General features: G+C 35.4%; 108 protein-coding genes, 1 tRNA gene and 1 pseudogene. 59 read left to right on the top strand and 51 right to left on the bottom strand.

Annotated features, from left to right (window positions below; genetic code table 11):
* Nucleotides 1-151 precede the first annotated feature (151 nt).
* Nucleotides 152-286: pseudogene (locus ACFSQS_RS15370) on the bottom strand (2-oxo acid dehydrogenase subunit E2); the annotation flags it as partial.
* Between the two features lie 255 nt (nt 287-541).
* Between ACFSQS_RS15370 and ACFSQS_RS15365 the strand changes: the two are divergent.
* The 4 genes from ACFSQS_RS15365 to ACFSQS_RS15350 all read left to right on the top strand — a co-directional run bounded on the left by ACFSQS_RS15365 (nt 542) and on the right by ACFSQS_RS15350 (nt 4,077).
* On the top strand, nt 542-1,243 hold the full coding sequence (locus tag ACFSQS_RS15365; protein ID WP_388020989.1) for a hypothetical protein: 702 nt from the start codon (nt 542-544) through the stop codon (nt 1,241-1,243).
* A 10-nt stretch (nt 1,244-1,253) separates the two neighbouring features.
* Complete coding sequence (locus ACFSQS_RS15360; RefSeq protein ID WP_388020986.1) at nt 1,254-1,997, top strand: hypothetical protein; 744 nt, start codon at nt 1,254-1,256, stop codon at nt 1,995-1,997.
* Entirely contained in the window at nt 1,972-3,126 is a 1,155-nt protein-coding gene (locus ACFSQS_RS15355; RefSeq protein ID WP_388020983.1) for a T9SS type A sorting domain-containing protein, read from the top strand. Before ACFSQS_RS15360 ends, ACFSQS_RS15355 begins: the two co-directional genes overlap by 26 nt.
* Nucleotides 3,127-3,330: 204 nt before the next feature.
* Complete coding sequence (locus tag ACFSQS_RS15350; RefSeq protein WP_388020980.1) at nt 3,331-4,077, top strand: head GIN domain-containing protein; 747 nt, start codon at nt 3,331-3,333, stop codon at nt 4,075-4,077.
* Nucleotides 4,078-4,273: 196 nt separating this feature from the next.
* Here the strand turns inward: ACFSQS_RS15350 and ACFSQS_RS15345 are convergent, their stop codons facing one another.
* The 3 genes from ACFSQS_RS15345 to gldA form a co-directional block, all read right to left on the bottom strand.
* The gene (locus tag ACFSQS_RS15345) at nt 4,274-5,470 is read right to left on the bottom strand and encodes an acetate/propionate family kinase (protein WP_388020978.1); all 1,197 of its coding nucleotides are present in this window, start codon (nt 5,468-5,470) and stop codon (nt 4,274-4,276) included.
* Nucleotides 5,471-5,473: 3 nt separating this feature from the next.
* The gene (gene pta / locus ACFSQS_RS15340) at nt 5,474-7,564 is read right to left on the bottom strand and encodes a phosphate acetyltransferase (protein WP_388020975.1); all 2,091 of its coding nucleotides are present in this window, start codon (nt 7,562-7,564) and stop codon (nt 5,474-5,476) included.
* Between the two features lie 104 nt (nt 7,565-7,668).
* Nucleotides 7,669-8,565: a gliding motility-associated ABC transporter ATP-binding subunit GldA gene (gene gldA / locus ACFSQS_RS15335; protein WP_388020972.1), complete on the bottom strand. Its 897-nt coding sequence runs from the start codon at nt 8,563-8,565 to the stop codon at nt 7,669-7,671.
* Nucleotides 8,566-8,909: 344 nt separating this feature from the next.
* On the opposite strand from gldA, the gene ACFSQS_RS15330 reads away from it, so the two are divergent.
* From ACFSQS_RS15330 to ACFSQS_RS15315, 4 genes are all read left to right on the top strand, one after another.
* Nucleotides 8,910-9,737 carry a prephenate dehydratase gene (locus tag ACFSQS_RS15330; protein ID WP_388020969.1) on the top strand — a complete coding sequence of 276 codons (828 nt, stop codon included), beginning with the start codon at nt 8,910-8,912 and terminating at the stop codon, nt 9,735-9,737.
* Nucleotides 9,734-10,879: a pyridoxal phosphate-dependent aminotransferase gene (locus ACFSQS_RS15325; protein WP_388020966.1), complete on the top strand. Its 1,146-nt coding sequence runs from the start codon at nt 9,734-9,736 to the stop codon at nt 10,877-10,879. The genes ACFSQS_RS15330 and ACFSQS_RS15325 overlap by 4 nt, the downstream gene beginning before the upstream one ends.
* Before the next feature lie 103 nt (nt 10,880-10,982).
* Complete coding sequence (locus tag ACFSQS_RS15320) at nt 10,983-11,864, top strand: prephenate dehydrogenase (RefSeq protein WP_388020963.1); 882 nt, start codon at nt 10,983-10,985, stop codon at nt 11,862-11,864.
* A 279-nt stretch (nt 11,865-12,143) separates the two neighbouring features.
* Complete coding sequence (locus tag ACFSQS_RS15315; protein WP_388020960.1) at nt 12,144-13,226, top strand: chorismate mutase; 1,083 nt, start codon at nt 12,144-12,146, stop codon at nt 13,224-13,226.
* A gap of 60 nt (nt 13,227-13,286) precedes the next feature.
* Here ACFSQS_RS15315 and ACFSQS_RS15310 read toward each other — a convergent pair whose 3' ends face one another.
* Nucleotides 13,287-13,733, bottom strand: a complete 447-nt coding sequence (locus ACFSQS_RS15310) for a hypothetical protein (protein WP_388020957.1) — start codon at nt 13,731-13,733, stop codon at nt 13,287-13,289.
* Nucleotides 13,734-13,823: 90 nt separating this feature from the next.
* Between ACFSQS_RS15310 and rsgA the strand changes: the two genes are divergently transcribed.
* From rsgA to ACFSQS_RS15260, 10 genes are all read left to right on the top strand, one after another.
* The gene (rsgA, locus tag ACFSQS_RS15305; protein ID WP_388020954.1) at nt 13,824-14,774 is read left to right on the top strand and encodes a ribosome small subunit-dependent GTPase A; all 951 of its coding nucleotides are present in this window, start codon (nt 13,824-13,826) and stop codon (nt 14,772-14,774) included.
* Nucleotides 14,775-14,807: 33 nt separating this feature from the next.
* Entirely contained in the window at nt 14,808-15,968 is a 1,161-nt protein-coding gene (locus ACFSQS_RS15300; protein WP_388020951.1) for a sialidase family protein, read from the top strand.
* 13 nt (nt 15,969-15,981) lie between these two features.
* Complete coding sequence (gene dtd / locus ACFSQS_RS15295; RefSeq protein ID WP_388020948.1) at nt 15,982-16,434, top strand: D-aminoacyl-tRNA deacylase; 453 nt, start codon at nt 15,982-15,984, stop codon at nt 16,432-16,434.
* A 179-nt stretch (nt 16,435-16,613) separates the two neighbouring features.
* Nucleotides 16,614-18,539 (top strand): DUF3857 domain-containing protein, encoded by a 1,926-nt coding sequence (locus tag ACFSQS_RS15290; protein ID WP_388020945.1) that lies wholly within the window; start codon nt 16,614-16,616, stop codon nt 18,537-18,539.
* The gene (locus tag ACFSQS_RS15285) at nt 18,540-20,495 is read left to right on the top strand and encodes a DUF3857 domain-containing protein (protein WP_388020942.1); all 1,956 of its coding nucleotides are present in this window, start codon (nt 18,540-18,542) and stop codon (nt 20,493-20,495) included.
* The gene (locus ACFSQS_RS15280; protein ID WP_388020939.1) at nt 20,495-20,821 is read left to right on the top strand and encodes a nucleotide pyrophosphohydrolase; all 327 of its coding nucleotides are present in this window, start codon (nt 20,495-20,497) and stop codon (nt 20,819-20,821) included. Before ACFSQS_RS15285 ends, ACFSQS_RS15280 begins: the two co-directional genes overlap by 1 nt.
* Nucleotides 20,822-20,888: 67 nt before the next feature.
* Complete coding sequence (locus tag ACFSQS_RS15275) at nt 20,889-22,142, top strand: 3-phosphoshikimate 1-carboxyvinyltransferase (protein ID WP_388020936.1); 1,254 nt, start codon at nt 20,889-20,891, stop codon at nt 22,140-22,142.
* 90 nt (nt 22,143-22,232) lie between these two features.
* Nucleotides 22,233-23,282: a tRNA preQ1(34) S-adenosylmethionine ribosyltransferase-isomerase QueA gene (queA, locus tag ACFSQS_RS15270; RefSeq protein ID WP_388020933.1), complete on the top strand. Its 1,050-nt coding sequence runs from the start codon at nt 22,233-22,235 to the stop codon at nt 23,280-23,282.
* A gap of 65 nt (nt 23,283-23,347) precedes the next feature.
* Nucleotides 23,348-24,388, top strand: a complete 1,041-nt coding sequence (gene rlmN / locus ACFSQS_RS15265; RefSeq protein WP_388020930.1) for a 23S rRNA (adenine(2503)-C(2))-methyltransferase RlmN — start codon at nt 23,348-23,350, stop codon at nt 24,386-24,388.
* Nucleotides 24,389-24,464: 76 nt separating this feature from the next.
* A complete protein-coding gene (locus tag ACFSQS_RS15260; RefSeq protein WP_388020927.1) occupies nt 24,465-25,442 on the top strand; it encodes a polyprenyl synthetase family protein in 978 nt (325 codons plus the stop codon).
* 16 nt (nt 25,443-25,458) lie between these two features.
* On the opposite strand, the gene ACFSQS_RS15255 is transcribed toward ACFSQS_RS15260, so the two are convergent.
* The 3 genes from ACFSQS_RS15255 to ACFSQS_RS15245 all read right to left on the bottom strand — a co-directional run bounded on the left by ACFSQS_RS15255 (nt 25,459) and on the right by ACFSQS_RS15245 (nt 28,841).
* Nucleotides 25,459-26,637, bottom strand: a complete 1,179-nt coding sequence (locus ACFSQS_RS15255) for an OprO/OprP family phosphate-selective porin (RefSeq protein ID WP_388020924.1) — start codon at nt 26,635-26,637, stop codon at nt 25,459-25,461.
* An 87-nt stretch (nt 26,638-26,724) separates the two neighbouring features.
* Nucleotides 26,725-27,870 (bottom strand): glycosyltransferase family 2 protein, encoded by a 1,146-nt coding sequence (locus ACFSQS_RS15250; RefSeq protein WP_388020921.1) that lies wholly within the window; start codon nt 27,868-27,870, stop codon nt 26,725-26,727.
* Nucleotides 27,871-27,872: 2 nt separating this feature from the next.
* Nucleotides 27,873-28,841, bottom strand: coding sequence for a hypothetical protein (locus ACFSQS_RS15245; RefSeq protein WP_388020918.1), 969 nt, complete (start codon nt 28,839-28,841; stop codon nt 27,873-27,875).
* Nucleotides 28,842-28,881: 40 nt separating this feature from the next.
* On the opposite strand from ACFSQS_RS15245, the gene ACFSQS_RS15240 reads away from it, so the two are divergent.
* The 8 genes from ACFSQS_RS15240 to ACFSQS_RS15205 all read left to right on the top strand — a co-directional run bounded on the left by ACFSQS_RS15240 (nt 28,882) and on the right by ACFSQS_RS15205 (nt 34,128).
* Nucleotides 28,882-29,511 carry an outer membrane beta-barrel protein gene (locus ACFSQS_RS15240; protein ID WP_388020915.1) on the top strand — a complete coding sequence of 210 codons (630 nt, stop codon included), beginning with the start codon at nt 28,882-28,884 and terminating at the stop codon, nt 29,509-29,511.
* Nucleotides 29,511-30,101: a crossover junction endodeoxyribonuclease RuvC gene (ruvC, locus tag ACFSQS_RS15235; RefSeq protein WP_388020912.1), complete on the top strand. Its 591-nt coding sequence runs from the start codon at nt 29,511-29,513 to the stop codon at nt 30,099-30,101. Before ACFSQS_RS15240 ends, ruvC begins: the two co-directional genes overlap by 1 nt.
* On the top strand, nt 30,098-31,315 hold the full coding sequence (gene hemW / locus ACFSQS_RS15230; RefSeq protein WP_388020909.1) for a radical SAM family heme chaperone HemW: 1,218 nt from the start codon (nt 30,098-30,100) through the stop codon (nt 31,313-31,315). Before ruvC ends, hemW begins: the two co-directional genes overlap by 4 nt.
* Before the next feature lie 12 nt (nt 31,316-31,327).
* Nucleotides 31,328-32,077 carry a cyclase family protein gene (locus ACFSQS_RS15225; protein ID WP_388020906.1) on the top strand — a complete coding sequence of 250 codons (750 nt, stop codon included), beginning with the start codon at nt 31,328-31,330 and terminating at the stop codon, nt 32,075-32,077.
* Nucleotides 32,078-32,428 (top strand): DUF4260 domain-containing protein, encoded by a 351-nt coding sequence (locus tag ACFSQS_RS15220; RefSeq protein WP_388020903.1) that lies wholly within the window; start codon nt 32,078-32,080, stop codon nt 32,426-32,428.
* Between the two features lie 6 nt (nt 32,429-32,434).
* Nucleotides 32,435-33,046, top strand: a complete 612-nt coding sequence (locus tag ACFSQS_RS15215) for a DUF4230 domain-containing protein (RefSeq protein ID WP_388020900.1) — start codon at nt 32,435-32,437, stop codon at nt 33,044-33,046.
* Between the two features lie 79 nt (nt 33,047-33,125).
* Entirely contained in the window at nt 33,126-33,488 is a 363-nt protein-coding gene (locus ACFSQS_RS15210; RefSeq protein ID WP_388020897.1) for an MmcQ/YjbR family DNA-binding protein, read from the top strand.
* Nucleotides 33,489-33,549: 61 nt separating this feature from the next.
* Nucleotides 33,550-34,128 carry a PhnA domain-containing protein gene (locus ACFSQS_RS15205; protein WP_388020895.1) on the top strand — a complete coding sequence of 193 codons (579 nt, stop codon included), beginning with the start codon at nt 33,550-33,552 and terminating at the stop codon, nt 34,126-34,128.
* A gap of 141 nt (nt 34,129-34,269) precedes the next feature.
* On the opposite strand, the gene ACFSQS_RS15200 is transcribed toward ACFSQS_RS15205, so the two are convergent.
* Nucleotides 34,270-35,196 carry an AraC family transcriptional regulator gene (locus ACFSQS_RS15200; protein ID WP_388020893.1) on the bottom strand — a complete coding sequence of 309 codons (927 nt, stop codon included), beginning with the start codon at nt 35,194-35,196 and terminating at the stop codon, nt 34,270-34,272.
* A 114-nt stretch (nt 35,197-35,310) separates the two neighbouring features.
* Between ACFSQS_RS15200 and ACFSQS_RS15195 the strand changes: the two genes are divergently transcribed.
* The 5 genes from ACFSQS_RS15195 (at nt 35,311) to ACFSQS_RS15175 (ending at nt 42,756) form a co-directional block, all read left to right on the top strand.
* Complete coding sequence (locus ACFSQS_RS15195; protein WP_388020891.1) at nt 35,311-36,237, top strand: dihydrodipicolinate synthase family protein; 927 nt, start codon at nt 35,311-35,313, stop codon at nt 36,235-36,237.
* A gap of 386 nt (nt 36,238-36,623) precedes the next feature.
* The gene (locus ACFSQS_RS15190; protein ID WP_388020889.1) at nt 36,624-38,207 is read left to right on the top strand and encodes an aldehyde dehydrogenase (NADP(+)); all 1,584 of its coding nucleotides are present in this window, start codon (nt 36,624-36,626) and stop codon (nt 38,205-38,207) included.
* Nucleotides 38,208-39,218, top strand: a complete 1,011-nt coding sequence (locus tag ACFSQS_RS15185; RefSeq protein ID WP_388020886.1) for a 4-hydroxyproline epimerase — start codon at nt 38,208-38,210, stop codon at nt 39,216-39,218.
* Between the two features lie 31 nt (nt 39,219-39,249).
* Nucleotides 39,250-41,508: a S9 family peptidase gene (locus ACFSQS_RS15180; protein WP_388020883.1), complete on the top strand. Its 2,259-nt coding sequence runs from the start codon at nt 39,250-39,252 to the stop codon at nt 41,506-41,508.
* Nucleotides 41,509-42,756 (top strand): NAD(P)/FAD-dependent oxidoreductase, encoded by a 1,248-nt coding sequence (locus tag ACFSQS_RS15175; RefSeq protein ID WP_388020880.1) that lies wholly within the window; start codon nt 41,509-41,511, stop codon nt 42,754-42,756.
* 3 nt (nt 42,757-42,759) lie between these two features.
* Here the strand turns inward: ACFSQS_RS15175 and ACFSQS_RS15170 are convergent, their stop codons facing one another.
* Together ACFSQS_RS15170 and ACFSQS_RS15165 are read right to left on the bottom strand one after the other, a co-directional pair.
* Nucleotides 42,760-43,233: a GNAT family N-acetyltransferase gene (locus tag ACFSQS_RS15170; RefSeq protein WP_388020877.1), complete on the bottom strand. Its 474-nt coding sequence runs from the start codon at nt 43,231-43,233 to the stop codon at nt 42,760-42,762.
* Between the two features lie 3 nt (nt 43,234-43,236).
* Complete coding sequence (locus ACFSQS_RS15165) at nt 43,237-43,668, bottom strand: YybH family protein (protein ID WP_388020874.1); 432 nt, start codon at nt 43,666-43,668, stop codon at nt 43,237-43,239.
* Nucleotides 43,669-43,884: 216 nt separating this feature from the next.
* On the opposite strand from ACFSQS_RS15165, the gene ACFSQS_RS15160 reads away from it, so the two are divergent.
* A complete protein-coding gene (locus ACFSQS_RS15160; protein WP_388020871.1) occupies nt 43,885-44,193 on the top strand; it encodes a hypothetical protein in 309 nt (102 codons plus the stop codon).
* 4 nt (nt 44,194-44,197) lie between these two features.
* On the opposite strand, the gene ACFSQS_RS15155 is transcribed toward ACFSQS_RS15160, so the two are convergent.
* The 5 genes from ACFSQS_RS15155 to ACFSQS_RS15135 all read right to left on the bottom strand — a co-directional run bounded on the left by ACFSQS_RS15155 (nt 44,198) and on the right by ACFSQS_RS15135 (nt 50,193).
* On the bottom strand, nt 44,198-45,298 hold the full coding sequence (locus ACFSQS_RS15155; RefSeq protein WP_388020868.1) for a DUF4407 domain-containing protein: 1,101 nt from the start codon (nt 45,296-45,298) through the stop codon (nt 44,198-44,200).
* A gap of 140 nt (nt 45,299-45,438) precedes the next feature.
* Nucleotides 45,439-47,379 carry a M56 family metallopeptidase gene (locus tag ACFSQS_RS15150; protein ID WP_388020865.1) on the bottom strand — a complete coding sequence of 647 codons (1,941 nt, stop codon included), beginning with the start codon at nt 47,377-47,379 and terminating at the stop codon, nt 45,439-45,441.
* A 3-nt stretch (nt 47,380-47,382) separates the two neighbouring features.
* Nucleotides 47,383-47,748 (bottom strand): BlaI/MecI/CopY family transcriptional regulator, encoded by a 366-nt coding sequence (locus ACFSQS_RS15145; RefSeq protein ID WP_388020861.1) that lies wholly within the window; start codon nt 47,746-47,748, stop codon nt 47,383-47,385.
* Between the two features lie 83 nt (nt 47,749-47,831).
* The gene (locus ACFSQS_RS15140) at nt 47,832-48,692 is read right to left on the bottom strand and encodes a DMT family transporter (RefSeq protein ID WP_388020858.1); all 861 of its coding nucleotides are present in this window, start codon (nt 48,690-48,692) and stop codon (nt 47,832-47,834) included.
* A gap of 112 nt (nt 48,693-48,804) precedes the next feature.
* Complete coding sequence (locus ACFSQS_RS15135; protein WP_388020855.1) at nt 48,805-50,193, bottom strand: dipeptidase; 1,389 nt, start codon at nt 50,191-50,193, stop codon at nt 48,805-48,807.
* A 197-nt stretch (nt 50,194-50,390) separates the two neighbouring features.
* Between ACFSQS_RS15135 and ACFSQS_RS15130 the strand changes: the two genes are divergently transcribed.
* Nucleotides 50,391-50,472: transfer RNA gene (locus ACFSQS_RS15130), tRNA-Leu, on the top strand.
* A 366-nt stretch (nt 50,473-50,838) separates the two neighbouring features.
* Here ACFSQS_RS15130 and ACFSQS_RS15125 read toward each other — a convergent pair.
* A complete protein-coding gene (locus ACFSQS_RS15125) occupies nt 50,839-51,813 on the bottom strand; it encodes an IS110 family transposase (RefSeq protein WP_388020852.1) in 975 nt (324 codons plus the stop codon).
* 271 nt (nt 51,814-52,084) lie between these two features.
* Between ACFSQS_RS15125 and ACFSQS_RS15120 the strand changes: the two genes are divergently transcribed.
* The 16 genes from ACFSQS_RS15120 to ACFSQS_RS15045 all read left to right on the top strand — a co-directional run bounded on the left by ACFSQS_RS15120 (nt 52,085) and on the right by ACFSQS_RS15045 (nt 70,432).
* Entirely contained in the window at nt 52,085-52,921 is an 837-nt protein-coding gene (locus ACFSQS_RS15120) for a DUF932 domain-containing protein (RefSeq protein WP_388020849.1), read from the top strand.
* A gap of 101 nt (nt 52,922-53,022) precedes the next feature.
* Nucleotides 53,023-53,568 carry a hypothetical protein gene (locus tag ACFSQS_RS15115; protein WP_388020846.1) on the top strand — a complete coding sequence of 182 codons (546 nt, stop codon included), beginning with the start codon at nt 53,023-53,025 and terminating at the stop codon, nt 53,566-53,568.
* Nucleotides 53,569-54,290: 722 nt separating this feature from the next.
* On the top strand, nt 54,291-54,635 hold the full coding sequence (locus ACFSQS_RS15110; protein WP_388020843.1) for a single-stranded DNA-binding protein: 345 nt from the start codon (nt 54,291-54,293) through the stop codon (nt 54,633-54,635).
* 76 nt (nt 54,636-54,711) lie between these two features.
* Nucleotides 54,712-55,161, top strand: coding sequence for a JAB domain-containing protein (locus tag ACFSQS_RS15105; RefSeq protein WP_388020840.1), 450 nt, complete (start codon nt 54,712-54,714; stop codon nt 55,159-55,161).
* Nucleotides 55,162-55,172: 11 nt separating this feature from the next.
* Nucleotides 55,173-55,370: a hypothetical protein gene (locus ACFSQS_RS15100; protein WP_388020837.1), complete on the top strand. Its 198-nt coding sequence runs from the start codon at nt 55,173-55,175 to the stop codon at nt 55,368-55,370.
* A gap of 431 nt (nt 55,371-55,801) precedes the next feature.
* Nucleotides 55,802-56,182 (top strand): BfmA/BtgA family mobilization protein, encoded by a 381-nt coding sequence (locus tag ACFSQS_RS15095; RefSeq protein WP_388020834.1) that lies wholly within the window; start codon nt 55,802-55,804, stop codon nt 56,180-56,182.
* 11 nt (nt 56,183-56,193) lie between these two features.
* The gene (gene mobB / locus ACFSQS_RS15090) at nt 56,194-57,225 is read left to right on the top strand and encodes a MobB family relaxase (RefSeq protein WP_388020831.1); all 1,032 of its coding nucleotides are present in this window, start codon (nt 56,194-56,196) and stop codon (nt 57,223-57,225) included.
* Nucleotides 57,226-57,230: 5 nt separating this feature from the next.
* Nucleotides 57,231-58,814, top strand: a complete 1,584-nt coding sequence (locus ACFSQS_RS15085; protein ID WP_388020828.1) for a type IV secretory system conjugative DNA transfer family protein — start codon at nt 57,231-57,233, stop codon at nt 58,812-58,814.
* A gap of 97 nt (nt 58,815-58,911) precedes the next feature.
* Nucleotides 58,912-60,057: a hypothetical protein gene (locus ACFSQS_RS15080; protein WP_388020825.1), complete on the top strand. Its 1,146-nt coding sequence runs from the start codon at nt 58,912-58,914 to the stop codon at nt 60,055-60,057.
* 3 nt (nt 60,058-60,060) lie between these two features.
* Entirely contained in the window at nt 60,061-61,725 is a 1,665-nt protein-coding gene (locus ACFSQS_RS15075) for an ATP-binding protein (protein WP_388020822.1), read from the top strand.
* Nucleotides 61,718-63,262: an ATP-binding protein gene (locus ACFSQS_RS15070; protein ID WP_388020819.1), complete on the top strand. Its 1,545-nt coding sequence runs from the start codon at nt 61,718-61,720 to the stop codon at nt 63,260-63,262. The genes ACFSQS_RS15075 and ACFSQS_RS15070 overlap by 8 nt, the downstream gene beginning before the upstream one ends.
* Entirely contained in the window at nt 63,259-64,680 is a 1,422-nt protein-coding gene (locus ACFSQS_RS15065) for an AAA family ATPase (RefSeq protein ID WP_388020816.1), read from the top strand. Before ACFSQS_RS15070 ends, ACFSQS_RS15065 begins: the two co-directional genes overlap by 4 nt.
* Nucleotides 64,673-65,539, top strand: a complete 867-nt coding sequence (locus ACFSQS_RS15060) for a hypothetical protein (protein WP_388020813.1) — start codon at nt 64,673-64,675, stop codon at nt 65,537-65,539. Before ACFSQS_RS15065 ends, ACFSQS_RS15060 begins: the two co-directional genes overlap by 8 nt.
* 3 nt (nt 65,540-65,542) lie before the next feature.
* Entirely contained in the window at nt 65,543-67,060 is a 1,518-nt protein-coding gene (locus ACFSQS_RS15055) for an ATP-binding protein (RefSeq protein WP_388020810.1), read from the top strand.
* Between the two features lie 3 nt (nt 67,061-67,063).
* Complete coding sequence (locus ACFSQS_RS15050; protein WP_388020807.1) at nt 67,064-69,052, top strand: hypothetical protein; 1,989 nt, start codon at nt 67,064-67,066, stop codon at nt 69,050-69,052.
* Nucleotides 69,053-70,432, top strand: coding sequence for an RNA-binding domain-containing protein (locus ACFSQS_RS15045; RefSeq protein ID WP_388020804.1), 1,380 nt, complete (start codon nt 69,053-69,055; stop codon nt 70,430-70,432).
* Between the two features lie 14 nt (nt 70,433-70,446).
* Here ACFSQS_RS15045 and ACFSQS_RS15040 read toward each other — a convergent pair whose 3' ends face one another.
* From ACFSQS_RS15040 to ACFSQS_RS15005, 8 genes are all read right to left on the bottom strand, one after another.
* On the bottom strand, nt 70,447-70,809 hold the full coding sequence (locus ACFSQS_RS15040) for a hypothetical protein (protein WP_388020801.1): 363 nt from the start codon (nt 70,807-70,809) through the stop codon (nt 70,447-70,449).
* A gap of 7 nt (nt 70,810-70,816) precedes the next feature.
* The gene (locus tag ACFSQS_RS15035; protein WP_388020798.1) at nt 70,817-71,653 is read right to left on the bottom strand and encodes a DUF4138 domain-containing protein; all 837 of its coding nucleotides are present in this window, start codon (nt 71,651-71,653) and stop codon (nt 70,817-70,819) included.
* Between the two features lie 32 nt (nt 71,654-71,685).
* Complete coding sequence (gene traM / locus ACFSQS_RS15030; RefSeq protein ID WP_388020795.1) at nt 71,686-72,615, bottom strand: conjugative transposon protein TraM; 930 nt, start codon at nt 72,613-72,615, stop codon at nt 71,686-71,688.
* A gap of 31 nt (nt 72,616-72,646) precedes the next feature.
* Nucleotides 72,647-73,261: a conjugal transfer protein TraK gene (locus tag ACFSQS_RS15025; RefSeq protein WP_388020792.1), complete on the bottom strand. Its 615-nt coding sequence runs from the start codon at nt 73,259-73,261 to the stop codon at nt 72,647-72,649.
* 20 nt (nt 73,262-73,281) lie between these two features.
* Entirely contained in the window at nt 73,282-74,124 is an 843-nt protein-coding gene (locus ACFSQS_RS15020) for a hypothetical protein (protein ID WP_388020789.1), read from the bottom strand.
* A 2-nt stretch (nt 74,125-74,126) separates the two neighbouring features.
* A complete protein-coding gene (locus tag ACFSQS_RS15015) occupies nt 74,127-74,702 on the bottom strand; it encodes a conjugal transfer protein (protein WP_388020786.1) in 576 nt (191 codons plus the stop codon).
* A 5-nt stretch (nt 74,703-74,707) separates the two neighbouring features.
* Nucleotides 74,708-77,110 (bottom strand): TraG family conjugative transposon ATPase, encoded by a 2,403-nt coding sequence (locus ACFSQS_RS15010; RefSeq protein ID WP_388020783.1) that lies wholly within the window; start codon nt 77,108-77,110, stop codon nt 74,708-74,710.
* A gap of 271 nt (nt 77,111-77,381) precedes the next feature.
* Nucleotides 77,382-77,669, bottom strand: coding sequence for a hypothetical protein (locus ACFSQS_RS15005; protein ID WP_073243663.1), 288 nt, complete (start codon nt 77,667-77,669; stop codon nt 77,382-77,384).
* Between the two features lie 188 nt (nt 77,670-77,857).
* Between ACFSQS_RS15005 and ACFSQS_RS15000 the strand changes: the two genes are divergently transcribed.
* The 7 genes from ACFSQS_RS15000 (at nt 77,858) to ACFSQS_RS14970 (ending at nt 83,369) form a co-directional block, all read left to right on the top strand.
* Nucleotides 77,858-78,487 carry an N-acetylmuramoyl-L-alanine amidase family protein gene (locus ACFSQS_RS15000; RefSeq protein WP_073240404.1) on the top strand — a complete coding sequence of 210 codons (630 nt, stop codon included), beginning with the start codon at nt 77,858-77,860 and terminating at the stop codon, nt 78,485-78,487.
* Between the two features lie 212 nt (nt 78,488-78,699).
* On the top strand, nt 78,700-79,074 hold the full coding sequence (locus tag ACFSQS_RS14995) for an ArsR/SmtB family transcription factor (protein WP_246906207.1): 375 nt from the start codon (nt 78,700-78,702) through the stop codon (nt 79,072-79,074).
* Entirely contained in the window at nt 79,071-79,670 is a 600-nt protein-coding gene (gene merTP, locus ACFSQS_RS14990) for a mercuric transport protein MerTP (RefSeq protein WP_073240406.1), read from the top strand. Before ACFSQS_RS14995 ends, merTP begins: the two co-directional genes overlap by 4 nt.
* Nucleotides 79,670-79,876 (top strand): GDCCVxC domain-containing (seleno)protein, encoded by a 207-nt coding sequence (locus ACFSQS_RS14985; RefSeq protein WP_073240407.1) that lies wholly within the window; start codon nt 79,670-79,672, stop codon nt 79,874-79,876. The genes merTP and ACFSQS_RS14985 overlap by 1 nt, the downstream gene beginning before the upstream one ends.
* 35 nt (nt 79,877-79,911) lie before the next feature.
* The gene (locus tag ACFSQS_RS14980) at nt 79,912-80,322 is read left to right on the top strand and encodes a Fur family transcriptional regulator (RefSeq protein WP_246906203.1); all 411 of its coding nucleotides are present in this window, start codon (nt 79,912-79,914) and stop codon (nt 80,320-80,322) included.
* A 67-nt stretch (nt 80,323-80,389) separates the two neighbouring features.
* Nucleotides 80,390-82,573 (top strand): TonB-dependent receptor, encoded by a 2,184-nt coding sequence (locus ACFSQS_RS14975; RefSeq protein ID WP_246906198.1) that lies wholly within the window; start codon nt 80,390-80,392, stop codon nt 82,571-82,573.
* A 1-nt stretch (nt 82,574) separates the two neighbouring features.
* Nucleotides 82,575-83,369: a cation transporter gene (locus ACFSQS_RS14970; protein ID WP_246906194.1), complete on the top strand. Its 795-nt coding sequence runs from the start codon at nt 82,575-82,577 to the stop codon at nt 83,367-83,369.
* 6 nt (nt 83,370-83,375) lie between these two features.
* Here the strand turns inward: ACFSQS_RS14970 and ACFSQS_RS14965 are convergent, their stop codons facing one another.
* The 23 genes from ACFSQS_RS14965 to ACFSQS_RS14855 all read right to left on the bottom strand — a co-directional run bounded on the left by ACFSQS_RS14965 (nt 83,376) and on the right by ACFSQS_RS14855 (nt 105,075).
* Nucleotides 83,376-84,038: an ATPase gene (locus tag ACFSQS_RS14965; RefSeq protein ID WP_246906193.1), complete on the bottom strand. Its 663-nt coding sequence runs from the start codon at nt 84,036-84,038 to the stop codon at nt 83,376-83,378.
* A complete protein-coding gene (locus ACFSQS_RS14960; RefSeq protein ID WP_246906190.1) occupies nt 84,022-84,741 on the bottom strand; it encodes a hypothetical protein in 720 nt (239 codons plus the stop codon). The genes ACFSQS_RS14965 and ACFSQS_RS14960 overlap by 17 nt, the downstream gene beginning before the upstream one ends.
* A gap of 3 nt (nt 84,742-84,744) precedes the next feature.
* Nucleotides 84,745-85,029, bottom strand: a complete 285-nt coding sequence (locus ACFSQS_RS14955) for a helix-turn-helix domain-containing protein (protein WP_246906187.1) — start codon at nt 85,027-85,029, stop codon at nt 84,745-84,747.
* Nucleotides 85,030-85,342: 313 nt separating this feature from the next.
* Complete coding sequence (locus ACFSQS_RS14950; protein ID WP_246906183.1) at nt 85,343-86,179, bottom strand: RteC domain-containing protein; 837 nt, start codon at nt 86,177-86,179, stop codon at nt 85,343-85,345.
* 258 nt (nt 86,180-86,437) lie between these two features.
* The gene (locus ACFSQS_RS14945; RefSeq protein ID WP_246901743.1) at nt 86,438-87,355 is read right to left on the bottom strand and encodes a helix-turn-helix domain-containing protein; all 918 of its coding nucleotides are present in this window, start codon (nt 87,353-87,355) and stop codon (nt 86,438-86,440) included.
* A 15-nt stretch (nt 87,356-87,370) separates the two neighbouring features.
* Nucleotides 87,371-87,856, bottom strand: coding sequence for an asparaginase domain-containing protein (locus ACFSQS_RS14940; protein ID WP_388020771.1), 486 nt, complete (start codon nt 87,854-87,856; stop codon nt 87,371-87,373).
* 29 nt (nt 87,857-87,885) lie between these two features.
* Nucleotides 87,886-89,658 (bottom strand): efflux RND transporter periplasmic adaptor subunit, encoded by a 1,773-nt coding sequence (locus ACFSQS_RS14935; RefSeq protein ID WP_388020768.1) that lies wholly within the window; start codon nt 89,656-89,658, stop codon nt 87,886-87,888.
* Nucleotides 89,655-90,371: a PepSY domain-containing protein gene (locus ACFSQS_RS14930; RefSeq protein ID WP_246901740.1), complete on the bottom strand. Its 717-nt coding sequence runs from the start codon at nt 90,369-90,371 to the stop codon at nt 89,655-89,657. The genes ACFSQS_RS14935 and ACFSQS_RS14930 overlap by 4 nt, the downstream gene beginning before the upstream one ends.
* A complete protein-coding gene (locus ACFSQS_RS14925) occupies nt 90,372-90,959 on the bottom strand; it encodes a DUF2911 domain-containing protein (protein WP_246901739.1) in 588 nt (195 codons plus the stop codon).
* The gene (locus ACFSQS_RS14920) at nt 90,959-93,019 is read right to left on the bottom strand and encodes a copper-translocating P-type ATPase (RefSeq protein WP_246901738.1); all 2,061 of its coding nucleotides are present in this window, start codon (nt 93,017-93,019) and stop codon (nt 90,959-90,961) included. The genes ACFSQS_RS14925 and ACFSQS_RS14920 overlap by 1 nt, the downstream gene beginning before the upstream one ends.
* Nucleotide 93,020: 1 nt before the next feature.
* On the bottom strand, nt 93,021-93,572 hold the full coding sequence (locus ACFSQS_RS14915) for an AAA family ATPase (protein WP_246901737.1): 552 nt from the start codon (nt 93,570-93,572) through the stop codon (nt 93,021-93,023).
* Between the two features lie 6 nt (nt 93,573-93,578).
* The gene (locus tag ACFSQS_RS14910) at nt 93,579-94,418 is read right to left on the bottom strand and encodes an ATP cone domain-containing protein (RefSeq protein ID WP_246901736.1); all 840 of its coding nucleotides are present in this window, start codon (nt 94,416-94,418) and stop codon (nt 93,579-93,581) included.
* A gap of 1 nt (nt 94,419) precedes the next feature.
* Nucleotides 94,420-95,253, bottom strand: a complete 834-nt coding sequence (locus ACFSQS_RS14905; protein ID WP_246901735.1) for a universal stress protein — start codon at nt 95,251-95,253, stop codon at nt 94,420-94,422.
* Nucleotide 95,254: 1 nt separating this feature from the next.
* Nucleotides 95,255-95,527 carry a DUF5676 family membrane protein gene (locus ACFSQS_RS14900; protein WP_246901734.1) on the bottom strand — a complete coding sequence of 91 codons (273 nt, stop codon included), beginning with the start codon at nt 95,525-95,527 and terminating at the stop codon, nt 95,255-95,257.
* On the bottom strand, nt 95,524-95,718 hold the full coding sequence (locus ACFSQS_RS14895; RefSeq protein ID WP_123897393.1) for a hypothetical protein: 195 nt from the start codon (nt 95,716-95,718) through the stop codon (nt 95,524-95,526). Before ACFSQS_RS14895 ends, ACFSQS_RS14900 begins: the two co-directional genes overlap by 4 nt.
* A 3-nt stretch (nt 95,719-95,721) precedes the next feature.
* On the bottom strand, nt 95,722-96,456 hold the full coding sequence (locus ACFSQS_RS14890) for a heavy-metal-associated domain-containing protein (RefSeq protein WP_246901733.1): 735 nt from the start codon (nt 96,454-96,456) through the stop codon (nt 95,722-95,724).
* 77 nt (nt 96,457-96,533) lie between these two features.
* Nucleotides 96,534-97,091, bottom strand: a complete 558-nt coding sequence (locus tag ACFSQS_RS14885; RefSeq protein WP_246901732.1) for a helix-turn-helix domain-containing protein — start codon at nt 97,089-97,091, stop codon at nt 96,534-96,536.
* Nucleotides 97,092-97,161: 70 nt separating this feature from the next.
* A complete protein-coding gene (locus ACFSQS_RS14880; RefSeq protein ID WP_246901731.1) occupies nt 97,162-97,617 on the bottom strand; it encodes a heme-binding domain-containing protein in 456 nt (151 codons plus the stop codon).
* On the bottom strand, nt 97,618-98,232 hold the full coding sequence (locus ACFSQS_RS14875) for a DUF3347 domain-containing protein (RefSeq protein ID WP_388020757.1): 615 nt from the start codon (nt 98,230-98,232) through the stop codon (nt 97,618-97,620). It abuts the gene before it with no gap.
* Nucleotides 98,233-98,260: 28 nt separating this feature from the next.
* Complete coding sequence (locus ACFSQS_RS14870) at nt 98,261-99,478, bottom strand: TolC family protein (protein WP_246901729.1); 1,218 nt, start codon at nt 99,476-99,478, stop codon at nt 98,261-98,263.
* Nucleotides 99,475-103,182: an efflux RND transporter permease subunit gene (locus ACFSQS_RS14865; protein WP_246901728.1), complete on the bottom strand. Its 3,708-nt coding sequence runs from the start codon at nt 103,180-103,182 to the stop codon at nt 99,475-99,477. The genes ACFSQS_RS14870 and ACFSQS_RS14865 overlap by 4 nt, the downstream gene beginning before the upstream one ends.
* Nucleotides 103,183-103,289: 107 nt before the next feature.
* Entirely contained in the window at nt 103,290-103,703 is a 414-nt protein-coding gene (locus tag ACFSQS_RS14860; protein WP_388020752.1) for an HYC_CC_PP family protein, read from the bottom strand.
* 157 nt (nt 103,704-103,860) lie between these two features.
* Nucleotides 103,861-105,075 carry a site-specific integrase gene (locus ACFSQS_RS14855; protein ID WP_246901727.1) on the bottom strand — a complete coding sequence of 405 codons (1,215 nt, stop codon included), beginning with the start codon at nt 105,073-105,075 and terminating at the stop codon, nt 103,861-103,863.
* A 347-nt stretch (nt 105,076-105,422) separates the two neighbouring features.
* Between ACFSQS_RS14855 and ACFSQS_RS14850 the strand changes: the two genes are divergently transcribed.
* The 3 genes from ACFSQS_RS14850 to ACFSQS_RS14840 are packed head-to-tail and all read left to right on the top strand — an operon-like array spanning nt 105,423 to nt 106,711.
* Nucleotides 105,423-106,010, top strand: a complete 588-nt coding sequence (locus tag ACFSQS_RS14850; RefSeq protein WP_388020747.1) for a phage tail protein — start codon at nt 105,423-105,425, stop codon at nt 106,008-106,010.
* Nucleotides 106,011-106,021: 11 nt separating this feature from the next.
* On the top strand, nt 106,022-106,549 hold the full coding sequence (locus ACFSQS_RS14845; protein WP_388020744.1) for a T9SS C-terminal target domain-containing protein: 528 nt from the start codon (nt 106,022-106,024) through the stop codon (nt 106,547-106,549).
* Between the two features lie 15 nt (nt 106,550-106,564).
* Nucleotides 106,565-106,711, top strand: a complete 147-nt coding sequence (locus tag ACFSQS_RS14840) for a T9SS type A sorting domain-containing protein (protein WP_388020741.1) — start codon at nt 106,565-106,567, stop codon at nt 106,709-106,711.
* A gap of 191 nt (nt 106,712-106,902) precedes the next feature.
* On the opposite strand, the gene ACFSQS_RS14835 is transcribed toward ACFSQS_RS14840, so the two are convergent.
* Genes ACFSQS_RS14835 through porZ form a run of 3 tightly spaced genes read right to left on the bottom strand, consistent with a single transcriptional unit; the run spans nt 106,903 to nt 112,370 of the window.
* Nucleotides 106,903-109,314 carry a TonB-dependent receptor gene (locus ACFSQS_RS14835; RefSeq protein ID WP_388020738.1) on the bottom strand — a complete coding sequence of 804 codons (2,412 nt, stop codon included), beginning with the start codon at nt 109,312-109,314 and terminating at the stop codon, nt 106,903-106,905.
* Nucleotides 109,315-109,317: 3 nt separating this feature from the next.
* Entirely contained in the window at nt 109,318-110,037 is a 720-nt protein-coding gene (recO, locus tag ACFSQS_RS14830) for a DNA repair protein RecO (protein WP_388020735.1), read from the bottom strand.
* Nucleotides 110,037-112,370, bottom strand: coding sequence for a type IX secretion system anionic LPS delivery protein PorZ (gene porZ, locus ACFSQS_RS14825; protein WP_388020732.1), 2,334 nt, complete (start codon nt 112,368-112,370; stop codon nt 110,037-110,039). The genes recO and porZ overlap by 1 nt, the downstream gene beginning before the upstream one ends.
* Between the last annotated feature and the right edge of the window lie 58 nt (nt 112,371-112,428).

Below are 112,428 nucleotides of genomic sequence, written 5' to 3'. Positions count from 1 at the left end.
GTTTTAAAAAGTCGTCGTTTAATAAATCGTCTTTGTTCATCGTGTATAAAATTTAAATTAATAAAAAAATATCGAGGGTTGCAACCCTCGATATTTTTAAACTTTACACACTTTGTGAGATACTACCTTTCTTTATTTGCAAAAGTTATTATTAAAGATCCAATGCTTTTTTAACATCGCTATCCATTAATAATTCTATTGGGTTTTCTAAAGCTTCTTTTACGCCACTAAAAACCCTACAGATTCTTTATCCATCTATAATTTTGTGGTTGTACGATAGCGCCACAGCTACTCCCCGTATAAGCTTGTACTCGCACCCTGTTGGGTGTCGTAAACGTTTATGTTTTCTCTAAAATAAACGTACCTCACACTTATTTAAGCGTATTCAAAAACACAAAAAATCTTACAAAAACTGACTTATATCATATTACACAAGTTTTAAATAGGCTAGTTTTGCTTAAAATTAATTCTTACAAAAATTTAAGCAACCTTTTAGGTGTTTTTGCATCTAATGAATATAAACTTAAAAAACAATCACAAGATGAAAAATATATTTTTAGTATTACTATTATTAATAACAATTAATGCATTTCCTCAAAAGTACAATTATCCTATTACCCCTGAAAGCGAGGAATGGAAGCGTTTTGAAAGCACGCAAGAAATGTATAATGCGTGCCAAATAGAAAAAAATGAATTAATGACAATGAAAACCTATGACTTGATACTGTCATGTTTAGATTACCCGTTAATTAGTTTAATATATGCATTCAATGATATACAGCGAGGATTTGATACTATATCGAATAATTTTAATGGGCTTGAAGAACTAACGAATAGAGATGATGCAGCAAAAGAACTCCTTAAAATGTATAAAAATATAGAACCTAGTTCTATACTTAAAAGAACCAACTTGGTTGAAAAAGGAGAATATGTAAATAGAGTTGGATATATAGAAATAATGCTTGCGCAAAAGTTTGTACATAATCTATCAATAACAGAAAAAAAAGAATTAGTTACAGCTTGTATTGAAAAGTTTAAAGAAAAAGAAAAATTTAAGGATAATTTTGGTGACCAAGGAACTGCGATCACTGCTTGGGTTATTAGTAAAATCATTTATGAAAACAGTAGAAACGATTTGTCGAAGGATATTCCTCGTTATATTTTTAATAATCAAGGAATTGTTATTGATTCAACTGTAGTTGAAAAGACATTAGAAGAAGGTAGAATTTATATAAAAAATTAAAATAATGAAAATGAAAACGACTTTAACTTTGCTGATGCTACTGGGTGTTGTGGCCCTATCATGTGACGAAAACCAAGGAAAAGTACCAATAGATTGTGCTTATGCATTCAACGCATCGGACATATTCAAATATCCTGTTCAGCCAGGAACTGATGCTTGGGAAGCCTTTGAAGATATTGAGGAAATTAAGGATGCGTTACAAATTCCCAATGCAGTTTTAAATGATATATCGGACGAAGGATTAGTAGAAACTTGCTTCAACCACCCCTTGGTTTCTTCCTTATTGGTTTATAACAACCTATTGCATGGCTATAAATTTATTTTTGATGATTTTAATGGGATGCAGAAGCTTAACCAAAAACCTGAATCTGCTGCATTACTATTGGCAAGGTATAAACGCATGTATCCATCCTGTTTTTTAGATGGTGGTTTTACAGATTTAATTTTCACAGATATAACGGTATCCCAACCTGTATTTTTAAATCGGTTGACTACCACGGAGAAAAAACAATTAATGGAGTTGGCATTGGGTAAATATGTAACTATGTCCAACAACTCATTTCTTGACTCTAATTTGCAGACCGTAACCTATTTAATGGCTAGAATTATGGTTGAAGATAACTATGATGCTTTCTTGGAAGCGGTTAATGCCGATGAAAAGTTGTTAACATACACTCAGCAAATAACCAAAGGGAATCATTTTGAACAAATCAATAAAATTTTAAATCATGCAAAAGAATATCAAATTGATTAACAGAATCTTACTAAAAACTTCGTTAATTTTATTTATTTGCGGGTCAATTTATGCACAGAATACAGCTGTTGTTTATACTCCTAATGGAACGGCTGTTACTGTATATAATTTTACTGAGTTTACGCAGAGTCATATTGCATATCTCAATAATCAAGCGGCTGCTTTGTACCCCAACGCTACAATAATTAGTGATGCATCAAACAAATATAACTGTCATGCTTATGCATGGTATCTTACAGAATGTTCGGGATGCCCTAATTATTGGATGAATACTCCAGGAGACGATGCATATTGGAATGACAATAGTTATGTGGAAGTGTTCGATGCAGGTTTAGCGGAAAAGATTTCTTATGCATCGGATGATCATTCCGCAGTAATGTCTAGTGTAGCTGGAAAATATGATTCTAAATGGGGTCAATATCCAGTGATGAGACACAGCCCTACTTACACGCCTTACAATTCGTCAAATTTAAAATATTATGTTCCTGCTCCAGTTGGTAAGCCTGATATTCATGACTTTACGTTAGTTTCTTCTGGTCCCAGCTGTATCGATTATAACTGGAGAACACTTGATTTTGGTGTCCAAAAAAACAATTCCAATAGCTGTTTATTATATAGTTTACCTGAAAATATTACTGAGGTGGAATGGCAAATTATTCCTAGTCAGCCTATACAAACTACTCTAGATTCCGGACTTTATTCATGCAGTACTTCAAGCGTTGATAATGCAGGAGTAAAAGTGGCATTTTCTCAGCAATACAATCCTTATGTTACTACGTTTCGTTTTCGGGTAAAGGGTACAAGTTGGAGCGATTGGAGTGTAGGACATTATTATTTAGCTGAAAAATGTCCTTACTATTACCGTGTGACACCAAACCCTGTTACATCAGATCAGCTTACCATAATAAGCCAAAACGATAGAGAAAGTAAGCTAGACATGTTAGGGTTTAATGAAGCGTTGGAGTTTTTACTGTTCGATTATCAAGGTAACCAATTAAAGTCCAAAAAGGACACAACCGGTAAAGGTGATTATAATCTAAACATTCCCAACTTAAAAAATGGCATGTATTATTTAAAGGTAATAACAGAAAAACATACCGAAGTGCACAGAATACTTATAGACCGCTAAAAGTAAGTGGTTATCAGTAAAACGAAAAAGCCCCGTAATTTTTTTTAAACAAATTATGGAGCTTTTTGTTTGCGTTTTTTTAATATAAACTCAAAGCTTAATAACAGTTGTTCGCAATACCTCTATATTTGCCAAAATTAAAAAGCTATAAATAGATTCCTTTTGCGATGGTTTCTTGGACGCGATTCGCAGGTGCAACAACAAATGAAACACACACTTTACATATCAATCCTTTTTTTAATGTTTTCTTGCGACAGCGAAAACGCAAACGACTGTTTCCAAAAAACGGGAAGTCTTATTAAAAAGGAAATAACCGTTGGTGCTTTCGATAAAATATTGGTAAACCGCGATATTGAACTAATTATTAAAGACGGCGATACCCAAAAGGTAAGTATTGAAACCGGAGAAAATTTATTGAACGATGTTACGGCGACTGTTGTTGATGGCAAACTAACACTTACCGATAATAATACTTGCAATTACGTGCGCGATTACGGGATAACAAAAGTATATATAACATCGCCGAATATTACCGAAATACGCAGTTCCACGCAATATGACGTGCGATCGGATGGGGTTTTAACCTACCCGAGTTTAACCGTTTTATCCGAAGATTACAGCGCGCCAAACACCTTTACCAATGGTAATTTTAGACTTAAAATAGATAACAATACTTTCACTTTGGTATTTAACAATCTATCGAATTGTTTTGTTTCCGGAAAAACCAACAGCTTAAATATTACGTTTGCCGCAGGCACCTCGCGTTTTGAAGGTCGCGATTTTGTAGCTCAAAATATTGCTATTTGGAATAGAAGCTCGAACGATATGATTGTAAATCCGCAGCAATCCATCACAGGAAAAATATCGGGAATTGGCAATGTTATTGCCGTAAACAAACCTGCAACGGTTGAAGTTGATGAGCAATATAAAGGCCGTTTAATTTTCGAATAAATATAGTAGCTTGTTATTTATATAAAATAATCGCGATAGCTATATAGCGCATAACGAGAAATCTTATAATTATGAGATTCCTCTTCATTTGCTTAACAAAGTACTTTCAATCAAAATATATTTTGATTTCAGTAACATTCGGAATGACAAACAGTTTTTTAGCATTAAGCTAAATTAATTTATAAACTTTATTGCATTAAATTGAAATGGTTTCGAACAAACCCACCGACTGTTTCGCAATCTCCAATTCTTCATTTGTTGGGATTACCAATATTTTAACTTTCGATGTTTCGGTGTTTATCGTTGTTAAGCTTTTTGGCTTGCAATTGTTCTTTTCAGCATCTAATGCAATGCCTAAAAAATCTAAATCTTTACAAATTTCTTGTCTCATAAACTGTGAGTTTTCGCCAATGCCAGCGGTAAACACAATGGCGTCCAATCCGTTTAAAACAGCAGCGTAACTGCCAATGTATTTTTTTATGCGGTACACATTCATTTCCAAAGCCAATTGGCAGGCTTTGTTGCCTTTTTCAGCTTCAGCTTCAATGTCTCTTAAATCGCTATAACCTGTTAAACCAAGCATACCGCTTTTCTTTTGCAGTAGTGTGTTAATTTCATCTAAGCTGTAATCGTATTTTTTTGCTAAATAAAAAATGATGGAAGGGTCGATATCACCAGAGCGCGTGCCCATAATTAGGCCGGTAACGGGCGAAAAGCCTAAAGAATGATCGATGCTTTTGCCGTCTTTTACAGCCGTTATACTACAGCCATTACCTAAATGAATGGTAATGATTTTTGAATGTTTTTTCCCTAAATACGCAATCGCTTTTTCCGAAACATATTTATGGCTGGTGCCATGAAACCCATAAACGCGAATGTTGTGTTTTTCTGAAAAATCATTAGGTATCGCATATTTATAGGCGTAATCTGGAATGCTTTGATGGAATGCCGTATCGAAAACCGCCACTTGTTTCGCCTTTGGGAAAATGGTTTCGGCAACCTCTATACCTTCTAAATTTGGCGGATTGTGCAAAGGCGCTAACGATGATAAAGCTTTTATTTTTTCTTTTACGGTTTTGGTAATTTCGGTGGTATTACTAAAGTGTTTGCCACCATGAACCACGCGGTGCCCAACAATATTAATGGCATCGGTAGATTTTATAACACCTGTTTTTTTGTTTAAAAGTTGTTTGGCCAATAATTCTAATCCTACTTTATGATTGGGGATGTTATCAACAATTTTAATGGTATTATTTTTGGTTTTAAATTTGAATTTGGCATCGCTAAACCCAATACGTTCAATTAAACCAGAGCACAAAATGGTTTCTTCTGGCATTTGAAACAATTGAAACTTTAATGAAGAACTTCCAGAATTTAAAACTAATACTTGCATAAATTAAAGGTCTTGCGCTTGAATAGCGGTTATTATTACGGTGCTGTAAATATCGTCGGCTGTACAACCGCGGCTTAAATCGTTAACGGGTTTATTAAGCCCTTGTAACATCGGGCCAATTGCCAATGCGCCAGTTTCTCGTTGTACGGCTTTATAGGTGTTGTTTCCTGTGTTTAAATCTGGAAAAATAAGTACGCTTGCTTGTCCCGCAACATCAGAATCTGGTAGTTTGCTTTTGCCAATACGCATATCTACTGCGGCATCGTATTGAATGGGACCTTCAATTTTTAAATCTGGAGCTAGTTTTTTAGCAATTTCTGTAGCTTTTCTAACTTTATCAACTTCTTCGCCTTTGCCAGATGCACCAGAGGAATACGACAGCATCGCTACTTTAGGTTCAACGCCAAAATTTTTGGCTGTTTTTGCCGATGAAATAGCAATTTCAGCTAACTGTTCTGCATTGGGGTTTGGGTTAATGGCACAATCTCCAAAAATAGAAACGCGATCTTCTAAACACATAAAGAATACAGACGACACGATATTAACACCAGGTTTTGTTTTTATAAATTGTAAAGCAGGGCGTAAGGTGTGCGCTGTGGTGTGTACTGCGCCCGAAACCATACCATCGGCGTGTCCTTTGTGAATCATCATTGTGGCGAAATAAGACACATCGGTCATCGCATCTTTTGCCATATCCAAATTCACGTTTTTATGTTTTCTTAGTTCATAAAACGTGTTTACGTAATCTTCAAAGTGAGGTGATTTAACAGGCGAAACGATATTAATATCATCAATATTTAAAGCAATATCGAATTTTTCAATGCGCTCTTTTATCTTTTCTTCTTCACCAATTAAAGTGATGTTAACCACATGTGCGTCTATTAATCTTGCAGTGGCACGAAGCACCCGTTCGTCATAACCTTCAGGAAGTACAATGTGTTTTTTATCTTTTAAAGCACTTTGTAATAAATTGTACTGAAACATTCTTGGTGTAAAGATATCGGATTGGAACGTGATTAAATCCTCTGATAATTTATCGGTATCAACATGCTTTTCAAAGGTTGCGATCGATGTTGTAATTTTATCGATATTCTCAGCGTATATTTTAGATTTTATCTTGCCAATGGTGTTGGTAACATGAAATGTGCCTTCTTTCGCACTTATTATTGGCACTACGCTAGAGAGGCCTTCAATTAATTTTAAAATGGGTGCTTCGGGAATTAATCCGCCAGTTAAAATAATTCCGGATATTTTCGGGTAATTTTTAGAAATATTGGCTTGTAATGCGCCTAAAATTATGTCGGCCCTATCACCCGGAGTAATAACCAAAGCATTCTCTTTTAAGTGCGTTAAATAATTGCGCAATTGCATGGCGCCAACGCTAAAATTGTCTATTTGGTTGTTAATGAGGTCTTTGCCAAAAAGAATACTGCCGTCGAGCTGTTTAAAGATTTCTTTTAAAGTAGGACTTGCTAAACTTTTTATTTTAGGAATAACGCTAATATCGGTACCGTTATTAATACGGTTTTTTAGTTGAATTTTTAAGTCGGTAAGATAATCTGGATTGACTTTATTAGTCATTATCGATAGCACATCCACTTCGTCTTTAAAAGTATCGTGGGCCAATTGCACATTATCAACAATTTCCTTTATATCTTTTCCATCTCCTTGCGATACAATAATAACGGGCAATCCTAGGTTTTTGGAAATCAGGATATTAATATCGAGTTCTAAACTGGAATTTTCGTGTGAAAAATCGGTGCCTTCAACCAATACAATATCGAAGCGTTCTTCGAGATATTTATACTTTTTAATAATCTCGTCAATCACATCGCCAGATTTTCCTTGGTTGTATAAATCAAGTACTTCGTTTCGGGTATAAACATACGTTTTTTTGTAGTTGATATCGATGTCAAAATATGAAATCACGGTGTTGATGTGATTGTCCATTTCTCCATCTTCGGTATCTTCAATAATAGGTCTAAAATAGCCTACCTTTGCCGTTTTTCCTAAAAGCATACGCATTAAACCCAGTACTGCAACAGATTTCCCGCTGTTGGGCTCAATAGTAGCAACATAAATTCCTTTACTCATTTTTGATTAATTTTTGCGTTGCAAAGATAGTTTATTACTGGCTTTTGGAAAGATGATTTTTGTCATGCTTTTTAAATTATAAAGTAGAATTTGGAGTTTAAAAACTATCCAGCAGTCAACTCCCTAAACAAGCTCTCTAAACTTGCATTTTTTTGATTGAGCTGAAGAATTTTTAATTGGTTGTCGTGAGCAAAATCAAATACATAAGAACGCATATCTTCGGTAGTTTTAAACGTGATTTCGTAAACAAAATCATAAGTATTAACCACACGGTCAGCTTTTGGGAGTTTTAGTAAAAAAGCATCTTCAACGCGGTAATCGAACTCCACAATAACGGTTTGTTCTTTGCCTTCACGAAGTTCTTTTAGTTTTTTATCGGCAACTATTTCTCCTTTATTAATAATAATAACGCGGTCGCACATCGCTTCAACCTCTTGCATAATGTGTGTAGATAAAAACACGGTTTTTGTTTTCCCAATAGTTTTAATAAGATTTCTAATATCTATAAGTTGGTTGGGGTCTAAACCCGTTGTGGGTTCGTCTAAAATCAATACATCGGGGTCGTGCAACAGGGCATTTGCTAAACCGACACGTTGCCGATAGCCTTTTGAGAGTTGCCCTATTTTTTTATTCATTTCGGGTGTTAAGCCTGTAAGCGCAATAACATCTTCGATACGTGTTTTGGAGACTTTGTAAATATTTGCATTAAAAGCTAAATACTCTTTAATATACATATCTAAATACAACGGATTGTGCTCGGGCAAATACCCAACACTTTGCTGAACGTTTTGTGCGTTTTCAGTAATATCGAACCCATTTACTTTAGCAATGCCATTTGTAGCATTAACATAGGTGGTTAATATTTTCATCATTGTGGATTTCCCAGCACCGTTTGGTCCTAAAAAACCAACAATTTCAGGTTTTTCAACCTTAAAAGACACATTGTTTAAAGCTTTTTGATTGCCGTAATGTTTTGAGACGCCTTCAACTTCAATAGACATATTTAAAATAGTTTCTTCAAAAATAACGATTATCTAATATTATATTGGTTTTACTGTAAAATCTTTAAAATTTTTAATAAATACAGAAAAAACTATTTGTACAATTTTGATTTCTTAAATAATTAACTACTTTAGCCACGTAATTATGAAGACAACAGTGCATTATACATATTTTAGCAACTTGTTTTATTTCTTTTTTAGCAAAAGGAACGAGGCGTTGTATGTATAATTTATAACTATAAATTTTTATATGAGTCTCGATGAAAATCGGGACTTTTTTTTGTTCAACGCCTAGTTGAACAAACCTCAATGAAGATTGAGGTCTTAATAATAAAAACTAGATTTTGATAAAAACAGTAGCCATACAAGGTGTAAAAGGATCGTTCCATCATATTGTATCTCAACAATTTTTTGAGAAACAAGTTGATGCTATTGAATGCTTAACTTTTGACCGCGTTGTTGAAAGTTTGATAGGCGAAGAATGTGACGCGGCGATAATGGCTTTAGAAAATTCTATCGCAGGCTCTATTATCCCAAATTATGCTTTAATCGATAACCGGAATTTACACATTGTTGGCGAGCATTATTTAGATATCCAGCACAATTTTATGGCGCTAAAAAACCAAAGTATTGCCCATATAAAAGAAGTGTATTCGCACCCCATGGCATTATTGCAGTGTAAAGAATTCTTTAAGCAACATCCGCACATAAAACTAATTGAAGATAAAGATACTGCCGAGGTTGCTAAGCGTATTAACGAAAACCAATTAAAAGGTGTTGGCGCTATTGCCAGTGTTATGGCTGCCGATATTTTCGAGCTCGATATTTTGGCACATAGCATTCAAACCATAAAGCATAACGAAACCCGTTTTGCTATTGTAAAACGTACAAATTCTGAGGTTGTAGAAGCCGAAATTAACAAGGCTTCATTAAAATTTGAAGCCAACCACAAACGGGGCAGTTTAGCAACTATTTTAAATGTAATGAGCGATTGTAAGCTAAATTTAACAAAAATCCAATCGCTACCAATTATTGAAACCCCTTGGAAATATGCCTTTTTTGTCGATGTAACTTTTGATGATTATTCAGATTTCAAAAAAGCAAAATCATTATCCGAAATAATGGCAGATAATTTTAAAGTTTTAGGCGAATATAAAAATGCAAAGTTATGATTGAAGTCGCTAACCGATTACATACCGTTGAAGAATACTACTTTTCAAAAAAGCTGAGAGAAGTCAATTTGCTTATTGCCAACGGAAAGCCCATTGTTAATTTAGGAATAGGCAGCCCCGATTTGCAACCACCGCAAAAAGTAGTTGATGCTTTAACAGAAGGCTTGCTAAGCCCCAACGCACATAAATACCAAAGTTATCAAGGCTTGCCAGAGTTAAGGGAAGCTATGGCATGGTTTTACAAAACCCATTTTTCGGTAAACTTAAGCGCGCATACAGAAGTGCTCCCGTTAATGGGAAGTAAAGAAGGCATCATGCATATTTCAATGGCTTATTTGAATGAAGGCGACGAAGTTTTAATTCCAAATCCAGGGTATCCAACTTACCAATCGGTAACAAAATTAGTAGGAGCAAAACCTGTTTTTTACGAATTGGATGCCACCAATAATTGGTTACCAGATTTAAAAGCTTTGGAACAAACAGATTTAAGCCAAGTGAAATTGATGTGGGTAAATTATCCGCACATGCCCACAGGCGCACAACCAACCAAATATTTATTTGAAGAACTGGTAGCCTTCGCAAAACGTAATAACATATTAATAGTAAACGATAACCCATATAGCTTTATCCTTAACAATTCGCCAAAAAGCATATTAAGCGTTAAAGGCGCAAAAGATGTGTGTTTAGAGCTTAATTCGTTAAGTAAAACCTTTAATATGGCAGGTTGGCGAGTGGGTATGTTAGTTGGAAATAACGAGCATATAAACCATGTTTTAAAAGTAAAAAGCAACATGGATTCGGGTATGTTTTACGGCATTCAAAAAGGTGCTATTGAGGCTTTAAAATGTTCTAAAATGTGGTTTAGCGCATTAAACAGCGTTTATAAACAGCGTAGAGATTTAATATGGCAATTGGCCGATGCATTAAATTGTACCTACGATAAAAACGCCACAGGACTATTTGTTTGGGCAAAATTACCAGAGCATGTAAAAGCGGAAGAATTTATAGATTTAATATTGAAAGAGAACCATATATTTATTACTCCAGGGACTATTTTTGGAAGTCAAGGCGAGGGCTACATTAGGTTTTCTTTATGTGCATCAAATGAGATTTTAGAAGAAGCAATAACAAGATTGGAATAGTGTGCAGTATTCAGTCGCGGCAAGCAGTTATATGAAGAATAAAAAGAATAATATTAGATAATTTTTGAAAGCCCTCTCCTTTGGAGAGGGTTGAGAGAAGCTCATGAAAAACATATATATAATAGGCGTAGGTTTAATTGGAGGCAGTCTTGCTATTGATATTAAAAAGAATAACCCAGAAACGGTTATTTATGGTATTAGTAGAAAAGACAGTACTTTAGAAACAGCATTGTCGCTTAATTTAATCGATAAAAAAGCCACATTGGATGATGTAGAAAAAGCCGACTTGGTAATCGTGTCCATTCCAGTTGATGCAACGGTTAAATTGCTGCCTACCATTTTAGATAAGATACCGGACAATGGTTTGGTTGTTGATGCGGGATCGACTAAAGAAGATATTTGTAAAGCGGTTGAAAACCATCCAAAACGAAGAAATTTTTTAGCGATGCACCCCATTGCGGGCACCGAACATTCGGGGCCAAACGCTGCCATTTCGGGGTTGTTTGTAGGCAAAACAAATATTATTTGCGAAGTTGAAAAAACAGCTTTTAAGCTTCAAGAAAAAGCGTTAAAGCTGTTTGCCGATGTTGGCATGCGCATGCGTTATATGAATCCTGTGGCGCACGATAAGCATATTGCGTACATGTCGCATTTATCGCATATTAGTGCATTTATGTTAGGGAAAACGGTTATCGATAAAGAACGAAATGAACGCGATATTTTTGATATGGCCGGTAGTGGATTTGCATCAACGGTGCGATTAGCTAAAAGTTCGCCAGAAATGTGGACACCCATTTTTAAGCAAAACAAAACCAATGTTATTGAAACTTTGGAAGAATATATTACAAACCTAACGCATTTTAAAGAGTTGATGCAACAAGACGATTTTGATGCGATTTTTAACGAAATGAAAGACACCAATTATATAAAAGAAATATTGAAGCCCCTCTTAACCTCCCCGAAGGGGATGGATGCTCACTCTTGAGTGAGACCCGAGAGGTTTAAAGAATTTGATAGATTTGAGTTTGAGTACGTGTTCCCCTCCTTTGGAGGGGTTAGGGGTGGGTTTTTAGAGCAAGAGTGATGCGTTAGGGATTGAACGGTGTGTTTGAGCTCCCCGATCCCGACGCTTCGGGAGAGGGAGCGAGTAGTGAAAGCCCTACCTCCCGAAGTTTCGGGAGTGTAACGCCCAAATTAAGAGCATTAAATAGTAAAAAATAAATATTAAAACAAAATAGCTTTAGAGGCTTAATACTAAGAAGATATGGAAAACAAAAAAGAAATGAGAGCTTGGTTGGACGATATGAATTTAGATCATCCGTTAGTCGTGGCAGGACCATGTAGTGCAGAAACCGAAGAACAAGTGCTTAAAATAGCACACGAGCTTAAAGATACCGATGTAAATTATTTTAGAGCCGGTATCTGGAAACCCAGAACACGCCCGGGTATGTTCGAGGGGGTTGGCGCTTTAGGGCTTAAATGGTTGCAAAAAGTTAAAAAGGAAACCGGCATGAAAGTTTGTACAGAGGTTGCCAATGCTACCCATGTAAAGTTGGCTTTAGAGCATGATATAGATATGCTTTGGGTTGGTGCCCGATCTACCGTAAGTCCTTTTATTATGCAGGAGATTGCAGATGCGCTGCAAGGTACGGACAAGCCTGTTTTAATTAAGAATCCAGTAAACCCAGATTTAGCGTTGTGGTTAGGTGGTATTGAAAGAATTTATAGCTCTGGAGTTAAAAACATAGGCGCTATCCACAGAGGGTTTTCAACGTACGAAAAGTCTAAATACAGAAATAATCCAGAATGGCAGTTGGCCATCGAGTTTCAAAATAAATTTCCAGACATTCCGTTAATTAACGACCCGTCTCATATTACAGGGAAAAGAGATATGGTTTTCGATATATCTCAAGCAGCCTTAGATTTGAATTTTGATGGCCTTATGATTGAGACGCACTACGATCCTGATAATGCATGGAGCGATGCAGCACAACAGGTAACACCATCTAGTTTGGTACAAATTATGCGCGATTTAAAAATAAGAAAAGAAACCGATGCCGAAGTAGAGTACCAAAATGCATTAAATAATTTAAGAGCAAAGATAGATGTTATAGATAATCAAATTATTGGGTTACTTGGTAATCGTATGGTAGCATCAGATGGTATTGGCGCCCTTAAAAAGAAGAAAAACGTAGCCGTATTACAGAGCAAACGTTGGAACGAGATTTTAGGCAAAATGGTTTTAGAAGGTCAAGACCACGGATTGAGCGAAGAGTTTATCTTGAAAATGTTCAAGGCCATTCATCAAGAATCTATTAATCATCAAGAGAAGATAATTAATGGGTAGTATATGTTAACAAAAAATGCCTCGCAAAAAGCGAGGCATTTTTTTATGGATAAAGCACAGTTATTTATTTCTTTTAAAAATATAACGGGTTATAAAAATACCTTGGTTATCGCCTTTACCGGCACTTTCAACAGCGCTTGTAACAAAGGCAAGTTCCCAGCCTTCTTCAATCATGGTGTTGATTTTAGAAGTAATTATAGCATCGTTTGCAGCTATATTTTGAAAACGAATGCCACCAAGGTTAAAGAAGTTAAGTAGCTTGGTTTCATCAAACTCTTTAACTCTTATGTCTCCACGTTTAGATTTGTTTCGCGTATTATCCTCTTCGGTTTGCGTGCTAGTGTACTCTTTGTAATCTTTGGCTTCGTTGGCGCTAATAATTCTAGAACGCCCTAAACCATTAGGAACAATAGATTCTACGCTAGTTACCACTTTGTACTCTACTTGGGCACTGGCATCCATAAATGCAAAAAGGCTAATAGCCAAAACAATAAGTAATTTTTTCATGTTGTTGATTTTTGTTAAAAATTAATATTGACAAGTTTAACCAATATCCATACCAAAAAAAATATTTTTTAGCTTTACTTTTGAAAAACTATGACAGGACGCGTTTATAAATCTACAGGAAGCTGGTACACCGTTAAAACCCAATTGGGCGAAACCTACCAATGCCGTATTAAAGGGAAGTTTCGTATTAAAGGCATTAAAAGCACCAATCCCATTGCTGTGGGCGACATAGTTGATTTTGAGTTGGAAACGTACAATAATCAAGAGTCAGGAGTTATTTATAATATACACGACAGAAGCAATTATATTGTTAGAAAATCGGTAAACCTATCAAAACAAACCCATATCATTGCGGCGAATATCGATTTGGTTTTTTTAATGATTACCATTAACAACCCCCCAACTTTAACCAGTTTTATCGATAGGTTTTTGGTAACTGCCGAAGCGTATTCCATAAAAACCGTATTGCTGTTTAACAAAATTGATGCTTACGACTCGGACACGCTAAACGAAGTAAAATACCTAGCCCATATTTACAGAAAAATTGGCTACGAGTGTATTGGTGTTTCTGCCGTTTCTGGCAAAAATGTAGAAAAAGTTAAGGCTGCAATGCTTGGTAATGTAAGTGTGTTTTCTGGCCATTCTGGTGTTGGAAAATCCACACTTATAAACACCATCGAGCCGTCGTTAAATATTAAAACCAAAGAAATTTCTACCCAACACAGCCAAGGGCAGCATACCACGACTTTTGCAGAAATGTTCGATTTAAGTTTCGACGCTAAAATTATCGATACACCGGGTATTAAGGGTTTTGGTGTTGTTGATATGGAAAAAGAAGAAGTGGGCGATTATTTTCCCGAAATTTTCAAACTCAAACAAGATTGTAAATTTAATAATTGTTTGCATATCAAAGAACCAAATTGTGCCGTAAAAAAAGCATTGGATAATGATGAGATAGCATTTTCAAGGTACAGAAGTTATTTGCAGATTATTGAAGGTGAAGACGAGCATTACAGAACAGATAATTGGGATAAAGAATAGTTTTTAATCAGTTCAAATAATTAAAAAAAACACATGAAGTATTGCGTTCTAATTTTTTTTATTTCATTACTTTCTGTGGGTTGTTTAAATAAAAAAACTGAAAAGCAGGTAAGTCCAATTGCTAAAAAACCTAAAGAATCGTTCGTGTTTAACACCTTATTTAAAAATGGCGAAAATGGTTATGCGTGTTACAGAATACCTGCAGTTGTTACTACTATTAACGGCACTGTTTTAGCATTTAGCGAAGCTCGAAAAGCGGGATGTTCCGATACGGGGGATATAGATTTGGTAATGAAAAAATCTACCGATAATGGTGTTACTTGGAGTGCTCTTAAAATAATTTGGGACGATAAAGCTAACGTTTGCGGTAATCCAGCGCCAGTTGTTGATGCAGAAACAGGAACTATTCATTTACTGGCCACTTGGAATAATGGTAAAGACCACGAAAATCAAATTATTAACGGCACAAGTATTGAAAGCAGGTTGGTTTATCATTTAGTTTCAACTAACAATGGCGAAACATGGTCTAATCCAAAAAACATTACTGAAAGCACAAAAAAAGAAAATTGGACCTGGTATGCAACCGGACCCGTTCATGGTATTCAATTAAAAAAAGGAGCGCATAAAGGGCGGTTGGTAATCCCTTGCGATCATATTGAAAAAGGTACAAAAAAATATTATTCGCATGCTATTTATTCCGATGATCATGGAGAAACATGGCAACTGGGAAAAAGCACACCAAACCACCAAGTTAACGAATGTACCGTGGCAGAATTAACCAATGGCGATTTGTTGTTAAACATGCGTAATTACGATAGAAATACTGCCAAAACAAGGCAAATAGCCATAAGTAAAGATGGTGGCCATACCTGGATTAACCAAACTTTTGATACCGAATTACCAGAGCCAAGGTGCCAAGGGGCATTGCTGTCTGTTACAAAAGGCGAAAACAACAGGTTGTTATTTACAAACCCCGCAGACTCCTTAGCTAGAATAAACATGACACTTTCAATAAGTGATGATGATGGTTTAAGTTGGGATAAAAAGATCTCGATTTATGAGTCGCATTCGGCTTATTCAGATCTTACAGAATTAAAAAACGGTAATATTTTAGTGCTATTCGAAGCAGGCATAAACAATGCTTATGAGGGTATTCACTATAAAATTATTGATAAGAAACTTATTTTTAATTAAGAGTTGTTTATAAATGAAAGTAGTCATTCAACGTGTATCCAAAGCCAGCGTTACCATTGAAGGTAAAAAAGTTGCATCCATAGAAAACGGTTTATTAATCCTTTTAGGCATTGTAAACAACGATGCCCAAGACGATATTAATTGGCTTTCAAACAAAACAGTAAACCTTCGCGTTTTTGAAGACGAAAATGGCGTGATGAACAAATCGCTTTTAGATGCAAAAGGCGATGTTATTGTGGTAAGCCAGTTTACATTGCACGCCTCAACCAAAAAAGGAAATCGCCCAAGTTATATTAAAGCTGCAAAACCAGATGTTGCTATTCCGCTTTATGAAAGTTTTGTAAATCAACTTGAAAAAGATTTAGGGAAGAAAGTGCAAACCGGAGAATTTGGAGCCGACATGAAAGTGGAATTAATAAACGATGGGCCGGTAACCATTATCATCGATTCAAAAAACAAAGTATAATTTGCCACGGTTTTTTAGCGCCCCATCAGTTGTTTTTTTCAATGGGTTTTTATACATTAGCTGTAAGGCTTTTAATAATAGTGCTAAAGAAAAAATTACCTAAAGCATGATTTTTATCATATAAATAAAGCTTGTGTTTCTTTATTTTTATCGCTTTATTTTTGTTTAAAAACCAATCTATGTCCCTAAAATCTATTGCCAATGGCATCCTGTTTTTTGCTGCTCTTACCGTTTTTTCGCAAGACCAATTATATTTAAGTTTAACCATTCCAGAAGAATTAAAGCAAAATGCAAATGCAGTTGTAAGGCTTAACGAGGTTGAGGTCTCGTTAAAATCGTCTAGCGAAATGGTCGTTAAAAAAAGAAGAATTATAACCGTTTTAAATAAACAAGGCAACAAAAACGTTGGCGCCTATGTACATTACGACAACAATGTAAAAATAAAAACCCTGCAAGCACTGGCTTTTGATGCTTTTGGAAACGAGATAAAGAAAATAAGAAAAAACGATTTTAAGGATGTTAGTGCTGTAGATGGGGGTACTCTGTATTCAGATTCCAGGGTAAAGTATTTAGAATATACCCCTATTAAATACCCATATACTATAGAGTTTACTTACGAAACCATTACAGGTAACACGGCTTTTATTCCTTCTTTTATGCCTGTTAATAGTAACTTTGTAAGTGCAGAAACAAGTACTTACAGCATTAATTACCCCGAAAGCATTACCATTAGAAAGAAAGAAAAAAATATTGAAAATATAGATATTGAAAAAGAAGCTGGTGCTGGCAGGATGTTTTACAAAGCCAAGAATTTAAAGGCTTTTAAACCCGAGGATTACAGTCCGGCGTTCCGTGATATAATACCTAGGGTTTTAATCGCAGCCAATGAATTTAACTACGAGGGTGTAAATGCTAAAGTAGAAGATTGGGAGAGTATGGGTAAATGGTTTTACAGTAATTTACTAAACGGAAGGTCGAATATTTCTGAAGAAACAAAGCAACATGTTCTAAAACTAGTTGAAGGGGTTGATAGCCCAATTGAAAAAGCAAAAATAGTCTATCAATTTGTCCAAGATAATACGCGTTATATTAGTGTTCAAGTTGGAATTGGAGGTATGCAACCAATAACTGCAGAAGAAGTCGATTTGGTTAAATACGGAGATTGTAAAGGGTTAACCAATTATACAAAGTCGTTGTTAGATATTGTAGGCGTTAAATCTAATTATACACGGCTTTATGCTTCAGCTTCAAATCAAATAAATGTTGATAAAGAGTTTGTGTCTTTTGGTGGTCAAACTAATCATGTTATTCTCAATATTCCTCAAGAAAACAAAGAAGATATTTGGCTGGAATGTACCAGCCAAAAACTACCATTCGGTTTTATTGGCAACTTTACCGATAATAGAGACGTGTTGGTAATTACGCCCGAGGGCGGAAAAATACAGCGTACCAAAAAGTACAATACCGAAGAAAACACTCAAATTATTAAAGGCAATTATACCCTATCCAATGATGGCGTTATTAATGCCGTGGTAAACGTAAAATCCCAAGGCATTCAATACAACGATAAATACTGGTTAGCATCTGAAACCGAGCGCAATCTAGACGAACACTACAAAAAACGCTGGCGTTACATTAACAATATGGCCATAGAAAACATGGAGATTGTTAACAATAAAGATAGCATCGTGTTTAAAGAAACTTTAAATTTTAAAGCTGCAAACTACCCAAAAATAGTAGCAAACAGAATGCTTTTAACCATTAATGCATTAAACCGAAATACGCATATCCCAGACCGTTACCGCAACCGCAAGCTCCCGCTAAAAATAAAAAGAGGCTTTAAAGATATTGATGAGGTAGAAATTACATTGCCGCAAGATTACAAAGTAGAATCGTTACCAAATAAAAAAGTAATTGAAAACAAATTTGGGGCTTATAAAGCCGAAGTGATTGTAAAAAATGAAAACACTTTGCTTTACAAAAGAGAGTTTATAGTTAACGATGGCGAATTCCCTAAAGAAGATTACAGTAAATTCAGAACATTTTATAAAGAAGTTTCAAGGCACGATAACGCCAAAGTAGCATTAATTAAAAAGCAATTATAAATGAAAAATATAATTACACTATTTGCAGTGTTGTTTGTTTGTCAAATAACACTGGCACAAGATTTCAAATTCGGTAAGGTTTCAAAAGAAGAACTTGCAGAAACGTTCAATCCGTTAGATTCATCGGCAAGTGCCACGTATCTGTACAAAAAAAGAAGAACGTTTTTTGAGTACCATAGCAGCACAGGATTTCAGCTTATTACCGAAATTCACGAGCGCTTAAAAATATACAATCAAGAGGGTTTTGATTATGCGACAAAAGCCATCAACCTTTACAAAGGCAACTCAGATCAAGAAACGGCAAGCGGCATTAAAGCCTATACTTATAATTTGATAGATGGTAAAATTGAAGAGGCCAAACTAAAAAAGGACGGTATCTTTAAAACAGAAAAATCCAAGTACCGCAACCAGACCAAGTTCACTATGCCCAATATAAAAGAAGGTTGTGTTGTCGAGTATAAATATAAAATTACTTCGCCATTCTTTTCAAATGTCGATACTTTTGTGTTTCAGCACAGTATTCCCGTTAAAAAGTTAGAAGCCCGATTCGACGCACCAGAATACTTTAATTTTAAAAGCAGTACCAGAGGTTATATTGGGGTTAGCCCACAATTTAATAACACATGGGACAGAACTAGCATAAAGGGATTAGAGTTTAAAATAAAAACCACTAAATACAATTTAGAAAATGTTCCTGCTTTAAAGGATGAGCCATACGTAAACAACATTAACAATTATAGAACCTCGGTTAAACACGAGCTATCTTATGTTAAAATGCCACAGAATCCCATAGATTATTATTCAACCACCTGGGAAGATGTGGTTAAAACCATTTATAAAAGTTCCAACTTTGGAGACGAGTTAAATAAAACAGGCTATTTTAAAGATGATGTAGATGCACTTATAAGCACCGTCTCAGACCCAAAAAAACGAATTGCCTTGATTTACAATTATGTAAAATCTAAAGTAAAATGGAATCAATACCATGGTAAATATACAAGCCAAGGCGTTAGAAAAGCCTATAAAGAGCAGGTTGGCAATGTTGCCGAAATTAATTTAATGCTCACCTCCATGTTACGCTATGCCGGTTTAAACGCAAACCCCGTTTTGGTAAGCACGCGTCGTAACGGTATTCCAATATTTCCAACACGAGAAGGCTATAATTACGTTATTTCTTGCGTAGAGTTGCCACAGGGTAATGTGCTTTTAGATGCTACCAGTAAATACGGATCTCCTAATGTTTTGCCATTTAGAACCTTAAATTGGGAAGGGCGTATAATTAAAAAAGATGGTACTTCAAGCTTAATCAGTTTATATCCCAATGCAAATTCTAAATCCTCAATTTCAATGATGGTAAATTTATCTGAAACAGGCGATTTAGAAGGCAATTACAGAAGCGTTAAAACAAACCATTCAGCATTATCGTACAGAGAGCGATACAACAATGCCGATGAAGACGATTTTTTAGAAAAGTTGGAAAACAAATATAACGGTTTAGAGGTTTCAGATTTTAAGGTATCAAATGCTGTAGAGTTGGCAAAACCTGTTATGGAATCGTATAAATTCTTTAAAGAAAGTCAAGCCGATATTATTGGCGATAAAATATATTTTTCGCCCTTATTCTTTTTGCGCACCAAAGAAAATCCTTTTAAACTCGAAAAAAGGGAGTTTCCGGTAGATTTTGGTTATCCAACATCAAGCGTATACCGAATAATTATTAACCTGCCCGAAGGCTATAAAGTAGAATCGATGCCCCAATCTGCGGGATTTGCACTACCAGATAATTTAGGGTCGTTTAAATTTATGCTATCTCAACAAGCATCTAAAATACAGCTGTTAATCGACACTAAAATAAACAGCTCAATTATTTCGCCGTTGTATTACGATACTTTAAAAGCGTACTTTAAGCAACTCATAGAAAAAGAAAACGAACAAATTGTATTAACCAAAGTATAATGGATATAAAAAACGCACAAAAAATAGTTGACCAGTGGATTAAAGAGCACGGTGTACGCTACTTTAACGAGCTAACCAATATGGCGCAACTTACCGAAGAAGTTGGCGAAGTGGCCCGCATTATTGCCCGTCGTTATGGCGAGCAAAGCGAAAAAGAAAGCGATAAAAACAAAGATTTGGGCGAAGAATTGGCCGATGTGCTGTTTGTGGTTTTGTGTTTAGCCAACCAAACCGGTGTAGATTTGCAACAGGCTTTTGATAAAAGAATGGATAAAAAAGCAAAACGCGACCACGATAGGCACCACAATAACCAGAAATTAAAATAATTTATAATTATCTTTGGCGCTTTTATCCCTATGCCTATATAGATTGGGAGCATTTCAATAGATAATAATGGATTTTACACTACACAAATCGGTATTAAATAAACAATCGTCAATACAAATAACAGGTTCTAAGAGCGAGTCCAATAGATTGTTGTTGCTTCAGGCATTGTTTCCGGAATTCAAACTTGAAAATGTTTCAAATTCCGATGACAGTAACTTAATGGCCAAAGCACTAGCTTCAAAAGAACAGGTTGTCGATATACATCATGCCGGAACCGCCATGCGATTCCTAACGGCTTTTTTTGCCGTACAAGAAGGTAGGGAAGTAACGCTAACGGGTTCTAAACGCATGAAAGAACGCCCCATTAAAATTTTGGTCGAGGCATTAAAAGATTTGGGCGCAAACATTACTTATCTTGAAAACCATGGTTACCCGCCCATAAAAATTAAAGGAAAAAAACTAACCCAAAATAAAGTAACGCTAAAAGCCAATGTGAGCAGCCAATATATTTCGGCTTTATTGCTTATCGCATCAAAACTTGAAAATGGTTTAGAATTAACCCTCGAGGGCGAAATCACATCTATTCCATATATAAAAATGACTTTGAGTTTGTTGGATGAAATTGGCATCGAATCTTCTTTTGTAAACAATACCATTACCGTAAAACCCAATACCCAACATTTATTACCCAAAACCCTAACCGTTGAGTCCGATTGGTCATCGGCTTCCTATTATTTTAGCATTGTAGCATTAACTGATGTGGGTACAGAAATCACATTAACTTCATACAAAGAAAACTCATTGCAAGGCGATTCGGTTTTGGTAGATATTTACAAAGCATTTGGAGTAGAAACCACTTTTTTAAATAATTCAGTTGTCTTAAAAAAGAAAACCCAAAATCTAGAACCCAAATCTTTTAACTTGGTAAACGCACCAGATATTGCCCAAACCATTGCAGTAACCAGTTTTGCTTTAGGAATTGCATGCGATTTAAAAGGTTTGCACACCCTGAAAATAAAAGAAACCGACAGGCTTGTAGCCCTTAAAACCGAAATTGAAAAATTAGGAGGTCAAGTTGAAATCACAGACAAATCACTACATCTAAAACCAAATAAACTTTATTCAGTAAAAAAGAATTCCCCAGTGCTAGAGGGGCTAGGGGAGCCTATCGCCACTTATCACGACCACAGAATGGCCATGGCTTTTGCGCCACTAGCCTTAAAAACGGGGTTGGTAATTGAAGATGCCCTGGTGGTTTCAAAATCATATCCCACGTTTTGGGACGATTTAAAAAGTATCGGATTTAAAATAACACAATAATAATCCCCCATTTACTTGACAACCCCTATGCGCAGATTGTATATTTGCATCCTCATAAAAAATTAACACGCCTAATTAAATAAAGATTACATGAAATTATCACACTTTGGTTTTAATTTACCAGACGAATTATTGGCAGAATATCCAGCAGAAAACAGAGACGAATCGCGTTTAATGGTTTTAAACAGAAAAGAGCAAACCATAGAGCACAAAATGTTTAAAGATCTTATTGATTATTTTGATGAAGACGATGTTATGATTCTTAACAACACCAAAGTATTTCCTGCAAGATTATACGGCAACAAAGAAAAAACAGGCGCCAGAATAGAGGTTTTTTTATTAAGAGAATTAAACGAAGAACAACGCCTTTGGGACGTGTTGGTAGATCCTGCCAGAAAAATAAGAATTGGTAATAAATTATATTTTGGCGAAGATGAAACTTTGGTGGCCGAGGTTATAGATAACACAACATCAAGAGGTCGTACCTTACGTTTTTTGTATGACGGGTCGTACACCGAGTTCCGCAGAAAACTAACCGAATTGGGCGAAACACCATTGCCAAAGTACATAAAAAGAGATGTAGAGCCAGAAGATGAAGAGCGTTACCAAACCATTTTTGCTAAAAATGAAGGCGCAGTTGCCGCTCCAACAGCTGGTCTGCACTTTTCAAAGCACTTGCTAAAACGCCTAGAAATTAAAGGTGTTAATTTTGCAGAAGTAACACTTCACGTTGGTTTAGGTACCTTTAATCCGGTTGAGGTCGAAGACCTCTCTAAACACAAAATGGATAGCGAAGAGCTTAAAATAGACCAAAAAGCAGTAACCGCTGTAAACACCGCAATAGAGAACAAAAAACGTGTTTGCGCAGTAGGTACAACGGCTATGCGTGCCATAGAAAGCGCAGTATCATCAAACGGGAAGTTAAATGAATTTGAAGGTTGGACCAACAAATTTATTTTTCCGCCATACGAATTTAGTATCGCCAATTGCATGATAACAAATTTTCACACACCAAAATCTACCCTGTTAATGATGGCTTCGGCTTTTGCAGGACATGATTTTATAAAGAAAGCTTACGAAGAAGCCGTAAAAGAAAAATACAAGTTTTACAGCTACGGCGATGCGATGCTAATTATATAAAAAATTCAATGTTTAAAGTTTAGGGTTCTAAGCGAGCGAAAACTTTAAACTTTAAACTTTAAACTTTGAACACTTCAAAAAAAGACATACGCGCATTAACCAAAGAGCAGTTAAGGGAATTCTTTGTAAAACAAGGCGATAAAGCATTTAGGGGCAATCAGGTTTACGAGTGGCTCTGGCAAAAAGCGGCACATAATTTTGATGACATGACCAATGTCTCTAAAGAAACCCGGGCAATGCTAGAAGACAACTTTGTTATTAATAACATACAGGTTGATACCATGCAGCGCAGTAACGATGGCACGGTCAAAAATGCGGTACGCTTACACGATGGTTTAACAGTAGAATCTGTTTTAATACCAACCCCAACCCGTACAACCGCCTGCGTGTCCAGTCAAGTGGGTTGCAGTTTAGATTGTAGGTTTTGCGCAACAGCTCGCTTAAAGCGCATGCGTAATTTAAACCCAGACGAAATTTACGACCAAGTGGTCGCCATAGATAGGCAAAGTAAATTGTATTATAACAGGCCGTTAAGCAATATCGTGTTTATGGGCATGGGCGAACCGCTTATGAATTATAACAACGTTATTAAAGCCATAGATAAAATTACATCGCCCGAAGGTTTGGGCATGTCGCCAAAGCGCATTACCGTTTCCACATCGGGCGTGCCAAAAATGATAAAAAAAATGGCAGATGATGATGTTAAATTCAATTTAGCCGTATCGTTACATTCGGCCATAGATGCCGTTAGAACATCTATTATGCCCTTTAACGAGACCTTTCCGTTAAAAGACTTAAAAGCTTCTTTAGAGTATTGGTACCAAAAAACAGGACGTAAAATTAGTTACGAGTATGTGGTTTGGAAAGGTATAAACGATTCCCAAAAAGCTATTGATGCTTTAGTTAAGTTTTGTAAATATGTTCCCTGTAAAGTTAATATTATAGAGTATAACCCTATTGGCGATGGCGAATTTAAACAAGCTACAAACGAAGCTTTGGAAAATTACATCAATACTTTAGAAAAAAACAGAATTGTAGTTAATGTGCGCCGAAGCCGCGGTAAAGATATTGATGCTGCATGCGGGCAATTGGCTAATAAAAGTTAGTTTATCATTCCTTGAAGGCTTAATCTTATCAATATACATATCATATTTCATTTGAAATAGTATCTTTGGTTTTTCTATGAAAATAGTAGAGCAAATAAAGCAACCCATAGCTTACGAAATGGACCTTTTCGAGCAAAAGTTCCAGTTGTCAATGTCTAGTAAAGTGGCTTTGCTAAACCGGATTACGCATTATATTGTTAATCGAAAAGGGAAACAAATGCGCCCTATGTTTGTTTTTCTGGTATCTAAAGTGGTATCGAATGGCGAAGTTAGCGAACGTACTTACAGAGGCGCATCGGTTATTGAACTAATTCACACCGCTACGTTAGTGCACGACGATGTCGTGGACGATAGTAACCGCCGTCGTGGTTTCTTCTCTATAAATGCCCTTTGGAAAAATAAAATAGCTGTTTTAATTGGTGATTATTTATTGTCAAAAGGATTGCTATTATCTATTGATAACAATGATTTTGATTTACTTAAAATTATATCCATTGCCGTTCGAGAAATGAGTGAAGGCGAACTGCTTCAAATAGAAAAAGCTCGCAAATTAGATATTACAGAGGCCGTTTATTACGATATTATTCGCCAAAAAACAGCAACACTTATCGCGGCCTGTTGTAGTCTGGGGGCAGCTTCGGTTAAGCCACAAACCCAACATGTTGAAACCATGCGGAAGTTTGGGGAGTTAATTGGTATGGCTTTTCAGATAAAAGACGATTTGTTCGACTACGGTGAAACCCAAATAGGAAAACCCACAGGTATCGATATTAAAGAGCAAAAAATGACACTGCCTTTAATTTATGTACTTAACCAAGCCAATAAGAAAGATAAACGGTGGTTAATCAATTCTATTAAAAACCACAATAAAGATAAAAAGCGCGTAAAAGCGGTTATTGCCTATGTAAAAAACCATGGCGGTTTAGATTATGCTATTGGAAAGATGAAAGCGTTTCAAGCCGAGGCTTTGCAATTATTGGAAACTTACCCCAAATCGGCCTATAAAGATGCTCTTGAATTGATGGTAAACTATGTGATTGAAAGAAAGAAATAAAGGTTTTTAACCCATATTAAAAATCGATTTGAAATCTTACTTGAAACACATTGGCTTTCCCCGCTCCTTTTACATTGGCCAATACATTGTTAAGCTTTATTCTGGTGGCCGAGTTTAAATACCAAGTTATTCCTAGGGTTACATTTTCCTGTTTTCCTCCAAAAATGGTTTTAGAGTCTAAATTGGCACTTGCAAATCTTAAGGCGACTTCCCAAGCACCAAGCCCTCCGTTCTCACCAAAAGGCTTACTGGGCTTTACCCTGCCAAAACCATGGTAAGAACTGGCTATGTTTCTAGATTCTCCAGTTAAAAAATAACTTGCCTGCCCATAATAGCTGGAAAATGAATAAGTGTCAAGATTGGTTTTTACTTGAGATGAAATATATTCGCCTTGGAGAGAAAAAGAATTTTGGATATATGCAGACTCTAAACTTAATAAATTTACATGCTTAACATTTGTTATATCGTTTGTGTTAATATACTCTAAGGCAAGATGTGCTGGTTTTGCACTTATAGAGAAGCTTTCGGTTTTTCTGTGGCTAAAGCCAGCGCCAACATGCAAAACATTGTTGTTGGGCTCGTTGTTAATTAATAAACCTGTAACTCTTCCCGTAACTGCTCGCCCTACATTGTCTTTTGGTTTAAAGTACCCTAATTGGGCCGATAACCTGTTGTTTAAAAAATCATTAAAAATCATAATGCCATCAGAACGTTCGTGGGTAAAATCTGTCGGGAAAGCCCTTTCAATAAACATGATGTATTTATTTGTGGTTAAAGATTCTAGTCTAAAAGGCTCTTTAAAATGGCCAACTTGAAAATTACCAATAATAGGAATGTTTTTAAAATGGATGTAAACATCTTTAAGTGTAACTTTTTTGTGGGTAAAATCTATTTGTAGCTTAAAAGCCGTGTTTTTGTATATAGATCCAGAGGCAAACAAACGAGATCTTCTAATCTCCATGGCATCTGTTATTTCTAATTTCCCAAAGGTATTGTTCAATTCTTGGTTTTGGTGAAATAAAGAGTAATCTGCCATTAATCTTCCCCCAAATTTTAATTTAAAATTTTCATCTGTACTTTCAATCTTAAGGCCATTGTCCCATTTTGTTTTAAATTTTAATTTTTCCTCTTGCGAAAAAGATAGGTTAACAATACAGGTTAAAACTAAAACAAATATAAATTTTATGGATTTCATACAGTTTGCTTGTTGGGTTTAATGGTGCTAATTATATGTAAAAATAAAAATTTTAGTCTAAACTTAACTAAGATTAGCGGCTTTAATTTAGCTTTTAAAATGCCGCCCTTTCCATTTGTAACCTTTAAATAAGGAAACAAAAGCTATGAAAACGCTAAATAGCGGGTAAAGCAAAAATCCAAAAACATAAGTTTTTAAAACCTTTTTTTGATTAAAAAACGATGCCGATTTATAGATTAAATAAAAATCGATATTCCATTTAATTATCAAAATAAAAACAAAGATTTTTAAGTTGAAAGCACTTAATAAAACCAATAGCAAGAGCGAAATAATTAAAGTATTCGTTAGTAAAACCAATAAGCCCGTTAGCTTACCGAACATATTGTTGTAAGCACTTGTTTTTGCTGCCCACCGGATGCGTTGTACTTTTAATTTGCTCCAAGTTGGTTGTGTTTTTGTGGTTACAATTGCATGTTCGCATTTTAAGTAATTTACGTTTTTAGGATGTGTTTTTACGGCTTTTTCTAACAGGAAAATATCGTCGCCACTAGCTATATTGTTATTGCCATCAAATCCGTTTAATTCTAAAAACAATGCTTTTTTGTATGCAAAATTGGCACCATTGCACATAAAGGGTTTTTTAATGCCAAAGCTGCCAATTGTGGCTGCTTGTAAACTTAGCATGTCGAGTAATTGAAAGCGATTTAAAAATCCGTGTTTACTTGTGTAGGTTACAGGAGCAATAATGCATTTGCTTGTTGTGGTTTGTATAAACTCATCAAAACTATTCAGCCAATATTTTGGTAAAATGCAATCGGCATCGGTAGTGATAATCCAGTTGTGTTTTGCTTGTTTTATAGCGGTTGTTATGGCATCTTTTTTTGGTGAATTTGAAGTTCTATTGTTTTTAATAATTGAAATGTTAGTTCGAGTGCTTGCGTTTTTTATCGGGATAGTATCGAGATTTTTTTTAATAATTTCAACTGAATCATCACCCGATTCATCATCAACTAAAATAATTTCATATAAATGATTTGGGTATGCCAAAGCATCGATTGAAGCTAATAAATGTGGTAAATTTTCAGCTTCATTTCTAAAAGGAATTATTACGGAAAAAGTGGTTTTCGCTTTAATGTCTTTCAGCATAAAAACAGGAACTTTATCAAAACCAAGAACAAAGCTTCCAATTAAAAGCAAATACAAAACAGCTATTAGAATACTAATTAAAACCATAATTAATCTTCGCTTTTTGGGAAATTGAAATTAAGCACATAATAGCCGCCAAATATACTTGGTAATACAAAATTAAGTAGCCACATTAGGGTAATAATACTTAAAACTATAAGCTCGTTTACTTCAATTAAGGTAAATAAATATAAGGCTACGCTTCCTTTTATAACGACATCAAAAATAAATATCGATGGAATTATTGAGGCCAATACATACATTGAGGTTATAATTACCATGGCATTAAAATAAGTAATATCCACGCCAAAAAGTTGTAATAAATAGTAAAATTGAAACGAAAAAAGAGCGTATCGTACTAGCGAAAATATAAACCCAAGTAAGAGTTTTTTTTTAGGAAATTTTAAAATGAATTGCCTCACCTTTTCTAACGATAACCCTTTGATGGTAAACTTGCTTTTTTTTACGCCAAAGCCTATTAAAAATATGGCCATTAAACTAATTGCCAATGCTATTGCTAGATTGTAATAATCTAAATTTACCTCGTAATTCGTTGTAAGAAAGCACAAACCTATTATGCCTAAAATAACAGTAACCGCCATTTGCAGTAAGTTGCTTAACAGGTTTATAAGCACAATACGTTTTCTAAAATCTGGGGTATAATAAATGGCTTTTGCGCCGTATTCTCCTATTCTATTTGGTGTAAATAACGAGGCTGTTAAAGCGCCCAAGCTTTGTTCGAGAGCATTTTTAAACGTAATTTTTTTAACAAAAGCCACTAAGGTTTTCCATTTTAAAATTTCGAAAAACCAGTTAAAACCACTCAAAAAAAATAATAAAATGATGTTTTTTGGTGTAAAAACATTCTTTTTTAATGTAAAATCGACAAAAGTGTAAAATTGTAAACTCTCGTTATTTGCCAATTTATTATAGATAAAATAAAATGCGCCAACTACAATGCTTATTTTAATCAGCACAAAAAAGAATTGCTTAGTTTTGTATGGCAGCGTTTTGTTCATAATTAGAAAAGGTTACAGCAAATTAAACCAATATTATTTTATGCCTCTAAAATTTAAACCGATATTATTTTCAATACTCTTTAGTTGTTTTAGTTTTTTAACGTTTTCACAAAGTGATACAAGCACCGTTAAAGCGCAGTTTGCATTGGGTGCCAATAGTCCGTCGGCAAATGGCTTTGTTACAAATTTCCAGGCTAAATCCATAAATTTCCCTAGTATTAATTTAGGTGTTCAATATATGTTTAAACCAAAATGGGGTGCAAAATTAGATTTGGGTTACAGCCGTTTTTCAAACTTAAATACCACACCAGAGTTTAAAGTTAATTACACACGCCTCAATGCGCAATTGGTTTACGATGCATCGAGAATATTTAATTTTTTACCTTCTCGAATTGGTACGTTTGTTCATTCGGGCCCAGGTTTTACAAGCATTAAACCTTTAGGGAATTATACCCAAAACAACACTTCGTTTTTAAATGCAATGGCAGGTATCGAGTTTCATTATGGTGTTTCAGATAAACTTTCGGTGTATTTTGATGCCTCTTATATATTGGGATTTGCAAAAGATTTTAATCCGGTTTCAAGCGGATTCGGGTCGTTTAACGGAAACCTGTTAACCTTAACTATTGGCGCATCTATTTCGCTTAGTGGTTGTCAATATTGCGATTAATGAACAAAGAAAAAATTATTTTAGGCATTGACCCGGGGACGACTATTATGGGTTTCGGACTTATAAAAGTGGTTGGGAAAAATATGGAGTTTATCCAGCTAAATGAATTGGATTTAAAAAAATATAGCGATCATTATTTAAAGCTGAAACTTATTTTTGAGCGCACCATAGAACTTATCGATACGCACAACCCCGATGAAATAGCCATTGAAGCTCCGTTTTATGGCAAAAACGTACAAAGTATGCTCAAATTGGGGCGCGCACAAGGTGTGGCGATGGCTGCCGGTTTAAGTAGAGAAATCCCTATTACAGAGTATCTTCCTAAAAAAATAAAAATGGCCATTACCGGTAACGGAAATGCCAGTAAAGAACAGGTGGCCAAAATGCTTCAAAGCTTATTGGGTTTAAAAACCTTGCCAAAAAACTTGGATGCTACCGATGGTTTGGCTGCTGCCGTTTGCCATTTTTATAACTCCGGGAAGGTTACAGTGGGTAAAAGTTACTCGGGTTGGGCAAGCTTTGTGAAACAAAATAGCCACCGTACAAGCCCCCTAACCCCCAAAGGGATAATAAAAAACACTAAAAAATGAGTTTCAGTAAGCGTTTCTCACCTACGGGGAGGCTAGGTGGGGCTTCTGTTTACATCCACATACCATTCTGCAAGCAAGCCTGTTTTTATTGCGACTTCCATTTTTCTACCTCTTTAAAAAAGAAAGATGAATTGATTCAATCTTTAATAAAAGAGTTAGAATTACGAAAAGATGAGCTAAAAAACCAATCTATTGAAAGTATTTATTTTGGCGGCGGAACACCATCACTATTAACGATTAACGATTTACGATTGTTGATTGATGCTGTTTATAAAAATTATAATGTAATTGAAAGCCCCGAAATCACTTTAGAAGCCAATCCAGACGACCTTTCGAATAAACGAATACACGAATTAGCAAATATACGAATCAACCGCTTAAGCATCGGCATTCAATCGTTTTTTCAAGACGATTTAAAAAGCATGAATCGCGCACATTCATCAGAAGAAGCTAAAAATTGTTTACAAGAGGCAACACGTTATTTCGAAAATATTACCATCGATTTAATTTACGGCATTCCAAATATGAGCTTGAAAAAATGGAACGAAAATTTAGAAATTGCTTTTGGTTTTGGTGTTAACCACATTTCAAGTTACGCCCTAACCGTCGAGCCAAAAACGGCTTTGCATGCTTTTATAAAAAAAGGAACCTATCCGCCCATTGATGAGGATTTGGCATTGCAGCATTTTAACTGTTTAACAGTAAAAACTACGGCGCAGGGATTTGTGCATTACGAAATTTCCAATTTTGGCAAACCCAACTATTTTTCTAAACACAATACCAGTTATTGGCAAGGAAAACCCTATGTTGGTATTGGGCCATCGGCACATTCATACCATAACAATCAGCGGAGTTGGAATGTGTCAAACAATTCAAAATACATACAATCCATTCAAAATAATACGTTGCCAAACACTGTTGAAACACTGTCTGTAAAAGACCAATTTAACGAATATATAATGACGGGTTTACGAACCATTTGGGGTGTTTCTTTGCGTAAAGTCGAGACCAATTTTGGTAAAGATTATCTTATGCACTTAAAAAAGAATTCAGAAAAATTTATAGAACAAGGTTTGCTTATTATTAAAAACGAAGTGTGGCAAACCGAAGAATATAAAGGTAATTCTGGGCATGCCGAAGCGTTTTTTATAACCACCACCCAAAAAGGAAAATTTTTAGTCGATGGGATAGCTTCCGAATTATTTTTGATTTAACTATATTTGAATATGATAGCAACCATACAATACAATTCAAGAAAAATACAAATAGATGTCTCTAAACCCATCGATATTTCTATAGCCATTGATGCCTCAAAAATGGGCGTAAATGCTTGGTATATTGATGCTCCCAAGATTTTCCCCGAGAACTCAGACGGCGAAATCATAAAGGTTTCAGAAGGAGCGGTAGTTAATTTTAACAGCATTCATTTCAACCCGCATTCGCACATTACCCATACAGAGTGCGTAGGCCACATAACCAACAAAGTACATTCAGTAAACAAAAATTTAAAACATTATTTTTTTGTTGCAGAAGTGGTTACCGTGGCGCCAGAAAGCAAAAGAGGCGATTTTTTTATCTCTGCCAAACAATTAAAAACCGCTTTAAGAAACAAAAAAAGAGATGCCATTATTATAAGGACTTTGCCTAATTTAATTGAAAAAAAGAGCAAACAATACTCCAATACCAATCCGCCGTTTTTATTGGAGGAAGCCGCCCAATACCTTAAAGAAAAAGGTATTAAGCACCTTTTAATTGATTTGCCATCGGTTGATAAGGAAAAAGACGAAGGCCAACTTTTGGCGCACAATGCGTTTTGGAATACCTCTGGAGACCTACGAATGGACGCCACCATTACCGAGTTTATCTACGTGCCCAATACCGTTGAAGATGGCGAGTACCTTTTAAATCTCATGATTGCGCCTTTCGAGAACGATGCCACACCAAGCAAACCTATCTTATATAAAATTATTGAGTAAATGGAAAATTCATTAAAAGTAGAAGAACTTTTTATGTTTGTTTTAGGTATTTACATGTTTAATTGCCTTGATTTTAGCTGGTGGTGGTTTCTAATTTTAATCTTGACTCCCGATATTGGAATGTTAGGGTATTTAATAAACTCTAAAGTTGGGGCAATTAGCTATAATTTATTTCATCATAAGGGAATCGCTATTTTAATTTTTTTTATTGGCATTTATTTTAACAATCAAATTTTACAATTAATTGGTGCTATTTTGTTTTCACACGCCTCATTAGATAGGATTTTCGGATATGTTTTAAAATATTTAGATAATTTTAAGCATACCCATTTGGGTAATATAGGCAAGTAATAAAACATGGAAGCATTTTTAGGAATCATCGTTGGGGTTTTGGTCAGTTTAGGGGTTGTTACCTATTTAAAAACGCTTAAAAAAAAACAGCTGGTAAATGCGCAATCGGTGCTGCTTTTAGATAAGATAAAAACGGTTTGTAAATTTATAACCGTAGAAGGCGATTTTGCAGAGATTTATCATTACGAAGATGTAAAACAACGCTTTTTAAAACTTATTTCAAGTAAAAAAAAGGCACTGGTAGTTATTAATGCAAAAGCTTATGTGGGTTACGATTTAAATAAAATCCGCCTAAAGCCCGATACAGAAAGCAAGAAAATAATCTTGGAGCATTTTCCGCAGCCCGAAGTATTGTCAATTGAAACCAATTTGAATTATTACGATAAATCAGATGGCTTGTTCAATAAGTTCGAAGCCACAGATTTAACCGATTTACATACCGATGCCAAACAACATATTAAAGATAAAATACCAGAAAGCGGCCTGATTCAAGTCGCACAAAAAGAAGCTTTAGAAACTATTTTGCTCATGCAAACCATTGTTGAGACCATTGGTTGGAAACTGGACTATTCCGCTTTAAAAATTGAAGAATCAAGTGCTAAAAAGATTAATGGATAATAAATTTTGCCATTCCTGAGTTTATGCTTAGCGTAGTCGAAGTAAAGACAGCAATCTACCATTTATCAATTCTATTTTTATGAATATCGAACAACTTCGCGAATACTGTTTAAATAAAAAAGAAACTTCTGAAGGCTTTCCCTTCAACGATAACGTTTTGGTGTTTAAAGTATTTGGGAAAATGTTTGTGCTCACAGGCCTGGACAGTTGGGAAAAAAGCGAGGCGGCCATCAATTTAAAAGCAGATCCCCATTACTCAGAAGAATTACGTGCAGAATACAGCAGCATCCGCCCAGGCTACCACATGAGCAAAAAACATTGGAACACCTTGTATATCGATGAGGGACAACTGGAAAGCAAACTCATTTTAAAACTTATCGACCATTCTTATGATATGGTTGTAAAAACCCTGCCAAAAAAACTTCAAGATACCTTAAAATAGAATACTTGTACGGTTTTTATTAAAACTGTATCATTGCAAAACCAAAAAAAAGCAACAAACCATGAGTTTATTAAAAAACCTGCAAGACAGAAGCAACAATGCTTGCGAGTTGTGCGCTGCCAGCCAAAATTTAGAGATATACCAAGTGCCGCCAGCATTAACCGCCGGAGAAGACGGCAGTTTGTTGGCTTGCAGTACCTGCGTTTCCCAAATAAATAATCCAGAAACTACCGATGCCAACCATTGGCGCTGTTTAAACGATAGCATGTGGAGCGAGCACCAAGCCGTAAAAGTGCTTGCTTGGAGAATGCTATCAAGGTTGAAAGATGAAGGTTGGCCACAGGATTTATTGGATATGATGTATTTGGAAGACGATGTTTTAGAATTCGCAAAAGCCACGGGCGAAGGCGAAGACGAAAGCGAAAAAACAATACACCGCGATGTAAACGGCGTTATTTTAGAAGCCGGAGACTCAGTGGTGCTTATTAAAGACTTAAAGGTGAAAGGCTCAAGTATGGTGGCCAAACAAGGTACTGCCGTAAGAAACATTCGTTTAGATCGCGATAACGAGAAGTATATCGAGGGTAAAGTAGGCGCGCAACAAATCGTTATTATAACCGACTACGTAAAGAAGGTTTAATCGCTTTTACCCTTCTTTTTAAACCAACCAAATCCCAAGGGGATCAATAAAAAAACAAAAAGATACTTTCCCGTTATTATGCCAATAAGGGTAATTATAAGCGCAAGTATTAATACCGTATTTGTGTATTTTGCTTTCATATTAAAGCGCTAGTTTTCTAAATTCCGAAGGATTCATGTTTTTAACAAGTTTAAATTGCCTGTTAAAATTAGACATGTTGTTAAACCCCGATTTTTCGGCTACCTCAAAAACTGTTATGTCTTTATTTGATAGTAAAAGCTTGCAGGCATGCTCTAAGCGCAATTCGTTTAAAAACTGGATATAAGTTTTGTTGGTGCGCTTTTTAAAATATTTGCAAAACGCATTTTTAGTCATGTTCGCCACTTCGGCAATCGTGTTTAAAGTAATGTCGCTTTCAAAATTATTCATGGTGTATTCAAAAACATTTCGCATTCTTCGGCCTTCGTTGTCAGAATATATTTTATCATAAATAAAGGACGATAAACTGCTGTAATTGCATTTAGAAGCGATGTTTAACAGCTCGAGCAAAAGTATAAACCGGTTTAATTTAGAGGCTTTTTCAATTTTAAAAAACAAGTCCTTAACTGTTTTTCGTTCCGATGTTATTTTAAAACCCTGTTTGGCACGTTTAAAAAAAGGTGCTAATTCCTTTAAAGAATCCAGGTAAAAAAAATCCACTCCAAACGATTCTTTGGTAAAAAACAACGATAGCATGCGCGATGTTTTCGAAGCATTGGCATCGCTTTTAAATACATGAGGTATATTACTGCCAATGGCCAGCACATCCCCTTTTTTATAGTCGTTTACAGTGTCTCCAACAATTAAAGTGCCAGCACCATCAGCAATAAAACTAATTTGTATTTCTTTGTGCTGGTGCAATTTGTCGTAAAAGGCATTGCCGGAATCTACCTGAAAAATAAAGGCGTCGTCTTCGGGTTTCGGTATTTTAAAAGGCAGAACTTTCAATTTCAGTTTGATGTTTTTATTTCGTTTAAAGTTATGTCTTGGTAGGCAGCTCCAGCCTAAAAACACACAGATACTATTCAAATTTACAACTAACCGCAAATATAAGGATAATATAATACCTAATCTGGATAAGCGCACATTATCAAAAAAAACGCGACAAGCCCTAACTTTGGTAAAAACAAAAAACAGCAAAAAATGAGTTTAAAATGGGAAGGCGTCATGCCAGCAGTTACTACAAAGTTTACAGATCAAGATACTTTAGATTTGCAAATGTTCGAAACCAACATTAAAGCCCAATTAAAAGCAGGTGTACATGGTATAGTTTTGGGCGGCACCTTGGGCGAGGCCAGTACTTTATTAGATGAAGAAAAAAGCACCTTAACAAAAACCACGGTAAATATAGTAAATGGGCAAGTACCGGTTTTAATAAATGTGGCCGAACAATCTACCAAAGCCGCCATCGCAGCAGCACAAAAAGCCGAAGCCGATGGTGCCTCGGGCTTAATGATGCTGCCGCCCATGCGCTATAAATCTGGCGACAGAGAAACCGTTGAATATTTTAAAACCGTTGCAAACAGCACATCGCTGCCCATAATGATTTACAACAACCCTGTAGATTACAAAATAGAGGTAACCTTAGACATGTTCGAAGAGCTGCTAAAATGCAAAAATATAGAAGCCGTAAAAGAATCAACCCGAGATACAACCAACGTAACCAGAATTAAAAACCGCTTTGGCGACAGGCTAAAAATAATGACAGGCGTAGATACCGTGGCCCTAGAAAGCTTGCTCATGGGCGCAGACGGTTGGATAGCAGGTTTGGTATGCGCGTTCCCCGCCGAAACCGTCGCCATTTTCGAGCTGCAAAAAGCAGGCAAAATAAAAGAAGCCATAGCCATTTACCGCTGGTTTATGCCCTTGCTAGAATTAGATATAAACCCTAAATTGGTACAAAACATAAAACTAGCCGAAGTAGCCACAGGCCTAGGCACCGAAAATGTCCGAGCGCCACGTTTGCCACTTCACGGCAACGAGCGCAAGCAGGTAATCAACATCATAGAAAAAGGTTTAAAGACACGCCCAACGTTACCAGAATATAAAAATTTAAGTACTTTGGTATAAATAATATGGGTGTTACCGCTCCAAAAAGCGGTCGGGCTTTCGGCAGTCGCTCCCTTACCCGAAGCATCGGGATCGGGGAGCTCCAACACATGCCTCAATCCCTAACACGGGCGCGTTTGCCAAGTAAGGTTTTTAATTTTAACGTTAGGGTTTTTTTTAATAAAACAAGTTAACAAAGCCGGTTTGCAGGCAAGAAAATAAGTGAGCAAGTAGTCAAGTCCCAAATCAATTCCATTATTATACCTTGAACTGCAGATTAAAAAAACATGTTAGAAATAAGACCAACATGCAAACACCAAAGCAAATCAATAAACATAGAAAAGCAATTAAAACAAATCAACAATTAAAAAAAAATCCCAAGCCTATGTTGGGATAAAGCGAGGCTTATGATAACAGGAAAAAACTACATCGGCAATCAATTATCGGCCACAGGGAACAAAACGTTTAAAACCTTTAACCCGTTATTGAATATTGAAAACCAATGGCACATTACCGAAGCATCAAACAGCGAAGTAAATCAAGCCGCAGATTTAGCTTCAGAAGCATTTAAAACCTATTCGAAAATTTCAGGCGTTAAAAAAGCAGAATTCCTAAGGGAAATTGCCACCCAAATTGAAGCCTTGGGCGACGAGTTATTACAGGTTTATTCTTCAGAAAGCGGTTTGCCAAATGGCAGAGCCATGGGGGAACGCGGCAGAACACTAGGGCAGTTGCGCGCTTTTGCAAACCACCTAGAAGCAGGCAATTGGGTAGAAGCCTCTATAGATACCGCACAACCAAACCGCCAACCCATTCCCAAAGTAGATTTAAGAAAAATGAATGTGGCCTTAGGGCCGGTTGTGGTTTTTGGCGCATCCAACTTTCCGTTGGCGTTTTCAACAGCAGGAGGCGATACCGCAGCGGCATTGGCTGCCGGATGCCCCGTAATAGTAAAATCGCACCCCATGCACGCAGCAACCGGCGAAATGGTAGCCTCGGCAATTATTAAAGCTGCCAAAAAAATCGGTTTGCCAAATGGTGTGTTTTCAAATCTTAATTCTAGTGGAATAGAAGTTGGACAACAATTAGTAATGCATCCTAAAGTGAAAGCCGTTGGATTTACAGGTAGTATTCGTGGTGGTCGAGCATTGTACGATTTAGCTGCAAAACGCAAAGAACCTATTCCTGTATTTGCAGAAATGGGAAGCATTAACCCAGTTATCATGTTACCAAAAGCATTAAATAATCGAGCAGAAGCCATTGCCAAAACATGCTCTGGTTCAATTACATTAGGTACTGGGCAATTTTGCACAAATCCGGGATTAATTATTGGTGTTAAGTCTCAAGGATTAACCCTTTTTGTAAACACCTTAGCTAAAGAAATTGTAAAAATAGAACCGTCGTGCATGCTGCATCCAAACATTGCGGGGGCTTACGAAACAAACAAAGCAAAAGCATTATCTCAAAACGGGTTAAAAGTATTAGCCGGTTATGAAAATGATGTAGAGCCTAATTATGCCAGACAAGTGGTAACAACAGTTGAAGGTGATACGTTTTTAAACAACCCCACATTGCATCACGAAGTATTTGGGCCATTTTCGTTAGTTGTACAGTGCGAAGACGAGCAACAATTAGAAGAAATCATTTCTAATTTAGAAGGACAACTCACAGGTACCATAATTTCCGATGATAACGAAATATCAGAATACCAGAATATTGTGAATGCCTTACAAAATAGAGTGGGGCGCATTATATTTAACGGCGTGCCAACTGGTGTTGAGGTATGTCCGTCCATGCAACACGGTGGTCCCTATCCGGCTTCAACAGATTCAAGGTTTACTGCCGTTGGCGTAGATTCAATAAAACGTTTTGTTAGACCTTTTAGTTTTCAAGATTGGCCTAATAATTTGCTTCCAGACGAATTAAAAAACCAAAATCCCTTGGGCATTACAAGATTGGTTAATAATGTAAAAACTACAGCTAAAATTTAAATGGCACGTTCAAAATTTGTATGCATTGATGCACATACCTGCGGAAATCCGGTTCGGGTAATTGTTGAAGGCCATCCAGATTTAATTGGCCATTCGATGAGTGAAAAACGCCAGCACTTTTTAAAAGAGTTTGATTGGATACGTAAAGGTTTGATGTTCGAACCTCGCGGGCACGATATGATGAGCGGTAGTTTTTTGTTTCCGCCGCACAACCCAGAAAACGATTTTGCCATTTTATTTATTGAAACCTCGGGTAGCTTGCCCATGTGCGGCCACGGTACCATAGGTACAATAACCGTTGCCATAGAAGAAGGTTTAATTACACCAAAAACACCAGGTAAAATTAGAATGGAAGCACCTGCAGGTTTGGTTGAAATAGAATACAAACAAACCAATAACAAGGTAGATTGGGTAAAATTAACCAATATAAAAAGCTATTTGGCAGCAGATAATTTAACAATTGATTGTCCGGAATTGGGTGAAATTATATTCGATGTGGCTTACGGCGGAAACTTTTATGCCATTGTAGATCCGCAGAAAAATTTTTCTGGAGTCCATAATTTTTCGGCTTCAAAAATCATTCAGTATTCGCAAGTATTGCGAGATCGTATCAACGAAAAATATCCTAATAAGTTTATTCACCCAGAAAACGAAACGATTAAAAATGTAACCCATTTAATGTGGACAGGCAGCCCAATCGATGCGGCTTCATCAGGAAGGAATGCCGTTTTTTACGGCGATAAGGCTATAGACCGAAGCCCTTGTGGCACCGGCACATCGGCACGTTTAGCACAACTATATGCCAAAGGAAAATTAAAACTTAACGAGCCATTTATCCACGAAAGTTATATTGGTAGTAAATTTATAGCGCGCGTTGAAAAAGAAACCAAATTAGTTGGTAAATTAGCCATTGTTCCTAGCATAAAGGGTTGGGCAAAAGTTTATGGTTATAACACTATTTTTATTGATGATGAGAACGATCCTTACGCGCACGGGTTTCAAGTCATTTAATTTAAAAGCGTTATGAATAAAAAAGTTTAATATGAAACAGATTACAATTTTATTAGTTGTGTTAATGTTGGTTTCAGCACCTTTTCAGGCACAAGAAGTTACGCAAGACCATTATAAACGTGCAGTAAGTTTCATGTATAATAATTTTAATAATAAAACGGCATTCAACCTTTATACAAATGTAAATTGGTTTAAGGATAATTCTGGAATTTGGTTTATAGATTACAGCAAAGACAAGAAAACCTATAAAACAGTTAATTTTAAAAACTACAAAGTAGCCAATTTATTTAATCATGAAAAGTTAGCAATATCGCTTAGTGAATTATCTAAAAAATCAATTGAATCAAATCAATTATCTGTTTCAAATATTGAAAGCATAAAAAACGGCAACTTAGATTTTAGTTTTGAAGGAAAGAGATATAGCTTAAACCTAAAATCTTATCAGCTTCAATTAAAGGATGAAAAGAAAGAAGAAGCGGGCAATAAATTCGAATCAAAATCGCCCGACGGAAAATGGATAGCATATACCAAAGCTTATAATTTGTTTGTTAAATCAACTGAAACTGGTGATACGCATCAGTTGAGTTTTGATGGAAAGAAAGATTACGAATACGCCACTTACTATGGCTGGTACGATATTATGGAAGGCGAAAATGGTGAGCGCCCAAAGCGCTTTAGTGTAAAATGGTCGGACGATTCGAAGTGGATTTCAGCAAATGTTGTCGATTTTAGAACTGCCGAAAAAATGTATTTACTAGACCACAGTATCGATACGCTTTACAAATCAAAATTGCTATCCTATTATCGTGGTTCCCCGGGCGATACCACAATGGTTCATGTTACGCCAGTTTTTTTTAATGTAGAAACCAATAAAGAAGTAAAAACCAATTTGCCAACAGGCACCCACATTAACTCTGTTGCAATACAGTGGATGAAAAATCCGGGAGAGTTGTTGGCGAACTATTCAGAGCGAGGTTATAAAAAGGAAATTCTTAAACATGTTAATTTGAATGATGGAACAGAAGAAACCTTAATAGAAGAAACCAGCGAAACCAATATCGATAATTTTTGGTTTAGAAAATTTGGCGATAAACAAAAAATCGTCTTTTTATCAGAACGTAGTGGTTGGCGGCAACTCTATATGGTCGATATTAAAACTAAAGAAACAAAAGCTGTAACTAGGGGTAATTATTATATTAACTCCATTGTTTATACTGATGAAGATAAAGGCGACATATACTTTTTAGCATCTGGAAAGAACAAGAAAATGAATCCTTATCATCAGCAACTTTTTCGAGTTGATTTTAAAGGAAAGATTACATTGTTAACACCTGAAAACACACATCATATTATTAATTTTTCAAAAGATGGAAAGCATTTCGTTGATAATTTTTCAACCATAAATATTCCAACTAAAACGGTTTTAAGGTCTTCAAAAAATGGTAAAATCTTAGCCGAATTAACACAAGCAAATGTTGATGAGGCACTTTCAAAAGGATGGCAATCTCCACAGGTTTTTGAGCTTACCGCTAAAGATGGCAAAACAAGCATTTATGGAGCGATGTGGAAGCCAACGAATTTTGATGCTTCAAAAAAATATCCAATCATTGATGCGACTTATACAGGGCCTCACACGCAAGTTTTTCCAAAATCATTTGATCGTGTTTTCAATAACCAATCTTTAGCGGAATTTGGTTTTATTGTAATTGGAGTAGATGGTTTAGGAACTTCGGGCCGTTCAAAAGCCTTTCACAACCATTCATATAAAAACATGGAAAACAACCTCGAAGACCATGTTTTGGCCATTAAATATCTAGCAAATAAATATGCGTGGATAAATGTTGATAAAGTAGGGGTTTTTGGCCATTCAGCTGGAGGTTACGATACGGGAAGAGCCATGTTAGGTTTTCCTGATTTTTATAAAGTAGGCGTTGCCAGTGCCGGAGATCACGATTTTAGAATGGAAAAAGCGTGGTGGCCAGAAATGTATCAAGGTTGGCCAGTAGATGATACTTATGAGAAAGTATCTAATATTACAAATGCGAAAAATTTAAAGGGTAAGCTATTGTTGGTTCATGGCGGGATTGATGAGAATGTAAACCCATCGGCAACCTTCAAATTGGCAGAAGCTTTAGTGAATGCCGATAAAGATTTCGATTTGCTAATTTTGCCAAGTCAAAGACATGGTTTTCAGGGTAAAGCGAGACATTATTTTATAAAAAAAAGATGGAATTATTTTATTGAACATCTTTTAGATAAAAAACCAATTTGGGATTTTAAATGGGAATAAATGGCTAAAAGCTGCATTGTTATAGGTGCTGGTGTTATAGGGTTGTGTGCTGCTTACTATCTTAAAAAAGCAGGGCATCACGTAACAATTGTCGATCAATCCAATCTCGATTCTGGGGCGTCTTATGTCAATGCAGGGTATTTGGCGCCAAGTCATATTATTCCTTTATCTGCTCCGGGAATGATGAAAAAAGGCTTGAAATGGATGTTAAATAAATCGAGCCCGCTGTATATAAAACCACGATTAGATTTAGATTTTTTAAAATGGACTTTAGCATTTAACAAATCATGTAACACAAAACATGTTAAAAAAGCTATCCCCGCAATCAAAGCCATTTCGCTTTTAAGTCAAGATTTATATGATGATATTAAGCAAGATGAAAACTTTTCATTTCATTACGAAAAAAAAGGTTTGCTCATGTTATGCCAAACCTATAAAGCCTTAGAAGCAGAAATTAAAACGGCAAATTTAGCAAGTCAAGAAGGCTTGAATGCCCAAATTTTAAAGCTTGAACAGTTAAAACAATTAGAGCCAAATGTGGAGTTGAATGTAAAAGGAGCGACATACTATAAATGCGATTCGCATACCACTCCAAATGAGTTTATGGAAGAAATGAAAACACATTTAAAAAATAAAGGCGTTGTTTTTTGTACCAATGAAAAGGTTGAAGATTTAGATGTTGAGAATCATAAAATTTCAGCAATAAAAACCAATAAACAAGTTTTAAAAGCCGATGAGTTTATTTTATCAGCGGGTTCATGGAGCCCGATTTTAACTAAAAAATTAGGCCTAAAACTATTGCTACAAGCAGGAAAAGGATACAGAATAAATACAACAAAGCAAACCAATATTTTAACACCAGCTATTTTAACCGAAACCAAAGTAGCCGTAACACCTATGAATGGTTTTACACGATTTGCCGGCACCATGGAAATTGCAGGTATTAACCATAATATAAATAAAGTTAGGGTTAATGCTATTGCCAATGCCGCTAAACGCTACTATCCAGAAATTAATTTAACTGCCGAAGAAAAAGAAAACGCTGCATGTGGTTTGCGCCCAGTTTCACCCGACGGATTACCGTATATTGGTAAATCTTCAAAATGTAAAAACTTAACCATTGCTGCTGGTCATGCTATGATGGGTTGGAGTATGGCTACGGCAACAGGGAAACTGGTTTCAGAAATTATTTCGGAACAAAAACCATCAATAATTTTAGCTCCTTATCATCCAGATAGAAAATTTTAAATATTATAATTCTAAATTTTCAATATCCAAACGCATATTAATCATGTGTTTTTTAAACCCTACTTTTTGGTAAGCATTGATAGCGGGTATGTTATCTTCATAAACATCTAATCTAATTTCAAGAACATTTTGGGTTTTACACCATTTTAATAAGGCATCGATTATGAGTTGGTTAAGTTGTTTGCCTCTATGCTTTTCTGAAACAAACATAAAACCTAAGTAACCCTGTTCTTTATGTTTTAAATAAGGTCTGTCTTGTTTAATTTTAGCATAGCCAGAAGCTACAATGTCGTTTCCAATTTCAACAACAAAAACTTCAGATTTATCGCTGGTTATTAATTCGGTAATGTTGTAGTAAGTTATATGTCCTGTTTTAATTGTAGGGTCAAAAGGTCTTTCGGCTTCAATAACACCTTGCTCAAATTCCAATAAAACAGGCAGGTCCTTTAGGCTTGCTTTTCTAACAATGTAGGGCATAACTTAACTGGATGTATCGGCAATAATTTTCCATTTCCCATTAATATTCTTGAATATTACCATAAAAATACCTGTGGCGTTTCCAACGTTTCGCTTTAAATGGTATTCGCCTAAAACAAAATAAGCACCGTTGTTTATTTTAGAAATATCGTTAATTTTAAAGCTTAAAGTACCTGTGTGGTCTTTAGTGGGATATGCTTTTTTATAGCGCTCTAAGGTATTGTGCCAACCATAGGTAACACCGTTTTTGCCGTAAAATTTAAGCGAGTCGCTTTTCCAATAGCCTTCCATAAACTCTTCAATGTTATTTTTGGACCAGGCAATCCTTTGCTTTTTTAAAACTTTTTCAATGTTTTTTTTGTCTTGCTCTTCAGTAGATTGGGCATTGCCGTTACAAAAAGCAACAAGGCAAAGTATTACTAATATGTGTTTCATAAAGGGGGAGTTAAATAAAAGTAAAAATAGCAAAATCTAATTTAAATGAGGTTGCTTGTCGATTATTTTGGCATTTGTTGTTTTTTTATCTAAAGTAGAAATCTATTGGTCGATTAAATACTGTGTTTCTTTTTGGGTTTTTTACCTTTATTAGGTAAGTAATTGATTAGTCTTCCCCCTCAGATTTATAGTTTAACCATTTAAAACGATATAGTTATGGAATTGGAAATTACAAATTACAACAACTTTTTTAAAATGAAAGGTATTCTTAATAAGCGCAGCTTAAATGTGTTTAAGAAGGCCTTTAGAAATGTTTTTGAAAAGGCAGACACACTTACCATTAGTATTGAACATATCGAATGGATGGATAAATGCGGTGTTAATGCCTTGGCAGAATTGCATTATGAAGCTTTATCTAGAAATAAGAAAATGTCTATTATAGGATTGGGTTGTAAAGAACTATACGAACATTTTAAATCTTCTGATATAACAAATACTGAAAGCAACTCATTTACTGCAGCATAGATTATTATAATGCATTTTTTTGGTGCTTTAAAAAGGCATCAGCTTGAAGCTGCATAAGTTCTCTTGCTTTTTTACGCTTGTAATTGTACAATTCGTCTTCATTTTCTATATCACTATAAATACGGTCGTTAATGGCGTAATCTGTTTTTAGCAGGGCTTCGTGTTGGTTTTTGTTTTGAAGCACAGTTGTTTTTATGGCGGTTTCTTGGTCTTCAAGTTTAAAATCGTAAGCGCCTTTTGGCGATAGTAATTTAGCAAAAATTGGCGACGTTTCAATGGCTAAAAACAATAAGAATATAAAAAAAGACGGCAGCCAAGGCAATTCGCCTAAAGCATTTACGCGTGCCATTAAACCATCAAAATTGCTAATTATGGGTTGTGTATTTATAATTTGGGTTTCATAATCGTTTTTAAGTGCTGTTATTTCATTTTCAGTGGCAGTAATTTTAGCTTTATTTTCGGCTTTCAATTGTTGTAATTCTGCTAATAAAGCGTCGTGTTTCTCTCTTTTTTCTTTATAAACAGGTCCTTTGCCCAAAAGTTTTGTTCCTGCTGTTCCTTCGGCTTCTGTAATATACGTTTCGTAAAGTGCGTTTACTTCGGCTTCTTTGGTGTCTATTTGCTGCTGTAAACTTGTTATGTCGCTCTGGAGTGCAGCGATATTTGGCGTGAATTGTTGTGCTATTTGATTTTTATTGGCTAAAGTGAGTTCGTTTTTTTGTTCTAATAACACTTGATTGATTTCTTTTTCGAAAATTTTCAATTCTAAAGGTTTTGCAATCACAATGGCTATAATAATGGCTAAAATAATTCTTGGTGACGCTTGAATGATTTCATCGATAACATTCCCCGTTTTTTTTATGGTTGAAACAATATAACGGTCTAAATTAAAAATGAGCAAGCCCCAAATTATCCCAAATAAAACAGCTGTATAAAGGTTGTCGAAAACCGTGTAAAGTGCATAACTGCCCGCAATAAAAGCCATAACAGCAGTAAAGAAAACGGTAGCGCCAATGCCTGCGTATTTGTTTTGTTCGCCAACCGAACAGGAATTTAAAATATCGGTATCGCTGCCCGAGCAGATTATAAAGAAGCGCTTTAGCATGATTTGATTGATTTTTTGATTGATGCTTATTAGAACGCAAAAAGTATGGTTTTGTTACATGTTTTAACAAAAAAAGCCTGTTAGATTTATAAACTAACAGGTCTAGTGTTTATTTGTTTTGATTAACCTATTGGTTAATCTTAATTTCTTTCCGTAAGAAAACTTGAGTAAAGTTTTTCTAATTTTTTGTATTCTTTTGCCGAATAAAATCTTCTACCTTCAGATTTAGCTTTTTTATTTATAATGTTTAAATGTTCGTAGATTTTTTTAGTTTGTTTAGCTGTTAAACTATTTAATCGTAAGATATAATTGTCGATGCTGCTTGGGGATTCAACTTTGGGTTTTTTTAAATCCGACATTTTATCATAAAGTAACCTTAAACGCAACATGTTATTTTCTCTATTTGTAGGAATAAATTTAGTTCTTTGCGCTAGGCTATTGTAAGTAGAAATTGAGTCCATTGGCGGTGGCGGTGGCGGAACAACTTCTTTTGCTTTTTCTGGTTTTACAACAGGTGCAGGAGGAAACGGCGGTGGCGGAATCATCTTTTCTTTTTTTGCTAAAGTTGAAAAATTACTATGTAGCTTTTTTACCTCACTATGCATAGCTATTAATTTAGTTAAATCTCCCCTTCCTTCTCTTTTGTACAGTTTTATGGCTTTTCCGTATGTTTTGGCTTTTATTTCAAATTCTTTTTTGGCATTTAATAATGCTTCAGAAGCGTTCTCGTATGTTTTTGACACTACTTCATGCTGTATATTTGATGTTGGTGGCGGTGGTGGCGGAGCTAATTTAGGAAACGCTTCAGCATTCTTTTTTTGCTCATCAGTCATTAAGCTATAAATGTATTTAATGCGTTCAACATCTTTTAGTTTAATAATTCTTTGGGCTTCAGGTTGTGACATTAATTTTTTTACAATGTTATTGTATTCGGTAATTTGTTTTGGAGTTGCTTTTTGTTGAGAATTTATTTTTTGTAGAAGTTTCTTTGTATTCTTTTCAATAGATTCAATAGAGGCATTTGCTTCTAATAATTTATCAATGTCATTTCTGATTAGATTTATTCTACTCTGAATAACCTTGTAGTTGGTAGAATCCTTCTTTTTGGATTTACTGACTTTTTCTATTTCTTCTAAGCGTTTTTCGACAAGATAATTATATAACTTAGTTTTAGTTGTTAAATTTTGTTTTTGTTGTTCAATCGAAGCAACTTCTTTTTCAACAATTTCTCTTTCACTAAAACCATAAATTAAAATAGCGAGAATAGGCAAAATAAGCAATCCTTTAAGCCAAAAGGCTTTTTTTGATGTTTGTGTTTTCATAACTGTAAAACGTTTTTTGATTAATGAATAATTGATGGCATTAGCCAATTGATTATGTGAAGCATTTGATGAGAATGCGAGTAATATGTTTTGATAATTTTTAGTGCAAACACCATGTTTTAAAACGGCTTTGTCGGCTAAAAACTCATGATTTAGTTTAATGTCTTTTTTTATATAATAAAGCAACGGATTAAACCAAAATATAATATGGAGCAGCTCAATACATAAAATATCCAAAGCGTGTTTTTGTTTGGCGTGCGTTTGTTCGTGCCATAACACTTCCTTTGGGATGCGGTTGTGTTCGTATTTGTTTTTATTTAAAAAGATGTAATTAAAAAAGGTATGCGGATGTATTAAATCGATTAATAAAACATGGATGTAATTTTGAGTTTTAAATTTGGGATTGGTTTTTATTTTTTTGAATAATTGAAATAGATTTTTTAAGAATCGTATTGAAAACACCATAACGCCCAAAGCATAAACACTCCATAAAACAGTTGGGATATAATCTTGCCATGTCGTATTTTTTTTAACAACAGCATCGGTAAATGCTATGGGTTGAAACGGCATAAATTCTTGAACAGACTCAACTTGAGTATATTCTGTAAAGGTTATAAACGGAATAACTATAGAAACCAATAAAGCACCCAATAAGTAAAAACGTTTAAAGTGGTGTATGCTCTCTTTTTCAAGAAACAACTTGTAAAACACCATAAATACTGCTAAACAGGCACTAGATTTTAAGATGAATAATACCATAATTTACTTTTTTTTAATTTCGCTATCAATTAGTGCTTTTAAATGCTCTAATTCTTCTTTCGTTAAATTGGTTTCTTTGGTAAAAAACGATGCAAACTGACTTGCGGAATCGTTAAAAAAGTTTTTAATCAGTCCGTTTACATGTTTTGAGAAATAGTCTTTCTTTTTAACAAGTGGATAGTATTCGCGCGATTTTCCAAATAAGTTATAAGCGATAAAGCCCTTGTCGGTCATCCGTTTTAAAAGTGTGGCGACGGTTGTTGTTGCTGGTTTTGGCTCTGGATATGCCTCTAGTAAATCTTTCATAAAGGCTTTTTCGAGCTTCCATAAATAATTCATTAAATCTTCTTCGGTTTTAGATAGTTGCATGCTCTACAATATTAGAATGTTCTCTACAAATGTAGAGCAAATAATTTAATTCTACAAATGTAGAGGATGAAATTATTGTAAAATCATGCTTTTTTAGACCGAATACTTTCAATAACCACGGTTGAAAGAATGATAAGTCCGCCAAAAAAAGTGTTCCAAGTTGGAATTTCATTTAAAAAAAAGAAAGCAATTACAATTCCTAAAATGGGTTGCGTACTACTAATGATGCTTGCAGTACTTACCGTAAAATGTTTTAAGCTATTAACTAGCATAGTATGCCCAACGGCTGTGGTAACTATGGCTAAAGTTAAAACATAAGGAAACTGCGTAACGATGCCAGATGTATCCATAAAAAATAGAACAGGCGATAAAACAATACTAATAATACCGATTTGAAATAGCATGATGGAAGTCCCATTATTATTAGCAACCAATTGTTTTGAAATAATGTTACGCAGCGCATAAAATAGTGCCGAAGCTAACCCAAATAAAATGCCTTTTACGTGCGTGCTTTCTAAACTGAATTCTGGTGCTAATATGTAAATACCAATTAATACCATAACACCGAGAAGGATATAAATTGGGTCGAATTTTACTTTAATGAATAAAGGTTCTAAAAAGGCCGTAAGTATGGGGTAAACAAATAACGAAAGCATGCCGATAGCTACGTTTGATAGTTTTAAAGCATAGAAATAAGTAATCCAATGGGTTGCTAAAAATAATGCGCTAATTATAAAAAGTATGGTTTCTTTTTTCGATTTAATTTTTAAACTAATGTTTTTATATCTGCAAAAAACATATAGTAAAACGGATGCAATAATGGAGCGCCACCAAATAATAACAGGAATTGGCATATCTATATATTTACCTAAAGCTCCCGAGGTACTTATAAAAAGTGTGGCTAATAATAGTAAAAAAAGATGTTGGTTGTGTTGGTTGTTCATTTAGCTACGCCTTTTGTGTTAGGGATTGCAGTGGAAATCCTTTTGCTTTTTTGCAAAAGATTGCAACGTAAAGCGCGACCCCGCCATTAAAAGCGGGGTAACACCCAAAAAATTACTTTGAAAGCTCTGTAAAATATTTATAAAATAACGGAATGGTTTCGATGCCTTTTAAATAGTTGAATATTCCGAAATGCTCGTTTGGCGAATGGATGGCGTCGCTATCTAAACCAAAACCCATTAAAATGGTTTTGCTTTTTAATTCCTGCTCGAACAGCGATACAATGGGGATGCTGCCGCCGCTGCGTTGCGGAATTGGGGTTTTGCAAAAGGTGTCTTGATAGGCTTTGCTTGCCGACTGATATCCGATACTATCGATTGGGGTAACGTAGCCTTGACCACCGTGGTGAGGTTTTACTTTTACGGTAACGCCTGCGGGCGCAATACTTTCGAAATGGGTTTTAAATAGTTGCGTAATCTCTTCCCAATCTTGATGTGGCACTAAGCGCATAGATATTTTGGCATAGGCTTTACTTGCAATTACGGTTTTGGCACCTTCGCCCGTGTAGCCGCCCCAAATACCGTTAACATCTAGGGTTGGGCGTATGGAATTGCGCTCGTTTGTGGTGTAACCCGCTTCGCCGTAAACCGCGTTAATATCCAATGCTTTTTTATATTCTTCTAAATTGAAAGGTGCTTTTGCCATTTGTTGGCGTTCTTCTTGTGTGAGTTCTTCAACTTTATCGTAAAATCCTGGAATGGTAATGTGGTTGTTTTCATCGTGAAGCGATGCAATCATTTTTGCCAAAACGTTTATGGGGTTGGCCACGGCACCGCCATACAAACCTGAGTGTAAATCGCGGTTTGGTCCTGTAACTTCAACTTCAACATAGCTTAATCCGCGAAGTCCAGTTGTGATGGATGGTACATCGGGTGCAATCATTCCCGTATCGGAAATAAGGATAACATCGTTCTTTAACTTTTCCTGATTTTCTTTTACAAAAATAGCAAGGTTTGGGCTGCCCACTTCTTCTTCGCCTTCAATCATAAATTTTACGTTGCACGGTAGTTGGTTGGTACGCGTCATAAACTCCAGTGCTTTTACGTGCATGTACATTTGGCCTTTGTCGTCGCAAGCGCCTCGCGCAAAAACAGCGCCTTCCGGATGGGTTTCCGTTTTCTTTATAACAGGCTCGAAAGGTGGAGAGTGCCATAAATCTAAAGGGTCTGGTGGTTGCACATCGTAATGCCCGTAAACCAGAACGGTTGGTAGGTTTTTGTCTATTGTTTTTTCGCCGTAAACTATGGGGTAGCCTTCGGTTTGGCATATTTCTACATGGTCGCATCCCGCTTTTTCAAGGCTTATTTTAATTTCGTCTGCCGTTTTTAGTACATCGTTTTTATAGGTAGAATCGGCACTGATTGATGGAATTTTTAACAGCTCGATAAGTTCGTTTAAAAATCGTTGCTCGTGTTCTTTAATATAGGGTTTAATATTAACCATGGTGAGTTTGTAAAGTTATTTCCAAAAGTATAAAAAAAGAATGTTTTTAGTGCCAAAGAAGTTTGCAATTTAAAAATGTTGTTTATATTTGCAACCCGATATTTAGTTGTCGGAGATTAATGCGGGCGTGGTGGAATTGGTAGACACGCTAGACTTAGGATTTAACCAAGTATAGGTTCTTAAAATATTGTTAAAATGCGGGCGTGGTGGAATTGGTAGACACGCTTGACTTAGGATCAAGTGCCTCACGGTGTGAAGGTTCGAGTCCTTTCGCCCGCACAAAAGCCGAAGAGAAATCTTCGGCTTTTTTATTTTTAACAAGGGAATTTCGTCCCGATTTTTAGCCTTGGGTACAACATAGGTACAACATTTGTCTTTTTTTAGAACCACATTTATATTGATTAGTATTACTTCCATTTAGTCTCAAACCTTATTAAATTTCGTAGTTATTAATAGGTTTTAGTGAATAGTATCCACATTTCTTCGTTAGTGAGAGTTTATTATCATACAATATATCCGCAATTTAAACTCGTAAAATACTTCCATCAAAAGACTACGGCATAAAGCCAATGCTTTCGCCTATGCTCGTTTATATACTCTATTAAAAACCAAATAAAAAAATGATTTTTTTAAGGGTTGAACACGTTAGTTTAGTAACCTTGGATCATGACAGATGTGGTTGATATCATAAGGTTTTCTGCTTTTGATGACGCCATATACTGTCCTGAGCATTTTGTTGGATATATTGTTCATTATAAGATAATACGGTTTTCCTTCGAGTTTTTTTCTTTCAGCATACAAACTGTATTCTTTATTATGGGTCGCAGCGGTTTTTGCAGCAAGGAATAATAATGATTTTAGTTTTTTATCAGCTATATTACTTGTTTTTGCATTTAAAGAAATTTTTCCAGATGAATTAGGATAGGGACATACACCAGCAAATGCAGCGGCCTTTTTGGCTGTATTGATACGTTTGAAATTTTCAGTCTTAATGATTAGGTTGTTTGCAATGACTGGGCCAATGCCCTTTATACTCGTTATGAGTTTGTAATTATCCTTCAGATCTTTATTGTACTGAACAATCTTTTTGATTTCATCTTCAATAAGTTCAATTTCTTTTTCCAAGTGGCCTATAGCCCTCTCATAGCCTTTATGCGATGCGATGCTTTGGGATGGGCCATGATTTCTGGATTCATGTCCTAATTTTAGAGACTTTCTACTTTTAGCCAACTGCTCCCGTAAAGCATATAGTTCCTTGAGCTCTTTGATTGATTCATGTTTTGGTTCGGTTAAATACAAATCTTCGTAGAACCTTTCCCCGTATTTACGGATGCGGCTAGCATCCTTGGAATCACTTTTGCCCCTCTGGAGTCCAAGGCTGTGTTTTATATTGTATCCAGGAACTAAAGCAATTTTAACTTTAAACAGATAGCATAAATGAACAAGCAAATCTCCGTAGCTGCCGGTGTATTCTGCTACTAGGACGCCTTCATCAATTTGCTGTAAAAATTTACAAATTCCCTTAAAGTTGTTTGAGACAATCTTTTTTTGTTCTGTCTCATTGCTGATAAAACTAACATCAAATTTGTCTTTTGATAGGTCAATTCCATATATTTTCATGATTGATGATTTTATGTTCCAATTGAGCGACTTAAATCGTTAATGGGTTTTTCCCGAAATACTCTCTGGTTTTAACTCAAAAACCTACTGTACTTAATATAAATCCTAGATTATTTCTATTCCGTTTCAAAAGTTAATGCAGTAAGTGGAACTGTTTAGTTTAATATAATTCTAATAAAAGCAAAGTAACGATTCCGTTTCCTTTTGAGCTGAGATTTTAGCTTCCGTTTGGGTTACCGCTCAAATATTGTTTAATCTAAATTCAAAAGCTATGTATTTACAAAATTTACAGCAGGATGAAATCTTTGTTCCATCAGAAATGAAATCCTTAAAATCCCTTACACAGATGGAATCTCGACGTGGACTTGAAAACGTCATAATTTCCAATGGCAAAATTGTCAATGTAGTATCAAACAGCTACGGACACATTCCGAATCAATTATTCTTCAAGAAAGCTGAAGAAATGCTATCCGACGCAGAACTGAACTATCACAAACGCACCATCAATAAGAATGATAGGTCTTTCATTACAGACTTCATTATTGACGATAAAAGTCAATTCTCTGTGAAAAATGAAGAGGATTTGATACTGCCTATGCTTCGGTTTAAAAACTCTTATGATGGTAGCGAAAAGACCTCTGGCCACTTTGGTTTTTACAGAAAAGTATGTTCCAACGGTTTGCACGTTTCTCAGGCAGAAATTGAGTTTTCCATTAAGCACAGTAAGAATAATACACACCTTATTATGCCAAGGTTGAACAACTTGTTTGACAAGTTTTTGGATAATGAGTTCTATACCATTACCAAGAAATTTGATAAGATGAAAGAATTTAAAATTATCGATACGCAAGAGTTCGTAAAGGCCATTCTTGACAGAACGAAACTGTTTAGATATGAGTGTAGTGATAAGAATAGCGACCCTTCAAAAAAGTCTCGTGAGGTCATTGAGATTTTGAACTACGAAGCCTTGTTGCTCAATGAAGAACCGAATCTATGGTTAGGCTATAATGCCTTTAATTCGGTACTGCATAATACATTGAAGAAGAGTTTTGGCCAACAAGAGCGGTTGGATAAGAAATTATTTGATGAAGTCTATGAAATGGCTTAGAGATATTTAAAGGTTTATCCAGTACCTATCCAAACTGGATTTTCTCTTACACTTAAAGTTTAATCGTACCTGTTTATAGACAGGTTTAAAATCCAAACATTATGAACACTATAAAAATGGTACAGCTCGACTTCGGTTTTGAGTGCGAACCTATACAAGCAAAGGAAAAAACATTGAAGCCTAATAAAAAGCCTAGTAACGATTTTGTATTCAATTTTATGGATTGTCTTACCAGCCCAATCATTGTTTTTAAATCCGCTTGGCAGGATATAATTCCTAAAGACTTACTGAATAATGTAAAATTATCACGACTGTTATGTTCAATGCAACAAGAAGAAATGGCTTCACTTACTGAGGCTTTAGCATATATGATGCCCAGAACGTATGAAGCACCAATGCCGACTGAATGGGTTAATATTTATACTTGGTTAGGACTTCAATATGCACGTCAGTTTAAGAATACAGACCAATTAAATGCAATGAAAGAAATAGCACCTAAAAAGCTTTCGGAATATGAAGTGGGACTTTTGAATAATTTGAGACGATGGATTTATGATAAAAGAAGAAAAGCTCTAAAAGATAAATTAAAAGTGGCTGAAAAATCAGAAAAAAAGATGTTACCTGAAAACCAGAAAGAACTTTTTTGAGGACAAGTTTACTCTCTGTAAAAAAATATTAGCCTTTAATTGAAAACAAGTTTTATAATCCCCTCAGCACATTCCCCTACATTTGCGAAAAGCTACATTACGGAAAAAGAGCTTCACTACATAGGTCTTGGACACAATCCCCAATTTCAGCTTTCCATTCCGTTAACCCTTCCCGATGCTCTGGGAAGAAACACTTCATTCCAGAGCCAAAATTGTGGATTAAGTCCGCTTTTTAATCGGAAAGCCATCGGCTTAATTTTCTTTACAGGATTTTCGGCGAGGACTTCTTGAGTCCACACTTGAAAATCCTTAAAAATCGAACCGCTGTCTTACACATTTTAAGGGGTTTATAATGGATAAAGCCTTTGTTGTTTTTCGGGTCATCGAAAAACAGGCACGACATAACCAATTCTAATTTAACCACAGCTACTTATTTCGCTTAACTGTCGATACGCTCAAACGCAACTGCGTTTAAAAGAATTGCTAATGCCCTTATGGAACTTGTCAAGACTGAACAAGTTTTAGTGAAAAATAAGGTTTCTACTTCCTTGAAATTCCAAGGAATTTACTACGTCGCAAACACACCTGATTTATTCCCTAAAAGTCTTGACAAAACCCACTTTATCCATTGTGCGGTGCACGAAAGAAAAGAACAAACACCCCTTAAAATTTAATCTGTTTTAAATCAATAGGGGAAATATAAATCACTTAAATATTTTATTATGAGTACTATTAAAAATCACGTACAGTTAATTGGAAACGTTGGACAAGAACCAACAATTACGAACCTTGAAAGCGGTAAGAAAGTAGCCCGTTTTTCACTAGCAACAAATGAGTATTACAAAGACAGCAAAGGCGAAAAACAAACAGATACAAATTGGCATACAATAGTAGCCTGGGGCAAGACTGCTGAAATAGTAGAAAAGTATGTTCAAAAAGGCAAAGAAGTTGGAATTTCGGGAAAACTAAAAACTCGAAGCTATACAACTGATGATAACGAACAACGCTATGTAACAGAAGTGGTAGCCGATGAAATCCTTTTACTAGGAACTAAAGGCGATAAGTAAACTTAAAATTAAAGAGGGCGTAACCGTCGAAAGATGCGCCCTCTTTTCATTATTCAAATTTGAAAAATCCAAAACAATGAAAGCACAAGTTAATGAAATAAAAATCAGTTACAAAGGCGGGTTAAAATCTTCTATGTGGCATAAAATTAGCAGTTCACAAGATGCAGCTGAACTACTATATGAGAATTGGGATAAAGACACAATAGGCATACAAGAAACCTTTAAAGTTGTTCTTTTGAACAATAGCAATAAGGTAAAAGGGGTGTATCAACTTTCGCAGGGTGGAATTACAAGCACGCCAATAGACCTGCGGATATTGTTTGCGGTTATTCTAAAATCTTTATCAGTAGCTATAATTTTAACGCACAACCACCCAAGCGGAAAATTGCAACCTAGTGATGCGGACAAGAGCTTAACGACCAAGATTAAAAAGGCATCAAAATTATTCGATATTACAATCCTTGACCATTTGATATTTGCACCCGATGGGGATTACTATAGTTTTGCTGACAATGCAATGTTGTAAAATTAAAGACTATGGTGTATCTCAATTTTACAGACTTGAGCGAAGAGGCTCAAAACCGACTTTTAGAAAATTCTAAAAAAGATGTGGAACGAAAATTTGGCGATGCTATTCGCAAATACGTACAAGAAAATCATACCAATTTTGAAACAATGATTGAAGAAGAAGCGATACGGAATTTGTATTCCTATAAGTTCATTTTTAATGTATAATTTTTAAAATTGATAAGTAAGCACCTCTGAATTTTTAGAGGTGTTTTTGTATATAATTCAAACCCAAGTCAAGAAAAAAAATGTATCTTTACATCGCTGAAATTCAGCATACAAATTAAAGTAAGGTTATCCACTTTTTGACTTTCGCCGATACCCTTACACATCGAAATTTAACATACTGGAAAATCAATTTCCTTAAAAATGGCAATCGGCTTTTTAGCCGGATTGTATGGATTTTTGTCCCGCTAGCGGGACGAAAAGGAATAGCAAGAGGGTAACACGCTTCGCGATGTTTCGGATTCCTTTTCGTTTTTAATTACCTGATAATCAGCTAATTGAATTTATTATAATTTCTTGACAATCAACGATTTGCGACAAACGGGCTTGAAACGCCCGATTTTAGGGAAGATTTTGCGACAAATCGGCGAAATATGGACTCATTTACTGGAATTAGATTTAAAAAGGAAACTGCAAAACGTTTCCAAACTTTCTCGCGTACTTACTTCAAATCGCACACCGAAGCAATGGCAACGATGCTCGATTTTTTCTTCTACAATGAAATTTCGCCAAAGGAAAAATTAGGACCAACTGGACGTACAATTGAAGCTAAATTGCTTAAAAGAATAAATGCGGTCATTGCCATAATGCGGGATGTCGAAAAGACCCAAACCAAACCTACGGTGGCTATGATTCAATCGCTGTTTGAAACAGAAGAACCAACCAAAAAACCGCTGATTGTAGAAAAGAAATATGCCGAAGAAAAAAAGGAAGTTCGCTTTCGCGAAAAGCAAAACCCAAGTAACCAACTATAAATTTTTGAGCTATGTACATTACAATAACACCTCAAAAATTAGGCAACAATTATTCACAAAGTTCGGCTGATTTTGTAGGCTATTTAGAGAAAGAAAATCAAGGTTTGGAACAGCAGGATATGGAACACTTTTTCAATCAATATGGCGATGAGATTTCTGCTGAAGAAGTGGTAAAAGAAATTGATGGAAACACCGCAAAATTAAAAAAGAAAGAACCTAAGTTTTATTCGATTACGGTCAGCCCATCAAAGTATGAATTGCGGAAACTTCAAAACAACAGCCAAGATTTAAAAACCTACACTCGTGAATTGATGAAGAATTATGTTGCCAGTTTCAATCGGGAAATTAATGGACGACCTATTACAATCAACGATATAAAATATTATGCAAAAATTGAACATCAACGCACCTTTAAGGGAACGGATAAACAGATAAAAGAAAACCAACCATTCGCTACAAAAATACTTCAGCTAAAAACGGATATCCGAAATATTCAAGAAGGACGAGCTGAAGGAAATATTAAAAAGATGAAAAAGGAAATTGCCAAATTGGAACGGCAAGCACCACATCAACAAAATGGAAAACGGATAGTCCAGGGAATGAGAAAGTATGGAAACCAAAGTCATATCCATATCATCGTGAGCAGGAAGGATGCTTCCAATTCGGTCAGTCTTTCCCCAGGAAGTAAACATAAAGCTTCAGAAGTTGAAATGCATGGTAAGAATGTAAAACGAGGTTTTGACAGAGATAAATTTTTCGAGAAAGCAGAAAAGACATTTGACAAAACTTTTGGTTATAAACGCAACTTTGCCGAAACCTATAAAGCACGAAAGGATTTTGTGAAAAATCCAAAGCTCTACTTTGCAGCTTTGATGAAATTACCAGCTAGCGAAAGAGCATTGGCTTTCAAAATGATGACAAAAACAGGATTGCCAATCGTTCCCAGTATTCCAGTTAGTCAAGCCCAAATTGCACTTCGGGTTTTCAAACGGTTAAGACGTGGAGCGGAAGTGGCCATTAAATCAAGTTCAATAGGAATATAGAGGGTATGCAAATAGACAACCTTATAACGATACTTTCAATTATTGGTCTAACCAGTACTGTTTTCTATGCGATGTTTCGAGTAAGTAAATATGCGTTTTTATTAAATATCACTATGCTTTTATTTCTCGTATTCTATATTTCTGAAGGAAATGAATTAGTATCGATATTATTGTATTTGGTGTGTCCTCTTATGCTAATTAATACAGGACTGTATGTTTTTCTTCATAAAACTGAAAGTTCTCAAAATGGTAATGTTAAATACCAAGTCAATTTTGCTACCAACAAAGGAAATTTCAAATTAGATAATATCAAACGTGGCGCATCCGTCATCGGATCCGCCGGAAGTGGAAAAACCGAAAGTGTTGTTTATGGCTTTCTAAAGCATTTCCAGAAAGAGCGTTTTTGCGGAATCATTCACGACTACAAAGATTTTGAACTGACCGAGATGGCATATCCACTTTTCAAGGATAGTGACATTCCGTTTAAAGTCATTTCCTTCGATAAAATCATCCATAGGGTAAATCCTATTGCACCACGTTATTTAGAGAACGAGGAAAGCGTAAACGAAGTGTCGAGGGTACTTATTGAAAACCTTTTGGAACAAAGAGAAAGCGGAACTACGGGAACAACCAAATTCTTTAATGATGCCGCTGAAGGTTTGATAGGTGGATTAATTTGGAAACTAAAAATCGACTATCCCAACTACTGTACCCTTCCACATTTGATAGCTATTTATCAATTATTGGACACGGATAGCCTTATTCAGTTTTTAGAAACCAACACCACATCACGGGCAATGGCAGATGCTTTTATTAGCGGAAAGGATTCTGATAGGCAGACCGCTGGTGTGAAAAGTACCTTGGCAAACGCCTTGAAGCGAATTAGTACACAACGAATTTTTATGGCACTATCCGCAGACGAAGTGCCATTGAACATCAATAGCGAGGAAAATCCTGCAATCATTTCGGTAGTGAACAATCCAAAATATGAAACATCTTATTCGCCTGTAATTGCTACCATTATTCACACCATTACCAAACAAATGAGCGTGCGAAATTCCAAACCTTCATTTTTGTTGATGGAAGAAGCACCGACCATACGATTATTAAACATGCACCGTATTCCAGCAACGTTACGTAGTTATGATATTGCTACTATTTATGTAATGCAGGATAAAATTCAAAACGATATGATGTATGGCGATAAGGCGAGTAAAGCGATTTTAAGCAATTTGTCCTACCAGTTTTTCGGTAAGGTAAATGACCCGGACACCGCCAAATACTATGAACGCTTTTTTGAAATCATTAAAGACCCAACGAAAAGTATAAGCCGCGGCCACAACTTGGATTTTGACACACGTATTACAACAGGCGAAAAAGAAATCCCGAAAATTAGAGCAGATGTTTTCTTTCGCTTAAACCAAGGTGAGTTTATTACCTATGCTGACGGGAAGGATAAGAAAGTTCAGTTCAAATTGGCCAACATTCAACGAGAATTACCGAAGGCGTCAAAATCGTTTTCTCTGGCTGATTTAGAGGCTAATTTTGAAAGGGTTTATGAAGAGGCTAAGTCGATATTTGAAAGATAAATACTACATATAATAGACTTTTTTAAGTGTTAAATAAAACTAAAAAAATCATTAGCATATTTACTTTAAATAAGCGATATTGTAAAATTTATTTACTATGGAAAAAATTTTAGATTTTATAGCAGACGAAACAGATGGGAAAAACTTTAAGTCCTACAAATACTGTTTTGAGTCTGTGGAAGTTCCTAAAATTGAATACGAAGATAAAAAAGGAATTCAAGTTAAAAAGAAAGGTGAGACCGATAAGAGTTTAAATACCACAAAATCTTTAAAGGACTTAGCAGATAGACTCATTAAGAATGGTAAACCTCTCTTCAAGTATTTTCTTGATGGTTCTCGTAGAACTTATAAAGTAGATGATATTGCTTACGGCAAAAGACTTTATCCTGTAATCGCAGGGCAAATCGGTGTTTCGGTTTGTGAAAGGCAAGACAAGCATAGTTTTAAATCCGTAAACTTAAAAAACCCTTTAGTCATATCTATACCTGAAAATGCCAACGCGCAAGAAGGGATTGGCAATAGTGGATTGTTTTTTAACAACCTTGTAAAAAAACTGAATGAACAGGATATTCTTGTCAAGCAAAACTTAAAATTCAGTAAGATTCTTCCATATAGCAGCAAGACACTCAAAGAAAATGATAAATATGAGGATAGAGGTGTCGCAAAAATCCAAGATGAGATGATTGCCTTGGAACAAAAAGTTGTTTTTGAGCTGGTAAAAGCCAAGAAATTGAATGACCAATCTTTTTTGATTAAGGATGGTTCTTTGGAATATATGAAAAGTGGTGAAGCAAAAGAATTATCAGTTATAAAGACAAATTATGATTGTGTTGTAGGTGTGTCTAAGGCTTTCAATCCAGAAGCATTATCAAATGATGTTAAGGATATTTCAAGAAGGATAGCAGAATTAAAGTGCTACCATAGAACACCTGCCTTTATGTACCAAACTGAAAGAATACCAGATGTGAAATTTGCAGTTTGGTATTTGAGAATACGAGATACGCTAAGTCCTTTTGACGGGGTTCTAAAAATTGAAAAGATTTTGGTCAGAGAAATTCAAGAAGAGGAAGGCTTGGACTCAGATGAAATCGATTTGATAAGTGCGAATATCATAAATGAAAGAAATCCAGTTTGCTATGGTAAGGACAACCGGTGGCAAAAACATCTCTATCCCGTGCACCTTACAGAATCATACATCAAGAGCCAATATCTAAGTGATATTCATTTTATAAACCTGTTTTAGCATATGAAAAAAATTATTGGAAAAGTAGCTGCCACCGAAAAAAAACCTACTACAATTGATGAGTTCTATTTCTGGACTAATAAGCAAAGAATATTAAATCCATTTGATGTGGTCAAGGTTGAACATATTGACAAATCAATATCATATGGAGTAATTGAGGAGATTTCGCATATAACTGATTCGGCAAGCTACTTAAGTAATTTTATTTCCAGCGACTTTGGGGATGTGTCCACAGAGCCAAATATGCATCGAATAGGTATGAATTTCGTAAAGGCAAAAGTGCTTGGCAACAACAAAAGTATATATACACCGGTACTTGACGGCAGTAAAGTAGGACTTGCGGAACAGGCAGAAGTTCTCGAAGCACTAGGATTGGATAAAATTAAGAATAAACTTATCTGTGGATATATAGAGATGTATCGTGATGAAGATAAAGTGACTTTGCCGGTTCATTTCAATTCTCAGTTCTTAATCGGTCCAGAAGGAGCGCACTTGAATATTTCGGGTATATCCGGTTTAGCTGCAAAGACATCTTACACAATGTTTTTGATGAAAGCTATTCAAGATGAATATTTATCAAAACAAGATGGGAATGATTCAGTTGCGTTTGTGATGTTTAACGTAAAGGGTAGGGATTTGCTGGCAATTGATGAGCCCAACGAGGAATTGAGCAAAGAAGAAAAGGAAAGATACACCAAAATGTTAGGATTAAATACGGAGCCTTTCAAAAATGCCAAATACTATTACCCCTATTCTAACCACTCAACATCCAAAACACATAGCTATGGTAATAGTAATGACATAAATACCCAAGTTGATTTGGACAAGGCCTTTAGGTACAAGTATGATTTCGAAGACGATAAGGAGAGCTTGGACCTACTTTTTTCAAATGTTGAAGATTCTACTGGCACAATGGAGTCTATAGTGAACTTTATTTTAACCGGACAAGGAGGATTTGGCGATATAACATCCTGGAGTCAATTTATTAATAAGGTTGGGGAATATACCAAGTCTGGACAAAAAGGAGATAAAGAGATTTCTGTTATGAGTTGGAGAAAATTCAAAAGGATTGTAACCAAGGCTTTAAACAACGAAATCTTTAGTCAACGAGTTGTGCCCGAAAAAAATGAAATAAGGCTAAAAGATTCAATAAAAAATATCCAAAAAAATGACATTCACGTTATTGATATCGCCAAACTTGACCAGGATACTCAGTCATTTGTTTTCGGTGATGTTATAAGGGCAATATATGACCTTAAACTTGGGCAAGAGGAAAGGGAAGAAAATGACATTCCTTCTAAAATCGTTATTTTTATTGATGAGCTAAATAAATATGCATCAAAGGATATACCTAAGAATTCACCAATTTTAAGGCAAATTATTGATATTTCAGAGCGTGGTCGTTCACTGGGTATCATCCTGTTTTCTGTCGAGCAATTCAAGAGTGCTATTCACGATAGAGTAAAAGGAAATTGCGCTACTCACGCATATGGTAGAACCAATGCGATAGAGATTTCAAAAGGAGATTACAGGTTTGTTCCCAATGTTTACAAAAATATGATGACGCGCCTCGACCCTGGCGAGTACATAATCGAGCATCCCGTTTTCCGTTCCTTACTAAATATTAAATTCCCTCGACCACTTTATAAACAATTCCCGAATGGCTAAGATTGAAACTAAAATAGGTAAAGATGTAATTGAATCCTTGACATTGGGAATGTATGAGGATTCAAGATTTATCTTTCGAGAATACATACAAAATAGTGCCGACCAAATAGATAAGGCTTTTGAAGACGGAATGTTTGACAGTTTAAGAGACGGCAAAATTGAAATTGAAATACAACCTACTACCAAAACTATAAGTATAACAGATAATGCCACAGGTATTTCTAAAAACAACGTGCAGTCAATCCTGAAAAATATTGCAAAGTCTACAAAAGACCGAACTAAAAATAAGGGGTTTCGAGGAATCGGACGCCTTGGTGGGCTTGCTTATGCAGATAAACTAATTTTTGAAACAAGTTTTGAAGGTGAAGACGTCAAGACCTACCTAACTTGGAATGCCCAAGAATTAAAATCAATAATTAATAATCGTAGTACAAAAGAAGACGCAACAAAAGTAATAGACCAAGTAACCTCTTTTAGCGAAGAAAAAGAAACGAGCGGAGCTCATTACTTTAAAGTGACTTTAGAGGGTGTAAACAACAAAGCCCTTTTAGATAAGGATGATATTTATAATTACCTAACGATGGTTGCGCCAGTGCCATATAATAAAGGTTTCTTCTTCAAAGACAGGATATATACTAAGGCTGAAGGACTCAATTTCAATATTGACGAGTACCTTATCTACGTTAATAAAAATCAGATTTTGAAGTCATACACTATGAGTATCTATTCAGGGGATGTTCATAATAAGAAAAAAATTGATGAGATACACGATATTGAAACCTATGAGATAAGGAACTCTCAGGGTCAACTTTTGGCTTGGGGCTGGTACGCTATATCAAATTTCACTAAAGTTCTACCGTCCGTTAATGCAGCTCGCTGTTTAAGATTGAGAAAAGGCAACATTCAAATCGGATTGGAAGATGCGCTATCTAAACTTTTTAAGGAGTCCAGAGGAACCAAATATTTCTTTGGAGAAGTCCACGCCGTAAGCCCTGAACTCATTCCAAATTCTCGACGAGATTATTTTACAGAGAATAAGGCATTGAAAGAGTTTGAAAAGCACCTGAAGATTAAGTTTTCAGATTTACACAAACTTTACCATTTTTCTTCTGAAATTAGAAATAATCAGAAAAGAATAGATGATTTTAACGCATCAAATAAAGCCTTTGAAAAACAGTCTAAAAATGGTGGTTTCACGGACGAAAAAGAAAAAGCGGACTTTATTGAAAAGTTAGAGCAGTTAAAAGAAAAAGCGGAAAGCGCACAAGAAAAGCTTCAAAAAGCAAAAGAGAAAATTACTTCTACTGACACTTCAAAATCTAAAGTTTTTGAAAATGTTGTAAAAGCAAAAAACAAGGACGTAACTAAGGTCAAAATTAAAGACAACGGTAAAACAAAATTTATTACCGATGATATAACCGCTTTGAGCCGAAAAGATAGGAAATTGGTTTCTAAGATTTTTGGTGTTGTGGATACAGTTTTAACACCAGATTTGGCATCATTGCTAAAAGAAAAAATAAAAGAAGAGCTGCAATGAAAATATCAATTGAGAATTTTAAATCCATTCACAAAGTACAAGGTTTTGAGATAAAACCGTTGACAATTTTATCAGGTGTTAATAGTGCCGGTAAGTCTTCATTTTTCCAAATCTTATTGTTGCTAAAACACTCAATTGAACAGAAGTCTCAGAATAGACCTCTCGATTTAAGTGGAGGGCTATACGAAACATCGAGTTTCAATGATTTAATATATAATCACGATGCTGAAGAAAACATTAAAATTTCCTTTTTGTTTTCAAAACAAGAGTATCAAAGTTTAGATGATAGAAAAACGACTAAATTTTTTGATTCTTTAGGTGAGTATAGTTGTGAAATAGATGTTCATTTTTCTATAAGTAGTGATAAGATAATAATTTCTCTATTTCAGATTGAGTTTCAGTTTGATGAGGATACAAACAAATATATTCGCTTTTATCAAGATAGGAGTTTGGTTCATAAAATTGAGACAAATACCCCAGCTTTTATTGATGAAAATTTTACTGCCGATATAATATCAGAATTAAATGTAGAATATAATTCAATTTTCCCAAATCAAATAAGCTATAAACAAAAGGTTGAAGATGAAGATTTGCAAGGTAGGCAAACCACTCTGACAGAGGAGTTCTATAAGGTGGTAAATGTAAGCGATACAAAAAAATTAATCAGCAGGTTCTTTGAGTCAATTCATTATATCGGTCCCTCTCGTAAAGAACCTCAAGAGAGTTATACCTTTAAGAGGGAAAATTTAGATGTTGGTAAATATGGTGAGAACACATCCCAAATACTTAAAGACCAATCAGAAAGACCAATTATATACTTTGTTTTTGAAGAGAATGACAAAGGCGAGGTAGAGTATATAAAGAAAGAATCTTCCTTAATTGAAGCCGTAAACTATTGGATAAGCAAAAAATTTGTACTGGCAAAAGAGATATGGTCTGAGGAAGATGACGGGAAGTATAGAATTTTACTAAAATATGGGAATGACTTGATAGTTAATATTAAGCATGTAGGTTTTGGAATAAGTCAAATACTACCAATTATCGTACAAGGGTTATTGATGAATCCAGATAAAATTCTGATGATTGAGCAACCCGAACTGCACCTTCACCCAAAAATTCAAAGCAAACTCTACGATTTCCTATATAGCCTAACATTATCAAATAAAAAGGTAATAGTTGAAACGCATAGTAGCCATTTTATAACAAGAATGCGCCGTAGAATAGCTGAGGACTTGAGTAATGAAATGGACGATAAGATAAATTTGACTTTTATAGAAAATTCATTGTTCAGGACATTAGAATTAAACGATTATGGAACAATATTAAATTATTATCCAAAGGATTTTATTGAGCATCCAAGCAAAGAAATGCGGGCTATTGTGGAAGCTCAAATAAAAAAGAGAAAAATTAATGAGTAAACAGAATTATTTGCCGAGCATCGACCCATCGTCTATTATTTGGGATAAAGCAAGTTATGAAGGTAATAGGTTGGAATATGGAAGTATTTTATTGTCGCTTTCTAAGTTGATGGACGAAATGGAAACATTTACATTTTTATTGAGTGAAGAATTAAAAGAGGAGATGATTTCTAACTTTCCTGCCAACTTATGTGAAGGATTGGAAGGAGACTTATGGGCAATTGTACATCAGCTTTACGATTTTTTGTCAAAGATTGGTAGTAATGGCTTTACGAAGAACCAAGATGAAGGTTTAGAATCATTTCCAAATCAGATAAAAGGTCATTTTAACGAGAGAACTTCTTCAGAAGTAAATTACCTATTGAATTATTATCATTCAGATGATACTGAAAACAAGATTTACTTTTCTTTCGAGAATTTATGGAATGATACTAATGAATTGGTAACTAAATCTAAAAACGATAAAACGCATTCGTGCATAATTGTGGATAGGGAAAATAATTTTCAGGATTTCATAGATAGTTACGTCCCTAAATTTGAACACAAGGAAAAACACGATATATCAGTATATGGTAATAAAGAAGCTTGGAGAAATAAAGATGTTGATAATGAATTTATTAGTCAACTCAGCTGTTTGTTGGAAGATGGGTCTAAATCACCTCAAGAAATCTTAGATGAAAGATATGACAAATTCTTTGGTAATTTATCATATTATGGGTATGATACTCATAACAAAGTTTACGTGGTTTTTAGAATTTCTGGTGCTGGTACAAATATTTATCACGCCCACGATGAATATGACATTAATTCAATTCCGCAAGAAGTAAAAAATCATTTTGGAGTTTTTAAGTATTATTAAAATATGGAGTTTAAACCGCACATAGGAAAGAACGTTATAGAAACACTCACATTGGGAATGTATGAGGATGCAAGATTTATTTATCGGGAGTATGTTCAAAATGCTGCCGACCAAATTGATGTTGCCGTTGAACAAGACATTTTAAAGAGCAAAGAAGAGGGCTTAATCGACATTCATATCAGCAGAACGGAAAGGTCTATAACAATTTTCGATAATGCTACTGGAATAGAAAACAAGAATGTATATCAATTTTTAGGGGATGTTGCAAATTCACAAAAAGACAGAAACAAGAGAAAAGGATTCCGAGGTATCGGAAGATTAGGAGGATTAGGTTACTGCGAAAAATTGGTATTTGAAACGAGTTATGTCAATGAGGAAGTTAAGAATACGATTACTTTAAATGCTAAAAGCTTAAAAAGAATTATTGAGGACAAAACAGACACATCAGATGCGGCAACGGTAATCAGGGCAATCACAAGTTTTGAACAGCAAATAGAAAAACCTGAAAAACATTATTTCAAAGTTAGTTTACTTAATGTTACTAATGACTTATTGCTAGATGAGTTTCAAGTGCAAAAATACTTGTCAATTGTTGCGCCTGTGCCTTTTAGGAAAGATTTTAAATTCTCAGAAAAAATTTATCAGAATTTCAATAAACGTTATATCAAAATTGAAGAGTATGATGTGCAACTAAATCTAAATAATGAAAAACTATTCAAACCATATAAAGATGTAGTGCATAGTAAGACAGGATATAAACCTGTAGAAATAATAGATGTTGACTTTATTGAGATACTTAACAATGACGGTGAGCTTATTGCATTAGGTTGGTATGGGGTTTCAGATTTGTTAAACTATATAATCAACCAAGATGATTATGAAAGAGGATTCAGAATCCGAAACGATAATATTCAGATAGGCTCAGAGAATACATTGAATAGTTTTTTCAAAGAGGATAGATTTAATCATCATTTTATAGGAGAGATTCACACTTTCGGATATAATTTCAAGCCAAACGCAAGAAGAGACTATTTTAATGAAAATAAAATAGTAAGTCTTTTTGAAGAAAAATTAAAGGACGAATTTGCCTCGCTTTATAAGATTGCTCAACAATCCTCTAATATACACAGCTGTATTAAAAAAATTGAGCAGTACAAAAAGGAGAAAGAAAGTTTTGAGAATACTAACTTCAGAAGTAAAAATGAAGAAGTAAAAAAGAAACGAGCTTTAAAACCAAAGTTTCAGAATGCGCAATCAGCAATAGCTACACTTAACGGAATTGCAGTGAAAGCAGAAGAAAACGAAATTCTTAGAAAAATTTATAATCAAAAGGTTGAAGACGAAAATTTATTTGTTGATGATATGCCTGATAGTGTTATACAATATGTTAAACCTAAACTATCAAAGTTGTCACAACCAAAAAGGAATTTGGTTTATGAAGTTTTTGAAATTCTGGAAAAAAACCTTGATATCGATGATGCCGAAAATATCAAAGAAATAATCGCTGAAAAGTATAACTAATAAATGCCGAAAAAGAAAAGAAACATACTATTAATAGAACCTGGATATAAAAATAAATATCCGCCAATCGGTTTGATGAAAATTGCAACGTATCATAGGATGTTGGGAGACAACGTTGTTTTTTACAAAGGAAACGTAAAACAATTCATCTTCAATCAAATTCTAGAAGATTGTTTATTCAAGTTAAATGAGGTCTGCCCTAAAATTGATTGGGGAAAACAAATAGGTGACATTTCAAAATACCTAAAGTCTAATCATTCCACAAAGCGTGAGGCACTTTTGCCTAAACCTAAAATGGAGGATGAAAATTTTGAAGAAATAACTGGTCAGGTTCCTTTAGTTGAGATGTGGCTAAAATATTTTGGAGACTATTTTAAAAATAAAAAACATGAAGATGAGCCCTTATGGGACAGGGTTTATGTGACCACACTTTTTACATTTTACTGGAAAATTACGGTAGAGGCCATTCACGAAGCGAAAAGCTTAGTAAAGAATGTTAATGAATTGAAAGTTGGCGGTGTTTTGGCTTCTTTGTTAGCTTCAGAAGTAGAGGAAGAAACAGGAATAAAACCGATGACTGGTATACTGGATAAGCCTGGAATGCTTGATAGGGGCAATTCAATTATTGTTGATGATTTGCCATTGGATTATTCTATTCTGGACGAGATTGATTATAAATATCCAACTGGGAGTGCATACTTTACCTTTATGACCAAAGGTTGTACCCGGACTTGTGCCTTTTGTTCTGTGCCCAAACTCGAACCAACGTACAAAGAAAAGATACCTACAAAGGACAAATTTGAGAAGATTAAAGAATTGTATGGAGAACAGCAAAACCTTCTTTTGATGGATAACAATGTTCTCGCCTCGCCAAAATTTCCTGAGATTATTCAAGATATAAAGGATATGGGCTTCGTCAAGGGCGCTAAATTTATAGAGCCGAATCAACTTGATATAGCCATTCGAAACTTGAAAAGAGGAGATAACGATATAGCGTATATAAAAAAATGTCATTCCTTATTAAAAGAGTTTTTAAATAAGAGAGTAAAAGGCGGAACTCAGCAGACTGTTTACGACATCTACGATAAATTTGGTCTTTTAAAAATCGAATCTGTCAGTAAAGAAAATCTGCTTGATGCTTATATAGAATTAAAGGATTTATTTGAACGATACAGAAATAAGGCACCAAGGAACAGGTATGTAGATTTTAATCAAGGAACGGATGCTCGTTATGTTACCGATGAGAATATGAAGCTCATCAGTGAGATACCAATTAACCCTTTAAGAATAGCATTCGATTATTGGGGGCTTAAAAAACAGTATGAAAAGGCTGTAAGATTGGCAGCAAAATATGGCATTAATAGACTTTCAAACTATTTGCTTTTTAACTTCAAGGATAGACCAGAGGATTTATGGAAAAGAATGCATATCAATATGGAGCTGTCAGAAGAATTAGATATTCATATTTATTCGTTTCCGATGAAATATATTCCGTTATTCGGTGAAGAAGCGAAACATCGCTCATATATTGGCAAATTCTGGAATAAGAAATTTATAAGAGCAATACAAAGTATCAGCAATGTGACAAGAGGGATTGTTCCGCCAGAAAGAAGCTTTTTTGAAAAGGCTTTTGGAGCTACTGAAGATGAATATTTTGAGATTATGTATATGCCAGAAACATTCATCATATACAGAAAACTTTTTGAAGAAGAGTTGCAATTGACGCCTAAATGGAAGACGATTTTCAATGCTATAAAGTCAGACGAAGCTTTATGGGAAGAAGCCAAACCTATTCTTGAAAGCAGTGAATTCTCAAATATTGAAAGTGAAACTGACAATCAAGTTTTACTCAATTTCTTCGAATTTTATAAAATCAAGAGAGAAGATGTGAAGAAGAGCGATAAGGAATATACCAGATTGAAGAATAAATTTGACCATTTAATTAAGTCTGACCAATTTATTGATTTGACTTTGACATATGATTACGAATAAATGCCAGAAACAAACCGTATAGAATGCAAACGTGAACTGTCCGATGGGCTTGAAAAAGAGGTTATTGCTTTTTTGAATTATCGCGAAGGAGGCATTCTATACATAGGTATTGATAAAGAAGGGAACACTTATGGTTTGGTAGATGCTGATGGTGACCAATTAAAAATCAAGGATAGACTCAAAAATAATATCCGTCCTTCAGCACTTGGTTTGTTCGATATTGTGAGTGAAGAAAGGGACAACAAGAACATCCTAAAAATCATTGTGGCCAGCGGTCCAGAAAAACCATATCATCTTAAAAAATACGGGATGAGTGAAAAGGGTTGTTTCATTCGTTTGGGTTCATCAGCTGAACCAATGCCACAAAAAATGATTGACGAGCTCTTTGCCAAACGTACCCGAAATTCCATCAGCAAAATTAAAGCGGGTCGGCAGGATTTAAGCTTTAGCCAGTTAAAGATTTACTACGAAGAATCTGGATATTCACTTGGCAAAACATTTTCAAAGAATTTGGAATTACTAACCGAAGATGGTGCTTTCAATTATGCCGCCTATCTTTTGGCAGATAAAAACAATACCTCTATCAAGGTTGCTAAGTATTCTGGCACAACTAGAACAGACTTGATAGAAAGCAACGAATACGGTCACGAATGTTTGGTAAAAGCTACTAAACAGGTAATTGATAAAATTGCCGTAGAAAATAGAACTACAACAAAAATTACATCGAAAGAAAGGCAACAGACTAGTCTCTGGAATCCCATTGCATTGCGAGAGGCTATCATCAATGCCTTTGTGCATAATGATTATACAAATGAGATTACTCCAAAGTTTGAAATCTTTACCGATAGAATTGAAATCACATCGGCTGGCGGTCTTCCGGAAGGGTTGAGTAAGCAAGAATTTTTCGAGGGCTTTTCAGTTCCACGTAATAAGGAACTGATGCGTATTTTTAAAGATTTAGAATTAGTAGAACAATTAGGTTCTGGTATTCCTCGTATTTTAGGACATTATGGAAAAGAAAGTTTTAGTTTTTCCGATAATTTTCTAAGAATGACTTTTGCTGTTAAAGAAGAAACTAATGAAACTGCTGTTAAAGTTGATGATGAAGAAGCTATTCAAAAAGGTGGTGTAATAGGTGGTGTAATAGGTAGTGCAAAAGGTGGTGCAATTGATGCTACTGAAACTCTTACTAAAAGACAAAAAGAAGTACTTAAACTAATTGCTGCTAATCCTTCAATAACATATAATGATATAGCCGAAGCTTTAGGTATTAATGAATCTGCCGTAGGAAAGCATATTACAGCAATAAAGAATAAAGGATTTTTAGTACGTCACGGAGATACTAGAGGTTATTGGGAAATTAACCTTGAGAAAAATTAAATTAAAACTTCTTTTTAAAAAGGCCCTTTTTCCCTCGGACCTTTACTAGTCACTTTCCATTGGTCATTTTCTTTAACGAGTTTAAAGATGCCCGACTTTCCATCAAAAGACGTTTTATATTTTACCCAGGCAATTTCGCCTTCAATAGCCTCATCCAAAATTTCTACTTCGATTTCTTTGTCTGACTCTGGAAGCATATTTTGAACGGTAATCAAACTAGCATATCCATCTGATGTTGTATGCTTTTTTAGAGCTGACTCATCTTTTGTGAAAAAACTTTTAGCAACAGTTTGTGCTGTTTCGGTGTGTGACATATTATTATTTCCAGCGCAGGAAATAAATAGAAGTACGATTGAGCAAATGAGTAATCTTTTCATAATATTATTAATTTGGGTTATTGATATATCTATGTGATATATTCAGTTTTATATTGCGTTCGCCATCATTCTCATTTAATTCCAAAATTGCCCTACGGTCATTCGATAACGAAAATTTGGGCATTACATAAACAAACCGTACCATTTTGCCTTCTGCAATTTTTGAAGGCAGATGATGCTTGTAAATAGGCTCTTGATACAAACTCTGTAAAGATTTCTTTTTCCCTTTTTGTCGAGTCTCGATGGAGAGGTTCAAGAAATTCAAATCGTAATCCATCGTAGAATTATTCTCAATCTGGATAACGAAGTAGAGTTCTTCTTTATCAAAAACAACATTTTTAACATTCAAGACAATGCCTTGTGTTCGCTTCTTAATCCGACCAATACGTTGGTTTCTGTTAAGAAGATAGGAGCAGAATTTTTGATAATAGTAGGTTCTGTTATCTATATTTTTTTCAGAAGTTACAACCTGAATCGAATCGATTTCTATTGGTTTTTCATTCCCTATACTATTTGATAATGGAATGAAATAATTGAGCTTTGATAGCTGCTTTTTATATCTTACAATATACGAAAAAATTGCGCCATTTCTGTTGACTACCAGTAGATTACTTTCTTTCCCAGGCTTTGCCTGAAGTAATCCGAAATACTGTTCTTTTTCACGATTGTAGGTAAAGACAAAATTGTCTGAACCGGTTATACCCTGTCGTATGGGTTCTGGAAAAAATAGCGCGACATTTTTAGTGTCGTTTGCGTAAATGGTATCGAGTACGTGTGTTGCTTGAGCGTTAGCTTTCGCCAAAGCGGTAATAATTATTGCTGAAATAATGATATGTTTTTTCATAAGAGCGCGTTTTTAAATGCCCATTATGGGCCTCATAGTTTTGGTTTTAGAATTAATTTGTAGTTGTTAAGTACTGTTACCTTCACACTTCGATTGCGACGTCTAAATACCTGTGTAATTCCGCCTACTTGTGGAACGGTTGGAATGTTGATATCGCCTATAACATCATCCAGTACTTCCGTAGTAGCTTCTGCACGAAAATTGTTTTGCACATAGATACCTTCGCTACCATCCAACAAATCGAAAGCTTTAAGCTTGGTAGGATGATGCTTTATGTTTTCAATCTCGATTAAAGCACGATTTGGCTGAAAACTGATAAACCCAAAAACAGGTGTATTCCTTGGCATCAGCTTCCCATTAATAGTTGCTGATTTGGTAAGGCGCATTCGTAATCGGGTATTTGCTTTGACAATCTGGTCGCCATCTACAACCACATAAATAGTTTCATCTGTATTGCCTATTATTGAAACTTCGTTGGGTTTAGGCGCAGCGGCAAAGAACAGTTGATGTTCCAGTCCCAATTCTTTAGCTTCAATTTTTTGTTCTCGCCTTATTTCGGCAGAATCTATTTGCTGGGTATTGTTTTGAGTAACTTTCTTTTGCCCAAGGTTTCGATACTTCTTTTCAGAGTATTGAATCTTACCAGCATCATAAATACTATCTACAATGCGTTCTTTTTCTCGTTCCGGAAGGTCAGGGTCATAAAAGCCCAAGGAATCAATCAGTTTTTCGTCATAGATGCTGGGCGCATTATTTTCTCGTACTTCCTTTAAATCATTTATGGCATCCAATTTTGAATTATACTCTTTTTGGTTTTCATCCAAATCGGGTATCAAGGTCTGTTCAAGGTTTTCATTCTCACTTTCGTCATCGCCCATTACCATCATAGAATAGGAAATTAGGAATATGAAAATCACAACCAATACAGCTGCAAATACAATTTTGTTCTTTTCTACTTTCATAATCGTGGGTTTTTAAATGCCGATTATCGGCTCAACTTTCATCGTTTAGTTTTTTTAATGTATTCTCGAAATAGTTTGTAATCAACAATCCGTGGGGATTGTTTGGAAAGTTTCGGTCTACTGGAATTAAGTTTCCACTAGAAACAAGTTCGTAGGTATCTATGATTGAACCTCTATTAATTTCAAAAATGGTAACAGTTCTAAAAACGTATGTTCCGTTTTGTTCTTCGATTTGTGAATCAATGCTCAGTACTTTTTGAACTAGCGAGTATTGTAGCAAACGGTTATAGACACCATCCGCTTTTTTCTGACGATATAGATTGTCCACGGAACTATTACCTAACCAAAGTGCCTTTTCTAAATTACGCTCATAATTACTGGCGTCGATATTATAGAAGTAGTTGTGGAACAGGTCTAAATGTGCTAATGCTTCTACCTTGAAATTTTCTTTTTGTGTGACGAGCTTCAGGGGGATAATACTGCCATCAGTATTAATAGCAAAAGCACTATTCAGCGCTTCTTTATTCGTTTTAAATGCCATCCAAAGTGAAAAGGTGCTGGATAGCATTGCAAAAACGACAACTGCCAACACGATAAATCTGTTCAACTTTAAGACGTTGTATATGTTCTTATAAGGTGTTTTCATAATTTTATTTTTAATCTGCCTTAGGCAGTAAACAATCGGAGGGTAAACGATGTGGCACGTTTGTATAATTTGAATTTTAGAAAAACAATGAAGCCAACTGACCCAAGTTGCACCACAGGCGCAAAAAAGCCCTGGCCAACATCTGTCCCAAAAAGGTTTGTCCAGAAGTTCGTATTGATTTCAGTATACAGCGCATTTACAAATACATTGACCAAAAAGAAAGCCGGCACCAACATATAGACAGCAGCGTACAATTTGAAAAAGGTATAAGCAAGCGAACGGAATTTTTCAAAAACCGCCAGACTTATTACGAGCGGGAAGAAGGCTTGCATTATACCCAAAAGGAAATAGCGTTCAGCAAGAAATAGTGGATAGATGAACAAATCCAGAATCCAAAGAAAAAGGCTTATGATGAATGCGAATATTTTGAAACCGTAAAGTGGTGTGACCAAGGCTTCGTATAACAGCGTCATTGCCGCTTGTGCAACCTCGATGATACTTACATCCTCTTCAATAGGAATATCCTGCATTTGTAAAGGCAATAAAGCTGGTGCTGTACCACGATATTGCGCTTCAATAGAAACCAAGATACTATCGAAAAAGCCCAGGACCTGTGTTGAAAATATGACCAGAAGAACAACAGCAAAATTCTTGGTCAATTCTCCTGGGCTTAATCCCCAAGTATAACCATCTTTATCCGCAATGCCTTCATTGTATTTTTTAAGGATATTGACCAGAAAGAACAAAACGGCAAGCGTTTTCATTCCTGCAATAGTATATTGCGAGAAACTGCTGTTCTGTATGGTTTGAAACACTGCGTCAACGTATTCCAGTCCAATCCCTAAAAGTACGGTTGCTGTCATTATTAATATTCTGTTTCTCGGTTATTCACTTTATCCTGCATTTTTCTAAAGGAAATGATATCACGATAGCGCTTAGTTTTTGTCTTGATATTGGAAACCATTTCTTTTGATTCCTGTTCTTTTTGCTTTAGGACTTCAGCACGTTCGGCATCAGACATTTTAAGATTATCGCTAGATAATATTTCGCCCATAAAATCAACCGTGTCCAAAGAGTTTTGGACTATGGCATCAAATGATTCTGCAACCCGTGTAACTTCCTCGGGCTTGATGTAAGGCGAGTTTAAAATATCCTGCAAATCATTTTGCATTACATTGATAAGGCGTTGATTGTTCTGTGCTATTTCCTGAACCGCCCTGAGTTGCTGTACCACACTTGATACTTTCTCAATACTTTCTTTTGCATCTTTCAAGAACTTTACGGACTTGATAAGTTGTGAGGTTTGTTTTGCTGATTCCACTAGCGATTTTACCAAACTTACAAAGTTGGTATTGTCATAAACTGGCATTCCCTGGCACGCAGCGCGTGCAGGCAATAAAAAGATGAATGCCGTTGCGATAATTAAGATTTTTGTTTTCATATTTATTATGTTTTAGATGTGAATTCTTTAATAGCCAATTCCATATCATTGGTCTTTTCATAAATGGCCATTATGGCCTCGTTTTCCTGTCCATCGGTTAGGTAGGCTGCGTACACTTCTTTAGGAACTTCAAGCCTAAAAATGTTGCTTTCCTTTCCTATTTTGATGAACATTTCGGTATACTTCCGTGGTCCAGAAAGATTGTTTTTGATGGATTTTAATTGGTTTAAATCGTGGCTAGATAGATTGAGCCTTTTGACCAATTCGTCATAACCTTTTTCATTGTTTAGGCTATAAATGACTTGTGTGTTTTCTAGTATGCTTGCCGATGTTGAATTGTTGGGAAGCTGATTTATGGATTGAAGAATAATGCCTATCGCACCATTCTGTTTACGAATCGCTTGATAGTAGAATTCAACACTTTCCAGTACGTTTTCGAACTTCAGTTGCTTTGCAAACTCATCGAAAAGGATAATGCCTTTTTCAGCTCTGTTTTTCCATATCGTTCTTTGGATGGCTGACTTAATCAGCTTCAACATAACGGACAAGATTTCCTTGTTATCCTTTACTTCATCCAGCTCAAAAACAATCAATCGTTTATCCTCAATTTTATAGGTCTGGTCTTCACTTACTTCAAAAAGGAAGCTGTATAGACCATCGCCGACATATTCGGACATTACGTGCAAGAAGCTTGTAATATTGAAGTAGTCGGGATGGATTTTTAAGGTGTCCAGAAGGTCTTTCTGATTCCTCTCTATAAAGTTGTAGAAACCATCTAAGGAATGATTTTCTGAAGTATTATTGTAATAATGGCGTAGTATCTTTTTAACCGAAACCGATTGTGCTTTGGTAACTTTTAAATCTGAGGCGAAAAGTTCAAACAAGAAAACGGACAAGTCTTCCAAACGTTCTGGTGTTAGGTCATTTTTATCACTTATATAAAAAGGATTGATGCCTAAATTTTTGCCACTTTCATAGCGAAGCACAGTATATTTTTCGGGATAGAGTTTGGCAAATTTGGTGTAGGATCCACCAAGGTCAATTATGACCAGGCGGACACCACTTTCAAAATACTGGCGCAGAATGTTATTTGCCAAAAAGGACTTGCCTTCGCCAGTAGGTGCAAAAATGGCAAAGTTTCTTGCCTTAATGCGCTTCTTGCGTTCGTCCCAAACATCTTTAAGAACAGGCACATTATGTTCCCTATCATTAAAGATGATTCCGGTAGTATCAGAATTATAATTGGTGTTATTGATGAACAGGCATAAAGCGTGTTTTAAATCGGTAACATATAAATCGTTATTTGAAAAGTTTGAAGAAAAACAGCAGTAACTATTTAGGATATAATTCTTTCGTTCCTCACCTCTAGGATAGTAAGGAATAATGTCTAGTTCCTTAAACTCGGTCTTTATTTTTGAACCGATTCGACTTAAATTTTCTGGGTTCTTGTCCCAATAGATGATGTTTAAATGACCTCGAATAATACGTGCATTATCATCAGCGTTGATTTGGTCAAGGATATGCTGAATTTTACCGAGGACTACTTTATTCTGCGAACCGAAGTTGGAACTTTTATTAAGTTCTTCAACTTTCTTATCCAGTAGCTTGCGCCACTTCTGTTTGTCATCCAGATAAAGGATTTGATTGACAATATGATTTTCATTAAGCGTAAGCCCTAAGCCATCAATAAACCCTTGATGAAACACAAAATCGTCAGAAGTGAATTTCTCATTGGTCTTGCTACTCTGTACACTTTCGCCAAAACACAGTTCGCTATTGATAGCCAGGGCATCAAAATGGTTTTCGCCAATATTGACGCTTTTTTTATCTAATATGATATCGGTGTCAAACCCTTCATTAAAACCATTGAAATATCCATTCGTTAACTGCTGAATATCTTTCGCTTTAAGCGAAGCAAATTTCATTTTTCGACTATTGTTTATGAAGGAAACAGAATCACTAACAGAACCGACAAAGCTCTTAACGTTGTCATCCAATTGTTGTGTAATCCCTTTGGAAACTTTACGGAAAGGGTTGACATATTTTGAATTGTTCAGCGCTTTATTCTTAGTGAGCGTAAAGAACAAAAAGCAACGATGTTCCATATAATCACGTCCTTTGAAATGGTCGTGTGTCGCTTTTTCTAAAAACGTTGTATTGGGAAGTGCTTCTGAATTGTATGTTTTTTTAAGATATATGTCCTGCTTTTGCACTACAGTACCAATAGGTAATGATTTCAAAGCCTGAAACCAAGAACCGTGTATATCTTCAAAGTCTTTTTCGGATAGTGAATAAATTTCTGGTAACGTACCTTCATAGCACAGGACAACATTACCATTGTTGGCAAATATGATATTGTCTTGAATATCTACAATAGGTTGATATGCTGAAAGATTAATCTTGTTCATAGTTGAAGCCAGAGTTTCTTTTGTTACTTATTATTCTCGGAAAAGCATTAGCCATCTGAAAAATTTGTGGGTTATGTGTTATTCTCGTTAAGGCTACGTACAAGGCAGCATTAAAAACGAGTATTCCAATTATTATCCCGAAGCTGAAAGAGAAGATTATGATGAGCAGCGAAGCCAAAATGGAAACCATCATTAACGCAAACAGGGAAATAGGCAGCCCAAAAATGACCGCCCGTTTCCTAATGTTTTTATAGACCTCGAAGCGTTTCATCTATACTACGATTCCTATTAGGTATGTGAAGATGCCGACAACTGCGCCAGCAATCAAAACAAACACTAGCACTCTGGTAATCCCTTTTTTAAGGTCTGCATTTTCCCCAAAGAAATGCCCTGCATTAAACAGGAAACCAACTAAAAAAATGACACCAAGTAAAATTGGAAAGATGGTACGTATGGTATCGCCCACATCATTAACGGAATCTTCAATGCCACCAATTTGTGCAAAAAGTGATGTTGAGAGCAACGATAAAAAAGTTGCTAAATAGATTGATTTTTTCATAATAAAACTGTTTAAATTTTTATTCATTTTCTCTTTCTGAAATTTACATATATTTGTACATAAATAACTGAAAATCAAATATTTGTGAAAAAAATATTATTTGAAATCAATTGAATTTAATTACTATTATTTGGCATCAAATTCTATGATTTTTTGAATGGAAATTGTTGATAACCTAAAAACTGAAAATGAAAAAAGTGCTCAAAAACGTCAGTTTTGTCTTTTTGCTTCTAAAAATGTGTATCGTTTTGGGACAAGAGACAAGTACTAAAAAACGAATTATAATTGATGTTGGACACGGTGGAAAAGATACCGGTGCGATAGGCATAAATAAAATCCAAGAAAAGGATGTTGTATTGGATATAGCGAATGCCATTTTGAAGCTGAATAATAAATTAGATACCCCTTTGGATATTTATTTAACCAGGTATACTGATACACTCATTTCGTTATCGGATAGAGCAAAACTGGCCAAAGCTCTAAAAGCCGATTTGTTTGTGTCGCTGCATTGCAATCATTCAGATAATCCAGATGCAAGAGGGATAGAAGTTTATGCTTCACAAAAGGGAACAAATAATTCCAAAGAATCTATTTATACAGGTTATCAAATTGAAAAAGCACTTTGCAAAGCCATAGGATATAAAAGTAGAGGAGTGAAGTTTGCAAATTTTCAGGTACTACGTGAAACTATTGACTATTGTACTTCGGTTCTTTTGGAACTGGGTTTTTTGAGTAATAGGGATGAAAGCAGTTATATTTCTGCTTCTAAGAATATCAAATTAATTGCCTTAGCCATTTTATTATCTATTAAAAACTAATACTATTATGAAAGATATATTTTTAGAGTTGACAAAAAGTTTAAAAGCTATTGTACTACAATTTATTGCAGAAGTAGTTTTATTATATAAGTCTTTTAGAAACTAGACTACTGCCATTTGTTTCTAGCAGTTCTATTAATCAAATAATTGCTATATTAAATATTATATATTTAAGTGTTTGCTTAAATAATAAAATAATGTAACTTTGCTTTATGGACAATAATTCTTGCATAAGACAACAAGCCGATTTAGAACAAATTAATCGTTGCAAAGACACGGTTTCGGAATTAAACGAATCGTTCGACTATTTGGCGAATGGACTTTCATTAGTTGGGAATAGCGTAAGACTTAAAATACTATACCTACTCTTTGAAGAAGATAGGCTTTGCGTTTGTGATTTAAGTGATATTCTTGGAATGAATATTTCGGCCATTTCCCAGCATTTGAGAAAAATGAAAGACCGAAATCTATTAGAAACCGATAGAGAAGCCCAAACGATTTATTACTCATTGACCGCTGAATATGAAAAACTACTCAATCCGTTTTTCGCAATACTTGATAAGAACAAAGTTTTAGAAGCAATATGAAAAGTGAAAATAAATTAATTGGAGCAGGCTTGCTAACTGCAATTACAGCTTCCTTATGCTGTATTACGCCTGTTTTGGCTCTTATCGCAGGAACAAGTGGGATTGCTTCAACATTCTCTTGGATAGAACCTTTTAGACCTTACCTAATCGGGCTTACAATTTTAGTTCTTTGTTTTGCCTGGTATCAAATGCTAAAGCCTAAAAAGGAAATCGATTGTGAATGTGAGACAGACGAAAAACCAAAATTCACACAGTCCAAAACTTTTTTAGGAATTATAACTGTATTTGCAATAGTAATGTTGGCATTTCCATACTATTCAGGAATTTTTTACCCAGACACGGCAAAACACATTATCGTAGTAGATAAATCGGATATTAAAACAACTGAATTTAAAATTAGTGGAATGACCTGTGCGGGTTGTGAGGAACACGTAAACCACGAAGTAAATAAACTCAGCGGAATCGTGAGCTCAAAAGCATCATACGAAAGTGGAAATGCAATCATTGAATTTGATAAAACCAAGACCAATGAAGCGGAAATTGAGAAAGCAATTAATTCTACAGGTTATAACGTGACCGACAAAAAAGAAAAATAATGGAAACTATATTGACATCTGAAATAACTTGCCCAAACTGCGGACATAAAAAAGTAGAAGAAATGCCAACGGAATCTTGTCAATTCTTTTATGAATGTGAGAGTTGCAAAACGGTTCTAAAACCAAATGAAGGAGATTGTTGTGTTTATTGTTCTTACGGAACTGTGCCTTGTCCGCCGATTCAAGAAAACAAAAGTTGTTGCTGAAAAGACAATACTCTAAAAAATGATATATTAGGAAAATGCAAACGGAAGAAGAAATCCTAAAAATAAAAAAAGTAAAAAACACCGCAGTACGAACGGTTGTTCTGCGCCATCTTTTAAGCCTAGAAAAAGCTCAATCATTAAAGGATATTGAAAATGCGCTGCCCTATACGGATAGAAGTTCTATTTTCAGAACACTAAAAACATTTGAGGAAAACAAAGTTATCCACAGCATTGAAGATGGCTCTGGAATGACCAAATATGCAGTTTGTGCGGAAGGCTGTAACTGCGACCCAAAAGATTTGCACTATCATTTTTATTGTACTAACTGCGACAAAACGTTTTGTCTTTTCGACGTTCCTATTCCCAATATTCAACTTCCAAAAAATTTCAAGTTGCAACAAGCAAATATGGTCGTGAAAGGCCTGTGCGACAACTGCAACAGATAATCTTTGCAATCGAGTTGCGGTAAATGCTAAATACATTTGCAATATTCTTAAAAACCAGAATAAGCAAATGAAAAAAGTATTTTTAAACACATTATTTTTAATGTTATCAATTATATCATTCGCACAAACGAGTGATATTTCCATTTCTGTGAGCGATGCCGAAACAGATGGGCCATTATTGGGAGCGACTGTATATTTTGAAGAATTAGAGAAAGGAGCAGTAACAGATTTTGACGGAATTGCCACATTTACAGAAATCCCAAATGGAAACCAAACCGTAAAAATTTCATATGTAGGTTTTAAAACCATTGAAACCACTATTGAGGTTGGCACAAAAAAAGAGTTCTCTTTCAAGCTCGAATCGGGAGGAAATGAATTGGATGAAGTCGTAATACAATCTTCAAGAAGTACACGAACTGTTAGAAAAATACCTACGAGAATAGAATTTATAGGTGCGGAAGAATTAGGCGAAAAAGCAGTAATGAATCCGACTAATATTTCAATGGTGCTTCGTGAAAGTACCGGAATACAAATGCAACAAACCTCGTTAAGTAGTGGAAACACCAATATTAGAATTCAAGGTCTCGATGGACGTTATACACAACTTTTAAGAGACGGATTTCCTTTGTATGGTGGATTTTCAAGTGGTTTGAGTATTTTACAAATTCCGCCTCTAGACCTACAACAATTTGAGATAATAAAAGGAAGTTCTTCTACACTTTATGGAGGAGGGGCTATTGCGGGTTTAATAAATATGGTATCAAAAACACCTGATGAAGAACCATCTTTGGATATTATGCTAACTCAAACACAAGCGTTGGGTAGTACAGCAAATGTCTTTTATAGTAAGCGAAATGAAAAATTTGGAGTTTCATTATACAGTTCTGGTCATTACCAAAAAGCGTATGACCCAGAAGATGATGGTTTCAGCAATCTACCAAAAACAACTTCGTTATCTTTTAACCCCAAATTCTTTTATTATCCTTCAGAAAAAACAACTTTTTGGATAGGTTTAAATGGAACTTATGACGACAGAATTGGTGGAGACATTACAAAAATTGAAAGTGGCGAAAATGGGATTCATCAATATACCGAAGAAAATCTTTCTAAAAGATTGAGCAGTCAGGCTGTTTACGAAACACAGATAGATTCGGTCAGTTCATTGAACATCAAGAATAGCATCTCATTTTTCGATAGAAAACTATCTATTACCGATTTCAGTTTTGACGGCAAACAAACCAATACATTCACAGAAATCAACTATCAAAAGGCATCCAAAAAAACCGATTGGATTTTTGGTGCAAATTTATACACATCTAATTTTGATGAAAATGATAATGCGACATTACAACGAGACCAATCAGACGTTACTTATGGAGCATTTGTAAACAACATTTACGACGTTTCAGATAGTTGGATTTTAGAAACAGGATTAAGAGCAGACTACAATACAGATTTCGGTTTTTTTCCACTTCCAAGAGTTTCCTTGCTTTACAAGAACGACAGCGGATTTTCGAGCAGAATTGGTGGTGGATTAGGTTATAAAATTCCAGATATTTTCACCGAAGAGGCGGAATATATCAGTTTTGAAAATGTACTTGCTATAGATAAATCTGCTTTAAAGGCAGAACGTTCCTATGGTGTCAATTTTGATGTGAATTACCAAACAAGGTTATTCGATGTGGTAGGTTTTAGTGTTAACCAACTCTTCTACGTTTCAGCTATTAACAACGGGCTATTATTAAATTCAACAGACGATGGATTTTTTATGTTTGAAAATGCAACCGATAAAATAATAAGCAAGGGAGCGGAAACCAATATTAAATTTACGTACAAGGATTTTAGATGGTTTTTAAACTATGCACTCATTGATACAAAGCTGAACTATTTGGCAGGAAATCCGCAAAAACCGCTCACAGCAAAACATAATGCAGGTAGCGTTTTAATGTACGAATCTGATAAATGGCGCATAGGTTATGAAACTTTTTACACAGGAAAGCAGTTTTTGTCTAATGGCACAGAAACCACGGATTTTATAACTATGGGATTGCTTTTAATGCGCAATTTCAAATGGGGAACAACCTTTGTAAATTTTGAAAACTTTACAGACAGAAGACAAAGTAGGTTTTCACCTTTGGTTTTGCCACCACACGACAATCCAGAATTTCCAGAAATTTATGCGCCTACGGACGGTTTTATTTTTAGTGTAGGAGTAATTATTAAACCTTTTGGAAACGAAGATGAAGACTAAAATGAACAAAACGGTATTTGAAATTAGCAAGATGGATTGTCCTTCCGAGGAAAACCTAATCCGAATGAAACTGGACGGAATTCCAGAAGTTAAAAACCTTGACTTCGACATCGCTAAACGAAAACTGACCGTTTTTCACAACGGACAGGCAGACCAAATTGAAAAGTCGATTGACGAATTGAAATTAGGAGGAAAGAAAATTTCAACAGAACAAACCCACGAAACGGATTTTGATGAAAAAACAAGCCAAAAAAGGTTACTTTGGATTGTTCTTGCAATTAATTTCGCCTTCTTCATTATTGAAATGACGACAGGACTGATTTCAAAATCAATGGGATTAGTTGCGGATAGTTTGGATATGCTTGCGGATAGTTTTGTTTATGGAATTAGCTTGTTTGCGGTTGGAGGAACGTTGATTAAGAAAAAACGCATTGCAAAATTAGCTGGATATTTTCAAATAACACTTGCAATTATTGGATTTGTGGAAGTGTTGAGAAGATTTTTCGGAGCCGATAGGCTTCCCGATTTTTCGACAATGATTATCGTTTCAATTTTTGCACTTATTGCGAACGGCTTGTGCCTTTATATTTTGCAAAAGTCCAAAAGCAAAGAAGAGGCACATATGAAAGCGAGTATGATTTTTACTTCTAATGATGTCATTATTAATTTAGGGGTTATAACCGCAGGAGTTTTGGTCAATTGGCTAAATTCTAATAAACCTGATTTGATTATCGGAACAATCGTATTTGTCTTGGTAATTCAAGGTGCTTTTAGAATTTTAAAACTTGGTAAGTAATTTATTCTACTTTCTCTTATCGCCAGCACCTTTATCAAAGGCAATTAGATTAAACAGTTCTCGCATTCTGCTGCGAACACGATTGCCATAACGTTCTTCTAATTCTTCAGCATTTAGGTTGGTGGTTGCGTGGGTTTTGATTTTTTGTTTGGTCTCAAGGTATAGCTCATATCGAGATAAAAGTACTTCGCCCATTACGTTCAGGTCTTTACCATAAAAACGTCCGGCGGGTTCAATACCTAAATCATCAAAACAGAAAAATTTAGTATTACCATATTCCTCAATGGTCTTAAAACCAAGATGGTTAAAACTAAAGGTTACGTTCCTACAAGGAATCATTTCATAAGGTCTTTGCATTGGCACAATATATCTCAGCAATTTCATTAAGCTGGTTTTACCACAACCAACTGGTCCGGAAAGTAGGATTCCTTTATCCATATCTATACCAAAGCTTTTGCAATTATCTTTATCCTTAATGAAGTAAGAGCAGAGCTTCAGAAGTATATCTCTATCTTCGTCATAAATCCTGAACTTTTCACCAAAAAGTAGTTTCCCTTTAGCATTCAAATAGATTAATATTTTTGGAAAATCATAAAATATACTTTTGCCATCAAATTTTCCTAGCGAATATTCTACGCCACCTTCGGTAATTTTAGAGGGGTTGTCCATAATCTTTGTTTTTAGTGGTTCGCAAGTTGTCCTTGATTTGGGACGCTTGTTTTTTGTTTGATTCGTTTTTTTCGTCGAATAATTCTGTTCTGTCCATCCAATTTGTGGCTAGAGCTCGCCAATCACGAATTGTTTGCCCATCGCTTGTTTGCCAGTTCCGAGTTTCATAGTGCTCAAAGAACTTTTTCCCCTCATCTGCATCAAAACTATTTTCTTCAAAAAAATCAATAACCGCCTGCCTGCCTTTTGGCTGTTTTATATAGTTTTCTTGTTTAGTATTGTTTGTATTAGATACCAGTACTTGTCCATTTATGGGATGGTGCTGTCCCACAACTGGTTCACGTATGGGATAGTACTGTTCCGCAAGCTGTTCTAATGTGGGATTGTACCGTCCCATATCTGGTTCGTTACTTGTACCAATAATGGACATCTTGATTTTACTGCCTTTATAGGGATTGTTAGATGGGAAATAGGATAAGTAAAGCCACGAGTCCAAATCCGTAACGCAGCGGTGGTATGTGGATTTTGAGCCTATTTTAGCACAACGCATTAAATCTCTACGGTTCACATAAAACTCATCTGCAAAGCGACTACTGTTCCATTCTTGGAACAGCGCCATATACAGACTGATATGGGTAGGATTTAGGCGGTCATCAAAATAGAACTTTTCAAAAGCCGCATTAAGTAGCTTTATATAGTTCATTATTTAGGATTTTGAACCGTGCTCTACACGGTTTGAAGTCATTATATTTTGTATTTCCTCGGCATCGTAGTAGATAATACCACCAACTTTAGTGTAGGGCAAAGTGCCATTGATTCGAAGATTTTGTAAAGTACCTGGACTTACCTGAAGCAAATCCATAACCTCAGAAGATTTGAGGTATCTTTTGAGTTTTCCAGTAGTTTGTTTAGATAATAATTTTTTGATGTCATCGAGCAATTCCATTTTGAATTCCCGAAGGTCGTCTGTTGTAATAATACTTGTCGGCATAATAGAACGGTTTTTAAAGTAAGAGACTATCGCATCGTTGTCAATTAATTTGATAGCCTCTGACCTGATTTGACTTTCGTTCTACAAATTTGAATAGCTTTAATGGATTTTATTCCCCAGTACAACCGTACTACGGTTAAAATTTAACATTTTGAAATTTGATTTGTTTTAGTGCTGTTTTGTAGTGTTTCTGTAATTAAGAGACTCTTAAATTGTATCAAAATTTATGGAAAACAGGTGTGTAATATGATTACCGTAGGTCAACCGTAGTACGGTCTTATTTTAACAAATAAAAGAAGAAACAAACCAATAACTATTCCTCACTTTTGTCCATTTCCGAAAGAAGGGAAGTAGTTAGCTGGTCAAGAAACAATGTCCGGCTATTTTTCCTATTCTTTATGTCCTGATAGGTTTTATAGATTTTCTTTGGGGTAAAGTCGAATACCTCTTGCAAAATTTTAGATAATTTAATAATACTTAGACCTTTTTGTTTTGCAATTCCACTCGCGGATAATGCATAGAGAAGTTCTACCCAATCCGTATTAGTGAATGGCCAAGGAATTTTTTCTGTAGGTTTTATATTCACGCTATTGCCGTTCAATCTGTTTTTAATAGAATGTTTCTTTTGGTCCATATAGTTGATAAGAGAAATATACGCCTTGAACTTTCCCAAAAGCATATCTCGTGGTGTACAAAAATCTGGGTCTTGGAAATAGAATTTGGAAGTAGTAATATGGTAAGTATTAAGATGGGCTCTGGTATAGTAGGCTTTATCGAAGTGAGTTGCCCCGGATTTTACGTACTGGCCGAAGTCAATATTATAAAGGAAAAATCGATTTAATTTGTTAATCTTCTTTTTTACAAATTTTAACTGGGCAGTTCTGTCTGCTTTAGGAAATTGAATTTCGAAAGAATGAATCTCTGAAAAATATATGAGCTTGACCAATGGTATTTGTTTGATTTTCTTGAAGAAGACTATTTCTTTTTCGATACTTTCAAAGTCATTAACCAAAATGTTTCTTTTAAAAACGGTAAGCAAATTTCTACTTAACTCGATGGAACGATAGGATTGTTCCAAAATCGGTAGATTTTCGAGCCTTATCTCGTCTAAAGCTACGAGAAGGTTTTTGCCTAACGTTTCTAAATCCATTTGCAACCATAAATACAGTTAAGCCCAACAATATTTTGGGTATTCTTAGTTTCGGTGGGTTAGTTGTTGTTAGAATTCTTTAGTTAGTAAATGCGTAGAACAGGTACTTTAAAAAGTAGGAGTTTTTACGACAAGGGGCGGCTAAAGAACTAATGAAATGTAATAACATAATTTTGAAAGAAAGACATTTTATTCCGTAGATATATACGGAATAAGCCGTATATTCCTACGGTAATTGTTGTCAAGCTAGGAATAACGCTATTTAGACTTTTTTCGGTAGCGAGAAATAAATTGTCTTCTATTCTTTGCACCCGTTTTTTTGTAGATGTTAGAGGCGTGTTTGGATACGGTACTTTCTGCAATAAATAAATCCTTGGCGATTTGTTTATAACTAAGGTTACCGAGAATTGACAAGGTAATCTCTATTTCTCTTCTTGTCAAATTTTCATAAATAATTTTCACATCGGCTGAATTGATTGCCTGTTCTTTGCTCATTGCAAATACTTCATACATTTTAGTTTTATTTTCTAAAAAATAAATATGCCTATCTATCTCAATAATAGTAATTGCGTAAAAAGATGCATTCATAACTGTAAAAGTCAACCATTGGTAATCTCCAATAAATGTCAATACAGGTAATAAAGCAATACTGGCCACACTAACCATTGATAATCTGTTACGTCGTAAAATATATTCATTTGGGTTACTCGGATTAGAAATCCTCTCGTAAAACATCCCTAAAAATAAAAAAGCGATTATCGAAATTGGTATGGTAAAAAGCAGTCTTGAAGACTTCAAGGAAGATGTGTAGAAGTATGGAATTAAAAAGAGGATGATAAAACTTACCGAGACTAAAATTGCTAAATTTCGGATAGAAGAATTATACTTTAAAACCACAATATCATATTCCTTGTACAAATAGTAAACGATATAAACACAGAGCGCTATGGCAACACCATATGTTATGACATATTGAAGAATAAAAGGTCCTGGAAAATTTTCAATAGGTAAGAATCCACCTGTTAGATTGTATGTTATAAACAGGATGCCTAGATAAAAAAATCTTTTATATCCGCTAGAATCCTTTCGAGTAGAATAATATAGCGTAAACAATACAATGACAGTATCTAATAAAAGATAGAAAAAAGTTGTCCAATGTATCGAGGTTCCAAACATAGTGCATACCGAACCTTATATGGTTTCAAATCGATTGTTCTGATTATTTTTTTTCACATTATCCCAATTAAAAATTGCTCCGTTCATAGCGATATACACTCCTGGTTCTAGAATCTGAAGCGCAGAAAGAGCAAACCCCAAATTGAAAGGAGCATCGGTATTCTTTTTTGTTCCCAAAATAAATGCGCCAGTGAGTACAATTATTTTATTGAGGGCAAGCCTACCTAAAAACTGAGCGGTTTCAACCATTGTAATAGTACCGTGAGTCAATAATATTTTGTCTGAGTCATTAGATTTTATTTTTTCGGCTATTAGTTCTCTGTCATCATCATTAATAAACCGACTATCTTTGTTTAGAATTTTTTCAATAGTATATTTTAATGCAACTCGGGCGTTGGAAAGTATATCGTCAATTGCAACTGTAGTCGTTTGTTTTTGATTAAGGTTTTCATAATCAAGACCTTCAATCGTACCGCCTGTTGAAATAATATGAGTTCTCATAATACAATAGTTTTGTGCTAAATGGTTGATTAGTCTATTACTTGTTTTACCTCTCCGCAGGTCAGCATTGCATCACCGAAATATGGATTTAATACTTTTTCTTCTTTGCTCAGCCAATAAGCGCCTTTGTTGTTATCTGCCATTGGGCAAAATTGATTGTATACCTTTTCGTTGACACCAAATAACTGTATCGCACTGCCCAAATGTGATGATAGATGCTTAAAATGATTTCTCTGTTCTTTTATATCCGAGGCTTCTGCAATAGATTTAGTTGAAGATTTTAGTTCTTTTTCCAACTTCATCCAGTGATTATGAGCACTGTTGTCTTTCAATAATTTCATATCAATCTGATTCAATTTATTGAGTAGTTCCTTTGCATCGTCAGCTACTTTCTTTGAATCATCTTTTACCAATGCATCCTTTACACCTAAATAATTATTAAAAAACGTTTTCAATTGATTTTGAAAATCTACAGAGACTTTTATCCTCTCACTCATTTCTGAGTGATTACTATCTTCGCCTGAAGTTGTTTCTTGCATCCCTAAATGTCCTTCGTGTCCGGTCATTACTTTTTCGCCTTCCTTGTTCATCATTGATTTTTTACCCTGCAATTGAGCCGCTGCATCGATAGTAAAAGTTCCATTAGTGACTATCTCATCACCATTCTCCAAACCATTTAATACCTCATAACTATCTCCGATGCTATTACCCAACTTTACTTCTTGCATTTCAAAAATTGGTTCATCAGGACTGCTTTTTACATACACTACTGAACGTTCTCCAGTCCATAAAACTGCCGTTGATGGAATATTTAGTAGCTGCTCTTTGGTTGAAGAAACACCATCAATTTTACCCTCAACAAACATCCCAGGTTTAAATAGGTCATCTTTATTGTTTAATACCACCCTTAATTTTACCGTTCGTGTTCTTGTGTCTAATACTGGGTCAATAAATGATACTTTACCTTTAAATTCTTTGTTGGGATAGGCATTAGATGTAATAATTACATTTTGACCTTTTTTGAACAAATCAATCTGATTTTCATAGACATCGAAATTTGCCCAAACAGTGTTTAATTTCGCTATTTTTAATAGCGGTTGGCCTTGCTTTATATAATCACCTTGTTCTACTAATTTTTCTGATACTGTACCAGAAACCGTAGCATATACAGGAAAGTTTTCTAACACCTCACCAGAAGTTTCAATTTTATTTATTTGACTCTCCGATAATTTCCAGAGTTTCAATTTATTTCTGACGGCTTTGTACAACGCTGGTTGCGATTCTTTTAAGGAAGCAGCTGTAATCAACTCCTGTTGTGCTGCATATAATTCAGGCGAGTAAATAGTAGCTAACAATTGCCCTTTACGAATTTCTTCTCCCGTAAAGCTCACGTTCAAACGTTCTATTCTTCCGGAAAAATAGCTCACTTGTACAGCGTTGGATTCTTCATTTTCAACTATTTTTCCTGATAACTTTATGGCGTTATTTTCCACACTACCATTACCTACTATGGATGTCTGCACATTAGCCAAAGCCATAGCATTTTCCGTTAGTTTGAATTGGTCTGCCAACAAACCATCTGCACTACTTTCGGCGGGAATTAAATCCATCCCGCAGATAGGACAATCACCAGGTTCAGGTTGCATAATTTGTGGGTGCATTGAGCAGGTCCACATTTGATTGGCGTCTGCCACTTCATTGTGATTATGTTCTGCTTCTTTGTTTGATGAGTTACCAAAAAATAACCACCCCAACAGTAATCCTATGACTACTAATCCAATGTAAATTGCGTATTTCTTCATTTCTTTGTTTTTTTTCGTTTTAATAATTTTCTAATTGAAGGTGACGATGTGTACCATAATAAGAAGCCACTTAATACTGTAATCAACCCTAAGAGGGAGAAGGCCCTTAAGACCGTAGTATTGAAATTATCCCTACCATCGTAATCCATTGTGTGGGTCATCCATAAAAAGTCAAACCATCGCCAACTGCGATGTCTTACGGTCTGAAATTTTCCATCTTTAATTGATACGTAGGCTTTGAGAGCTTCGTCTGTTTTATATGAAATCACAAAAGCTGGCAAAAGCTTTTCTCTATATTCGTGATGTTTGTCAACCTCATTAATTTGCTCAATAGCATTTACCTCTAGACCGCCTTTCATATTGTTTTTAGCGATATAAAGTGCCTCGTCTTTTGTGATTTTATTTTTTAGACTTCCATCAATAGCATTATAAAGTTGCTTGCCATTTACCCAATAATATGGCACGTTATCAATGTCTCTTAAGGCAATGGTATTAACGCCTTCTGAAACATTAAGCAGTGATGGACTTATAAGATTGTTAAACGCTTTGGGCTGATACTCTAAATTTTTAAAGTGGTCACCGTGTATATCATCGATATTTGTCCAGCTGAAATACATTCCACTAATTGTCCAAAACAGGAATTGAATCCCTAAAAAGAGACCCAAATAGCGGTGTACTTTTCTAATTTTTTGTGCTGTGTGCCTATTTACCATCTATTGTTCTACTTTAAAATTGAAGTCAATTGAAACTTTTTCCCAAGACAAATTTATTTTCCCTTCGGCGTCATCAACTTTATCGACTTTGTATTCTAAATGTTCCTTTATTTCTTCAGAAAAAGTAGGTTTTACTTTAAACCTAATAACATCATCTTTTTCATCATATTCATCTTTACCGTGCTGCTCCCAATTAGAATTAAATATGATTGTCCACTCATCTTTTGAAGGAATTGTAAAGAATCCATACTTACCAGCAGGAAGTGTTTTACCTTTAATTCGTAAGTCCTTATTGGTCTCTATCCAAGTTGCCATATGTGCTCCTGCTTGCCATACTTGGTCGTATGCCAATAAACCGCCGAAAATTATTCTATCTCTAACTCCAGGTGATGAATAGTCTATGTGAATATGTGCATCACCAATCATTGCCATCGTTTCGGTATGAGGACTTAAAGGCTTCTTTTTTGATTGTTCAACTTTTTCAGTTGAAACATTATGATTGTGCTTTTGTTCTTCAGAAGTTGTCTTTTCGTTTTTGCAACTCACTATTAGAAGTGCTATTGCAATTAATAAGGTTAGTTTTTTCATTATGTCGTTTTTGTCTTAAGGTTTCCTTTTAATAATTGTGCATTTATAGCACAGATTATAGTACTGATACTCATTAGTGCAGCTCCAAATGCTGGGCTTATCATAAGTCCAGGAATGAACCCCGTTGCTAAGGGCAAAGCCACAATATTGTAACCTGTTGCCCAAACCAGATTCTGAACCATTTTGCGATAGGTGGCCTTACCAAATAATATCAAGTTGGCAATGTCTTTTGGGTTGCTGTCCACTAGTACTATATCCGCAGTTTCGGCCGCTACATCTGTTCCTGAACCAATGGCAATACCTACATCTGCCTGTGCTAAAGCAGGTGCATCGTTTACACCGTCACCTGTCATTGCCACAAATTCGTCCATTGCTTGCAATTCTATTATTTTGTCTTGTTTCTGGTCTGGTAATACTTCAGCCATATAATCATCAAGTCCTAATTTATCAGCTACATCTTTTGCTACTCTCTCATTATCGCCAGTAAGTAAAGACACTTTTATATTGTTTTTTTGGAGGATTTTGATAGCTTCATAAGAACTCTCCCTGATTTCATCTGCGAAGGTTACAAAGCCTATCACTTCATCATCTACTATGGTAAAGATTTTGGTTTCAATGCCCTCGTATTTATCTTCAGCAACACTCTTGTTCAATTGTTCCATTAGCACATAACCACCTGCCTGTACTTTCTTCCCATTGACCGTTCCACTAACACCAACGCCTGCGTTGTACTTGAAATCGGTTACAGAAGGAATCTTAATATTTTCTTCTTTTGCCTTTCTTCTTAAACCTTTGGAAATATGATGTTCGGAAGGGCTTTCAACAGCCGTCGCATACTTTAAGAGTTCTGTTTTATCGTAGTCTGATGATAATGGAACAATACGTACTACTTCGTGTGAACCCTTGGTAAGTGTTCCAGTTTTGTCGAATACTATGGTCGATATTTTGCGAGATGCTTCAAAAGCTGTTCTATTACGAATCAATAATCCATTTTTTGCCGAAATACTAGTAGATATAGCAGCTACTAGAGGTACAGCCAGACCTAAAGCGTGTGGACAACAGATAACCATAACAGTTACCATACGTTCTAAGGCAAATGATACTGTTTCTCCTAAAGCCAACCACGTAAAGAATGTACCAAAACCTAATACTAATGCAATTACAGTAAGCCATTTTGCAGCTACGTCTGCTAAACGTTGTGTTTTAGACTTTTGCTTTTGAGCCGTCTGAACCATATTTATCACTTTGGATAAATAGGTTTCCTCTCCAATACCTTTTACTTTTACTTTAATGACCCCATTGCCATTAATAGCACCACCAATTACTTCTTCATCAACACTTTTGCTTACAGGCTTACTTTCACCAGTAAGCATACTTTCATTAAGGTCACTTTTTCCGTCTACAATTATTCCATCAGCTGGTACTTTTTCTCCTGGTTTGATAAGGATGATATCTCCTTCGTTTAGTTCGCTTATTTTTACTTTTCGAGTTTGGCTACCATCTACCAAATTAGCTTCATTAGGCATTAATGCTGCCAATGCTTCTAAGGCTTTACTTGCACCCAAAATAGAACGCATTTCTAGCCAATGACCAATTAGCATTACGTCAATAAGTGTTGCTAATTCCCAAAAAAACGTTTTGCCCTCGAACCCAAAAATGACCGCAACACTATAAAAATATGCTGCCGAAATTGCTACGGCAATAAGTGTCATCATTCCTGCTGACTTCTTCTTTAACTCACTCACCAAACCTTTTAAAAATGGCCATCCACCGTAGAAGTAAACAATACTCGATAAAGCGAACAGTACATAATTACTGCCTGTGAAATTCCAGTCCACTCCTAACCAATTCTGTATCATTGGCGATAATAGAAGAATCGGTATCGTCAAAATTGTGGACACCCAAAATCTTCGCTTAAAATCTTCTATCATCATTTTGTGATGGTCGTGACCCATTTCTCCGTGAGCAGGATTATGACCAGAATGGTCCATTTTACTATGGTCCATTTCTACTTTCTCCTTGGAATGGTTTTCGTGGTTATGGTGTTCGTGATGTTCCATTTTAATTGTTTTTAATGCTGTTCAATATAAAATTCACTCGTTTCAATGGTGGTAATACAGGGACGTGTACTACTGGAAACGGTAATGATTCATACACTTCAGTTATAAGATTGTGTATTTGATTTTGGTCGTTTTCACTTTCCAATCGAGCATAGTCGTTGATTAAAGGCAGTTTGTCTAGAACAAAAACCTTTTTGTAATTCACTTTACGCATTGCTTCTTTTAAAATTTCGTCAACTTCTAATTTTAAAAACCGATAGTACGCCAATGCATCAGGGATTGCCCTGTCCAAAAAAACTAAATCTTTAGGGTTTATCGATGCTTCCTGCTCGATTTGCATATCTAAAACACCAAGTTGAAACTCTCGTTTATTACTTCGCAATTCTTCAACAGTCTGTCCCTTTACACGCATTGTATCTATATAATGCCTTGCGTGTTCAATGGTGGTTTCATATCCTCGTTCGGCAAGCATATTGATAGTGGTAGTTTTGCCAGTACTTGGACCGCCAGTAATAACACACCAATTTGTTTTTATGATTTTATTGCTTTTCATTTTGTTTTAATGGTTACATAATTCATTAGCTTCTTTAAGAATGTTTTTCTTTTTGGATGATGCCATACCCAAATCATCCAATAGTTTTGGATTATCGCAAACCTCTCTACAAAGCACAATGCCTTTGTTTAGTATCTTTTGTTTTTCCTGCTTACTTAAGGAAGGTAAAGCCGTAATCGGGTACAATCTTGAACCATCAATTTTACTTTTAAGGCTGTTTTTTTCGGGATAATCCCAACTTACTAATCCAAGCCCTGAACATTCGCCAAATTGTATAGCATCGGTTGAGAACCTTGTATTGGTATAAACCCAGCCTTTATGAAATTTTAGTGAATGGTCATTTTGCTTTAACCATTGAGTTTCTAAATCCTTAAACCTGGACTGTATGTAAAGAGGTATTTTTACATTGCAATTTCTACCTTGGTCGCTATGGAACTTACATTCCACTAAATAATGTTCGTTAGCTTTCAAAGCAGCTACATCTACTTCGTGGGTTACACAATGACCTTGCATAACGACACCTACATCTGTATTGAAGCCTTCATATTCGAGGATTTTACCAATATATTTCTCAAAAGGATAGCCAGTTGGACCAAATTCCATAATGGCTTTTTTGAGTTTGTATCTAGCAGAACCTGATTTTGATTTGCGTTTCAACATCTTATAAGCTATTTCATAAATCCGTTTGGTTGTCATTCCTTCAGTTAATTGCTCCTGAACTTCTTGGGCGATTTCTTGCACAAGTTTTTCACTTGCTTTGGAATGCCTTAAAGAGCGTTTTAGCTTTTCGATATTGAATGCTTGAACCTCGCCTGAATACTTTATGATATTGATTGCTTTTTCCATTTTAAAGATGTACTGTCATTACAGGTTTTTTTGAATGATTAGTAACACTCTCAGCAATACTCTTTGAAAAGACACTTGCAAATCCTTTTCTACTATGGGTATACATTGCTATTAAATCCACATTATTTGAACCTTCAAATTTTTCAATACCACCTAATACGGTAGATTCATTATAGACGTGCATTGCATAGTTTTCCAATTTTGGGAAGTGCGTTAAAAACTCTTTGATGGGTTGCAATCCATTTTCAACACTATTAAAATCTGATGTGGTGTTAATGTTCAACAAATGGATTTTGGCATTACACTTTTTGGCTATGCTTTTTAACTCAATAAAGGCATTGGATATATCTTCCTTAAAATCAGACACAAATACGATATCCTTAAAAGGAAAGGCTACTGTATCTTCTTTTACAACCAAAATTGGTACTCTTGCTTTCCGAATGATTTTTTGGGCATTGCTTCCTAACAATTTCTTTAAAAACCCATTTTGTATGCCTTTACTTCCGGTAATAATGAAATCGTGATTAAAGTTGTGAGAATGGGCTACAATTGCATCTTCGTCAGTAATAAATTCTAAAAACGTCCTTGACTTTAAACCTTTACCTTCAGCTTCTTTGTCCAAAGCCCTCAATTTACTTTTAGCTATGCCAATTGCTGCAAGGGTATCAGGGTAGTTTTGCTCCTGGGTCTTGGTTAATTTTGTCCAGTTAACTACTGTACTTATTTGATGCAAAAAATGGATTTCTGCATTAAAAAGTGCCGCCATTTCTATAGCCAATTCTGCTGCTTTATTGCAGTTATCTGAAAAATCCGTGGGTACTAATATATTTTTCATCTTATTTCTTTATTTGCCAATTATAAAGCGATGCAATACAGGCACCGATTAACCAACCCAAAATGAACGTTTGAACAATTCCTAGACAAGCTTCCCAAAGTGGAATATCCATCCTAATTACAGTCGATACATCCAGTCCGTGCAGTAGGCTATTGAAGAATTTTACAGACCCTTCACGGCCAACCGTAAACATTACCACCATACAACCCAAATAGAGCAATGCTCCAGTTAGGCCTGTGGCCAATCCTAATTTTTTGATGTTGATTGTTTTCATAATTGTGGTTTATTGTTGTTTTCTTTATCGTGATTATGCTTGTGATGCGGCATTAACAGATGACATCCGAACATTAGAATTATAAAAATGAACAAGGAAACGTTTTCGCCCATTCCTATACTTGGTGCAATAAAAATGAGTAGCAACGGAAGTACACAACCTAATATCATCCAAAGTGTATGTGATTTCATCTTTTATATAATTTGGGTTAACATTACAATCGCCATCACAATCATAATGGCATTTTCTATAAATGTGGCTTCAGTCATTGGCAATTTTAGCGCCGTTCCGAGACAAGCACAACGAATTGATTTTTTATCCAGAAGCGTTTTAGTAACACCAATCGTTGTAATACTTAATATTATAAGTGTGGCTATAAGAGCAATTTCAATTTCAAAACGCATTAAGAACATCAGCCCGAGAACAGTTTCGATGAATGGATATATCCAGCCATATATTGAAACCCGTTTTGCCAATGGGTCATACATTCTGAAGGATTCTGGGAAATTCTTTAAATCGAGCATCTTGAAGAAACTGAACACTATGAAAAACAAACCCATAAAATCCAGCATTACGGCATTACCATCCCAATTCTTATAATGCAACAAAATACTCGCAGTTGCAATGTAAAAAAGGATGAGCAACAAGGGCTGTAATTGTTGCAGTTTTGATTTTTGCTCAGTGGCATCCAAGGATTGGGATGTCATCTGAAAAACGTTTTTGTTATCCTTTTCTGAAAGAGTATATTTTTCAGGTAACGCTTTTTTAAGGGCTTCCGTAGCAACGTGGCTACTCATTGTAACTTCAGCTTCGGCTTTTTCAAGGTTAACAGAAACGTTGGTAACGTTGTCCACATTACCCAAATATTTTTCTACGGATGCTTTACAGCCTCCGCAGGTCATTCCTGTTATGTTATATGTATGTGTCATTGTTCATTTTTTTTAATGATTATTACACAAAATTAATTTCTGCAACGCACCTTCATTTGTACAATTCTGGATAATCCTTACACAATTTGGTCTATGGATTTTCTGTTCCATTTTTGTAGATTTTTAAATGTCGTCATTGACATTCCTGTTACATTTTTAAACTGTCTTGCCAAATGGCTACTATTATTGTAATTCAAGCTGTAGGCTATTTCAGAAAAATTTAATTGCCTCAACTGTATCAGTTCTTTTACCTTTTCAATCTTTAAATTGATTTCATATTTTTCAATCGTTACACCTTCAGTTTTGCTGAACAGTTTGCTTAAAGCCGAATAAGAATTATTAAACCTTTTGGTCAAAAAAGATGAAAGGTTTGCATTGTCCTGATTTTCGATTTTTTTTATGAGCGCAATTTTTATTTCCTCTATCAATATTTCTGTTTCATCCTTTATGATTTCAAAACCGTGTTTGCTCAGCACTTTTTCTAATTCTAATGTTTGGATGCCTGTCTTTTTGTTTAGAACAATTTGTCCAAGCTCAACCGTTTTTATGTCACAACCCAATGCTTCCAACTCCCGTAATACAGTTGATTTGCATCTGTCACATACCATATTCTTTATGTTAAGGGTTTGTTTCATAATACTTTTTATAGTGCCTGAAATGGGAAGGGCTATTAACCAACCAGTATTTCCTTCCCATATCAGGGCTTTATTTTAATTTTTCTTTTAGGTTCTTCATATAATCAATAATCAAGGTCTTTTCAGAATTGGACAACTTAGCATCCTTGTGAATCAAGGTGTAAGATGCTAGTGGCATCTCATCATCTTTAACCTGACTAATTATTGACTTTAGTTTGCTGTTTTTTCTTCGGTTGGAATACGCATCCCATTCATTGAAATTCAATTCTTCCTTTCCTTCATTAATATGGTCTTCTAAAAACCAAGCAACAGGTTGTACCTTATTATACCAAGGGTATTCTGTGTTATTACTATGACAATCATAGCAGGACTCTTGTAATAGTGCGCTTATGCTTTCTTGGGTGTTGTTTACCAACAAGAAGTCAGTTTTTGGCACAGTATCACTTTGATTGAGGTCTGTGGGCACAAACTGAATACCCACAAATCCAGCCAATAAAATCAGTGCTATGATTTTTACAATTTTCATTTAGTTAATTTCTCGCTGTACTTTACCACATTTCAACATCTGGCTTCCATAATATGGGTTGCGTACTTCTTCCTTTGTACTCAACCAAGCTGTACCGCCATCATACATTGGGCAAAATTGTTCGTATATTTTCACTTGTGTTCCCGTGATAGCTATCATATCAGTAACATCCTTGCTCAAAACTTTAAAATGCTCGCGTTGGTGTTTAATATCACTTTCACTGATATGTTCCGCGTGCTCGATAGCATCTTCCATAATGTCCTTTAATTCTGATTGCTGGGCATCCGTATATTTTGAAATGTCAAGCTTTCCTAATGATGTTGCGAGGGTTGCACCCAATTCTTTAGCTTTGGCATTATCATCTGCCACCAAGGCATCCTTTAAGTTGAAATAGTCATTTAATATTGTTTGAGAATTTCCATCTCCGTTCATTGCCATTTCCTTTTTATCCACATCGTGGTGACCATCGGAATTATCGTGGTTCATTTTTGAATGGTCTTCCTCAGTACTCATTTCAGAATTGGTACTGTTTTCTGTTTTCGCATCTTTACAAGACATAGCCGATATGCTTATAAATGCCATTACCATAATTGTTGTTAATCTTACTTTTTTCATTGTTATTAATTTTAAATTATACTTGTTTTTAGTTACTTAAGTAATTGATTATTGTTGTTTGAACATAGAAGGTTTTCACCGATTCTATTTGGTTCATTTGGAACTTTAATTGTAGTTCCTGAATGTCCAGAACATCGTTAAAATCAATTGTTCCAGTTTCATAGCTTTTGATTAAAATTTCTTCAGCATCATTGGCTTGCTCCAAATTCTTCAATTGAGTCTCATTGCTTATTCTTGCTGAGATTCTATCGTTTACGGCTTTATCTAATACAGTTTCCAATTTGTTCAATCGTTCTTGTTTCTGTGCAGTTATTTCCTGCTGTTTAAACTCATTCTGCTTGGTTTGAGATTTGTATTTTTTGTTGAAAATTGGAATTGATACTGATACCATTGGCATTACAATGTCTTTTCCGTTATCACTAAAATTCATATTAGGTCGCTTGTCAACGTTGACATAATCCAAACCAAAACCAATCATAGGAAGGCTTTCTTTTTGATTCAATAATTCTGACTGCTCAACAGATTGGTAGAGTTTGTCATATTTTATCAATTCTGGATGCAGGGATAAGTTTTCTGTATTTATCAAAGTGGTTTCAGAAGGAATGGTTAATTCTTGAACTACATTCACAGCAATATCCTTATCACGGTTCAAAAGTTTATTGAGAGCCGTTTGTTCTGCCAAATATTGTTGAGCTAATACTTCCTTTAATTGTTCCAACTCATTTTGACGCATTTGTAATCGCAATACGTCCACAGCTGAAGCTTTGCCAACTTCTACAGAAGTCAATGCCAAAGTCTCATAGGTTTCGAGCAATTCAATATTTTGCACTAATACCTTTTGCTTTGCTTTGTTCGCATACAAATTGTAGTAGGATTGCGATACGGTAGCGATTAATTTTCTTTTGGCAATAACAATGTCCTCATATTTGGCATCGGCCAATGAGTTCACATAGTTTTCCCTAGCAGTTATCGAACCAAACCAGGGTAACATTTGTTTTGCTGATACTTTAAAGCGTTGAGCCCCTGTTCTTGTCTCCGGTTCACTAACAAAGTATCCAACTCCAAATTCAGTATTTGGAATCGTGTTTACTTCATTTACTTTTTCAGAAACAATACTATATTGCAATTCAAATTTTTGAATTTCGGGACTGTTTTTCAATGCCTCCTCAATGAGAGTTTCCAATTGTTGGGCATTTGAAAAACCAAATGTTAAAAGCCCAATCGCTATTAAAATTATTTTCTTCATTTCGCTATTTTTTTAAGTTGTACTTCTTGTTTCCAACTATATAGAACAGGAACAACAAATAATGTGATTAGAGCGATGACCATACCTCCAAAACTTGGTATTGCCATAGGAATCATAATATCACTTCCTCGACCAGTTGATGTTAAAATTGGCAATAATGCCAATATGGTGGTAGCTGTGGTCATCAGGCAAGGACGAATACGTTTTTCTCCAGCTTCAACAACAGATGCTCTTATTTCCTGTTTTGTTTCAGGTGTATTTCTATCAAAGGTTTGGGTTAAATAGGTTGCCATAACCACACCATCATCTGTTGCTATACCAAATAAGGCGATGAAACCAACCCAAACAGCAACACTTAAATTAATCGTATGCATTTGAAATAGGTCTCGTAAATTCTCTCCGAAAAAATTGAAGTTTAAAAACCAATCTTGTCCATACAACCAAATCATTACAAAACCTCCTGCAAACGCTACGGCAATTCCTGTAAAAACCATTAATGAAGTGGCTACCGAACGGAACTGGAAATATAAAATCAAGAAGATAATGAGTAAGGCTAAAGGTACTACCACGGATAATGTTGCCTCTGCCCGTAATTGATTTTCATACGTACCCGTGAATTGGTAATTAATACCTTTAGGTACAATTAATTCCCCAGAATCTATCTTTTCTTGAATTAGAGCTTGGGCATTTTCAACCACATTAACTTCTGCAAAACCATCTAATTTGTCGAACAGTACGTAGCCCACTAAAAAGGTGTCTTCACTTTTTATGACTTGCGGACCTTGTTCGTATCGAATGGATGCCAATTCGCTCAATGGAACGGGGCTTCCTTTTTCGACAGGTACGTAAATTTGTTTTAAATCGTTCGGGTTGGCTCGCAATTCTCTTGGGTAGCGTACACGAACTCCATATCGTTCACGACCTTCAACCGTTTGCGTTAACACCATTCCGCCTACAGCAACTTTCAGCACATTTTGAACATCATCTATAGATATACCATAACGAGCCAGTTTTTCCCTATGTATATCAATTAATAAATAAGGTTTTCCAACTATCCTGTCTGCAAAAACAGCTTCGACTTTAACGCCTTCAGCTTGCTTTAAAATATCTTCTAATTGAATTCCAAAAGCTTCAATTTGCTTTAAATCTTGCCCTTTTACTTTAATTCCCATAGGAGCACGCATTCCTGTTTGAAGCATTACCAATCGGGTTTCAATCGGTTGCAATTTAGGTGCTGAAGTTACACCTGGTAGCTTGGTTACTTTTACTATTTCTTTCCATATATCGTCAGGAGAATTTATTTCTGGTCGCCAGTTTCGGTAGAATTCGCCATTGCTATCTTCGATTAATTGTGAGCTGTCGAATGTACTGAAAGCAACGTTTTCAGAATTATTAGGATTTGCAATAAATCGTCCGTCCTTCAATTCAAATAATCCATCATCATTTACTTTATAGCGTTGACGATTTCCTTCTTCATTCAATGCATATTCTGGTTTGTACTGAATAACATTTTCATACATTGATAAAGGAGCAGGGTCTAAAGCTGATTCTGTTCTACCTGACTTACCAACAACGGTTTTGATTTCTGGAATACTGGCTACAGCCATATCCAACTGTTGTAAAATTCGTTTGTTTTCTTCAACTCCTGCGTGGGGCATAGAAGTTGGCATCAGTAGGAATGAACCCTCATTTAGTGATGGCATAAATTCTTTTCCTGTATTTTTCATAATGGAAAAACCAGCTACGACGATAAGGGTTGGAATAGATAGGAATAGTAATTTATTAGCTAAAGCCCATCTTAAGATTCGTGTGTAATAGTTTCTAAATACAGTGAATGCTCCTAATAACCCAAAACAAATAAGTCCAACAAAAATGAGATTCCAAAAAATGCTTCTATCTACACCTAGTGGTCGCCAATATTCTGCTAAAAGAAAAACTATTGCTAATGCAGAAACTCCAATATTTAAAAGATTGGCTCGTTTTTCTGTTATTTTATCCTGCATTTTTAGTAGGGTAGTAACTCCAAATGCAATTAGAATTAGTCCTAGCCAATAACCAAAGATTATTGCAACAATACCGAGAGCTACCAAAAGACCATTGATTATATAACCAGATGTCTTTTTTATACTCTTTTTTCTAAATAAGAACGCCGCAAATGGTGGAATTAGAAACAACGCCACAATGATGGATGCCGTTAAAGCAAATGTTTTTGTAAATGCCAACGGTCTAAATAATTTTCCTTCCGCACCAATCATTGTAAATACAGGAATAAAACTAATAATAGTGGTCATTACTGCTGTTACAATTGCTCCAGATACTTCGGCAGTAGCATTATAAACTACTGTGTTTATTGGTGCTTTTTCATTATTTTCATCCAAGTGCCTTATAATATTTTCGGAGAGTATAACACCAACATCTACCATTGTGCCAATTGCTATAGCAATACCTGATAATGCAACAATGTTCGCATCAACTCCAAAGAGTTTCATCGCAATAAATACCATTAGAACTGCTACAGGTAGAAGCCCGGATATTAGAACCGAAGCACGAAGATTAAATACCATAATAATGATTACCAAAATGGTAATTAGTATTTCTAAAGTCAGTGCTTCGTTAAGTGTTCCAAGTGTTTCTTGTATAAGTTCTGTTCTATCATAAAAAGGTACAATGGTTACTTGCGAGGTTCTTCCATCACTCAATACTTTCGACGGTAATCCAGGACTTAATTCATTTATTTTTTCTTTAACATTATTAATGACTTCCATCGGATTTGCACCATATCGAGCTACTACAACTGCTCCTACAACTTCCGCACCTTCTTTGTCTAATATTCCTCTACGAGTTGCTGGACCTAAAGACACTTTACCAATATCTTTTATTTTAATTGCTGTGTAATCTTCTGATGTGACGACGGCATTTTCTATATCAGCAATAGACTTGACATAACCCAAGCCACGTACCAAGTATTCGGCCTTATTTATTTCTAAGGTCTGAGCACCAATATCTTTATTACTTTCTTTTACGGCTTTTACAACGTGATGTAAGCCAATATTATATTGACGCATCAATTCTGGATTAACATCTACTTGGTATTCCTGAACATAACCACCGATAGATGCTACTTCTGACACGCCACTTGCGGACGACAAAGCATATTTTACGTAGTAGTCTTGAATGCTTCTTAATTCGTGTAAATCCCATCCACCAGTAACTTTTCCATTTTCGTCACGACCTTCTAGTGTGTACCAAAATATTTGTCCCAAGCCCGTTGCATCTGGCCCCAAAGCTGGGTTAACTCCCTCTGGAAGTAATCCACTCGGCAATGAATTTAGCTTTTCGAGAATACGGCTACGACTCCAATAGAACTCTATATCCTCTTCAAAGATGATATAGATGCTCGAAAACCCGAACATTGACGAGCTACGGATGGTTTTCACTCCTGGGATACCTAGAAGCGATGTTGTTAATGGGTACGTTATTTGGTCCTCTATATCCTGTGGAGAACGACCATCCCATTTAGTAAAAACGATTTGCTGATTTTCACCAATATCGGGTATGGCATCCACAGCTACAGGATTGGATGGTAAAAAACCAGTATCCCAATTAAAAGGTGCATTTACTATTCCCCATCCTATGAATAGAACGAGTAGTAATACTGCAACAAGTTTGTTTTCTATTAGAAATTTTATGCTTTTGTTTAGCATTAGCTTGATAATTAAACAATTAGACAATGGCGTTAAGAAAACACCGAATACAAAGGATTATCCTAATGGAAAACATCCACTGGATAAAAAAGTCTATTGCTTAAAAATCAAATTAAATATGTCTCGTCTAGCTTGTAGATTTGCCTGACAACGAGAGGAGGCCTATATTCTTCGTAGGAGACAACCTTTTTATCTAAACTTTCAAAAAGGTTGATATAAGTGTAAACAAATGAAGCAACAAATAATTGTTGGTCAAAAGATAGTGTGTCAAAAGATATGTTTAATTCATCTTGACCATCAACTATCAACTGTTCGTCAGAACAACAATCTTTTACCTTAACAGAACATCCTTCAGTTGAAGGGTTTTCCATTTCCATACCGCAACCTTTTGCTTTGTGGAATATGGCAGTTTCAACTAAATTATCTCCACAATAATGCATATCAACAGTAAATGACATTGTAGAAAAAAGCATTACAATAGCCATCAAAAAGGATGATATTTTATGAAAAATTTGCTTCATTGATAATGCAAAGGTATAAAATTTTAACAATTTTTATTGGGATTAACAATATTTTAATTTTGCAAATGAACTTTTGAACGAACCATTAATTATCATTAAACAGGCACTTTAGCTAGGGTTGTCAGCTCAAAAAATATAATTATATAATGGAGTGAAATTAAAAATTGACCACACTATCCAAAGCGTCATCGGCATCTTTGTGAATAAAGTTGGCTTGATAGTTAATGGTAGTTTTTAAATCTGTATGACGATACAACTTTTGAAGCATTAGGGGATGAATATTATCTGCGGCAATATTGCCAAACGAATGACGAGCAATATGCATCGTTACCTTTTTTTGAATGCCGGCTCTTTTCGTAATTTTCTTTAGATGGTCGTTGAACTTTTTATTTGCCACCTTCTTTTTTCTATAAATATCCTTTGCATCGGTTAAATCTGCTTTTTTCATTTCTGGGAACACAAAATCATCATTACTTTTTCTATCCGAAATGTATTCTAATAAGATTTTTTCAACCTTACTTGGTATTTTCAATGATAGCAACTTGGAGTTCTTTCCCATTCTATAATGTAATCTGCCATCATAAATTTGGGACCACCTTGTAAACAAAACGTCAGACACACGCATTCCGGCAAAATAGAAACTAAAAAGCCAAACATTTAGCGAATGTTCTTCCATTTCGGAGAGTTCAGATACATTTTCAAGGGCTTGTATTTCTTTGCCAGTTAGTCCTGTTTTGGTAGTTTCGGGAAACTTGATTTTAAATTTGCCTGTACCGAACGGATAAAGTTCCTTACTTATTACCTTGTCCTTTATTGCCCGATTAAAGAGTAATCGAATCAAAACCATAACATTCATAGCAGTAGTTTCAGTAATTAAACAAGAGCCCTTAAGGTAGATTTTAAACTTTTTGAGGAAGCGTTCATCTATTTCTTGAAAAGTAAGTTGCCTGGCTTTGCAATATTTTTCAATATAACTGAGCCAAGCAGAATCCGTTGAATGACGATTGATTTTATTTTCTGCCACAAGGGCTTCAAGATGTTCGTCTGCAAAATCAAAGAAAGTGAGTTTAGAAGTTGGCTTATAAATTTCTTTTTTAATTTGACGTACCGTAGCATCCTTATTGTTGGTCTGTAAAACGATTAAACCTTTTCTAGCTTCTGAAAGTTTTGAAGTCAATAGATTGTTTAAGCTTTCCGCGTTAGGATGTGATTTCTTTACTTTAAGATTTTTTGTGTCCCAGTCCTCTAATTCAATATAATGACCTATGTGTTTATATGTTGAACGACGGTCTTTAGTTATCCTAATAGCAAGCGGATATAGGCCTTTCGAATTAGGCTTTTTACGAAGAATAATTTTTGCACTTGTTGACATTGTATACCTGTTTTGAGTCCGAAAGTCAAATCAGGTACAACATTTGGTATGAAAACCGTCATAAAGTTACTAATTTATTAGGTAATCTGGGTACAACATAGGTACAACAAATATTGAAATCAACTGATATTAAATGACTTTAAATAAAATGATTGTTAACATAAATCATTGAAAATGAGATGATTTATGTTTTATTGGTGCAATATATACCAGACTTAGGATCTAGTGCCGCGAGGTGTGAGAGTTCGAGTCTCTCCGCCCGCACAAAAGCCGAAGAGCAATCTTCGGCTTTTTTTGTTATATATTTATTAGATTATTAACCTTCATTATTTTTAAAATCACGAGTTATGAAAAAAACAATTACACTTTTATCACTATTGCTATGCTTAAGTTTTAGTAATACTACCCATGCACAAATAGATCCTTTAGTTGGTCAAATCTCAATGTTTGCTGGCAATTATGCTCCAAGAGGTTGGGCGCTTTGTGATGGGCAACTTTTACCAATAAGCCAATATAGTACACTGTTTTCAGTTTTAGGAACTGCCTACGGAGGCGATGGGGTTACAACTTTTGCATTGCCAGATTTACGAGGTAGGGTGCCCATGCATGCTGGTAATGGTCCCGGACTAACAAATAGAAGATTAGGTGAAAAATTTGGTACCGAAACAAACACCCTTAATGTTAGCCAAATGCCCTCGCATTCGCATTCGGTAAATGCTGTTGCAGACGACGGAAACCAATCTGTACCAACAGGTAATTTACCAGCAGGGACAAAAGTGCTGGATAAAGAATACTCTAACGCTACTGCAAATACAACCATGAGCTCGGGCATGATTGGTTCTCAGGGCCAAAACCAACCGGTTAACAATGTGCAGCCCGTGCAGGTAATAAACTATATTATTGCACTTCAAGGTATTTATCCATCAAGAAATTAAACTGTTTAGCTATGAAAATATATATAAAAATAGTTTTTTTAATAGGTTTTACCTCGTCAAGTTTTGCTCAAATTACATTTAATGGCTGCCACCCATCGTTTAATAATCAAGATTTTATCTTTACTGAAATCGGTACAGATGCCACAGGAAGAAACATATTTGAAACTATTCCCATAAATGGAGACCAACCTTGTGACGGTGTTGGTGCTTGTGAGTTTAGATTATCTTGGAACAGTGCCGAAAGCCGTTGGGAATTTATTGCCGATGATGGGAACGGAAGTTTTTCAACGCCATTTTTAATTTTTACAAACTCTGAAGCCTCCACTCCTAATCCGCCTAGTTTAAACTTAGGTGCTTGGGTAGAAAATACAACTGTTACAGAAGGTGGCTGTGGTGGCAATTTAACCACAGCAAATGCTACACTAACGGGTAATGTTCAAGACACAACTTTAGGTGTTAACCAATTAACAGTAAGCAACTCAATAGGCATTTACCCCAATCCGGCGAATAATGTGCTGCACATTAAACCCAATGGGTAAGATATAGGTAGGGTTTTGGTTTACAATGTGTTAAGTAAATTGGTTTTACAGGATAAAGGAGCTCATAGCATTGATATTTCTCAATGCAAATCAGGCTTGTATTTTGTGGAAATACAGACAGAAAACAAAGCGTTTATAAAAAAACTGATTATTACAGATTAAGTTAGTTGATTTAAAGCATGTTAAAAACCAATCCCAAAAAAACGTTTTACTTTTTTGGGATTGGTTTTTTTTAGGCAAAACAAACTTTTAGCGTAATGCTTCGAATTATATTTAACCAAAATGGTTTGCTAAATTTTCATGGCGATTTATAAGGATTTTAAAGGCAGCTAGAACAAGCCTTTTTTTAAACTTTACAAACTATATTTTAGCGACAAAATAAAATTTCTGCCCGCTGCCGCAATGCCCGAAGAATAAGTTTTATACCGCTTATCTGCAATGTTTTCTAAACTAGCGGTTAGTGTTGTAGAGTTGTTTAATTGGTATTGGGTTCTAAGGTTTAACGTACTCCAAGATGGTGCGTAAGGCTTGCCATTTTTGTCTATGGCATAAATATAATCTTTCCCGATTTCAGATGGTGCCAATTGATTAAACGACAATTCATTGTTGTAATTGGCAAATACATCGATTATTAAATCTTTATAACTCCAAACTAAATGGGAGTTTCCAAAACTTGGTGCGACATGGCGAATGGGGACTTCAATATTTTCTTTTTCTTCGGTGCCACCAATAATGCTGTATTGCGAGGTTAGTTTTAGCGTTTTGCTAAGGCTTATGTTAAGGCCTACTTCAAAACCGTAAATCCATGCTTTAGATGCGTTTTGTATGGCTTGCACATTGCTTAGCTCGCCATCGTACATAATCTGTGTTTCGCCATTTAAGTTATAATCGCGCCGTACCAAGGCATGGTCCAAATACGTATAATAGGTACTCAGATCCAATATAAAATTATCGCCAAAACTCAGTTTTAAACCTAACTCGCCACCATAGGCATATTCTGGTTTTAGGTTTTGGTTGGGTACAACCACCGCTCCCGGTTCCGAGTCGAATACCTTGCCAATGTCGTCAATGTTTGGCGCTCTAAATGCCGATGATGCGTTTAGTTTCCACTGTAAAACAGGGTTTGGCGACCAACTAATCCCTGCGGTTCCCGTAAGGGCGCCCGCTTTGTTTTCAGAAGACTCAAAGGGTAAGTTTAAATATGCGTTATTGGCATTAAAACTGGCTTTCGATACAATATGGTTAAATCGCAATCCCGATTGGAAAACAAATTTTGTATTGGGTTTGTATTTAATGCTCGAATATATAGCTGCTGATTGCCAACTAGAACCGTTTGGGTATCTGGACACGGTTGCAAAACTTGTGTTGTTGGCTATGTTCTCTTCTTTTCCATGAGACATCACTTTGTTGTAAACATATTCCAGCCCGTAAAACAGCTGGGTTTTCGAGCTTAGGTTTTTTTCAAAATCCAAATTAAGCGAATACGCATCAACGTTTTCTTCTCTTATATTTCTTATATCGGAATTAAAATCTCTGTTTGTTCTGCTTTCCTTAAAATTCTGGTAGGCCAAGGTCGCTTTTATTTTATTGTATAAATTAGAGCGACTACTAAGTTTGGTGGCTTGAAAATTAGACATAAACCACTGCTGTGGCCCATAATTCCATTCGGCAGAACGTAAGGCAGCATTGTTGTATCGAATCAATCGGTCGTACCGTGGTATATCAGATGTGGTTGTATAATGCAAACCTAAATCGAAGCTTAAGTTTTCGTAAGGCTGATAATGCACTTTTTGCATCATGTTTATTTGATTGTAGCCCGAATGTTTTTGCTTTAAGGGATTGCTGTTTTGTACAATAATATCGCCATTACCGGTTGCCAATGCAAATTCTGGTCTTAAATAGTTTTTGGGGCCATGGCTTCCCATTCTTAAATCGTTAAAGCTGGTGTAGCTTACATTGGTTAAAAACGCCCATTTATTGTAGCCCAAGTTAAAATCGATATGGGCTGTATTTTCTTGGTTAGCAGTGGCATATCTAACAATAGCGTTGGCTTTAAATAAAAGCGTGTCAGTTTTAGATAGTTTAGGTTTTAGGGTATAAAAACTCATAACGCCACCAATGGCATCGCTACCATAGATAACCGAACCAGAGCCTAAGGTAACTTCGGTATTCTGAATGGCAAACGGGTCTATGGCAATAACATTGTGCAGGTTTCCGCCTCTAAAAATGGCGTTGTTCATTCTTACGCCATCAACCGAAATCAAGAGCCTGTTTGTAGAAAAACCACGAATCATCGGGCTGCCGCCTCCCAATTGGCTTTTTTGAATATAAACTTGCCCTGTGGTTTCCAGTAAATCTGCACTGGTTTGTGGATTTGTAAACTGTATGCTTTTTGAGTTTAGATTAATTATTTTTTGGGGAATGTCTTTTTTGTTCTGTTCGAATTTTGATGCCGAAATAACAATTTCTTGCAAACCCTGGGTGTTGGCATCTAAATACACTATGTTTAATGAATTGATTTGAGATTTTGTAAGTTTTTTTAAATGGTGGGTAAGGTGTTTAAAATATATGGTTTCGGTGTTTGAAAACAAATCTAAATTAGCCTCGCCATCCAGATTGCTAATAACGCTTTTGCTTTTGTTGGTATTGTAAATGGCAACACCAAAAATGGGTTCGTTGGTAAGTTTGTCTAAAACTTTTATGTGTTGCGCTATTAAAACATTGGGCGCAAAAAGCAACAGGAAAATGGCAAAACGTAGTGGCATACTTTATCTAAAAACCTGATTAAATATTTGCAGTGATTTTGGGGTTTTAAAACCGCCCAAATGTAACTCAAAATAAAGCAAAATCATACTTAAAAACGATTGTCTTTGTTTGGCATTTATTTTAACTGTTGATAATCCATCAAATGTTGTGCCCAATAAGGTTTTTAAAAGTGTTAAATTTTCTCCGGAAATAGAGTATTTACCTTGTTGTTGGTTTTCGAATTTGCCGTGCAATAAATTAAAGTACGGATAGCTTGTGTTTGTTTCTTCTGGATAGAAACCCAAATATTTGGTAAGATTGAGCAAAAAAAGCAAATGGAAATTGGAGTATTCGGGCTGCGTATCAAGCCATAATAGTGCGGTTTCAATATAGCTAAATAAGGTTTGGTTCTCTTCTTCTTCGTTTAATGTATTTGCTAAAACCTCGGCCAAAAACATGGCTATGGCGCTTTTTAGAACATGGCTGTGCAAGCTGGTGTATAGTTGGTTTAACTTTACTTCTTTTATAATTTGCAAAGAGCGATTCTGTTTGTAGATAATTACCAACTGCAATTGGGTTAATAGCTGAAAGTAAGCGGCTTTAGATTGTCCTTTTTTGTTTTTTAAAACGCCTCTCAATAAAAAACCAACCACGCCCAATTGCTGGGTATAGCATTTCACGATTAAGTCGTTGTCGCGGTACTTTAATTTAGATAAGACTATGGCGTTTGTGTTAAGCAGCATTATCTAATAAGCATTAATTTTAACATTTTGGTCTCAAAGGTGTCTAAGTTTGATAGCATTACCAGGTACACCCCAGAGGCTACTACATTGTTGGCGAGGTTTTTTCCGTTCCAATAGGCGGTGCCGCCATCAATTTCAAGGTTGTAGCCACGGTATCTCTGGTTGTTTCTGGATTGGGCCTCGGCTACCAAGTTGCCCTCGATGTCGGTTATTTTTATGTTTACGTTTTCAGAAATATCTTTAATTTTTACTTTCTGTTCAACAATATTAAAAGTTGGCCTTACCGGATTTGGGTAAATGTACGCGCTTTCTAAATCTCCTAAAGGGCTTGAGCCACCAGATTGGAAAGATACCAAGCCTTTGTTTGTTGCGATATAAACAATGCCGTTAGCGCCATCTAAAGAAATATCGTTTATGGTATTAGACGGTATTGGCGAATTATCTGTTGTAAAATGGAATATGGTGTTTTGTCCGTCTGAGGAGAAATAGAATAGGCCAGAGTCTGCCGTTCCTATCCATTTGTTGTTTGATCCATCTACCTCTATGTCCCTAATGTTCTGCTCGAAAAGCAGCTCTTTTGCAATACCGCCTTCTTCAATAATTATTTCTTCGGCACGAATATTTTCTTCGGTAAAAAAGTTAGAGGTGTTGTATAATACTCTAAGCCCTCTTTCTGTACCTATCCATAATTGGTTCCTTTTGTCTAGTGCAATAGCCGTTACATTATGAGTGGGCATGTTTTCTTCTTCGGTACTAATATTTTTTATTAATGGAGCGTTTCCGTTTTCTTTAAATCCTATTAGCCCGTTCCAATACCCAGCAATCCATTTGGTGCCATCATTACCTACCGTAATTTCAGGAAAGCCTAATTCGGTCCTAAATTGCTTAAAACTGTACGATTGCCACTGGTTGTTACTTGGGTTGAATGATTTTAAGGCGTTTTCAACTTGACTTGTAAGGGTCCATAACACGCCGTTTTCATCAAAAACAGAGGCTCCAACCCTTATATCGACATAACTGGGGTTGGAAGGTAATATTAAAGACTCTAAGCTACTATTGCTTTGGTTGTACAACATAGATGGAATTGCGTTATTAACCTCTAATAGCCCGCTAAAAAACGACCCTATGAATACTTGATTGTTGTTGCTTGGGTTAATGGAAATGGTGGTTAGGCACTTTGCGTCAAAAAGATTGGTGTAGGGTATATTTGTCCAGCTTCCGTTATTAAGTTGGCTTATGCCTCTGTTGTTTAAAGGGTAGGGGTTGTAAAACAGATTGTACTCGCCAAAGGTAACCCACAATTGGTTTTCGCCAGATTGAATCGCAAAAGGTATATTTAATAACGGACCATCGGGGTGAATTTCTTCATATTCTGTTGGATTTGATATAGATGTTTTTAAAATACCAAAATGTTTTGTGCCTATGTAAATGGTTTCTGAATCTGTGATTGCTGAAGTAAACGTGGTATTAAAAGCTGTATTTACATTAGCTTGAGATATTAAATTGAAACTGCTATCGTAAATAAAAACATTGTTTTTTGTGGTTGCCAATAACCGGTTATCTGTTGCTTTAATATCTACTGGCGCATCGGGATATTGAAATACCTCGGTTAAAACATCGTTTGCCACACGATACATTCTTCTGTTGGTTCTAAGGGCATATAAGCTGTTCTCTGCTTGTTGAACGGCCAGAAAATCGCCAGTACTTAACGTTTGCCAGTTTTGATAATCGATTAAATTGGGGCTGGATAAGGGGGCTTTTTTCAAACCGTTGCCATCTAAACAGGCTGCGTAAATATAATCGCCTAAAATAGCGGTTTGGTTAACCCTTGTTTGAGTGCCCGAGTTTCCTGTAAAGTAGGTGTCTCCAAATTCCAAACGTTCAATATCAAATACAGAAATGCCATAGTTGGTAGAAACATAAACCACATTGTTATAAGCGTTAAAATGATTGATTTTTTTGCTGGTTGGCGGTATGGTGGGCTTCTCTATAATATCGACAATGGAGAGAATGTCTTCATCGTCATCAAAAGCTATTTCTATCAAGCCATTTTCATAACCAATAAGCAACAAGCCATAAACGTCGCTGTAATATAGGGTTGAAATGGTTTCTCCAGACAATCCGTTTACAGTAGTTAGCGTGCTTAACTCGTTGGTTTGCAAGTCTAAACTAAAAATGGCGTTTTCTGAAGCTGCATAAATTTTGTTGTTGCCTTTTGCAACATCTTTTATGTTGTTGTATGAGAAATGTCCTTGCCAAAGTGCCGAGAAATCTTGGGCTAAAGGCAACAAGGGGATGCAAAAAAGTATTGATACAGCAAGTTTCTTAATCATAGGTGATTTAAAAATTCAAATATATTTATATCTAACGACAAATACTTAGTATAATGTA

The organism is Gelatiniphilus marinus (genome assembly GCF_042684345.1).
GTDB classification, from domain to species: Bacteria; Bacteroidota; Bacteroidia; order Flavobacteriales; family Flavobacteriaceae; genus Gelatiniphilus; species Gelatiniphilus marinus.
This window is presented reverse-complemented; position numbering and strand designations above follow the sequence as displayed.

Excerpts from the sequence above, each read along its gene's own strand:
- ACFSQS_RS15365 (WP_388020989.1), top strand. The coding sequence starts at position 542 with ATGAAAAATATATTTTTAGTATTACTATTATTAATAACAATTAATGCA.
- ACFSQS_RS15360 (WP_388020986.1), top strand. The coding sequence starts at position 1,254 with ATGAAAACGACTTTAACTTTGCTGATGCTACTGGGTGTTGTGGCCCTA.
- ACFSQS_RS15355 (WP_388020983.1), top strand. The coding sequence starts at position 1,972 with ATGCAAAAGAATATCAAATTGATTAACAGAATCTTACTAAAAACTTCG.
- ACFSQS_RS15350 (WP_388020980.1), top strand. The coding sequence starts at position 3,331 with ATGAAACACACACTTTACATATCAATCCTTTTTTTAATGTTTTCTTGC.
- ACFSQS_RS15345 (WP_388020978.1), bottom strand. The coding sequence starts at position 5,470 with ATGCAAGTATTAGTTTTAAATTCTGGAAGTTCTTCATTAAAGTTTCAA.
- pta (WP_388020975.1), bottom strand. The coding sequence starts at position 7,564 with ATGAGTAAAGGAATTTATGTTGCTACTATTGAGCCCAACAGCGGGAAA.
- gldA (WP_388020972.1), bottom strand. The coding sequence starts at position 8,565 with ATGTCTATTGAAGTTGAAGGCGTCTCAAAACATTACGGCAATCAAAAA.
- ACFSQS_RS15325 (WP_388020966.1), top strand. The coding sequence starts at position 9,734 with ATGATTGAAGTCGCTAACCGATTACATACCGTTGAAGAATACTACTTT.
- ACFSQS_RS15320 (WP_388020963.1), top strand. The coding sequence starts at position 10,983 with ATGAAAAACATATATATAATAGGCGTAGGTTTAATTGGAGGCAGTCTT.
- ACFSQS_RS15315 (WP_388020960.1), top strand. The coding sequence starts at position 12,144 with ATGGAAAACAAAAAAGAAATGAGAGCTTGGTTGGACGATATGAATTTA.
- ACFSQS_RS15310 (WP_388020957.1), bottom strand. The coding sequence starts at position 13,733 with ATGAAAAAATTACTTATTGTTTTGGCTATTAGCCTTTTTGCATTTATG.
- rsgA (WP_388020954.1), top strand. The coding sequence starts at position 13,824 with ATGACAGGACGCGTTTATAAATCTACAGGAAGCTGGTACACCGTTAAA.
- ACFSQS_RS15300 (WP_388020951.1), top strand. The coding sequence starts at position 14,808 with ATGAAGTATTGCGTTCTAATTTTTTTTATTTCATTACTTTCTGTGGGT.
- dtd (WP_388020948.1), top strand. The coding sequence starts at position 15,982 with ATGAAAGTAGTCATTCAACGTGTATCCAAAGCCAGCGTTACCATTGAA.
- ACFSQS_RS15290 (WP_388020945.1), top strand. The coding sequence starts at position 16,614 with ATGTCCCTAAAATCTATTGCCAATGGCATCCTGTTTTTTGCTGCTCTT.
- ACFSQS_RS15285 (WP_388020942.1), top strand. The coding sequence starts at position 18,540 with ATGAAAAATATAATTACACTATTTGCAGTGTTGTTTGTTTGTCAAATA.
- ACFSQS_RS15280 (WP_388020939.1), top strand. The coding sequence starts at position 20,495 with ATGGATATAAAAAACGCACAAAAAATAGTTGACCAGTGGATTAAAGAG.
- ACFSQS_RS15275 (WP_388020936.1), top strand. The coding sequence starts at position 20,889 with ATGGATTTTACACTACACAAATCGGTATTAAATAAACAATCGTCAATA.
- queA (WP_388020933.1), top strand. The coding sequence starts at position 22,233 with ATGAAATTATCACACTTTGGTTTTAATTTACCAGACGAATTATTGGCA.
- ACFSQS_RS15260 (WP_388020927.1), top strand. The coding sequence starts at position 24,465 with ATGAAAATAGTAGAGCAAATAAAGCAACCCATAGCTTACGAAATGGAC.
- ACFSQS_RS15255 (WP_388020924.1), bottom strand. The coding sequence starts at position 26,637 with ATGAAATCCATAAAATTTATATTTGTTTTAGTTTTAACCTGTATTGTT.
- ACFSQS_RS15250 (WP_388020921.1), bottom strand. The coding sequence starts at position 27,870 with ATGGTTTTAATTAGTATTCTAATAGCTGTTTTGTATTTGCTTTTAATT.
- ACFSQS_RS15245 (WP_388020918.1), bottom strand. The coding sequence starts at position 28,841 with ATGAACAAAACGCTGCCATACAAAACTAAGCAATTCTTTTTTGTGCTG.
- ACFSQS_RS15240 (WP_388020915.1), top strand. The coding sequence starts at position 28,882 with ATGCCTCTAAAATTTAAACCGATATTATTTTCAATACTCTTTAGTTGT.
- ruvC (WP_388020912.1), top strand. The coding sequence starts at position 29,511 with ATGAACAAAGAAAAAATTATTTTAGGCATTGACCCGGGGACGACTATT.
- hemW (WP_388020909.1), top strand. The coding sequence starts at position 30,098 with ATGAGTTTCAGTAAGCGTTTCTCACCTACGGGGAGGCTAGGTGGGGCT.
- ACFSQS_RS15225 (WP_388020906.1), top strand. The coding sequence starts at position 31,328 with ATGATAGCAACCATACAATACAATTCAAGAAAAATACAAATAGATGTC.
- ACFSQS_RS15220 (WP_388020903.1), top strand. The coding sequence starts at position 32,078 with ATGGAAAATTCATTAAAAGTAGAAGAACTTTTTATGTTTGTTTTAGGT.
- ACFSQS_RS15215 (WP_388020900.1), top strand. The coding sequence starts at position 32,435 with ATGGAAGCATTTTTAGGAATCATCGTTGGGGTTTTGGTCAGTTTAGGG.
- ACFSQS_RS15210 (WP_388020897.1), top strand. The coding sequence starts at position 33,126 with ATGAATATCGAACAACTTCGCGAATACTGTTTAAATAAAAAAGAAACT.
- ACFSQS_RS15205 (WP_388020895.1), top strand. The coding sequence starts at position 33,550 with ATGAGTTTATTAAAAAACCTGCAAGACAGAAGCAACAATGCTTGCGAG.
- ACFSQS_RS15195 (WP_388020891.1), top strand. The coding sequence starts at position 35,311 with ATGAGTTTAAAATGGGAAGGCGTCATGCCAGCAGTTACTACAAAGTTT.
- ACFSQS_RS15190 (WP_388020889.1), top strand. The coding sequence starts at position 36,624 with ATGATAACAGGAAAAAACTACATCGGCAATCAATTATCGGCCACAGGG.
- ACFSQS_RS15185 (WP_388020886.1), top strand. The coding sequence starts at position 38,208 with ATGGCACGTTCAAAATTTGTATGCATTGATGCACATACCTGCGGAAAT.
- ACFSQS_RS15180 (WP_388020883.1), top strand. The coding sequence starts at position 39,250 with ATGAAACAGATTACAATTTTATTAGTTGTGTTAATGTTGGTTTCAGCA.
- ACFSQS_RS15175 (WP_388020880.1), top strand. The coding sequence starts at position 41,509 with ATGGCTAAAAGCTGCATTGTTATAGGTGCTGGTGTTATAGGGTTGTGT.
- ACFSQS_RS15170 (WP_388020877.1), bottom strand. The coding sequence starts at position 43,233 with ATGCCCTACATTGTTAGAAAAGCAAGCCTAAAGGACCTGCCTGTTTTA.
- ACFSQS_RS15165 (WP_388020874.1), bottom strand. The coding sequence starts at position 43,668 with ATGAAACACATATTAGTAATACTTTGCCTTGTTGCTTTTTGTAACGGC.
- ACFSQS_RS15160 (WP_388020871.1), top strand. The coding sequence starts at position 43,885 with ATGGAATTGGAAATTACAAATTACAACAACTTTTTTAAAATGAAAGGT.
- ACFSQS_RS15155 (WP_388020868.1), bottom strand. The coding sequence starts at position 45,298 with ATGCTAAAGCGCTTCTTTATAATCTGCTCGGGCAGCGATACCGATATT.
- ACFSQS_RS15150 (WP_388020865.1), bottom strand. The coding sequence starts at position 47,379 with ATGGTATTATTCATCTTAAAATCTAGTGCCTGTTTAGCAGTATTTATG.
- ACFSQS_RS15145 (WP_388020861.1), bottom strand. The coding sequence starts at position 47,748 with ATGCAACTATCTAAAACCGAAGAAGATTTAATGAATTATTTATGGAAG.
- ACFSQS_RS15140 (WP_388020858.1), bottom strand. The coding sequence starts at position 48,692 with ATGAACAACCAACACAACCAACATCTTTTTTTACTATTATTAGCCACA.
- ACFSQS_RS15135 (WP_388020855.1), bottom strand. The coding sequence starts at position 50,193 with ATGGTTAATATTAAACCCTATATTAAAGAACACGAGCAACGATTTTTA.
- ACFSQS_RS15125 (WP_388020852.1), bottom strand. The coding sequence starts at position 51,813 with ATGAAAATATATGGAATTGACCTATCAAAAGACAAATTTGATGTTAGT.
- ACFSQS_RS15120 (WP_388020849.1), top strand. The coding sequence starts at position 52,085 with ATGTATTTACAAAATTTACAGCAGGATGAAATCTTTGTTCCATCAGAA.
- ACFSQS_RS15115 (WP_388020846.1), top strand. The coding sequence starts at position 53,023 with ATGAACACTATAAAAATGGTACAGCTCGACTTCGGTTTTGAGTGCGAA.
- ACFSQS_RS15110 (WP_388020843.1), top strand. The coding sequence starts at position 54,291 with ATGAGTACTATTAAAAATCACGTACAGTTAATTGGAAACGTTGGACAA.
- ACFSQS_RS15105 (WP_388020840.1), top strand. The coding sequence starts at position 54,712 with ATGAAAGCACAAGTTAATGAAATAAAAATCAGTTACAAAGGCGGGTTA.
- ACFSQS_RS15100 (WP_388020837.1), top strand. The coding sequence starts at position 55,173 with ATGGTGTATCTCAATTTTACAGACTTGAGCGAAGAGGCTCAAAACCGA.
- ACFSQS_RS15095 (WP_388020834.1), top strand. The coding sequence starts at position 55,802 with ATGGACTCATTTACTGGAATTAGATTTAAAAAGGAAACTGCAAAACGT.
- mobB (WP_388020831.1), top strand. The coding sequence starts at position 56,194 with ATGTACATTACAATAACACCTCAAAAATTAGGCAACAATTATTCACAA.
- ACFSQS_RS15085 (WP_388020828.1), top strand. The coding sequence starts at position 57,231 with ATGCAAATAGACAACCTTATAACGATACTTTCAATTATTGGTCTAACC.
- ACFSQS_RS15080 (WP_388020825.1), top strand. The coding sequence starts at position 58,912 with ATGGAAAAAATTTTAGATTTTATAGCAGACGAAACAGATGGGAAAAAC.
- ACFSQS_RS15075 (WP_388020822.1), top strand. The coding sequence starts at position 60,061 with ATGAAAAAAATTATTGGAAAAGTAGCTGCCACCGAAAAAAAACCTACT.
- ACFSQS_RS15070 (WP_388020819.1), top strand. The coding sequence starts at position 61,718 with ATGGCTAAGATTGAAACTAAAATAGGTAAAGATGTAATTGAATCCTTG.
- ACFSQS_RS15065 (WP_388020816.1), top strand. The coding sequence starts at position 63,259 with ATGAAAATATCAATTGAGAATTTTAAATCCATTCACAAAGTACAAGGT.
- ACFSQS_RS15060 (WP_388020813.1), top strand. The coding sequence starts at position 64,673 with ATGAGTAAACAGAATTATTTGCCGAGCATCGACCCATCGTCTATTATT.
- ACFSQS_RS15055 (WP_388020810.1), top strand. The coding sequence starts at position 65,543 with ATGGAGTTTAAACCGCACATAGGAAAGAACGTTATAGAAACACTCACA.
- ACFSQS_RS15050 (WP_388020807.1), top strand. The coding sequence starts at position 67,064 with ATGCCGAAAAAGAAAAGAAACATACTATTAATAGAACCTGGATATAAA.
- ACFSQS_RS15045 (WP_388020804.1), top strand. The coding sequence starts at position 69,053 with ATGCCAGAAACAAACCGTATAGAATGCAAACGTGAACTGTCCGATGGG.
- ACFSQS_RS15040 (WP_388020801.1), bottom strand. The coding sequence starts at position 70,809 with ATGAAAAGATTACTCATTTGCTCAATCGTACTTCTATTTATTTCCTGC.
- ACFSQS_RS15035 (WP_388020798.1), bottom strand. The coding sequence starts at position 71,653 with ATGAAAAAACATATCATTATTTCAGCAATAATTATTACCGCTTTGGCG.
- traM (WP_388020795.1), bottom strand. The coding sequence starts at position 72,615 with ATGAAAGTAGAAAAGAACAAAATTGTATTTGCAGCTGTATTGGTTGTG.
- ACFSQS_RS15025 (WP_388020792.1), bottom strand. The coding sequence starts at position 73,261 with ATGAAAACACCTTATAAGAACATATACAACGTCTTAAAGTTGAACAGA.
- ACFSQS_RS15020 (WP_388020789.1), bottom strand. The coding sequence starts at position 74,124 with ATGACAGCAACCGTACTTTTAGGGATTGGACTGGAATACGTTGACGCA.
- ACFSQS_RS15015 (WP_388020786.1), bottom strand. The coding sequence starts at position 74,702 with ATGAAAACAAAAATCTTAATTATCGCAACGGCATTCATCTTTTTATTG.
- ACFSQS_RS15010 (WP_388020783.1), bottom strand. The coding sequence starts at position 77,110 with ATGAACAAGATTAATCTTTCAGCATATCAACCTATTGTAGATATTCAA.
- ACFSQS_RS15005 (WP_073243663.1), bottom strand. The coding sequence starts at position 77,669 with ATGAAAAAATCAATCTATTTAGCAACTTTTTTATCGTTGCTCTCAACA.
- ACFSQS_RS15000 (WP_073240404.1), top strand. The coding sequence starts at position 77,858 with ATGAAAAAAGTGCTCAAAAACGTCAGTTTTGTCTTTTTGCTTCTAAAA.
- ACFSQS_RS14995 (WP_246906207.1), top strand. The coding sequence starts at position 78,700 with ATGGACAATAATTCTTGCATAAGACAACAAGCCGATTTAGAACAAATT.
- merTP (WP_073240406.1), top strand. The coding sequence starts at position 79,071 with ATGAAAAGTGAAAATAAATTAATTGGAGCAGGCTTGCTAACTGCAATT.
- ACFSQS_RS14985 (WP_073240407.1), top strand. The coding sequence starts at position 79,670 with ATGGAAACTATATTGACATCTGAAATAACTTGCCCAAACTGCGGACAT.
- ACFSQS_RS14980 (WP_246906203.1), top strand. The coding sequence starts at position 79,912 with ATGCAAACGGAAGAAGAAATCCTAAAAATAAAAAAAGTAAAAAACACC.
- ACFSQS_RS14975 (WP_246906198.1), top strand. The coding sequence starts at position 80,390 with ATGAAAAAAGTATTTTTAAACACATTATTTTTAATGTTATCAATTATA.
- ACFSQS_RS14970 (WP_246906194.1), top strand. The coding sequence starts at position 82,575 with ATGAACAAAACGGTATTTGAAATTAGCAAGATGGATTGTCCTTCCGAG.
- ACFSQS_RS14965 (WP_246906193.1), bottom strand. The coding sequence starts at position 84,038 with ATGGACAACCCCTCTAAAATTACCGAAGGTGGCGTAGAATATTCGCTA.
- ACFSQS_RS14960 (WP_246906190.1), bottom strand. The coding sequence starts at position 84,741 with ATGAACTATATAAAGCTACTTAATGCGGCTTTTGAAAAGTTCTATTTT.
- ACFSQS_RS14955 (WP_246906187.1), bottom strand. The coding sequence starts at position 85,029 with ATGCCGACAAGTATTATTACAACAGACGACCTTCGGGAATTCAAAATG.
- ACFSQS_RS14950 (WP_246906183.1), bottom strand. The coding sequence starts at position 86,179 with ATGGATTTAGAAACGTTAGGCAAAAACCTTCTCGTAGCTTTAGACGAG.
- ACFSQS_RS14945 (WP_246901743.1), bottom strand. The coding sequence starts at position 87,355 with ATGTTTGGAACCTCGATACATTGGACAACTTTTTTCTATCTTTTATTA.
- ACFSQS_RS14940 (WP_388020771.1), bottom strand. The coding sequence starts at position 87,856 with ATGAGAACTCATATTATTTCAACAGGCGGTACGATTGAAGGTCTTGAT.
- ACFSQS_RS14935 (WP_388020768.1), bottom strand. The coding sequence starts at position 89,658 with ATGAAGAAATACGCAATTTACATTGGATTAGTAGTCATAGGATTACTG.
- ACFSQS_RS14930 (WP_246901740.1), bottom strand. The coding sequence starts at position 90,371 with ATGGTAAATAGGCACACAGCACAAAAAATTAGAAAAGTACACCGCTAT.
- ACFSQS_RS14925 (WP_246901739.1), bottom strand. The coding sequence starts at position 90,959 with ATGAAAAAACTAACCTTATTAATTGCAATAGCACTTCTAATAGTGAGT.
- ACFSQS_RS14920 (WP_246901738.1), bottom strand. The coding sequence starts at position 93,019 with ATGGAACATCACGAACACCATAACCACGAAAACCATTCCAAGGAGAAA.
- ACFSQS_RS14915 (WP_246901737.1), bottom strand. The coding sequence starts at position 93,572 with ATGAAAAGCAATAAAATCATAAAAACAAATTGGTGTGTTATTACTGGC.
- ACFSQS_RS14910 (WP_246901736.1), bottom strand. The coding sequence starts at position 94,418 with ATGGAAAAAGCAATCAATATCATAAAGTATTCAGGCGAGGTTCAAGCA.
- ACFSQS_RS14905 (WP_246901735.1), bottom strand. The coding sequence starts at position 95,253 with ATGAAAAATATATTAGTACCCACGGATTTTTCAGATAACTGCAATAAA.
- ACFSQS_RS14900 (WP_246901734.1), bottom strand. The coding sequence starts at position 95,527 with ATGAAAACAATCAACATCAAAAAATTAGGATTGGCCACAGGCCTAACT.
- ACFSQS_RS14895 (WP_123897393.1), bottom strand. The coding sequence starts at position 95,718 with ATGAAATCACATACACTTTGGATGATATTAGGTTGTGTACTTCCGTTG.
- ACFSQS_RS14890 (WP_246901733.1), bottom strand. The coding sequence starts at position 96,456 with ATGACACATACATATAACATAACAGGAATGACCTGCGGAGGCTGTAAA.
- ACFSQS_RS14885 (WP_246901732.1), bottom strand. The coding sequence starts at position 97,091 with ATGAAACAAACCCTTAACATAAAGAATATGGTATGTGACAGATGCAAA.
- ACFSQS_RS14880 (WP_246901731.1), bottom strand. The coding sequence starts at position 97,617 with ATGAAAATTGTAAAAATCATAGCACTGATTTTATTGGCTGGATTTGTG.
- ACFSQS_RS14875 (WP_388020757.1), bottom strand. The coding sequence starts at position 98,232 with ATGAAAAAAGTAAGATTAACAACAATTATGGTAATGGCATTTATAAGC.
- ACFSQS_RS14870 (WP_246901729.1), bottom strand. The coding sequence starts at position 99,478 with ATGAAGAAAATAATTTTAATAGCGATTGGGCTTTTAACATTTGGTTTT.
- ACFSQS_RS14865 (WP_246901728.1), bottom strand. The coding sequence starts at position 103,182 with ATGCTAAACAAAAGCATAAAATTTCTAATAGAAAACAAACTTGTTGCA.
- ACFSQS_RS14860 (WP_388020752.1), bottom strand. The coding sequence starts at position 103,703 with ATGAAGCAAATTTTTCATAAAATATCATCCTTTTTGATGGCTATTGTA.
- ACFSQS_RS14855 (WP_246901727.1), bottom strand. The coding sequence starts at position 105,075 with ATGTCAACAAGTGCAAAAATTATTCTTCGTAAAAAGCCTAATTCGAAA.
- ACFSQS_RS14850 (WP_388020747.1), top strand. The coding sequence starts at position 105,423 with ATGAAAAAAACAATTACACTTTTATCACTATTGCTATGCTTAAGTTTT.
- ACFSQS_RS14845 (WP_388020744.1), top strand. The coding sequence starts at position 106,022 with ATGAAAATATATATAAAAATAGTTTTTTTAATAGGTTTTACCTCGTCA.
- ACFSQS_RS14835 (WP_388020738.1), bottom strand. The coding sequence starts at position 109,314 with ATGCCACTACGTTTTGCCATTTTCCTGTTGCTTTTTGCGCCCAATGTT.
- recO (WP_388020735.1), bottom strand. The coding sequence starts at position 110,037 with ATGCTGCTTAACACAAACGCCATAGTCTTATCTAAATTAAAGTACCGC.
- porZ (WP_388020732.1), bottom strand. The coding sequence starts at position 112,370 with ATGATTAAGAAACTTGCTGTATCAATACTTTTTTGCATCCCCTTGTTG.